The organism is Pseudomonas sp. FW305-3-2-15-C-LB1 (assembly GCF_058787615.1).
This window is the reverse complement of the sequence record NZ_JBYSZX010000008.1, coordinates 110,524-223,789: the sequence shown is the minus strand read 5'-3', so window position 1 is coordinate 223,789 and position 113,266 is coordinate 110,524. Positions and strand designations below refer to the sequence as shown.

104 protein-coding genes, 1 tRNA gene and 3 pseudogenes (2 of these 108 running past the window's edge) are annotated in these 113,266 nt (G+C 60.4%); 55 read left to right on the top strand and 53 right to left on the bottom strand.

Annotated elements, in window-relative coordinates:
• A protein-coding gene (locus tag AC3WP7_RS17880) for an MGMT family protein (protein ID WP_058423311.1) crosses the window boundary here: on the bottom strand, positions 1-146 show its 5' portion. 208 nt of this gene lie to the left of the window's left edge; the window shows 146 of its 354 coding nt (coding positions 1-146); its start codon is at positions 144-146; the stop codon falls past the left edge of the window.
• Between the two features lie 154 nt (positions 147-300).
• Between AC3WP7_RS17880 and AC3WP7_RS17875 the strand changes: the two genes are divergently transcribed.
• The 5 genes from AC3WP7_RS17875 to groL all read left to right on the top strand — a co-directional run bounded on the left by AC3WP7_RS17875 (position 301) and on the right by groL (position 4,929).
• Positions 301-1,308, top strand: a complete 1,008-nt coding sequence (locus AC3WP7_RS17875; RefSeq protein WP_071489298.1) for a DUF481 domain-containing protein — start codon at positions 301-303, stop codon at positions 1,306-1,308.
• A gap of 105 nt (positions 1,309-1,413) precedes the next feature.
• A complete protein-coding gene (locus tag AC3WP7_RS17870) occupies positions 1,414-2,145 on the top strand; it encodes a HugZ family pyridoxamine 5'-phosphate oxidase (RefSeq protein WP_102591886.1) in 732 nt (243 codons plus the stop codon).
• 66 nt (positions 2,146-2,211) lie between these two features.
• Positions 2,212-2,688 carry an FxsA family protein gene (locus tag AC3WP7_RS17865; RefSeq protein WP_016975517.1) on the top strand — a complete coding sequence of 159 codons (477 nt, stop codon included), beginning with the start codon at positions 2,212-2,214 and terminating at the stop codon, positions 2,686-2,688.
• Positions 2,689-2,935: 247 nt separating this feature from the next.
• Positions 2,936-3,229, top strand: a complete 294-nt coding sequence (locus AC3WP7_RS17860; protein WP_003193940.1) for a co-chaperone GroES — start codon at positions 2,936-2,938, stop codon at positions 3,227-3,229.
• 50 nt (positions 3,230-3,279) lie between these two features.
• Positions 3,280-4,929, top strand: coding sequence for a chaperonin GroEL (gene groL, locus AC3WP7_RS17855; protein WP_092246773.1), 1,650 nt, complete (start codon positions 3,280-3,282; stop codon positions 4,927-4,929).
• A 75-nt stretch (positions 4,930-5,004) separates the two neighbouring features.
• On the opposite strand, the gene AC3WP7_RS17850 is transcribed toward groL, so the two are convergent.
• The 4 genes from AC3WP7_RS17850 to AC3WP7_RS17835 form a co-directional block, all read right to left on the bottom strand.
• The gene (locus tag AC3WP7_RS17850; RefSeq protein WP_092246776.1) at positions 5,005-5,352 is read right to left on the bottom strand and encodes a hypothetical protein; all 348 of its coding nucleotides are present in this window, start codon (positions 5,350-5,352) and stop codon (positions 5,005-5,007) included.
• Positions 5,353-5,472: 120 nt separating this feature from the next.
• Complete coding sequence (locus AC3WP7_RS17845) at positions 5,473-6,771, bottom strand: ATP-binding protein (RefSeq protein WP_102591885.1); 1,299 nt, start codon at positions 6,769-6,771, stop codon at positions 5,473-5,475.
• Positions 6,761-7,459: a response regulator gene (locus AC3WP7_RS17840; RefSeq protein WP_092246783.1), complete on the bottom strand. Its 699-nt coding sequence runs from the start codon at positions 7,457-7,459 to the stop codon at positions 6,761-6,763. Before AC3WP7_RS17840 ends, AC3WP7_RS17845 begins: the two co-directional genes overlap by 11 nt.
• A 77-nt stretch (positions 7,460-7,536) precedes the next feature.
• Positions 7,537-9,486, bottom strand: coding sequence for an LTA synthase family protein (locus tag AC3WP7_RS17835; protein ID WP_102591884.1), 1,950 nt, complete (start codon positions 9,484-9,486; stop codon positions 7,537-7,539).
• Positions 9,487-9,686: 200 nt separating this feature from the next.
• On the opposite strand from AC3WP7_RS17835, the gene colR reads away from it, so the two are divergent.
• The 5 genes from colR (at position 9,687) to AC3WP7_RS17810 (ending at position 13,457) form a co-directional block, all read left to right on the top strand.
• Positions 9,687-10,370, top strand: coding sequence for a two-component system response regulator ColR (colR, locus tag AC3WP7_RS17830; RefSeq protein WP_003175870.1), 684 nt, complete (start codon positions 9,687-9,689; stop codon positions 10,368-10,370).
• A complete protein-coding gene (locus AC3WP7_RS17825; protein ID WP_092246789.1) occupies positions 10,360-11,640 on the top strand; it encodes a sensor histidine kinase in 1,281 nt (426 codons plus the stop codon). The genes colR and AC3WP7_RS17825 overlap by 11 nt, the downstream gene beginning before the upstream one ends.
• 188 nt (positions 11,641-11,828) lie before the next feature.
• Complete coding sequence (locus tag AC3WP7_RS17820; RefSeq protein ID WP_092246792.1) at positions 11,829-12,509, top strand: class I SAM-dependent methyltransferase; 681 nt, start codon at positions 11,829-11,831, stop codon at positions 12,507-12,509.
• A 4-nt stretch (positions 12,510-12,513) separates the two neighbouring features.
• Positions 12,514-13,233, top strand: coding sequence for a lipopolysaccharide kinase InaA family protein (locus AC3WP7_RS17815; protein ID WP_092246795.1), 720 nt, complete (start codon positions 12,514-12,516; stop codon positions 13,231-13,233).
• Positions 13,230-13,457 carry a hypothetical protein gene (locus AC3WP7_RS17810; protein ID WP_028617789.1) on the top strand — a complete coding sequence of 76 codons (228 nt, stop codon included), beginning with the start codon at positions 13,230-13,232 and terminating at the stop codon, positions 13,455-13,457. Before AC3WP7_RS17815 ends, AC3WP7_RS17810 begins: the two co-directional genes overlap by 4 nt.
• A 250-nt stretch (positions 13,458-13,707) precedes the next feature.
• Here the strand turns inward: AC3WP7_RS17810 and AC3WP7_RS17805 are convergent, their stop codons facing one another.
• The 4 genes from AC3WP7_RS17805 to AC3WP7_RS17790 all read right to left on the bottom strand — a co-directional run bounded on the left by AC3WP7_RS17805 (position 13,708) and on the right by AC3WP7_RS17790 (position 18,793).
• Positions 13,708-14,715, bottom strand: coding sequence for a hypothetical protein (locus AC3WP7_RS17805; RefSeq protein ID WP_146012685.1), 1,008 nt, complete (start codon positions 14,713-14,715; stop codon positions 13,708-13,710).
• A gap of 454 nt (positions 14,716-15,169) precedes the next feature.
• The gene (locus AC3WP7_RS17800) at positions 15,170-16,267 is read right to left on the bottom strand and encodes a DUF1513 domain-containing protein (protein WP_093125485.1); all 1,098 of its coding nucleotides are present in this window, start codon (positions 16,265-16,267) and stop codon (positions 15,170-15,172) included.
• A gap of 2 nt (positions 16,268-16,269) precedes the next feature.
• Positions 16,270-17,334 (bottom strand): imelysin family protein, encoded by a 1,065-nt coding sequence (locus tag AC3WP7_RS17795; protein WP_071489310.1) that lies wholly within the window; start codon positions 17,332-17,334, stop codon positions 16,270-16,272.
• A 31-nt stretch (positions 17,335-17,365) separates the two neighbouring features.
• A complete protein-coding gene (locus AC3WP7_RS17790; RefSeq protein ID WP_092246798.1) occupies positions 17,366-18,793 on the bottom strand; it encodes a di-heme oxidoreductase family protein in 1,428 nt (475 codons plus the stop codon).
• A gap of 140 nt (positions 18,794-18,933) precedes the next feature.
• On the opposite strand from AC3WP7_RS17790, the gene AC3WP7_RS17785 reads away from it, so the two are divergent.
• The gene (locus tag AC3WP7_RS17785) at positions 18,934-19,497 is read left to right on the top strand and encodes an NAD(P)H nitroreductase (protein ID WP_071489312.1); all 564 of its coding nucleotides are present in this window, start codon (positions 18,934-18,936) and stop codon (positions 19,495-19,497) included.
• Positions 19,498-19,632: 135 nt separating this feature from the next.
• Here AC3WP7_RS17785 and AC3WP7_RS17780 read toward each other — a convergent pair whose 3' ends face one another.
• From AC3WP7_RS17780 to gap, 8 genes and pseudogenes are all read right to left on the bottom strand, one after another.
• Complete coding sequence (locus AC3WP7_RS17780) at positions 19,633-20,388, bottom strand: methyl-accepting chemotaxis protein (RefSeq protein WP_370468593.1); 756 nt, start codon at positions 20,386-20,388, stop codon at positions 19,633-19,635.
• 102 nt (positions 20,389-20,490) lie between these two features.
• Positions 20,491-21,498: pseudogene (locus AC3WP7_RS17775) on the bottom strand (methyl-accepting chemotaxis protein); the annotation flags it as partial.
• Positions 21,499-21,909: 411 nt separating this feature from the next.
• Positions 21,910-22,311: a YbaN family protein gene (locus AC3WP7_RS17770; protein ID WP_071489314.1), complete on the bottom strand. Its 402-nt coding sequence runs from the start codon at positions 22,309-22,311 to the stop codon at positions 21,910-21,912.
• Between the two features lie 146 nt (positions 22,312-22,457).
• Complete coding sequence (locus AC3WP7_RS17765) at positions 22,458-23,066, bottom strand: biliverdin-producing heme oxygenase (RefSeq protein WP_071489315.1); 609 nt, start codon at positions 23,064-23,066, stop codon at positions 22,458-22,460.
• Between the two features lie 133 nt (positions 23,067-23,199).
• A complete protein-coding gene (locus AC3WP7_RS17760; RefSeq protein ID WP_092246810.1) occupies positions 23,200-25,764 on the bottom strand; it encodes a TonB-dependent receptor in 2,565 nt (854 codons plus the stop codon).
• A gap of 115 nt (positions 25,765-25,879) precedes the next feature.
• Entirely contained in the window at positions 25,880-26,848 is a 969-nt protein-coding gene (locus tag AC3WP7_RS17755) for a FecR family protein (RefSeq protein WP_102591883.1), read from the bottom strand.
• Positions 26,849-26,922: 74 nt separating this feature from the next.
• The gene (locus AC3WP7_RS17750) at positions 26,923-27,441 is read right to left on the bottom strand and encodes an RNA polymerase sigma factor (RefSeq protein WP_102591882.1); all 519 of its coding nucleotides are present in this window, start codon (positions 27,439-27,441) and stop codon (positions 26,923-26,925) included.
• 214 nt (positions 27,442-27,655) lie between these two features.
• The gene (gap, locus tag AC3WP7_RS17745; RefSeq protein ID WP_058426789.1) at positions 27,656-28,657 is read right to left on the bottom strand and encodes a type I glyceraldehyde-3-phosphate dehydrogenase; all 1,002 of its coding nucleotides are present in this window, start codon (positions 28,655-28,657) and stop codon (positions 27,656-27,658) included.
• A 221-nt stretch (positions 28,658-28,878) separates the two neighbouring features.
• On the opposite strand from gap, the gene edd reads away from it, so the two are divergent.
• The 4 genes from edd (at position 28,879) to AC3WP7_RS17725 (ending at position 33,953) form a co-directional block, all read left to right on the top strand.
• Entirely contained in the window at positions 28,879-30,705 is a 1,827-nt protein-coding gene (edd, locus tag AC3WP7_RS17740; RefSeq protein WP_071489320.1) for a phosphogluconate dehydratase, read from the top strand.
• On the top strand, positions 30,702-31,658 hold the full coding sequence (locus AC3WP7_RS17735; protein ID WP_093513901.1) for a glucokinase: 957 nt from the start codon (positions 30,702-30,704) through the stop codon (positions 31,656-31,658). The genes edd and AC3WP7_RS17735 overlap by 4 nt, the downstream gene beginning before the upstream one ends.
• 101 nt (positions 31,659-31,759) lie before the next feature.
• Entirely contained in the window at positions 31,760-32,494 is a 735-nt protein-coding gene (locus tag AC3WP7_RS17730) for a response regulator (RefSeq protein ID WP_058423302.1), read from the top strand.
• Positions 32,484-33,953: an ATP-binding protein gene (locus AC3WP7_RS17725; protein WP_071489322.1), complete on the top strand. Its 1,470-nt coding sequence runs from the start codon at positions 32,484-32,486 to the stop codon at positions 33,951-33,953. The genes AC3WP7_RS17730 and AC3WP7_RS17725 overlap by 11 nt, the downstream gene beginning before the upstream one ends.
• Before the next feature lie 60 nt (positions 33,954-34,013).
• On the opposite strand, the gene AC3WP7_RS17720 is transcribed toward AC3WP7_RS17725, so the two are convergent.
• Positions 34,014-34,943: an AraC family transcriptional regulator gene (locus AC3WP7_RS17720; RefSeq protein WP_092246822.1), complete on the bottom strand. Its 930-nt coding sequence runs from the start codon at positions 34,941-34,943 to the stop codon at positions 34,014-34,016.
• Between the two features lie 327 nt (positions 34,944-35,270).
• On the opposite strand from AC3WP7_RS17720, the gene AC3WP7_RS17715 reads away from it, so the two are divergent.
• Together AC3WP7_RS17715 and AC3WP7_RS17710 are read left to right on the top strand one after the other, a co-directional pair.
• A complete protein-coding gene (locus AC3WP7_RS17715; RefSeq protein ID WP_010208042.1) occupies positions 35,271-35,612 on the top strand; it encodes an antibiotic biosynthesis monooxygenase family protein in 342 nt (113 codons plus the stop codon).
• Between the two features lie 9 nt (positions 35,613-35,621).
• Positions 35,622-35,900: a hypothetical protein gene (locus tag AC3WP7_RS17710; protein WP_083351504.1), complete on the top strand. Its 279-nt coding sequence runs from the start codon at positions 35,622-35,624 to the stop codon at positions 35,898-35,900.
• Positions 35,901-36,023: 123 nt separating this feature from the next.
• Here the strand turns inward: AC3WP7_RS17710 and AC3WP7_RS17705 are convergent, their stop codons facing one another.
• Positions 36,024-36,656, bottom strand: a complete 633-nt coding sequence (locus AC3WP7_RS17705) for a flavin reductase family protein (RefSeq protein WP_092246825.1) — start codon at positions 36,654-36,656, stop codon at positions 36,024-36,026.
• A gap of 160 nt (positions 36,657-36,816) precedes the next feature.
• Between AC3WP7_RS17705 and AC3WP7_RS17700 the strand changes: the two genes are divergently transcribed.
• Complete coding sequence (locus AC3WP7_RS17700) at positions 36,817-37,572, top strand: COG4705 family protein (protein ID WP_071489326.1); 756 nt, start codon at positions 36,817-36,819, stop codon at positions 37,570-37,572.
• Positions 37,573-37,625: 53 nt separating this feature from the next.
• Here AC3WP7_RS17700 and AC3WP7_RS17695 read toward each other — a convergent pair whose 3' ends face one another.
• From AC3WP7_RS17695 to AC3WP7_RS17680, 4 genes and pseudogenes are all read right to left on the bottom strand, one after another.
• Positions 37,626-38,945 carry an MFS transporter gene (locus AC3WP7_RS17695; protein WP_071489327.1) on the bottom strand — a complete coding sequence of 440 codons (1,320 nt, stop codon included), beginning with the start codon at positions 38,943-38,945 and terminating at the stop codon, positions 37,626-37,628.
• A 284-nt stretch (positions 38,946-39,229) separates the two neighbouring features.
• Positions 39,230-40,555, bottom strand: coding sequence for a sigma-54-dependent transcriptional regulator (locus AC3WP7_RS17690; protein ID WP_102591881.1), 1,326 nt, complete (start codon positions 40,553-40,555; stop codon positions 39,230-39,232).
• Positions 40,549-42,315: pseudogene (locus AC3WP7_RS17685) on the bottom strand (ATP-binding protein). The gene AC3WP7_RS17690 and the pseudogene AC3WP7_RS17685 overlap by 7 nt, the downstream one beginning before the upstream one ends.
• 195 nt (positions 42,316-42,510) lie before the next feature.
• Positions 42,511-44,034, bottom strand: coding sequence for a fumarate hydratase (locus tag AC3WP7_RS17680; protein WP_027605509.1), 1,524 nt, complete (start codon positions 44,032-44,034; stop codon positions 42,511-42,513).
• A gap of 216 nt (positions 44,035-44,250) precedes the next feature.
• Here AC3WP7_RS17680 and AC3WP7_RS17675 point away from each other — a divergent pair, with 216 nt between their 5' ends.
• A complete protein-coding gene (locus AC3WP7_RS17675; RefSeq protein ID WP_071489330.1) occupies positions 44,251-45,183 on the top strand; it encodes an iron-sulfur-binding ferredoxin reductase in 933 nt (310 codons plus the stop codon).
• 30 nt (positions 45,184-45,213) lie between these two features.
• Entirely contained in the window at positions 45,214-45,963 is a 750-nt protein-coding gene (locus tag AC3WP7_RS17670) for an enoyl-CoA hydratase (RefSeq protein WP_092246834.1), read from the top strand.
• A 161-nt stretch (positions 45,964-46,124) separates the two neighbouring features.
• On the opposite strand, the gene pyk is transcribed toward AC3WP7_RS17670, so the two are convergent.
• Positions 46,125-47,576 (bottom strand): pyruvate kinase, encoded by a 1,452-nt coding sequence (gene pyk, locus AC3WP7_RS17665; RefSeq protein ID WP_071496512.1) that lies wholly within the window; start codon positions 47,574-47,576, stop codon positions 46,125-46,127.
• A gap of 173 nt (positions 47,577-47,749) precedes the next feature.
• Between pyk and AC3WP7_RS17660 the strand changes: the two genes are divergently transcribed.
• Positions 47,750-48,124, top strand: a complete 375-nt coding sequence (locus AC3WP7_RS17660) for a tetratricopeptide repeat protein (protein WP_092246837.1) — start codon at positions 47,750-47,752, stop codon at positions 48,122-48,124.
• A 224-nt stretch (positions 48,125-48,348) separates the two neighbouring features.
• A complete protein-coding gene (locus AC3WP7_RS17655; protein WP_093125160.1) occupies positions 48,349-48,708 on the top strand; it encodes a PilZ domain-containing protein in 360 nt (119 codons plus the stop codon).
• Positions 48,709-48,784: 76 nt separating this feature from the next.
• On the opposite strand, the gene AC3WP7_RS17650 is transcribed toward AC3WP7_RS17655, so the two are convergent.
• The 6 genes from AC3WP7_RS17650 to AC3WP7_RS17625 are packed head-to-tail and all read right to left on the bottom strand — an operon-like array spanning position 48,785 to position 55,467.
• Complete coding sequence (locus tag AC3WP7_RS17650; protein WP_093125163.1) at positions 48,785-50,116, bottom strand: DUF58 domain-containing protein; 1,332 nt, start codon at positions 50,114-50,116, stop codon at positions 48,785-48,787.
• Positions 50,117-50,123: 7 nt separating this feature from the next.
• A complete protein-coding gene (locus tag AC3WP7_RS17645) occupies positions 50,124-51,119 on the bottom strand; it encodes an AAA family ATPase (protein ID WP_071489518.1) in 996 nt (331 codons plus the stop codon).
• Positions 51,116-52,285 (bottom strand): DUF4350 domain-containing protein, encoded by a 1,170-nt coding sequence (locus AC3WP7_RS17640; RefSeq protein WP_102591880.1) that lies wholly within the window; start codon positions 52,283-52,285, stop codon positions 51,116-51,118. The genes AC3WP7_RS17645 and AC3WP7_RS17640 overlap by 4 nt, the downstream gene beginning before the upstream one ends.
• Positions 52,282-53,811 (bottom strand): DUF4129 domain-containing protein, encoded by a 1,530-nt coding sequence (locus tag AC3WP7_RS17635; RefSeq protein ID WP_102591902.1) that lies wholly within the window; start codon positions 53,809-53,811, stop codon positions 52,282-52,284. Before AC3WP7_RS17635 ends, AC3WP7_RS17640 begins: the two co-directional genes overlap by 4 nt.
• Positions 53,798-54,778: a stage II sporulation protein M gene (locus tag AC3WP7_RS17630; RefSeq protein WP_102591879.1), complete on the bottom strand. Its 981-nt coding sequence runs from the start codon at positions 54,776-54,778 to the stop codon at positions 53,798-53,800. The genes AC3WP7_RS17635 and AC3WP7_RS17630 overlap by 14 nt, the downstream gene beginning before the upstream one ends.
• Complete coding sequence (locus tag AC3WP7_RS17625) at positions 54,775-55,467, bottom strand: RDD family protein (RefSeq protein WP_102591878.1); 693 nt, start codon at positions 55,465-55,467, stop codon at positions 54,775-54,777. The genes AC3WP7_RS17630 and AC3WP7_RS17625 overlap by 4 nt, the downstream gene beginning before the upstream one ends.
• 167 nt (positions 55,468-55,634) lie before the next feature.
• Here AC3WP7_RS17625 and sbcB point away from each other — a divergent pair, with 167 nt between their 5' ends.
• Positions 55,635-57,062: an exodeoxyribonuclease I gene (gene sbcB / locus AC3WP7_RS17620; RefSeq protein WP_093530445.1), complete on the top strand. Its 1,428-nt coding sequence runs from the start codon at positions 55,635-55,637 to the stop codon at positions 57,060-57,062.
• An 88-nt stretch (positions 57,063-57,150) separates the two neighbouring features.
• Here the strand turns inward: sbcB and mvaT are convergent, their stop codons facing one another.
• Positions 57,151-57,525: a histone-like nucleoid-structuring protein MvaT gene (gene mvaT / locus AC3WP7_RS17615; RefSeq protein WP_016970296.1), complete on the bottom strand. Its 375-nt coding sequence runs from the start codon at positions 57,523-57,525 to the stop codon at positions 57,151-57,153.
• Between the two features lie 351 nt (positions 57,526-57,876).
• Between mvaT and purU the strand changes: the two genes are divergently transcribed.
• Entirely contained in the window at positions 57,877-58,725 is an 849-nt protein-coding gene (purU, locus tag AC3WP7_RS17610; protein ID WP_071489376.1) for a formyltetrahydrofolate deformylase, read from the top strand.
• An 86-nt stretch (positions 58,726-58,811) separates the two neighbouring features.
• Entirely contained in the window at positions 58,812-58,982 is a 171-nt protein-coding gene (locus AC3WP7_RS17605; protein WP_172963320.1) for a hypothetical protein, read from the top strand.
• On the opposite strand, the gene AC3WP7_RS17600 is transcribed toward AC3WP7_RS17605, so the two are convergent.
• Positions 58,983-59,747, bottom strand: coding sequence for a methyl-accepting chemotaxis protein (locus AC3WP7_RS17600; protein ID WP_371914386.1), 765 nt, complete (start codon positions 59,745-59,747; stop codon positions 58,983-58,985).
• 93 nt (positions 59,748-59,840) lie between these two features.
• Positions 59,841-60,872 (bottom strand): annotated as a pseudogene (locus AC3WP7_RS17595) (HAMP domain-containing protein); the annotation flags it as partial.
• Positions 60,873-61,076: 204 nt separating this feature from the next.
• Between AC3WP7_RS17595 and AC3WP7_RS17590 the strand changes: the two are divergent.
• Positions 61,077-62,555 (top strand): helicase HerA-like domain-containing protein, encoded by a 1,479-nt coding sequence (locus tag AC3WP7_RS17590; RefSeq protein ID WP_102591901.1) that lies wholly within the window; start codon positions 61,077-61,079, stop codon positions 62,553-62,555.
• A gap of 4 nt (positions 62,556-62,559) precedes the next feature.
• On the opposite strand, the gene AC3WP7_RS17585 is transcribed toward AC3WP7_RS17590, so the two are convergent.
• Positions 62,560-63,015 carry a DUF721 domain-containing protein gene (locus AC3WP7_RS17585; protein ID WP_071489378.1) on the bottom strand — a complete coding sequence of 152 codons (456 nt, stop codon included), beginning with the start codon at positions 63,013-63,015 and terminating at the stop codon, positions 62,560-62,562.
• A gap of 303 nt (positions 63,016-63,318) precedes the next feature.
• Here AC3WP7_RS17585 and secA point away from each other — a divergent pair, with 303 nt between their 5' ends.
• The 3 genes from secA (at position 63,319) to AC3WP7_RS17570 (ending at position 68,353) form a co-directional block, all read left to right on the top strand.
• Positions 63,319-66,054, top strand: coding sequence for a preprotein translocase subunit SecA (secA, locus tag AC3WP7_RS17580; protein WP_092246861.1), 2,736 nt, complete (start codon positions 63,319-63,321; stop codon positions 66,052-66,054).
• A gap of 123 nt (positions 66,055-66,177) precedes the next feature.
• Positions 66,178-67,395, top strand: coding sequence for a bifunctional glutamate N-acetyltransferase/amino-acid acetyltransferase ArgJ (gene argJ / locus AC3WP7_RS17575; protein ID WP_071489380.1), 1,218 nt, complete (start codon positions 66,178-66,180; stop codon positions 67,393-67,395).
• 13 nt (positions 67,396-67,408) lie between these two features.
• Positions 67,409-68,353 (top strand): Nudix family hydrolase, encoded by a 945-nt coding sequence (locus AC3WP7_RS17570; RefSeq protein WP_071489381.1) that lies wholly within the window; start codon positions 67,409-67,411, stop codon positions 68,351-68,353.
• A 127-nt stretch (positions 68,354-68,480) separates the two neighbouring features.
• Here AC3WP7_RS17570 and AC3WP7_RS17565 read toward each other — a convergent pair whose 3' ends face one another.
• From AC3WP7_RS17565 to AC3WP7_RS17555, 3 genes are read right to left on the bottom strand one after another with little or no spacing between them, the layout of a single operon-like run.
• Positions 68,481-69,059, bottom strand: coding sequence for a cob(I)yrinic acid a,c-diamide adenosyltransferase (locus AC3WP7_RS17565; protein WP_071489382.1), 579 nt, complete (start codon positions 69,057-69,059; stop codon positions 68,481-68,483).
• Positions 69,060-69,061: 2 nt separating this feature from the next.
• Positions 69,062-71,098 (bottom strand): sensor histidine kinase, encoded by a 2,037-nt coding sequence (locus tag AC3WP7_RS17560; protein ID WP_071489383.1) that lies wholly within the window; start codon positions 71,096-71,098, stop codon positions 69,062-69,064.
• 46 nt (positions 71,099-71,144) lie between these two features.
• Positions 71,145-72,062, bottom strand: a complete 918-nt coding sequence (locus AC3WP7_RS17555; RefSeq protein ID WP_093513910.1) for a putative 2-dehydropantoate 2-reductase — start codon at positions 72,060-72,062, stop codon at positions 71,145-71,147.
• Between the two features lie 123 nt (positions 72,063-72,185).
• Here AC3WP7_RS17555 and AC3WP7_RS17550 point away from each other — a divergent pair, with 123 nt between their 5' ends.
• Both AC3WP7_RS17550 and AC3WP7_RS17545 read left to right on the top strand, forming a co-directional pair.
• Positions 72,186-72,671, top strand: coding sequence for a YajQ family cyclic di-GMP-binding protein (locus tag AC3WP7_RS17550; protein ID WP_071489385.1), 486 nt, complete (start codon positions 72,186-72,188; stop codon positions 72,669-72,671).
• Between the two features lie 135 nt (positions 72,672-72,806).
• Positions 72,807-73,649, top strand: coding sequence for a mechanosensitive ion channel family protein (locus AC3WP7_RS17545; protein ID WP_071489386.1), 843 nt, complete (start codon positions 72,807-72,809; stop codon positions 73,647-73,649).
• Between the two features lie 191 nt (positions 73,650-73,840).
• On the opposite strand, the gene AC3WP7_RS17540 is transcribed toward AC3WP7_RS17545, so the two are convergent.
• Positions 73,841-75,139, bottom strand: a complete 1,299-nt coding sequence (locus AC3WP7_RS17540; RefSeq protein WP_071489387.1) for an OprD family porin — start codon at positions 75,137-75,139, stop codon at positions 73,841-73,843.
• Between the two features lie 745 nt (positions 75,140-75,884).
• Between AC3WP7_RS17540 and AC3WP7_RS17535 the strand changes: the two genes are divergently transcribed.
• Positions 75,885-76,310, top strand: coding sequence for an HIT domain-containing protein (locus AC3WP7_RS17535; protein ID WP_071489388.1), 426 nt, complete (start codon positions 75,885-75,887; stop codon positions 76,308-76,310).
• Positions 76,311-76,313: 3 nt separating this feature from the next.
• On the top strand, positions 76,314-76,520 hold the full coding sequence (locus AC3WP7_RS17530) for a SlyX family protein (protein ID WP_015885618.1): 207 nt from the start codon (positions 76,314-76,316) through the stop codon (positions 76,518-76,520).
• 67 nt (positions 76,521-76,587) lie between these two features.
• Here the strand turns inward: AC3WP7_RS17530 and AC3WP7_RS17525 are convergent, their stop codons facing one another.
• Positions 76,588-77,190 carry a cold-shock protein gene (locus AC3WP7_RS17525; protein ID WP_092246878.1) on the bottom strand — a complete coding sequence of 201 codons (603 nt, stop codon included), beginning with the start codon at positions 77,188-77,190 and terminating at the stop codon, positions 76,588-76,590.
• A 414-nt stretch (positions 77,191-77,604) separates the two neighbouring features.
• Here AC3WP7_RS17525 and AC3WP7_RS17520 point away from each other — a divergent pair, with 414 nt between their 5' ends.
• The 20 genes from AC3WP7_RS17520 to nadA all read left to right on the top strand — a co-directional run bounded on the left by AC3WP7_RS17520 (position 77,605) and on the right by nadA (position 94,254).
• The gene (locus AC3WP7_RS17520; protein WP_071489389.1) at positions 77,605-78,078 is read left to right on the top strand and encodes a Dps family protein; all 474 of its coding nucleotides are present in this window, start codon (positions 77,605-77,607) and stop codon (positions 78,076-78,078) included.
• A gap of 180 nt (positions 78,079-78,258) precedes the next feature.
• Positions 78,259-78,603 carry a ribbon-helix-helix domain-containing protein gene (locus AC3WP7_RS17515; RefSeq protein ID WP_092246880.1) on the top strand — a complete coding sequence of 115 codons (345 nt, stop codon included), beginning with the start codon at positions 78,259-78,261 and terminating at the stop codon, positions 78,601-78,603.
• A gap of 165 nt (positions 78,604-78,768) precedes the next feature.
• The gene (locus tag AC3WP7_RS17510; RefSeq protein ID WP_003209804.1) at positions 78,769-78,990 is read left to right on the top strand and encodes an FmdB family zinc ribbon protein; all 222 of its coding nucleotides are present in this window, start codon (positions 78,769-78,771) and stop codon (positions 78,988-78,990) included.
• 107 nt (positions 78,991-79,097) lie between these two features.
• Positions 79,098-80,873, top strand: coding sequence for an aspartate--tRNA ligase (aspS, locus tag AC3WP7_RS17505; protein WP_071489391.1), 1,776 nt, complete (start codon positions 79,098-79,100; stop codon positions 80,871-80,873).
• A gap of 136 nt (positions 80,874-81,009) precedes the next feature.
• Positions 81,010-81,756 carry a YebC/PmpR family DNA-binding transcriptional regulator gene (locus tag AC3WP7_RS17500; RefSeq protein ID WP_102591877.1) on the top strand — a complete coding sequence of 249 codons (747 nt, stop codon included), beginning with the start codon at positions 81,010-81,012 and terminating at the stop codon, positions 81,754-81,756.
• Between the two features lie 157 nt (positions 81,757-81,913).
• Positions 81,914-82,438: a crossover junction endodeoxyribonuclease RuvC gene (gene ruvC / locus AC3WP7_RS17495; RefSeq protein ID WP_016975450.1), complete on the top strand. Its 525-nt coding sequence runs from the start codon at positions 81,914-81,916 to the stop codon at positions 82,436-82,438.
• 66 nt (positions 82,439-82,504) lie between these two features.
• On the top strand, positions 82,505-83,116 hold the full coding sequence (gene ruvA / locus AC3WP7_RS17490) for a Holliday junction branch migration protein RuvA (protein ID WP_003175802.1): 612 nt from the start codon (positions 82,505-82,507) through the stop codon (positions 83,114-83,116).
• Positions 83,117-84,175, top strand: a complete 1,059-nt coding sequence (gene ruvB / locus AC3WP7_RS17485; protein WP_003193867.1) for a Holliday junction branch migration DNA helicase RuvB — start codon at positions 83,117-83,119, stop codon at positions 84,173-84,175.
• 139 nt (positions 84,176-84,314) lie between these two features.
• A complete protein-coding gene (gene ybgC, locus AC3WP7_RS17480; protein WP_025854760.1) occupies positions 84,315-84,770 on the top strand; it encodes a tol-pal system-associated acyl-CoA thioesterase in 456 nt (151 codons plus the stop codon).
• Position 84,771: 1 nt separating this feature from the next.
• Positions 84,772-85,467, top strand: a complete 696-nt coding sequence (gene tolQ, locus AC3WP7_RS17475; RefSeq protein ID WP_015885609.1) for a protein TolQ — start codon at positions 84,772-84,774, stop codon at positions 85,465-85,467.
• A 23-nt stretch (positions 85,468-85,490) separates the two neighbouring features.
• Positions 85,491-85,943 carry a protein TolR gene (gene tolR, locus AC3WP7_RS17470; protein ID WP_161793227.1) on the top strand — a complete coding sequence of 151 codons (453 nt, stop codon included), beginning with the start codon at positions 85,491-85,493 and terminating at the stop codon, positions 85,941-85,943.
• Positions 85,943-87,016: a cell envelope integrity protein TolA gene (tolA, locus tag AC3WP7_RS17465; protein ID WP_034109149.1), complete on the top strand. Its 1,074-nt coding sequence runs from the start codon at positions 85,943-85,945 to the stop codon at positions 87,014-87,016. Before tolR ends, tolA begins: the two co-directional genes overlap by 1 nt.
• A gap of 17 nt (positions 87,017-87,033) precedes the next feature.
• Positions 87,034-88,314, top strand: a complete 1,281-nt coding sequence (gene tolB / locus AC3WP7_RS17460) for a Tol-Pal system beta propeller repeat protein TolB (RefSeq protein ID WP_071489395.1) — start codon at positions 87,034-87,036, stop codon at positions 88,312-88,314.
• Positions 88,315-88,369: 55 nt separating this feature from the next.
• Positions 88,370-88,870, top strand: coding sequence for a peptidoglycan-associated lipoprotein Pal (pal, locus tag AC3WP7_RS17455; protein WP_003209827.1), 501 nt, complete (start codon positions 88,370-88,372; stop codon positions 88,868-88,870).
• Positions 88,871-88,876: 6 nt separating this feature from the next.
• Positions 88,877-89,707 carry a tol-pal system protein YbgF gene (ybgF, locus tag AC3WP7_RS17450; protein WP_071489396.1) on the top strand — a complete coding sequence of 277 codons (831 nt, stop codon included), beginning with the start codon at positions 88,877-88,879 and terminating at the stop codon, positions 89,705-89,707.
• A gap of 165 nt (positions 89,708-89,872) precedes the next feature.
• The gene (gene queE, locus AC3WP7_RS17445) at positions 89,873-90,520 is read left to right on the top strand and encodes a 7-carboxy-7-deazaguanine synthase QueE (protein ID WP_058423265.1); all 648 of its coding nucleotides are present in this window, start codon (positions 89,873-89,875) and stop codon (positions 90,518-90,520) included.
• A 16-nt stretch (positions 90,521-90,536) separates the two neighbouring features.
• Positions 90,537-91,211, top strand: coding sequence for a 7-cyano-7-deazaguanine synthase QueC (gene queC / locus AC3WP7_RS17440; protein WP_071489524.1), 675 nt, complete (start codon positions 90,537-90,539; stop codon positions 91,209-91,211).
• Between the two features lie 63 nt (positions 91,212-91,274).
• Positions 91,275-91,350: transfer RNA gene (locus tag AC3WP7_RS17435), tRNA-Lys, on the top strand.
• A gap of 317 nt (positions 91,351-91,667) precedes the next feature.
• Entirely contained in the window at positions 91,668-92,954 is a 1,287-nt protein-coding gene (locus AC3WP7_RS17430; protein WP_092246886.1) for an OmpP1/FadL family transporter, read from the top strand.
• Between the two features lie 241 nt (positions 92,955-93,195).
• Positions 93,196-94,254 carry a quinolinate synthase NadA gene (gene nadA / locus AC3WP7_RS17425; protein ID WP_060754176.1) on the top strand — a complete coding sequence of 353 codons (1,059 nt, stop codon included), beginning with the start codon at positions 93,196-93,198 and terminating at the stop codon, positions 94,252-94,254.
• 4 nt (positions 94,255-94,258) lie between these two features.
• Here the strand turns inward: nadA and AC3WP7_RS17420 are convergent, their stop codons facing one another.
• From AC3WP7_RS17420 to arcD (AC3WP7_RS17365), 12 genes are all read right to left on the bottom strand, one after another.
• On the bottom strand, positions 94,259-94,747 hold the full coding sequence (locus AC3WP7_RS17420; protein ID WP_071489399.1) for an RDD family protein: 489 nt from the start codon (positions 94,745-94,747) through the stop codon (positions 94,259-94,261).
• Between the two features lie 96 nt (positions 94,748-94,843).
• The gene (locus AC3WP7_RS17415; protein ID WP_071496541.1) at positions 94,844-95,059 is read right to left on the bottom strand and encodes a cold-shock protein; all 216 of its coding nucleotides are present in this window, start codon (positions 95,057-95,059) and stop codon (positions 94,844-94,846) included.
• A gap of 392 nt (positions 95,060-95,451) precedes the next feature.
• On the bottom strand, positions 95,452-96,576 hold the full coding sequence (gene gcvT, locus AC3WP7_RS17410) for a glycine cleavage system aminomethyltransferase GcvT (protein ID WP_102591876.1): 1,125 nt from the start codon (positions 96,574-96,576) through the stop codon (positions 95,452-95,454).
• A 39-nt stretch (positions 96,577-96,615) separates the two neighbouring features.
• Positions 96,616-97,992, bottom strand: coding sequence for an L-serine ammonia-lyase (locus tag AC3WP7_RS17405; RefSeq protein WP_102591875.1), 1,377 nt, complete (start codon positions 97,990-97,992; stop codon positions 96,616-96,618).
• A 160-nt stretch (positions 97,993-98,152) separates the two neighbouring features.
• Positions 98,153-100,993: an aminomethyl-transferring glycine dehydrogenase gene (gene gcvP / locus AC3WP7_RS17400; protein WP_092246894.1), complete on the bottom strand. Its 2,841-nt coding sequence runs from the start codon at positions 100,991-100,993 to the stop codon at positions 98,153-98,155.
• 10 nt (positions 100,994-101,003) lie between these two features.
• Complete coding sequence (gcvH, locus tag AC3WP7_RS17395) at positions 101,004-101,387, bottom strand: glycine cleavage system protein GcvH (RefSeq protein WP_010208126.1); 384 nt, start codon at positions 101,385-101,387, stop codon at positions 101,004-101,006.
• A gap of 368 nt (positions 101,388-101,755) precedes the next feature.
• Positions 101,756-103,267 (bottom strand): transcriptional regulator GcsR, encoded by a 1,512-nt coding sequence (gene gcsR, locus AC3WP7_RS17390; RefSeq protein ID WP_071489404.1) that lies wholly within the window; start codon positions 103,265-103,267, stop codon positions 101,756-101,758.
• Between the two features lie 111 nt (positions 103,268-103,378).
• A complete protein-coding gene (locus tag AC3WP7_RS17385; RefSeq protein ID WP_058423256.1) occupies positions 103,379-103,741 on the bottom strand; it encodes a DUF5064 family protein in 363 nt (120 codons plus the stop codon).
• Positions 103,742-103,759: 18 nt separating this feature from the next.
• A complete protein-coding gene (arcC, locus tag AC3WP7_RS17380; protein ID WP_093125257.1) occupies positions 103,760-104,689 on the bottom strand; it encodes a carbamate kinase in 930 nt (309 codons plus the stop codon).
• Positions 104,690-104,845: 156 nt separating this feature from the next.
• On the bottom strand, positions 104,846-105,856 hold the full coding sequence (locus AC3WP7_RS17375) for an ornithine carbamoyltransferase (protein ID WP_058423254.1): 1,011 nt from the start codon (positions 105,854-105,856) through the stop codon (positions 104,846-104,848).
• A gap of 12 nt (positions 105,857-105,868) precedes the next feature.
• Positions 105,869-107,125, bottom strand: coding sequence for an arginine deiminase (gene arcA, locus AC3WP7_RS17370; RefSeq protein ID WP_071489406.1), 1,257 nt, complete (start codon positions 107,123-107,125; stop codon positions 105,869-105,871).
• Between the two features lie 20 nt (positions 107,126-107,145).
• Positions 107,146-108,573 carry an arginine-ornithine antiporter gene (gene arcD, locus AC3WP7_RS17365; protein ID WP_102591874.1) on the bottom strand — a complete coding sequence of 476 codons (1,428 nt, stop codon included), beginning with the start codon at positions 108,571-108,573 and terminating at the stop codon, positions 107,146-107,148.
• Between the two features lie 436 nt (positions 108,574-109,009).
• On the opposite strand from arcD (AC3WP7_RS17365), the gene arcD (AC3WP7_RS17360) reads away from it, so the two are divergent.
• Both arcD (AC3WP7_RS17360) and AC3WP7_RS17355 read left to right on the top strand, forming a co-directional pair.
• Positions 109,010-110,437: an arginine-ornithine antiporter gene (gene arcD / locus AC3WP7_RS17360; RefSeq protein WP_093125261.1), complete on the top strand. Its 1,428-nt coding sequence runs from the start codon at positions 109,010-109,012 to the stop codon at positions 110,435-110,437.
• Entirely contained in the window at positions 110,434-111,297 is an 864-nt protein-coding gene (locus tag AC3WP7_RS17355) for a DNA-3-methyladenine glycosylase family protein (protein ID WP_092246908.1), read from the top strand. Before arcD (AC3WP7_RS17360) ends, AC3WP7_RS17355 begins: the two co-directional genes overlap by 4 nt.
• Before the next feature lie 115 nt (positions 111,298-111,412).
• Here AC3WP7_RS17355 and AC3WP7_RS17350 read toward each other — a convergent pair whose 3' ends face one another.
• Both AC3WP7_RS17350 and AC3WP7_RS17345 read right to left on the bottom strand, forming a co-directional pair.
• Complete coding sequence (locus AC3WP7_RS17350; protein WP_102591873.1) at positions 111,413-112,762, bottom strand: CoA transferase; 1,350 nt, start codon at positions 112,760-112,762, stop codon at positions 111,413-111,415.
• A 40-nt stretch (positions 112,763-112,802) separates the two neighbouring features.
• Positions 112,803-113,266: the 3' portion of a sensor histidine kinase gene (locus AC3WP7_RS17345; protein ID WP_092246915.1), read on the bottom strand. The gene runs 880 nt beyond the window's last position; the window shows 464 of its 1,344 coding nt (coding positions 881-1,344); the start codon falls outside the window, past its right edge; it ends in the stop codon at positions 112,803-112,805.

Sequence of the window (113,266 nt, the reverse complement as noted above, 5' to 3'; positions counted from 1 at the left end):
CAGCGTGCGGCACGGCCAAGGCCCGCCAGGTGAGCCAGCTCGCCGTAACTCACCACGCAGCCTTCGGGCACTTGCGCCAGGGTCAGGTACAGCGCGGTACGACGCATCTCGGCGGGGCTTTGCGGCGACTCGGCAGGTTGATTCATTGAGCGGCTATCCGTTTAAATCGTCGGCATATTTGTAAGAAACGTCGGTAAACATCGCGATGAGCATTGAACTCGACCTCGATACTTGAGTCAGTCCTAGCTATCTAACACGATAATGCCTCCTTTTCGCCAACCTTGAGCCCCATACCCGCTTATGTTGTCCAGAACCCTGCTGTGCCTTGCTGTTTTCAGTGCTTCCACGCCCTTGCTGGCCGACACCGTCTGGTTGAAGAACGGTGACCGCCTGACTGGCAAGATCAAAGTCTTCGATGGTGGCAAATTGCTGATCCAGACTGACTACGCCGGTGCCATCCCCGTGGACTGGAAGCAGGTGAAAACCCTGGAGAGCGACCAGGAGTTGCTGGTCAAGCAGGACGCCTACACCGGCGAGAAGGCCAAATCCCTGAAAGCAGCGGAGGATGGCAAGGTGGTGCTGGCCAACGGTGAAGCGCCCAAGACGGTGGACTTGGCAAGCATCCAGCAGATCATCAAGCCCAAGCCTGTGATCGAAGACCTGGTGTGGAAGGGCAATGTGGACATGGCGCTGGACTATAAACGCGCCGACAAAGACACCAACGACTACGACATCGATTTCAAGACCACCGCACGCCATGGTCAATGGCGCCATACCGGACAGGGCGAGTACAACCGCGAATTCCAGGACGATGTCACCACCACCGACAACTGGGCCCTGGAATACGATCTTGACCGCTTCCTGACCGAACACTGGTTCTGGCAGGGGCGCTTGACCTACAAGCGTGACAAGGTTGAAGACCTCTCGCGCCAGCGCACCGTCGGTACCGGCCCTGGCTACCAGTTCTGGGACGATGAGCTGGGTGCGTTCTCCCTGGGTTCGCTGGTCAACCGCACCGACTATGAATACGCCGACGGCGGCAAGGACAACTTCTATTCCCTGGCCATGAAGTGGAACTACAACCGCTACCTGGTGGGCAAGACCGTTGAATTCTTTACCAATGGTGAAGTGGGCAAGCCTATCGACGGTCCTGCTGAGTACTCGCTGGATGCGGAAATGGGCCTGCGCTACAAAGTCACCGAGTGGGCCTCTCTCAACCTCAAGGCCGAGCGCGACGTGATCAGCGGCGACTCCGACAGCAGCCTGAGCAAGACCCGCTACACCGCGGGCTTCGGCGTGGCCTGGTAACACGGCCGAACAAAACCTGCTTGGCACCTTTGCCGATAATGATTACCTTGCGTTGAGATCCATTCCCATATGCCATGGGCGGTTGAATACCCGAGGAGTCATACGTTGAGCGCACAGGTTGCCAAGAACGCCCGAGAGCTGTTGCTCAAGGAATACCGTGGGGCTCTCTCCACTTTGTCCAAAACCATGCCCGGCTTCCCGTTCGGCTCGGTCGTACCGTACTGCCTCGACGAGCAGGGTCGCCCGTTGATCCTGATAAGCCGTATCGCCCAGCACACCCACAACCTGCAGAAAGACCCCAAATGCTCTTTGCTGGTGGGGGAACGCGAGGCCGATGATGTGCAGGCCGTCGGTCGCCTGACCTACCTGGCCGAAGCGGAAAAACTGGAAGAGGGCGACGCCATCGAGTCGGCTGCCGAGCGTTACTACCGTTACTTCCCGGATTCGGCCAACTACCACAAGGCCCACGACTTCGACTTCTGGGTACTCAAGCCCGTACGCCACCGGTACATCGGTGGCTTTGGCGCAATTCACTGGGTCGACCAGTTGACCCTGGCCAACCCATTCGCCGGCAAGGCCGAGCGCAGCATGATCGAGCACATGAACAGCGATCACGCCAAGGCCATTGCCCATTACGTCGATCTCAGCGGTTTGCCCACCTCCGAGCCCGCCCAATTGGCCGGCATCGACAGCGAAGGCATGCACTTGCGTATCGGCCAATCCTTATATTGGTTGCCGTTTGCGGAGCCTTGCAACACGCCGACACAAGTACGCGAAGCCCTGGTTTCATTGGCCCACGCCGAGGCCTGGCCGAAAAAAGCCAGCGCCGACGCTTGAATTCACGAAACGGCGACGTCATCTAAGGTGGACTGGCAAGGCATTCTTGCGTTGAGGAACCATTTGATGCGCCCTTTTTTATTGCTCTTTCTGCTGTTCCCGGTGTTGGAGCTGTTCGTATTCGTTCAAGTCAGCAGCGCGATCGGGTTTTTCCCGGCCCTGTTGCTGATCATTCTCGGCTCGATGCTCGGCGTCCTGGTGCTGCGCGTCGCCGGCCTGGCCACGGCGCTGCGTGCCCGTGAAAGCCTGAACCGTGGCGAGCTGCCCGCCCAGACCATGCTTGAAGGCCTGATGATGGCCCTGGCGGGTGGCCTGTTGATCCTGCCGGGCTTCATCAGCGATGTGGTCGGCCTGGTGATGCTGCTGCCGTTCACCCGCAAGCTGCTGGCCGGCAAGATGCGCCAGCGTGCCGAAGAGGCGGCGATTCGCCAGCGAGCTTTCGCCGACGACCTGCAACCCCGTGGCGGCCCCGCTCCGCGCCAGCCGCTGGGGCGTGAAGGGGATGTGATCGAAGGCGAGTTCGAACACCGCGACAGCAAATAACCGCTTCATTGGCACGGCACCTTCGGGTGCCGTGCTGCGTTTAACCGCAGGCAGACACAAAAATTTTCATCCCCGGCCCCTTGTAATAAGCATATGCGCCCTTATGTAACGGTCACCGCAAGGTTTCTGGTGGTGACACTGGACAGACTTCCGCGTTTCGCCCCGCGAACCGCGACCGGCACCGCCGGAATTTAACCCGCCGGAATTGATACCGGCCGATGAAAAACACAATTAGGAGAGATCGACAATGAAGCTTCGTCCTCTGCACGACCGCGTCGTAATCCGTCGCAGCGAAGAAGAAAAGAAAACCGCTGGCGGTATCGTTCTGCCAGGTTCGGCTGCTGAAAAAGCCAACCACGGTGTGATCGTCGCTGCGGGCCCAGGCAAGACCCTGGAGAACGGTGATGTACGCGCGCTGGCCGTGAAAGTGGGTGACAAGGTTGTTTTCGGCCCTTACTCCGGCAGCAACACAGTGAAAGTCGACGGCGAAGACCTGCTGGTTATGGCTGAGAACGAGATTCTCGCTGTTCTGGAAGACTGATTTCCCCGCTCATTTTCCCGTTACTCCAAAGTATTTAAGGAATATCGATCATGGCTGCTAAAGAAGTTAAATTCGGCGATTCCGCCCGCAAGAAAATGCTCACCGGTGTCAACGTCCTGGCTGACGCAGTAAAAGCGACCCTGGGCCCGAAAGGCCGTAACGTGATCATCGAGAAGAGCTTCGGCGCTCCGACCATCACCAAGGACGGCGTTTCCGTCGCCAAAGAAATCGAACTGGAAGACCGTTTCGAAAACATGGGCGCGCAGCTGGTCAAAGACGTTGCCTCCCGTGCCAACGATGACGCAGGCGACGGTACCACCACCGCGACCGTCCTGGCCCAGGCCATCGTCAACGAAGGCTACAAGGCCGTCGCTGCCGGCATGAACCCGATGGACCTCAAGCGCGGCATCGACAAGGCGACCATCGCCATCGTTGCCGAGCTGAAAAACCTGTCCAAGCCATGTGCCGACACCAAGGCTATCGCTCAGGTAGGCACCATCTCCGCCAACTCCGACAGCTCCATCGGTGACATCATTGCCCAAGCCATGGAAAAAGTCGGCAAGGAAGGCGTGATCACCGTGGAAGAAGGTTCGGGCCTGGAAAACGAACTGTCGGTTGTCGAAGGCATGCAGTTCGACCGTGGCTACCTGTCCCCGTACTTCGTCAACAAGCCGGAAACCATGGTTGCCGAGCTGGACAGCCCGCTGATCCTGCTGGTCGACAAGAAGATCTCCAACATCCGCGAACTGCTGCCAGTGCTGGAAGCCGTGGCCAAAGCCGGCCGCCCACTGCTGATCGTTTCCGAAGACGTTGAAGGCGAAGCCCTGGCGACGCTGGTTGTGAACAACATGCGTGGCATCGTTAAAGTCGCAGCCGTCAAGGCGCCAGGCTTTGGCGACCGTCGCAAGGCCATGCTGCAGGACATCGCCGTACTGACCGGCGCTACCGTTATCTCCGAAGAGATCGGCCTGAGCCTGGAAAGCGCCACCCTGGAAAACCTGGGTAGCGCCAAGCGCGTGACCATCTCCAAGGAAAACACCATCATCGTTGACGGTGCTGGTGTAGATCAGGACATCCAGTCGCGCATCACTCAGATCCGTGCCCAGGTTGCCGAAACTTCCTCGGACTACGACCGTGAAAAACTGCAAGAGCGTCTGGCCAAGCTGTCCGGCGGCGTTGCAGTGATCAAGGTTGGCGCCGGTTCCGAAGTTGAAATGAAAGAGAAGAAGGCCCGCGTTGAAGACGCCCTGCACGCAACCCGCGCAGCCGTTGAAGAAGGCGTGGTACCTGGCGGTGGCGTTGCGCTGATCCGTGCTCTGGAAGCCCTGACCAACCTGACCGGCGACAACGCTGACCAGAACGTGGGTATCGCTGTGCTGCGTCGCGCTGTTGAAGCGCCGCTGCGTCAGATCGCTGCCAACTCCGGCGACGAGCCAAGCGTTGTGGTCAACGAAGTCAAGAACGGCAAAGGTAACTACGGTTACAACGCTGCGACTGGCGTCTACGGCGACATGATTGAAATGGGCATCCTGGACCCTACCAAGGTGACTCGTTCCGCACTGCAAGCAGCATCCTCCATCGGCGGCCTGATTCTGACCACCGAAGCGGCTATCGCTGACGCTCCGAAGAAAGCCGAAGTAGGCGGTGGCGGCGGCATGCCAGACATGGGCGGCATGGGTGGCATGGGCGGCATGATGTAAGCCAGCCTTACCCGGCTCATAAAAAACCCCGCCTGCAGTGATGCAGGCGGGGTTTTTTTATGTCCGGTTGACCGCTCAACCCATGCCGCCGCGTCGCAACAGCTTCTTGAATGTCATCCCCCTGGCAAGCGCCGAGGGCACACGTGCAGCGGACCACGGTGCAGACGTGTGGCCGAGCGGGCCTTGGGCAGACAGAGTCGCGGCTTTAGTGCGTGGCCTGGGTATGGGCCGCCGCCAGCGGCTGGACATGGTCACCTCGCCCAGCAGTTTAAGGGTGTGGGCGTCGTAGCCGGGTGACTTGATCGAACCAGTGAAGTCAGGCGCTGCGCGGCTCACGGCAGCCGCCTGACTGGCCAGCAGCGCGCTGGCGACGATACACAGCGATAGCATCAACGTGGATAAATGCTGTTTTTGGGGACGCATGAACGGGCTCTCCAACCGGGTCCAGAGGACGGGGACCCAGGGCGCAGGGGCAACCCTGGATCAGGTGGCGAGATTACGGAGAATGCCAACGGTTCACTGTCACAGGCTGTAACACGCAGGCTATTGCGGGCGCAGCGGCAGGATCAGGGTCAGGCGTGCCCCGCCCAACGGGCTGCGCGCCACGGACAACTCACCGCGATGCCATTGGCTGGCGCGCCTGGCCAGTGCCAGCCCGAGGCCGAAGCCGCCGGGGTCATCGCCGCCCATGGCCAGTCGTACAAACGGCTCGAATATCTTTTCGCGGTTTTCGGCGAGTATGCCGGGGCCGTCGTCGTCCACATGCAGCACCAGGTGCTGGTCATCCTGGTGGGCAGCGCTGACGCTCACTTGGTCACGGGCGTAGGTGATTGCATTACTCAACAAGTTGCGCACGATCAAATGCAACAAGGCGCGGTCGCCGATCAATTGCAGGTCCGCCGGCTCGGTGTCCAGGCTCAGGCGCCGCTGGTGCCCGTCGAGCAAGGCAAACTCCTGATGCAGCCAGTCACGGATAGGGATGGGCTCATGCTGCAGGTCGGCGGGGGCGCCCGCCATCCGGGCAAAGGCCAGGCTGGCGCGCACCAGGGCTTCAAGCTCTTCCACATCGGTTTGCAGGCGTTCCTGCAAGCGTATGCGCGTGGACGGGTCGTCGCTTTTGCCCAGCAGGGTCAAGGCAAAACGCATGCGTGCCAGCGGCGTGCGCAACTCATGGGAGACGGCCTGGGAAACCTCTCGGTGACGTTCGCTCATGGCGTTGATGTCTTGGGCATGTTGCTGCAAGGTCTGCAGCACGGGCGCCCATTCCTTGCCCATGGCTGGCAGCATCGCATTGGGCGTGCGGGCCAGGGTACCCAGGCAGCTATCGAGCGCTTGCAAGTCGGCACTACGCTGGCGGCGTGCGCGCAGACCGAACCACATCCACAGCACCAGCGGCAGACCGGCCACGCACGCGGTGATCCCATACACCGGGAATTGCAGCAGGTCCTTGACCTCGGCGGTGCCCCACATCGGGCCGAATTGGATCAGCGTTTTGTCGTCGAGCGGGAAATAGGTGATGTCTTCATCGCTGCTCTGCGCCGGTTGCTGGTGCTGAAGCATGATCAGCGCTTCGGGCGGGAGTTCGACCTCATCCAGGGTGACGAGCCGGATCGGGTACTGGAAGCGCGCACGCAGTACCTCCATACGCGCTTCACGCTGGTCAGCCGGCAAGGCCTTGAGCTGCTCCGCCACCAGATAGCCCGGCCCGGCCATCAAGCGCAAAAAGCTGTATTCGCCGACAAACACCGAGGCATTGGCGCACAGCCACAGCAAATACAGGGTCAACGCGCCCCAGCCGGTGCCCGCGAGAATCGCCATCCAGGGTCGCACTCTAGAGAACATGCCGGGCCTCTTGCGGTGTCTCGACAAACAGGTAGCCCTGGGCGGTGATGGTCTGGATCGTCACCGGGCAGCCCAGGCCCATCAGCTTTTTGCGCAGGCGCGATACGCGCATATCCACCGAGCGATTGAGCCCGTCGTACTCCAGGCCGCGCAGGCTTTGCAGGAGTTTTTCCCGGGTCAGCAACACCCCGCAGTGGCGGGCGAAGATCGCAAGCAATTCGAACTCGGCCACCGAGAACTGCAAGGGCACCTCATCGAGCCAGGCGAAATGGCAGTCGAGGTCCAATCGAAACGTGCCCCATTGGTAATACGTACGGGGCGCCTGGGGATGGCGACGCAGCAGCGAGCGGATACGGGCCAGCAACAACAGCGGGTCGACCGGTTTGACCACGTAATCGTCCGCACCGACGTTGAACCCCGTCAGTTGCTCGGCGTTTTCGTCCAGCGCCGTCATCATCAGGATCAGGCCGGGGTACTGCTCGCGGATCTGTCGGCACAGGGTAAAACCGTCGATGCCGGGTAGCATCACATCCAGAATCAACAACGCCGGTTTTTCGTCGAGAATACGCTGGGCGGCACGGTCGCCACGGTGCTCCACCGCCACGCTGAAACCTTCGGCGCGCAGGAACTCCGCCGTCAGGGCGGCCAGTGGGCGGTCATCTTCGATCAGCAGCAGGGTGTCGGACATGAAAAGGCGTCGTCGCCGGAGAATGGGCGCAAGTGTTACGCCCTTGCCCCGCAGGAGGCAAGGGCCACGCGTGGCGATCAGCGGGCGCTGATGGCGGGTTCTGCGACCTTCGGCGCTTTCCAGCCCAGCAACTGTTGTTTGAAGCCATAGCTGGCGGCCTGGTAGTAGGTGATGGCGCGCAGGATCAGCGGGTCATCACTGCCCACCCGCAGCTCCTGGCTTTCACCCAGGGCCTGATCGTGGCGACGCAGGCCCTGGCGCGGGCTGAGGATCGCCAGGTCTTTACCGTCAAACAGCCCCAGGTGCTGGTAGTTGCCGACCACCACACGGGGTGGCAGTGGGTTGTCTTGCAGCAGGTTGCGACCGAAGAAGGTCGATTCGTAGCTCAGGTTGAGCAGGCCGAGCAAGGTGGGCGCCAGGTCGATCTGGCTGGCCAGTTGCGCGGTTTCCCGGGCGTCGACCAGCTTGGGGGCGTAGATGAACAGCGGTATCTGGTAGTTGCTGATGGGCAAGTCTTCCTTGCCCGCGCTGCCGGCAGTGTGGTCGGCGACAAACACGAAGATCGTGTTATCGAACCACGGCTTCTGGCGTGCCGCCTCCAGGAACTCACCGATGGCGTGGTCGGTGTACTTCACCGCACCGTCGCGGCCGTTACCGGATTTGATATCGATGCGCCCATCCGGGTACGTGTAGGGGCGATGGTTGGAGGTGGTCATCAGTTGCAGCAGGAACGGCTGCTGCTTGGCGTAGTCGGCATCGGCCAGTTTCAGGGTTTGTTTGTAGAGGTCTTCGTCGGCCATGCCCCAGGCGTTTTTAAATGAGATCTCCGATTCTGGCACGCTGCTCTGGTCGACGACCCGATAGCCGTTGCCGCTGAAGAACGCATTCATATTGTCGAAGTAGCCACGTCCGCCGTAGACGAACACGCTGTCGTAGCCGATGGCGGTGAGTTGCTGGCCCAGGCTGGCAAAGCCGCTTTCGCGGCCGATGCGCTTGACAATGGAGCGGCCCGGCGTGGGTGGGATCGCCAGGGTGATGGCCTCCAGGCCTCGGTCAGTGCGGGTGCCGGTGGCATAGAAATTATTGAAATACAGGCTTTGTTTGCGCAGCGCATCCAGGTTGGGCGTCAGGTTGCGCTCGTCGCCGTTGCTGCCCATGTATTTGGCGCTGAAGCTTTCGATGGTCACCAGCACGATATTGGGTGTGCGCAGCGTGCCGGGGTTATCGATGGCGCGGCGGATATCCAAGGGGTCCTTGTCGATGAAGCGAGCATTGGGCTCACTCAGTTCGGCGCGCAACTGTTTGGCGACAACGTCTGTGGGCAGGCTTTTATAGAACTGGGTGTAGTCCAGTTCGTTGTTACGGAACGCGGCGAAAAACTGATACGGGCCATTGCTCGCCAGTTCGTTCTTGTAGGCGTTGCCACCTTGGGCGCGTGGGCTGTCCTGGCTGATCAGTTGCAGGCTGAGGCCAGCAACCACCAACAGGCCCAGGGCATTGACCAGGCGACCCCGCATTGCCGGCAGCGGTGCATTCATCGCGGCGATGAACGGTTTGCGCAGAACCAGGCTCAACACCACGGCGAGCATCGCCAGCAGGCTGAGCAGCTTGCCGATCGGGTAGGACTCCAGCAGGTTGTTCAACACCTCATCGGAGTACACCAGGTAATCGACGGCGATAAAGTTGAAGCGCACGCCGAATTCATCCCAGAACAACCATTCGGCGACCGAGGTGAACAGCATGGCGAACAGGCTGACGGTCAGTACCGCCTGCAGGAACCAGCGGTGACCGCGACGGCGCCAGAGGGCAGGTGGGCACAGCAGCAGATACAACCCCAGTGGCAGGGCGGCATAGGCCAGAAAGCCCAGGTCGTACAGCAGGCCCACGCCAAACACCGGCAGCAGGTTGCCACCGACTTCGTCCAGGTGAGTGATGAGCAGCACGCTGCGCGTGAGCAGGAAAACCAACAGCCAGGCACCGGTGACCAGCAGCAAATAGCGCATAGGCGCTGTTTTGAGAAACCCCATGTCCAACTTCCTTATATCGATGGGCGCGATCTTCGCTCTGACACTGTAGTCAGTTTGTGAAGCTATAGTGAAAAACTCGTTCGACTAATTAATCGGTTGAAAACCTTTATCGACGGCGCTTGCGGGTCTATCCCTGAGCCACACTTGGCCTTAAGCTGCGCGAGCCAACACGGCCGTTACCGCGTACGGAGACACTGCCCATGCGAATTCTACTGGTTGAAGACAACCGCGATATTCTGGCCAACCTGGCCGACTACCTGGGGCTGAAGGGCTACACCGTGGACTGTGCGCAGGACGGTTTGTCGGGCTTGCACCTGGCCGCCACCGAGCATTACGACCTGATCGTGCTCGATATCATGCTGCCCGGCATTGATGGCTACACCCTGTGCAAACGCCTGCGTGAAGACGCTCGCCGCGATACGCCGGTGATCATGCTCACTGCCCGCGATCAGTTGGACGACCGGCTGCAGGGCTTCAAGTCCGGCGCCGACGATTACCTGCTCAAACCGTTTGCGCTATCGGAACTGGCCGCACGTATCGAAGCCGTGCTGCGCCGTGCCCAGGGCGGCGGTCGCCGCGCCCTGCAGGTCGGTGACCTGAGCTACGATCTCGATACCCTGGAAGTTACCCGCGAAGGGCGCCTTCTCAAGCTCAACCCGGTCGGCCTGAAACTGCTGGCGGTGCTGATGCAGAAGAGCCCGCACGTGCTGCGCCGCGAAATTCTCGAAGAAGCCCTGTGGGGCGATGACTGCCCGGACAGTGACAGCCTGCGCAGCCACGTTCACCAATTGCGCCAGGTGATCGATAAACCTTTTGCCAAGCCGTTGCTGCAGACGGTGCACGGTGTGGGTTATCGCCTGGCCGAGGGTCGTGATGGAGTTTAAGCAAAGCCTTGCGCAACGGATCATCATCGCCTTTGCCTTGATGAGTGCGTTGGTGGCGGGGGCCTTCGCCATGGGTATCGTGGCGACGGTGCACCTGGTGGAAGAGAAGTTGATCTCGGCGGGCCTGGGCGGCGACTTGCAACGCCTGCTGCTGATGGACACCGTCGAGGACTGGCGGCACCGGCCCGAGCCGGACCAGCTGTTTTATTTCAGTGGTGGCCCCGGCGACTTCGAGTTGCCCAAGGACCTACGCCACCTTGAGCCCGGTTTCCATGAAGTATTCCGCGAGGCGCTGTCGTACCACGCCATGGTCGAAGTGGTCGACGGGCGGCGCTACGTACTGTTGCAGGACCAAAGCGATTTCGAAGAACGCGAGCGCGTGTTGTTCGCCGTGGTGCTGGTGGGCTTTGTGCTCAGCCTGGCGCTGGCGGTGTTCCTCGGCTGGGTGCTGGCGCGCAAAGTGATGGCGCCGGTGGTGCGCCTGGCCCGCCAGGTGCGCCACCGTGACCAATTGCTCGGCCTGGCCCCGCCCTTGGCGCCGGATTACGCGGCGGATGAAGTGGGCGAACTGGCGGTGGCGTTCGACGCCACATTGGGACGGCTGCGCCAGGCCCTGTCCCGTGAACAGCTGTTTACCAGTGACGTGAGCCATGAGCTGCGCACACCCTTGATGGTGTTGGCCAGCTCCTGCGAACTGCTGCTGGAAAACCCCGCCATCGATCAGCGCGGGCGCAACCAGGTGCTGCGCATTGCCCGGGCCTGCGAAGAAATGCGCGAACTGGTGCAGACTTTCCTGATGCTGGCCCGTGCCCAGCATGACGAAGCGGCAATGTCGCCCCAGGTCAGCCTGACGCAGGTGGCCGAAGATCTGCTCGGCATCTGGCGCGAGCCCATCGAGCACAAAGGCCTGGAACTGATCTATCAGCCCGGCACCCCCCTGGATACGCGCTATAACACCACCTTCCTGCATGCGGTGATGGGCAACCTGCTGCGCAATGCCCTGCACTACACCGAGCAGGGGTTTATCCGGCTGACCCTGGAACCGAGCGGATTTATCGTGGAGGACAGCGGTGTCGGTATCCCCGAGGACAAGCGCGAGGCGATGTTCGAGCCGTTCGTACGCGGCAGCGAGAAGCGCGGTGAGGGCCTGGGTTTGGGGTTGTCGCTGGTGCAGCGCATCTGCGAGAACCAGGGCTGGAGCGTCAGCCTCAGTACCATGGAGCCCAACGGCTGCCGCTTTCATGTGCAATTGAGTCAGGTCAACGCCTGACGCCATCCCCTGCCGCTATCCTGCCAGAGATCCCGGTAATTCGGCGAAGATGGCCCCATGCTATTGCGTGAGTCTGTAAAGTCTTGAAATGTATGGGGCTGGACAGGACAAGTTTTTCACAACGGGTTGACCTGTTAATCACAGTGCGCTGCTTAACGTTGTAGGCATCAGCTACTGGAGACCCGTTGATGCCTACCCCGATCAAGCTCGAATTTTCCGAAAAGTACGACGACGAACACGCTCAAGAATATTTGCTCAAGCATCAGGACAATCTGGCGCGCCGGTTGTCCCACAAACGCGACGAGCAATTGGCCCGTGGCGCGCTGGCGATGGCGGGTGAGCCTGGCCTGGTGCTGGACTTGCCCTGCGGCGCCGGGCGTTTCTGGCCCTTGCTGGCGGAAAAGCCCAACCGCGTGATCATTGGCGCCGACAACTCGGCGTCGATGTTGAAGGTGGCAATGGCAGCCCAGCCCGCCGATGTGGTGAAACGGGTACGACCCTTGCAGACATCGGCCTTTGATATTGCTTTGCCAGATAACGCGGTCGACAGCATTTTCTGTATGCGCCTGTTGCACCACATTGGTGATCCGGCGCATCGCGTGGCGATATTGCGCGAGTTTCAACGCGTTACCCGTGACAGCGTGATTGTTTCGTTGTGGGTCGATGGCAATTTCAAGGCCTGGAAACGCAAGCGGCTCGAACAGCAGCGTCGCAAGAAAGGTGAGCAGGAAGGTTACCAAAACAGATTTGTGTTACCGGCTGCTACTGTTGAAGCAGAGTTTGAGGAAGCCGGCTTCCGTGTCCAGGAGTCCCTGGACTTCATACCGCTCTACGCCATGTGGCGAGTGTACGTATTACGCAAGAGGTAACAGGATGGCAGTTGAGTGCGTAGCAGGCAGTCACGTAGCTCCCGAGGAACGATTCGATTATTTCTGGCACCAGCAAGGCGAGTGGGTCGAAGAGCCCAATCGTCGCCGTGGTGGTGAAAGCGGTGTGCAGCGTGTGATCAGCCCCAACGGACGCTTGCTCTACAGCAAGCGCCAGACCGGGCACATCTACCGCAGTTGGCTGCATCCGTTTGGCCGCCCGACGGTGCTGCGTGAGCGCGATGCCCTCAAGGGCTTGCGTTTGTTGGACGTGCGTGTGCCGGAAATGGTGTTTTGCGAAGCGCGCCGCGACCCCGAGCACCAATGGAAAGCGCTGCTGGTCACTGCCGCCCTCGACGGTTTCGACGAAATCGAGAACTGGTACGCCGCCGGTGGCCGCGAGCAATACGGCGAACTGGTGCATGAGCGTGTGCTCCAGGAACTGGCCGGCACCCTGGCGCGCATGCACAAGGGCCGATGGCAGCATGGCTGCCTCTACATCAAGCATATCTTTGTGCGGGTGACGGGCGAGGGTGACTCGGCCAACGTCGAAGTGGCGCTGCTGGACTTCGAGAAATGCCGCCAGCGCCTGACCGCTTATCGGGCCGCCTCCCATGACATGCTGCAATTGCGCCGCCATTCGTCGTGGAACGATACCGACTGGAAGAAACTCAGCTACTTTTACGAGACGGCGTTTGGCAGCGCTATCAAGGGTTTAACCAGATGAAGCTAGAAATAGCACGAGGTCTGTTCCTGGTCGGGGCGCTGGGCGTTGCAGCCCTGGCGCTGGCGGCGTGGGAACAGCCTCGCACCCAGGTGCTCAGTGCAACGCAGGGTGGCGCGCAATGCCTGTTGCCGCGCGTTGCCAAGGCGAGCACGGCGGCCAAGCCCGATCATGAGTTGTTGCTGTTCATGTTTGGCATGTCTCAAGGGATGAGGCCACAGAGTTGATGAGTTTAAAGGCAAAATGAAAAGGCCTCGCGTTACGAGGCCTTTTTTGGGCTTGTTAAAGTAGAAGGGCGTAACTTTCTTTAGTTTTTTTAATGTTCGGCCTCAGTGCGTGTATAACTTATTGAGCCGTTTTGTAGGTCAGGTACTCTGGTTGTAAAGTCGTAAAGAATGCTGTGGGGGCATTGCTTTATTTGCCGTGTTGCCTCGTTGAAGGTGCTGTCGGTTTATGAGTGTCAACGTTAACTTGGCATTATGTGGGAACTTCGTAGTTATGTTTTTTGGGCGGCAAAGCTCCAACTTCAGGGTACGCTATTTTTGTCTGCTTGGAGTACTCGGTTTTATCAGTTGGCAGGGCTGAGTAGGACCTTTCGTGGGCGACCCTATACAAGATGGCAGCCTCACTGCCTGCGTCGATTGTTGCGTAATTAAATGGAGGAGGAAGGGGTGAGTAGCGTTCACCGTCAATTTTTCCGTTGTTTTTGTATTGGTAGGGGGAAAAGTTTTTTTCTGGGTCGGCAGGGTCCGTGGGCATATGGTTACGATGGCTAAGTTCGGTTGTTAAAGAGTCAATGTAGTGGAGTAGACGTACCAAGTAGTAAGCAGCATTAGCTTGGCTTACTGGGTCCGGATTACTAGGAGTATAGTTACCGACAACCTCTATTAACCATTCATCGGGAATGATTTTAGGTCGGCTATTTACAATCTCACGATTCTCTTTGAGAATCTGACCTGCTAACCGCTTATCCCACTCTGGCCTTCCCGTAGGGCCAGTGGGTGCGACGTCGGTGTTTAATTCTGGGCGTTTGGCCTCAGTGCCACTGATGGGGGGCGTTGTTGTTTTAGGTGTTACAGTTTTCTCTGTGTCTGGAGGTGTGTCGGAAGTTTTAGCTTCTCTATTATGTTCGGTTATATCGGTTTTTTTGTTTTTCTCTGTATCTTTGGCTGGGTCTTTCAGGGCCGAATAACCGTTCTCGAGGAAGTTCATGAACAGTTCATAATTTGAGTTTTTTGTGGGAGGCTTTCCGGGGCCATTATAGCCATCATATATCGGTCGCCCAGGTGTAGGTGATGCTCTGCTGTCCGTGCCTGATGTGATGTACCCGACCACTTGCGAGAAATCGTACATCCTGTCTGCCCGATCATTGGGGTCGGGGTTATCAATCGAAAAGTTACCAACCTTTTTATAAGCCCGGTCGAAGTCACTTTCTGGGTGCGGTCCGAAATAATACTCTTTAAGTCTGGGATTGCTGTCGACCATTTCACGTGCGCCGCGGTTATCGCCCCATGGGCGTCCAGTGGGATGGGATGGAGGGTTGGCGCGTATAACCTGAGTCTTTTGGTCTGTATTGGAGTTGCGGGTATCCGGTCCACAGGGATAGTTAGTGGCTGGCGATTCAGATGGGCACGGCGATCGATTGGCGGGCGGTGTGTGCGCTGACTGCATACCGTTGAGCGTTATAAGGTTGAACATTTATTCTCCTGGCTTGTGTAGTGATTAAAGTCACGTAGCTAAGTGGTAAATGTTCCGAATTCGTTCCATAGAGTGCGAAAGTGCCTACGGCGAGTATCTTCTACTTCTTAAGGTATTGCCGAACTCAACTTACTCTCAGAGATTTCTGAGTTACTTCCCCCTTCTGATATCAAGCAGGCGTAACAGCGAGCCGTTGCTTAACGTGGCATTCGGCTCGTGTCGGGTGAGAAGCGACCTGCACTCAGATCAGATGCAGATGGTTATCCCAAAGCCCTGCCGGCAACTCCAGCGGCGTTGCCACCAACTGTTTCTGGCGACAATCGTAGAACCGGCAACGGCCCTGGCCCGAGGTCACGACAAACCCATCCTCGACCGCGCCCACGCCGGCGCAGTCGGGCAGCGGTCCGTCCAGGCGCAGCTCGCCGCTGTCCATGTTCCAGATAAAGAAGCGGTTGCCCCGTGGGGCAGTCAACGCCACCAGGCGCAATTCGCTGTGCACTGCGACGCTGGCTGTGTAGTGCCCCATCGCCTGCAACTGCTCGTCCGCCACCGGAAACGCCACGAATGGCTGCCCCGGACGCTTGATCGCCAGCAACTCGGAACGCTCCTGTGATGCCCCCATGAACTGCTGCCCGGTGAGGATGGTGCCATCGCTGGCGATCCCCATGTGCCGCACGCTGTTCATCTGCTGGCCGAGGGTTTCCTTGCTGATCAAGGTACCGTCGCGCTGCATCAGCACCAGGCTCGGTTCCATGGCGTCGAGGTTCATCTCCACGCGGCTTTCGGCTTCGGTACGAATGCCGCCGTTGGCCACCACCAGGGTCTCGCCGTCGGGCATCCACGACACCTGGTGCGGGCCGATGCCGTGGGTGGAGATCTCGCCGGTATGCACCAGCCGCTCGCCTTCGAACCGGTACACACCGAGCAGGCCACGGCCGGGGTCGGTTGTGTCGTTCTCGGTGGCGTACAGCCAGTCGCCGCTCTTGTGAATGACCGCGTGGCCATAGAAGTGGCGGTTGACCTGGGAGGTGATGGTTTGCAGCAGCGCGCCATCGCGCAGGTCGATCAGGTAACTCTCGGTGCCCGGGCGACGGGCGACAAACAGCGCAATCGGCAGCGTCGGGTGGTTGATGATGTCGTGGCAGCGCTGGCCGACCTGGGTGGCAAATACCTGCCTGCCGTCCAGGCGGTAACCCACGGCGTAGTGCTTGCCGTCCGCATCATCCCGCGCCGAGAGCAGCAGCGGGCCCTTGTCTTTGCTTTTGAACAGCGTCCAGCCACCCAGTGTGAGAGCACTGAGCAGCACGCTGCCGATGGCCAAAGCCTGTCGCCTGAGCATCATCAGTCACCGTCGTTGGCGTTAAAGCCCAGTTGGATGCCCAGCGCCTTGGCCAGCTCGCCCTCGTGCAGGCGGTGGACGACGTTGAGGCTGTCATAGATATCGTTGAGCTGCTGGCGCCCAGCGTCATCGTTCAACAGTTCGTTGAGGGTGCGCTGGTTGCTGGCGAACAGTTTCAGCGACGCGGCATAGGCGGCGTCGATCTTGTCGGCCAACGGCTTCTGCTCGGACGGCAGCAGGCCACGCAGGCCTTTGTTGTCGACGCCGACCCATACGGTCTGGGCTGCCGCGAGGCTGGCTTCGAGGCTTTGCAGGGACGACTGGCTGCGCCATGCATCGGCCTGGAACGGCTGCGGGATACCCTTGGTCTGGCGGCCCATCGGCGTGCCGAGTTTTTTCTTCAGGGTGTCCAGTGCGGTGACCTGCACGCGCAGCAGATCGGCAATGGCTTCGTGGGAATCGGCGTAGCGCTGGTTCGGAAACTTGGTCATCTGCGCCAGCATGCCGTCGGTGCTGTTCCAGCTGGCCAGGATCTCTTCGGCCAGGGCCTTCTGACGGTCACCGATGGCGACCAGCAGCGGGCAGTAACGGGCCTTTTGTGCGTCGTCGGCGATGTCGGTCTTGGCGTCGTAGAGGATGTATTCGTAGGCGGACAGGCCTTGCACCACCACGCTGGACTTGGCCAGGGCGGCGCCGTCGATCTGCGGCTGGCTGGCAACCAGTTGCTCGACCTGGCGGCCGACCAGGTTCTTCTTGTCCGGCCAGAACTGCACCTGCCACGAACGGTTGCCCTCGGCCAGCGGCCCGATCAGCAGCGGTTGCAGCTCGGCCCAAGCCTTTTGTGCATGCAGGAAATCGGCACGCGCGGTGTCCAGGCTCTCCTTGCCTTGGCAGTAGGCCAGCGCGCTGACGGCCAGTTGGCGGTCGGCTTCGACCCAGCGGCTGTAGGTCGGCAGGATCACTTGCTTGGCGATGGCCGCAGAGGTCACTGCTTGCGGGTCTTGCGGCGAGCAGGCGCCTAGGGCGAGGGCGGCCAGGCTGGTGAACAACAACTTGGGACGGAACATGTCGAGCTCCCTTCTATAAGTGGGGCGAAGCTTATAAAGAATTCAGGAACGCCAGCAACGCTGCGCGCTGCTCGGCATTGAAGGACAACACATGCTGCTGCGCCGCTTGGGCTTCACCGCCATGCCACAGCACGGCTTCGAGCAGGCTGCGGGCGCGGCCGTCATGCAAGAACTGGGTATGTCCACTCACGGTTTGCGTCAGGCCAATGCCCCACAACGGCGGCGTGCGCCAGTCGCGGCCACCGGCCTTGAATTCTGTGCGGTTGTCGGCGAGGCCCGGTCCCATGTCGTGCAACAGCAGGTCGCTGTAGGGGCGGATCACCTGGTTGGCCAGTTCAGGTTCGGCGGCATTGGCGGCCGTGGTGAATGCAGGCGTGTGGCAACCCTGGCAGCCGGCTTGATAGAACAGGTTTTTACCGGCCAGCACCTGCGGCGTGTTGACGCCACGGCGCGCCGGCACCGCCAGGTTGCGCGTGTAGAACAGCACCAGGCGCAGGATGTTGTCGCTGACTTCCGGCTCGCCATCGGGGCCATTGCCGTTGGGGGCCTGTTTGCAGGCGACTTGGGCATCGGTGCAGTCATCAAAGGGTCTCAGGGATGTGGTGAGGCCCATATCACCAGAGAACGCGTGAACATTTTGTTGATTGAGGTTGGGTTGCCCGGCTTTCCAGCCAAAACGCCCGAGCACGGTTTTTTGCTGGGCGTCGTCCCAGACCCAGTTGGCGCGGCCGACAATGGCTTGCTTGTCGGCGGTCTTCGGGTCGGTGTTGCGTAGGATGTCGGCGTCGCTGATGGCTTCGAGCAAGCCCAGGCCGATCATCGGCGGCGCGATGCGTGCGGAAAAGCGCGTGTCGGGGTGCATCGGGCCGTAGCCAAGCTGAGTGATCTGCAGGTCGGGTTTACGCAACTCGACCACCGTGCCGTCCTTGAACGTCACGTTGACCGGCGTGTAATCGACCCGCACCTTGCCTTCCGGCGGCACGCCCGGCACGGCCATGTCCTGCAATTGCCCACCGTAGACCGGCTCGGGCACCACGCCAATGTGCTCGATGGCCTTGGCATAGGCGGGCGCATCCGGAATCGACAGGCGTACCAGCATCGACACCGCGTTGGGTGCATCGGGCAGCGGTGGGTGACCACGACCGTCTTTTATATGGCAGTTCTGGCAGGCGTTGGTGTTGAACAGCGGGCCGAGGCCATCACGCGCCGTGGTGGTGGACGGTGCGATCACCCAGGGGCTGCGAAAGAAGCTGTTGCCGACGCTGAAATCCAGGCGGCGGGTGGGCGACAGGTTGGCCGAGGGCAGGGAAAACGCGTTCTGGTCGCGCTTGTTCACCGTCGCAGCACCGCCCGCCCGTGATTCACCCGGCTCGGCCTTGGTAAATCTGGGCGCGTCATCGCAGCCAGCCAGGCTCAAGGCCAGCAAGGCTGCGGACAGGCGAAAAAGCGAAGGGGACATCGAATTTCCTGAACCACGGCGGAAAATAAGGTCGCAAAGTCTAACAGGGCAGGGCGCAATGAATAAGAGCAATTATCGTTTGGTGGCATCCCGATTCATTCCCGCTAGAATGACCGCACATTTTTTTCTGGAGGTGGCCCATGCAGGCTCTCGACGCTTTGCTCAACCGTGTTTCCGTGCCGCGCCTGCTGGAACCGGCGCCGACCCAGGAGCAGCGCGATGTGCTGTTTGCCGCCGCCATGCGTGCGCCCGACCACGGCCAACTGCGCCCTTGGCGCTTCCTCACGGTTGAAGGCGCTGCTCGCGAACAGATGGGCACCTTGTTGGCCGAAGCGGCCCGGCTGCAAGACGCCGATGCGCCACAGGCGGTGATCGACAAGGCCCAGAACGGCCCGTTGCGCGCGCCGTTGGTGGTGGTGGTGATTGCCCGTTTGCAGGAGCACTTCAAGGTGCCCAAGTCCGAGCAACTGCTGGCTGCTGCCTGTGCGGCTCATGGCATCCTGTTGGCGGCGTATGCCCAGGGGATTGGTGCGGTATGGCGCACCGGGGAATTGTCCTACTCGGCCCACGTGGCCAAAGGCCTGGGGCTGACGGCGGATGAGGAGGTGATTGGCTTCCTGTACCTGGGCACACCGCAGAACCCGCCGCGTACCGCGGCTAAAGAAGACCTGACGCAGTTTGTCAGTGCCTGGACCGGTCTCTAAATCCAAAGTGATCAAACTGTGGGAGGGGGCAAGCCCCCGATGTGGAGGGGGCAGCTACAGAAGCGTTGACTGGCACTCTGCTATCGGGGGCAAGCCCCCTCCCACATTGGAACTGTGTTGTTTTTGAGATTGGGTTTACACCCTGAACTGATCCATCAACTTCATCTGCTGGCTGGCCAGTGCATTGAGTTGGCTGCTGATGGCCGCCGACTCGGTGGCCTGGCCGGTGAGGGTTTCGGTCACGGTACGGATCGCCGAGACGTTGCGGTTGACCTCTTCGGCCACGGCGCTCTGTTGTTCGGCGGCGCTGGCGATCTGCAGGTTCATGTCGCTGATCACGGTGACCGCATCGCTGATCTTGCCCAAAGCCTGCACCGCCTGATGGATCTGCCCGGCATTGCTCTGGGCCTGGCTCTGGCTGGAATGCATGGTCGCCACCACGCCACGGGTGCCGCTCTGGATGCGCTCGATCACCAGGCGGATTTCCTCCACCGAATCCTGGGTACGCTTGGCCAGGTTACGCACTTCGTCGGCTACCACCGCAAACCCTCGACCGCTTTCCCCGGCGCGTGCCGCTTCGATGGCGGCATTGAGGGCCAGCAGGTTGGTCTGCTCGGCAATGCTGCGGATCACTTCCAGCACTGAACCAATCTGTTCGCTGTTGACCGCCAGGGCTTCGACTTCGCCCACGGCCTTGCTGACTTCTTCGGCCAGGGTGGTGATGTCGCGGGTGCTCTGCTCGATGATCGACATGCCTTCACGCGCCGACTGGTCGGCACCGCGTGCCGCGCTGGCGGCATTGGACGCGCTGTTGGCGACGTCGTGGGCGGTGGCGCTCATTTCGTTGGACGCGGTGGCCACCTGGTCGATTTCGCGGAACTGCACCTGCATGCCTTCGCTGGTCTGGCGTGCGATGGCCGAAGACTGGTCTGCGGTGCCGCGTGCTTCGGTGATGCTTTGCTTGATCTGGGCGATGGTCGGTTGCAGCTTGTCGAGGAAACGGTTGAACCAGTTCACCAGTTCGCCCAGTTCATCCTTCTTGGCGTAGGCCAGGCGTTGGGTAAGGTCGCCGTCGCCGCTGGCGATGTCCTTGAGCATGGCGGCCACGCTGTTGATCGGCCGGGTCACGCCGGTAGCGGTCAGCCAGATCAATAGCAAACCGAGCAGGCCGGCGGCGGCGGCCACCAGCAGTGCCTTCAGGGTGCCGGCGGATTGGGCGTCGTCAAGCACCCGCTGCAACTTGACGTTGTCGGCGAGCATCACGGCTTTTGGCAGCTTGATCACCACTCCCCAGGATTTGGCGTCGGCAATCGGCTTGACCGGGTACACGGCGCGGATGGTGTCGTCCTGTTCGCGGATCATGCGGTTGTCACTGGCCAGCAACTGTACGATTTCCTTGCCCTCGGCGCCGAGGGTGTCGATCAGGTTCTTGCCGACCTTGGCCGGCTCGCCGCTGTAGGCGGCAATCAGGCCGGTACTGGAGAGAATCTCCAGGTGCGCTGCGCCGTTGAACAGGTCCTTCTGTGCAGCGTCGGCGGTTGCTTGCAGGGCGGTGAGGGCGATGTCGACACCGACGACGCCGATGAGTTTACCCCCCACGATCAGTGGCGAGGCGATGGTGGTCATCAGTACCTTTTTGCCGGCCACCGTATCTTCATAGGGTTCCAGCAGGCAGGTATTGCGGGTGTCCCGTGGGCAGGTGTACCAGATGTTGTAGGGCGTACCATTGAGGGTGAGGGTGGTCTTGTTCAGGTCTTCTTCGACCATGATGGTGTTCAAGCCTTCACCGCCGGCACGGCTCCAATAGCTGGAGAAGCGCCCTGTTTCGTTGGAGACGCGTGCCTTGTCATCGACGAACTCGCTGTCCTTGCCGTCGAGGCCGTTGGGTTCGAATGACAGCCAGAACCCCAGCACTTTGCTGTTGCGATCGAAGGTGGTTTTCAGGCTCTGGTTGATTTCTTCGCGCAGCGCGCCGGCTTCCAGGCCACGCTTGCTGGCCATGGTGCGCAAATCCTTGATCTGGTCGGCCAGCGCGGTCAGCGCCATCAGGCTGTCGCCAAAGGTTTTCTGCAACTGCACCGCTTGCTCGGCGGCCCTGGCTTGCAGCAGTTGTTCCACGCTGGCGGTGAGCATGCGCGAGCTGGAATCGCTGACCAACAGATCATTCTGGTTGGTGTTGTAGATATTGATGCCGACGACCAGCGCTATCACCCCCAACAGGCAAAGGCCGGACAGCAGCACGATTTTCAGGCGGATGGAGAGGGTGTTGAACATAGGCTCACTCGCGAATGGACTGGTGGGGATGCATGCAGCAGAGCCAAGTCCATTCAGCGCTATGTCTGAAACATCGGCGTCACAAATCAATTCATGAGAAAGAGGCGATGAGCGGTAGGAAAACACCTACATGCGGCGTCAGACAGGCGCTGCAAGCCTTTCCGGGCGTGACCAGATCCACAGGTTGCCCAGGCTCATTCCGGCAATGGCCAGGTAGATCGGCCAGCCGTGGTCGAGCATCACCAGCATCAGCATGGCGCACAGCAGCATGCTTACAGTGGCGCTGACTTTGGCTCGGCGAGCGATGATCTTGCCGTTGCGCCAGTTGAACAGGATCGGCCCGAACAGCCGGTGGTTCTCCAGCCAGGCGCTGAGGCGTGGCGAACTTTTAGTGGCGGCCCAGGCGGCCAGCAGGATGAATTCGGTGGTGGGCAAACCCGGCACGACAATCGCGATCAACCCGATGCCCAGGCTGACATAGGCCAGCAGGCCGAAGAGGATCCGGGCGATTTTCGAGGTGGATTGGGTTTTGCGGGTCATGGTTTATTTGTAACGTCGCGAAGTGAGCGCCAACTGTTGGAGGGGCTTGCCCCCGAAGGGGATGTGTCAGCTAGAGAAGCGTTGACTGGCACTCTGCTATTGGGGGCAAGCCCCCTCCCACAGTTGATGGCATTTCAATCTGGATGTCAGGCCAATTCAGGGGCGCTAGCGTACGCCTGTTCGAGCAAGACGGTGAAGCGTACAAACGCGTCGATCGCACCTTTTTCCACTGCGGCTTCCTCTTCGGCACTGAACTCCAGGGCGTCGAGGGTACGGGTGAAGCTTTTCCAGCCTTCGGCGCGACCACCGGCCGGCTCACCCAGGTGACGGGCACCGAAGGTTTCGCTCAGGCCCAGGCCCACGGCACGCTTGATCAGGAACGCAGCGCCCAGTTTGGAGCCTTCGGACACAAACAGCCAGCCCAGGGCTTCGGCCTTGCTCGGGTTTTTCACGGCGCCGGCGACCGGTGCAGGCACCTCGGTGTCCAGGTCGCCCAGGTCCAGTTTGGCGGCTTCGGCACGGCAACGTTCGGCCAGGTCCGGCACGATCTTGATCAGTTCGGCATCGTTGTACAGGGCCACCAGTTCCGATTGGAACAGGTACTGCGCCACCACGAAACGGGCGAAGTTGGCCCGGGTTTCAAACGGGGCGTGGGCCTTGACCAGTGCGTCGAGCTTGGTGTGCGGCTCGTTGGTGATCTGGTTCAGGCGTTGGGAGCGCAGGCTTGCGCGTTCTGCGGTAGGGGAAGCGGTCATGAAAAGTCCTTGAGAAGGGATGCGCCTGGGTGCCCGAAAGAGAGCTGTTATCAACTAGACGAACAAGAAGACGCGGCACAGTAAAAAATCCTCACCCCGTCGAAGAAATTTCAACGGGGTGAGTAGGGCGGTGCTAGATGTCCCAGATCACGTTGATCGCAAAGTTGCGGCCCGGCTGGGTCAGGCGGTCGAGGTTGGCTGGGCCGGTCACGGCGGCTTCGCCGACACTGTCGTAGCTGCGCACGTCATCCCAGTTCCAGTACTTCTTGTCGGTGAGGTTGTAGAGGCCGCCGTTGATGGTCACGTCGTGGGTGACTTTGTAGAAGGCGGTCAGGTCGACCACACCGAAGCCAGGGGTCTTGAAGGGGCCGCTGGTGTCGCCGTCCGGCGCGTGGAAGGTGGTGCTGTCGACGCGATCCTGCTTTTTCACCAGGGTCCAGCTCAACAGGCCACCGTAGTTGTCCTGGTCGTAGCCCAGGCCGAAGACCCCCTTGAGCGGGTTGACGCTGTTCAGCGGCTCGCCATTATCGTCGTTGCGGCCATAGGCATAGGACACCGAGCCCTGGGTGTAGAGACCTTGCGGCGCACCGAAGGCATCCAGGTTCAGGCGGCCCTTGGCTTCGGCGCCCTTGATGGTGGCGCGCTTGATGTTGATGGCCTGGAACTGTTCAAGACTGCCCCCGGCAACGGCGTTGTCTTCGTCGATAAAGTCGCGGTATTTGTTGTAAAAAACGGCGATCTCGAAGGAGCCTTTGTCGAACTTGCCGCGAATCCCGGTTTCGACGCCTTTGCTGGTTTCTGGCTTGAGGTCGGGGTTCGGCTCGACGGTGTAGCCCAGGTTCAGGTTTTCAAAGCGGCCGTACAAGGCTTTGGCGGACGGCGTACGGAAACCTTCGGCGTACTGGCCGAACCAGGTGTATTGATCCGTCAGGGCGTACGTCAGGCCAAACTTGGGCGTCACACGGTGCCAGGTTTTTTCCTTGTCGCTCACCGGGTCCGCCCCTGTCGGGTTGACGGTGTTGAGAAATTCCTGGGTCAGCTTGGGTTTGAGCTGGGTGTAGTCGTAGCGCACGGCGGGCAGGAAGGTCCACTTGTCCCAGGTGATCTGGTCCTGTGCGAACAGCGAATACGTGTTGATGGTCGGGTCGGGGAAGTCGCTGGACTTCTTCACACTGTCGCTGGCAATCGGGCTGGGTGCACCGATGGCGGTGCACCCACTGCCGACGGCCACGCAGGTCGCGTTGCCCTCGCGCGAACCGGTGACTTTCTGCTGCTTGAGGGTGGTGCCGTAGGTCACCTGGTGGTCGGTTTCACCGAGGCTGAACGCCTTGTCGAGCTGGGCGTCGAAAATCCACTGTTTTTCCTGGTAGAGCGTGTCGCGGGTGCGCAGGACACGACGGCCTGACTGATAGATCTCGGCGGTGGTCTGGTCGGTCTTGGCGATCTGGTAATTGAGGCTGGTCTTGATGCGGTCGGCAATCGGCGACTCGAGGGCGAAGCTGTTTTCCAGGCCGAAACGTTCACGGGTAATGGTGTCGTTGCCACGACGATCACGGTAGAGGTTGAAGCCTCGGCCGCCGATGAACGGGCCTCCTACCGCGTTCTTCAGGTTGACGTCGCGATCGTCTTTGTACTTCTCGTAGGTCAGGCCCAAGCGGTTGTCATCGCCATAGTTCCAGCCGAGCTTGGCCAGGATGTTGGTGGTGCGCGCGTCCTCCGGGTTGGCGCCGGTGCGGGCCAGGCCGGTGGCGTTGTTGCCGTCGTAGGATTCGGTCTCGTGGCCATTGCGCTGGCTCAGGTGCAGCAAACCATCGAAGTCCTGCACGCGGCCGGCGACGGTGCCGGAGGTCAGCCAGCTTTCGTCGGCGGAGCTGTAGCCGGTCTTGAGGCGGGCGCCGAAATCCTGGCCTGGCTTGATGATGTCGTCCGGGTCGAGGGTGAAGTAGCTCACGGCGCCACCGATGGCGCTGCTGCCGTACAGGGCGGAGGCCGGACCGCGCAGGATCTCCACACGCTTGACGATCTCCGGGTCGACGTAGTTGCGACGGGTCTTGGCGTAGGGGCCGTTGAAAAAGTTGTCCGGCACTTCCACGCCGTCCACCTGGGTGAGGATGCGGTCGCCGTCGATACCGCGGATGTTGAAGCCGGCGTTACCGGAGCGGGTGCCCGCGCCGCCGACCGAGACGCCGGGCTCGTAGCGCACCAGTTCGCGGATGTTGTTGACGTTCTGGCGGTCCAGTTCTTCGCGGTCCTGCACGCTGACGGTGCTCGGTACGCTGGTCACATCCTGCTCGTTACGGGTGGCGCTGATGGTTACCTGTTGCAGGTTTAGGGTGCCGCCCGCTGCGCGTTTTTCCAGGATGATGTTGTTGCTGCCCAGCTTGCGATAGCTCAGGTTGGTCCCCACCAACAGCCGGTCCAGGGCTTTTTCCGGCGACAACGGACCGCGTACGCCAGGGGATGACACACCCTGGGCCAGTTCCGCCGGCAGGCCGACCTGCCAGCCGGTCACGGCGGTAAATGCGTTGAGTGCAGAGACCAGCGATTGCTGCTCGATGCTGAAGTTGTAGTTGCCATGGCTGCGCGGAGCAGGCTCGGCGGCGGTGGCGGTCATCACTGGCGCACCGGCCAGCAGGATGGCCGCCGTCAGCAAGGACAGCACGGGCGAAGAGGACCGGCGGTTGAAACAAGAGGACATCGAGAGCGCTCCGGGGTACGAATCTTATAGTTGCGAACCGAACCAAATAGGAATCAGTTGCATTGGCTAAGACGAGACGTACCAGTGCCAGCTATCGAGTAAAAATAATTCTCATTTAGTTGAGGATCACCAGCGCCGGGTATTCCGACAACTTGGCCGAGGTGATGTGGGCCAGCGAGCGCACCACATCCAGGGGCTGGTCGAGGCGGTAATTGCCGGTGACGGCGACGCTGGCGAGTTGGTCGTTGGTGTTGACGATCCAGCCAGGGTAATAGCGGCGCAGCTCGGCGAGCACTTCGCTCATGGGGCAGTTTTCGAAGATCAGCCGGCCTTGCACCCACGCCAGGTCCTTGTTGGCGTCCAGTCTGGCGGGCGAGCCGAAACCCTTGGGGCCGACGCGGATGCTTTCCCCGGCGCTCAGACGCACGCGGGCATCATTGAAGGTATTGCTCAGGTCGACATCGCCACGTTGCACCTGCACCTGTGCTTCGCCATTGAGGTAGCGCACGGCGAAGGCGGTATCGCGCACGCTGGCGCGCACGGGGCCGGCGTCGATTTCCAGGGGCAGGCCATGGTTGGGTTTGATTTCGAAAAACGCCTCGCCCTGGTACAGGCGAGCGATGCGCTGATGGTCCTTGATGCTGCTGGAAAACGCCGAATTGGTGTTGAGCAGCACCTTTGAACCGTCGTCCAGTTGCAGGCGCTGGCGTTCGCCCACCACGGTGAGGTGATCGGCCTGCAGGCGCACCGGCAGGTTGCTGAAGCTGAATAGCCCGATCAGCAACACGGCGGCGGTGGCCAAAGGTTTCCAATGGGGTTTGATCCGCCGCCAGCCGCTGGGCTTGCGCGGTGCTGCCAGGGCGACGGCGGCGCTGTGCACTGGCGCGCCACCCCAGGCAGCCTGGGCCTTGGCGAAGGCGTGGACGTGGGCGGGATCGCTGGCCAGCCAGGCTTCGAATTCGGCCTGCTGCCCGGGCTGTGGGCACTGCAAGGCGATCAGCCAGTCGAGGGCTTGGTCCATGGCCGTGTCTTGCAACACCTCATGAGCCATCTCGTGGGGGTGCAGTTTGTTCGGGTCCGTCACGGTGTTCCTCGGGTCTTCGCCACGCTCTATTCAACTTTCCTACAGCTTGAGTCGACGTTTCTGTCGGGTGAAGCTTAAGGCCGATCCAGCCGTTCGGCCACACCTACACAGATGGCCATGATCAACTTCAGTTCCTTTTGTACGGTGCTCAAGGACACTTCCAACTGATCGGCGATCTCCTGGTAACTGCAACCGTGCAGGCGGCTGAGGATGAAGATCTGCTGCTGGCGGGCGCTCAACTGGCCCAGGCTGACGCTCAAGGCCTCGAGCATTTGCTCGGCCTGGGTGGCATCTTCGGGCGTGCTGATGGGGGCGGCGACGCTTTGCAGGACGTCCAGCGGGACATCTTCCTGCAGCGTGCGTGCCTGGATCCTGCGCGCGCGCAGATGATCCAGCGCCAGGTTGCGCGCGGTCTGATAGACGAAGGGTTCAAGGTGATCGATCGACCGCTCGCTGAGGGCCCGGGTGACGCGCAGGTAGGTTTCCTGCAACAGGTCCTCGGCGGTGCTGTGGTTATTGACCATCCGCTGCAAGGTGCGAAGCAGAATCACCCGTTGGGCGAGAAAGACGTGGTTGAAGCGAGATTGGCTCACAGTGCTACCAGACCGATTTGCAGTTAATGATAATGCTTATCATCAACTGAAATGGCAAGTAGCTATTTTCCTTATGCGGGACACAAACCAGTGTGGGAGGGGGCTACACCCCGATGGCAGTGTGTCAGTCAACAAAGATGTTGAATGTGCCACCGCTATCGGGGGCAAGCCCCCTCCCACACAAGCCTCTTCAGAAGGTCCCGCACAGCTCACATTACTCGGCGTTGCACAGCGCCAGGCAGTTATCCAGCATGCGGTTGGAGAAGCCCCACTCGTTGTCGTACCAGGCCAGCACTTTCAGCAATTTACCGCTGACCTTGGTGTGATTGGCATCGAAGATCGACGACAGCGGGTTGTGGTTGAAGTCACTGGAAACCAGCGGCAGGGTGTTGTAGCCGAGGATCTTCGAGTGCTGGCTGGCTTCTTTGAGCAGCGCGTTGACTTCTTGCGCCGTGGCTTCTTTCTTCAGTTGTACGGTGAGGTCCACCAGCGACACGTTGATCACCGGCACCCGCACCGCCATGCCGGTCAGCTTGCCCGCCAGCTCCGGCAGCACCAGGCCTACCGCTTCGGCGGCGCCGGTCTTGCTCGGGATCATGTTCTGGGTGGCCGAACGCGCGCGGTACGGGTCGGTGTGGTAGACGTCAGTCAGGTTCTGGTCGTTGGTATAGGCATGGATGGTGGTCATCAGGCCGCTCTCGATACCCAGCTCGCGGTGCAGCACTTGAGCCACTGGCGCCAGGCAGTTGGTGGTGCACGAGGCGTTGGAGATGATCTGGTGGGATTGACGCAGAATGTCATGGTTGACGCCGTAGACCACGGTGGCGTCCGCGCCCTTGGCCGGTGCCGAGATGATCACCTTGCGTGCGCCGGCGGTAATATGGGCGGCAGCCTTGTCACGGTCGGTGAACAGGCCGGTACATTCGAACACCACGTCGATCTTGTGCGCAGCCCAGGGCAGGTCGGCCGGGTTGCGAATGGCACTGACGGCAATCCGGTCGCCATTGACGGTCAGGCTTTCCTGATCGTGGGCGACCTCTGCTTCGAAAGTGCCATGCACGGTGTCGTATTTGAGCAGGTGGGCATTGATCGAACTGTCGCCCAGATCATTGATGGCGACGATCTGCAAATCCTGGCGGTAGCCTTGGGTATACAGTGCGCGCAGGACATTACGGCCGATACGGCCAAAACCATTGATTGCGATACGAAGAGTCATTGGAAAGTGCCTGTCGTCGATTTGTTGTAAGAATTACAAGATTATTCGCATAAAAATAGAAAACAAGCCTTTTTAGTGGCAATATTTTGTTCAATCTACAACGAGTGACCTGAATCAACTGGTCCGATGATCCAAACGACTCCCTGCCATCCCATGCGCTGCGGGCGTTTGATCAGCATAGACACTCAGGTCGCCACATCCGTTAGCCTGGAGTTCTACACATGCATCCCCGCGTCCTTGAGGTCACCGAACGGCTTATCGCCCGCAGCCGCGCCACCCGCGAGGCTTACCTTGCGCTCATTCGCGGCGCAGCCAGCGACGGTCCGATGCGCGGCAAGCTGCAATGCGCCAACTTTGCCCACGGCGTGGCCGGTTGCGGCACTGAAGATAAAAATAGCCTGCGCATGATGAATGCCGCCAACGTGGCAATTGTTTCGTCATATAACGACATGCTCTCGGCGCACCAGCCGTACGAACATTTCCCTGAACAGATCAAGAAAGCCCTGCGCGAAGTCGGCTCGGTCGGCCAGTTCGCCGGCGGCACTCCCGCGATGTGCGACGGCGTGACCCAGGGCGAGCCCGGTATGGAGCTGAGCCTGCTCAGCCGTGAAGTCATCGCCATGTCCACGGCGGTAGCGCTGTCCCACAACATGTTCGACGCGGCCTTGATGCTGGGCATCTGCGACAAGATCGTCCCCGGCCTGATGATGGGCGCGCTGCGCTACGGCCACCTGCCGATGATCTTCGTACCGGGTGGGCCGATGCCGTCGGGCATTTCCAACAAGCAGAAGGCCGATGTGCGCCAGCGCTATGCCGAAGGCAAGGCCACCCGCGAAGAGCTGCTGGAATCGGAGATGAAGTCCTACCACAGCCCCGGCACCTGCACCTTCTACGGCACCGCCAACACCAATCAGTTGCTGATGGAAGTCATGGGCCTGCACCTGCCGGGCGCCTCGTTCGTCAACCCGTACACGCCGCTGCGTGATGCGCTGACCCGCGAAGCCGCGCACCAGGTCACGCGCCTCACCAAGGCCAACGGCAACTTCACGCCGATCGGCGAGATCGTCGACGAGAAATCCATCGTCAACTCCATCATCGCGCTCAACGCCACCGGCGGCTCCACCAACCACACCCTGCACATGCCGGCCATCGCCATGTCGGCAGGCATCATCCTCACCTGGGACGACATGGCCGACCTTTCCGAGGTGGTGCCGACCCTGTCCCACGTGTATCCCAACGGCAAGGCCGATATCAACCACTTCCAGGCAGCGGGCGGCATGTCGTTCCTGATCCGTGAGCTGCTCGAAGCCGGCCTGCTCCACGAAGACGTCAACACCGTGGCCGGCAAGGGCCTGAGCCGCTACACCCAGGAGCCGTTCCTGGTGGACGGCGAGCTGATCTGGCGCGACGGTCCCATCGAGAGTCTCGACGAAAGCATCCTGCGCCCGGTGGCCCGCGCGTTCTCGCCCGAGGGCGGCTTGCGCGTGATGGAAGGCAACCTTGGGCGTGGCGTGATGAAAGTCTCGGCCGTGGCCCTCGAGCACCAGATTGTCGAAGCACCCGCCGTGGTGTTCCAGGACCAGCAGGACCTGGCCGATGCGTTCAAGGCTGGCCAGTTGGAAAAAGACTTCGTCGCCGTGATGCGCTTCCAGGGCCCGCGTTCCAATGGCATGCCGGAATTGCACAAGATGACGCCGTTCCTCGGTGTATTGCAGGACCGTGGCTTCAAGGTCGCGCTGGTAACAGACGGGCGTATGTCGGGCGCGTCGGGTAAGATCCCCGCCGCGATTCACGTCAACCCCGAAGCCCAGAGCGGCGGGCCACTGGCGCGGGTGCAGGATGGCGATATCATTCGTGTGGATGGCGTGAAGGGCACCCTGGAGCTTAAGGTGGACGCCGAAGAATTTGCAGCGCGTGCGCCTGCCACGGGCCTGTTGGGTAACAACGTGGGGGCCGGTCGCGAGCTGTTTGCATTTATGCGCTTGGCCGCAAGCTCCGCAGAGCAGGGCGCCAGCGCCTTTACCTCTGCCTTGGAGACGCTTAAGTGAAGTTAGCGCTGGTCGGTGACATCGGGGGCACCAATGCCCGTTTTGCCTTGTGGCGGGATCAGGAACTGCATTCGATCCGCGTGCATGCCACGGCGGATCATTCCAGTCCTGAGGCCGCTATCAAGGTTTACCTCAAGGAGGAAGGCCTGGAAATCGGGGACATCGGCGCGGTGTGTCTTTCCGTCGCTGGTCCGGTGAGCGGAGATGAATTTAAATTCACCAACAACCACTGGCGCCTGAGCAAGACTGCGTTTTGCAAGACATTGCAGGTGGATGATCTGCTGTTGGTCAATGATTTCTCGGCCATGGCCCTGGGCATGACCCGCCTCAAGCCCGACGAATTCCGCGTGGTCTGCGAGGGCACGCCGGAGCCGTTGCGACCTGCGGTGGTGATCGGTCCGGGCACCGGGCTGGGTGTCGGTACCTTGCTGGACCTGGGCGGTGGCCGTTTTGCGGCGCTGCCGGGGGAGGGCGGGCACGTCGACCTGCCGCTGAGCAGCCCACGGGAAACCCAGCTGTGGCAGCACATCTACACCGAGATCGGGCATGTCAGCGCTGAAACGGCTTTGAGCGGTGGCGGGCTGCCACGTCTGTACCGGGCGATCTGTGCGGTCGACGGCCATGCGCCGGTACTGGAAACCCCCGAAGCCATCACGGCCGCCGGCCTGGCCGGTGACCCGGTGGCGATGGAAGTGTTGGACCAGTTCAGCATCTGGCTGGGCCGCGTAGCCGGTAACAATGTGCTGACCACCGGCGGACGCGGTGGTGTGTACATTGTGGGCGGGGTGATACCGAGGTTTGCCGACTTCTTTATCCACAGCGGTTTTGCCAGGAGCTTTGCTGACAAAGGCTGCATGAGCGAATACTTCAAGGGTATTCCGGTGTGGTTGGTGACGGCGCCGTATTCCGGGTTGACCGGGGCTGGCGTCGCGTTGGAACAGGCTTTTGCATAGGGACTGATGGTCCTATCGGGGGCAAGCCCCCTCCCACATTTGGAACGCATTTGCCCCCGATGAGGCCATCAATAACACCCCATAACAACAAGGAGGACCCCGTGAGCGTAATCAGTAAATCGATCCTCCTGGTCGATGACGACCAGGAAATCCGCGAATTGCTGCAGACCTACCTCAGTCGCGCCGGTTTCCAGGTGCGTGGGGTGCCGGATGGCGCGGGGTTCCGCCAGGCGATGAACGAGGCACCGTGCGACCTGGTCATCCTCGATGTGATGTTGCCGGACGAAGACGGTTTCAGCCTTTGCCGCTGGATCCGCCAGCACCCGCGCCAGGCGCAGGTGCCGATCATCATGCTCACCGCCAGTTCCGACGAGGCCGACCGTGTGATCGGCCTGGAGCTGGGCGCCGACGACTACATCGGCAAACCCTTCAGCCCTCGCGAGTTGCAAGCGCGGATCAAGGCCTTGTTGCGCCGTTGCCAGTTCGGCCAGGAGCGCAGCAGCGGCGGCGATGTGCTGGTGTTCGATGAGTGGCGGCTGGACATGATCAGCCACCGTCTGTTCCATGTGGACGGCGAAGAAGTGATCCTCTCCGGCGCCGATTTTGCCCTGCTCAAATTGTTTCTCGACCACCCGCAGCAGATCCTCGACCGCGACACCATCGGCAACGCCACCCGGGGTCGTGACCTGATGCCGCTGGATCGCATCGTCGACATGGCTGTCAGCCGCCTGCGCCAACGCCTGCGCGACACCGAAAAGCCCCCTCGTCTGATCCGCACCGTGCGGGGCAGTGGTTATCAACTGGCAGCCAGCGTGGTTGCCGGCAATGTCCACTGAGCCGTTGACCGAACGCCGCCGACGCTTCCCGGTACCGCGTTCGCTGCTGGGGCGCATGCTGCTGCTGACGCTGCTGGCGGTGTTGTTCGCCCAGGCGCTGTCCAGCGTGATCTGGGTCTCGCAATTGCGCGCCACCCAGCTCGAAGGCCTGGTCACCAGTGCCCGCAGCCTGGCGCATTCGATGACCGCCAGCGTGAGTTATTTTCGTTCGTTGCCGGTGGCGTATCGGCCGCTGGTGCTCGATCAACTGCGCAGCATGGGTGGCACGCGTTTTGTGGTGACGCTCAATGATCGCCCGCTGGACATGGCCATCCTGCCGCAGACCCCGCGCAAACAGGCAGTGCTTGAAGCGGTGGATGAGGTGCTCAAGCAGACCCTGGGCGCCGATGTGCATATGTCGGTGGAGTTCGTCAGCGCCGAAGACCTGCGCATCTTCAATGCCGGCCTGAAACTCGATGAGCTGCCGCGTTCCTGGGCGCACTACGCGCTGACCCTGGAACCGGTGAACCCGCCGGTACTGGTCACCCAGATCCAGTTGGCCCAGGGCGAATGGCTGTACATCGCCTCGCTGTTGCCCGAGCCCTACACCAGCCTTGAAGAGCAAGGCCTGCCGTCCCAGCAGGTGTGGTTTATCGTGTTGACCAGCGGCTTTTTACTGTTGTTCATCGGCCTGCTGGTGCACTGGCAAAGCCGGCCGCTCAAGCGCTTGGCGCGGGCGGCGCGGGACATGTCCCTGGGCGCCGACGTGGAGCCAGTGGCCGAAGGTGGCGGCAGCGAAGTGGTGGAAGTGGGCCGTGCTTTCAACGCCATGCGTGAGCGCATCAGCCGCTACCTGACCGAGCGCAGTCAATTGTTCAGTGCGATTTCCCACGACTTGCGCACACCGATCACCCGCCTGCGCCTGCGCGTGGAACTGCTGGAGGACGAGAACCTGCAAACCAAGTTCGGCCGTGACCTGGATGAACTGGAGTTGCTGGTGAAGGGCGCGCTGCAATGCGTGAAGGACACGGATATCCACGAGAACATTGAGCCGGTGGACCTCAATCATGTGCTCGAATGCCTGGTGGAGCCTTACGTGGCACCCAACGGCAACGGCCGGGTCACGCTGGACGGCGCTGCCCTGGCGGCGTATCCGGGCAAGCCGCTGGCGCTCAAGCGCTGCATCGGCAACCTGATCGACAATGCCTTGAAGTATGGGCAGAACGCCCATCTGCACATCGAGGACGATGGCGCGGAGTTCGTCCTGCATGTGGACGACGAGGGGCCCGGCGTGCCGGAGCAGCGCCTGGAGCAAGTCTTCGAGCCACACTTCCGCCTCGCCGGGCAGCAACAGGGTTATGGCTTGGGCCTGGGGATTGCGCGCAACATTGCGCACAGCCATGGCGGTGAAGTGAGTTTGCAGAATTTGCGTGAGGGTGGCTTGCGCGTGACCCTGCAGCTGCCGCGCGGATTAGACTGAACACAAGCGGTCACAGTGTGGGAGGGGGCAAGCCCCTCCCACATGTTGATCGTCATTGGCTCAGATGCTCTGGCGCAACCGGGCCAGGTCACGCAACGGCGGTGCGCCAAACAATCGGCTGTATTCCCGGCTGAATTGCGATGGGCTTTCATACCCCACCCGATACCCCGCCGCCGACGCTTCCAACCCTTCGGCAATCATCAAGCGCCGTGCCTCCTGCAAGCGCAACTGCTTCTGGTATTGCAACGGGCTCATGGCGGTGATCGCCTTGAAACGGTGGTGCAAGGTCGAAACGCTCAGGTTCACTTCCTTGGCCAGGTCATCGATGCGCAGCGGTTGTTCGTAGTTGCCGTTCAACCACTTGATCGCCTGGCTGACCCGATGGCTCTGACTGTTGGCCACGGCGATTTCATACAGCCGATAGCCCTGCGGCCCACGCAATAACCGGTAAAGAATTTCGCGGTTGATCAACGGCGCGAGCATGGCGATGTCTTTCGGCGTATCCAACAGGCGGGCCAGTCGCAGTACGGCGTCCAACAGTTGGCCATCGATGCGGTCGACGTACATGCCGCGAGAAGTCGGGCGCGATGGCACGCCCATCGGGCCAGCCTCGGCAATCAGCGCGGTGAGCTGCGCCGGATCGATATTGATGCGCACCGACAGGTTCGGGTCCTCCGGTGTTGCATCGATGATCCGCCCGGCCACCGGCATCGCTACCGAGAACACCAGGTAGTTGAGCGGGTCGTAGGCAAAGATTTCGTCGGCCAGGCGTACTTCCTTGCTGCCACTGGCGAGGATGCACAGGGCCGGTTCCACCAGCACCGGCATGAAGTCGCGCGGGGTGTTGTGGCGGTTCAGAAACAGGGTGGTGATGGCCGTACCGTAGGAGCCGTCCTCCCAGGTATGCCGGTGCACGATGCTGGCCAGTTCGGCGCGCTGTTTTTCCATCTCGGCGTCGAGGGGAATGGCTGTATGTTCGGGCGACGACATGGAACGTCCTCTACTGGCTACTTCGATGGGGTCAGCTTAGCGGCGGCTTTTCAAACAGTGTTACGTCGATTCTGCACAATCCTTGCCTGATCCTGCGATACATCGTGAATCAGGCAATCGCGGCACCTGTCATCTCCCTGAAACAAGGCGTCGGGCCATCGAATAAACCTCTGTGCCAGACGTCCCTCCTACGCTTCTCGCAGGATTGTGCAATAAGCCGACAGGAATTGACTAACCGCGCGCCGACTCGCGCCGTTATCTTTGATCCTGTGGCAACACGCCCTCACAGTGCTTGCCGAGCATCACTTCTCAACGGGAGAGTCGAACATGTCCACCCCCATTCCCGCGAGCCATATGGCCTTTATCCGCGCCCGCACCGGGTGCAGCACCGAACTCGGTGCACGCTTGAGCAGTTTGATCGAACCGGGCCGCCAGGCTCAGGGTTGCCTGCAGTTCTCGTTGCAGCATTCCCAGGTTGATCCTGATGTGTGGTTGATCTCCGGTTTCTGGAGCAGCGAGCAGGCGATGAGCGCCTACTTCAACTCCCCGGCGCTGATGATCTTCACCGAGCTGTTGAACGACATGGTCGTGCGCAGCATGGACTTCCAGACCTTCACCGATGCATCCGCCGCACACGCCTACGGCGAGTACCTGCAACTCGCCGGCTGAAGGTCTAGAATGGCCGACTTTCCATTGGCCAGGACCTGCAACATGGCACGTAAACAATTTGCCCACCACGAAGCCGTATCCGCCGTAGTACCGGGTGAAGGGGGCTACAGCGCCGCCGTTGCCGTCAAGGCACTGGATGGCATGGGCGCCCCGCAGTTTCACAAGATCCTTGACGGACAGACGTTCAAGACAGCCTCCGATGCTGACGATGCAGCCACTGTGCAGCTTGAACGGCTGACGGGTGTGGACGAAGAGGGTCAACTGACCTGGGCGAGCGCCGCCAACTGAGCAACACCGACAGTCCAATGTGGGAGGGGCTTGCCCCCTATAGCGGCGTGTCAGTCAACAACGATGTTGAATGTGCCATTGCCATCGGGGGCAAGCCCCCTCCCACGTTTTATTGTCTTTCAGTCAGGGTTTGCTGGCGCCTGGGCGATACATCCTGAACAGGGCTTCTGGCCCCAACTGAAAGTAATCCGCCGGTCCGCCACCGCGCAGGATCGGCTCGGCGGCGGCGGTATCGTAGATGCCATCCTTGAGCAGCCACTTGGCAATGTGCACCGCGACCACCTCGCCGAGCACCAGCCAGCTCGGCACCAATGCCTTGTCGGCACGTTGCAGCTGAATGATCTGCGTCACCTTGCATTCGAACGAGACCGGGCTTTCGCCCACCCGCGGCACACCAACGATCTTCGAGGCCACCGGCGTCAGGCCGGCCAATTCAAACTCGTTCACCTCAGGTGAGACGGCAGCACAGCTCTGGTTCATCTGCTCGGCCAACGGGCGGGTGGCCAGATTCCACACAAACTCGCCGGTCTGTTCGATGTTGTTCAGGCTGTCTTTGCGCCCGACGCTGGAAAATCCAATGATCGGCGGAATGTAGTTGAACGCATTGAAAAAACTGTAGGGCGCCAGGTTCAGGTGACCTTCGTTGTCATGGGACGAGATCCAGCCGATCGGCCGTGGACCGACGATGGCATTGAACGGGTCATGGGGCAGGCCGTGGCCGTTGGCGGGTTCGTAGAAGTGGATATCGTCAGGCATGGCCGGGGTTCCTGCAGTGGTCGTCGATGAAGTGGCCATACTATGGAATTTTCATTCATCGCCCACCTATTTTTCACAGCTCCACCGTCAGTCTGCGCCCACTGTCGACAACCCAATAAGTCGGCCTATTGAGAGACTGAGCTTTGGAGCCTTCCCCCTTATGAATAAACTTCCTCAGATCACCCTGGCGTTCTGGGTCATGAAAATCTGCGCGACCACCTTGGGCGAAACCGCCGGGGATTTGCTGTCGATGACCCTGGATGTCGGTTATGCCATCAGTTCGATGATGCTGATCAGCGTGTTCCTGATCACCTTGGTGACGCAACTGCGCTCGAAAACCTATAACCCGGTGCTGTACTGGATCGTGATTCTGTCCACTAGCACCGCAGGCACCACGATGTCGGATTTCATGGACCGCACCTTGGGGCTGGGTTATGCCACGGGCTCCATGATCCTGATCGCGATCCTGATGATCATCTTCGCGTTGTGGCACCTCAGCGGCGATTCGCTGAACGTGAACAAGGTGCAGACCTTCCGGGGTGAGTTGTTCTACTGGATGGCCATCCTGTTCTCCAACACCTTGGGCACCGCGTTGGGCGATTTCCTGGCAGATGACTCCGGGCTGGGCTTTGCTGGCGGCGCCTTGTTGATCGGGTCGGCGATTGCGGCGGTGGTGGCACTCAAATACTTCACCAGGATTTCTTCGGTGCTGTTGTTCTGGGTGGCGTTTGTACTGACCCGGCCGTTCGGCGCGACCTTGGGTGACTTCCTTACCAAGCCCCATGAAAAGGGCGGGTTGGACTTCGGCACCATCGGTTCGTCGGCAGTGTTGGCGGCGGTGTTGGTGGTGATGATTGCGGGGGCGTCGTACGCGCAGCGGCGGTACGGACGTAAGACGATAGCTGAGTTGTCCTGATTCAACCTGTGGGAGGGTTTGCCCCCTCCCACAGGGTTGACTGCAACTGACGTTTAGTCGGTGGTAATGCGCGAGTGCTTGCGGGTGTCCTTCATGGTCACGTAGACCACCAGCGACACCGCGATGCACGCCGTCACGTACCAGTAATAACCGGTTTCCATGCCGATGCTCTTGAACCACAGCGCGATGTATTCAGCGGTGCCGCCGAAGATCGACACCGTCAGCGCATACGGCAGGCCCACGCCCAGGGCGCGGATTTCGGTGGGGAACAGTTCGGCTTTCACCACGGCGTTGATCGAGGTGTAGCCGCTGACGATGATCAGCGCCGCCATGATCAGGAAGAACGCGCCCCACCAGGTCTGGATGGTATGCAGGGTGGTGAGGATCGGCACGGTGAACAGCGTACCGAGTATGCCGAAGGCGATCAGGATCGGCCGCCGGCCGATTTTATCCGACAGCCCGCCGACGATGGGTTGCAGGCACATGAACAGGAACAGCGTCGCCGCCGAGATGGTGGTGGAGTCGGAAATGCTCATGCCGACGGTGTTCACCAGGTACTTCTGCATGTAGGTGGTGTAGGTGTAGAACGCCAGCGTACCGCCCATGGTCAGGCCGACCACGGTCAGCAGTTCCTTGGGGTGGCGCATCAAGGTGCGCATTGCGCTTTCCTTGGCCTTTTCCTTTTTGGTGAACGACTCGGTTTCTTCCATGCCGCGCCGCAGGTACAGCGCAACCACTGCGCAGAGTGCGCCGATGGCGAACGGGATACGCCAGCCCCAGGCATACAGTTGCTCGGTGGTCAGCAGTTGTTGCAGCACGATCAGCACCGCCAGGGCGATGAGCTGGCCGGAGATCAGCGTCACGTATTGGAAGCTGGAGTAGAAACCACGACGTTGCTTGGTCGCCATCTCGCTGAGGTAAGTGGCGGAGGTGCCGTATTCGCCGCCGACCGACAGTCCCTGCAGCAAGCGGGCAAATACCAGCAGGATCGGCGCGCCGATACCGATGATTTCATAGCCCGGGCTCAGGGCAATCAGCAGCGAGCCGAAGCACATCAGGTAGACCGAGGCCATCAGGGCTTTTTTACGACCGACCTTGTCGGCGTACAGGCCCATCAGCCAGCCACCGATCGGGCGCATCAGGAAGCCCACGGCGAAGATCGCGGCGGTGTTGAGCAGTTGGGCGGTGGTGTCGCCTTTGGGGAAGAAAGTCTTGGCGAAGTACAACGAGAAAGCGGCGTAGACGTACCAGTCGTACCATTCGACCATGTTGCCGACGGAACCACTGAAAATCGATTTGATGCGGCTGGAGGTAGTGCGCTCTTTTGCCGGCGCGGCCGCCGACCCCAGAGGCAGGGCGTTGGAGTTATCCATTGAAGGATCCTTCATCTAGTTGTTTTTATGGAGCGGCGCGTGCGCAGCCTGGGTCGAGCTATAGCAGGAGCTGTGCCAGGTGGATGAAGGCCCGGAACAGAGGGGTTTGAGGATTTATTTGAGCGAAAAACCGCTGATGATTTGCAGGCAGTGGGCGGAAATCCGCTTATGGCTGTTGTCCTCATTGGGGGCAAGCCCCCTCCCACACTTGAATGTGTTCACAGATCAAAATGTGGGAGGGGGCTTGCCCCCGATAAGGCCTGGCAGTCAACACAAAGGTTGGCCTAGAGAAACATCTCCCGCACCAACCCATGGCGCTGCATCTTTTCATTGAAGGTACGCCGTGGCAGTTGCAGCTCGGCCAGTACCGCCTTGATATCGCCTTTGTGTCGGGTCAGCGCGGCTTTCAGGCAGTGGGCTTCGAAGGCCTCTTGCTGCGCGGCCAGGGACTGTCCGGCCTCGATGCCTTCCGGCTCCGGGTCGCCCAGGCCCAGCACCTGGCGTTCGGCGACGTTGGCCAACTCGCGCACGTTGCCCGGCCAGTCATGGCTGAGCAAGCGCCCCAACTGCGCGCCGCTCAATGGCTCGACGCTGCGGCCCAGGCGTTCGGCAGCACTTTGTGCAAAGTGATCGAACAGCAACGGGATATCTTCGCGGCGCTCGCGCAGGGGCGGCAGGCGCAATTGCGCGACGTTCAATCGATACGCCAGGTCTTCGCGAAAGCGCCCGGCGCGGGCCTCTTCCAGCAGGTCCGGCTTGGTGGCGGCGATGATGCGCAGGTCCACGTGGATGCTCTGGTTGGAGCCCAGCCGCTCCAACTTCTGCTCCTGCAGCACACGCAGCAATTTCACCTGTTGGGCCAGCGGCATGCTTTCGATTTCATCGAGGAACAGCGTGCCGCCGTGGGCGTATTCCAGCTTGCCGATGCGCTTGCCCTGGGCGCCGGTGAACGCGCCGCTTTCGTGACCAAACAGCTCGGCCTCGAATAACTGTTCCGGGATCGCCGCGCAATTGAGCGCCACGAATGGCTTCTTCGCACGTGGACCAAAATCATGCAGGCAGCGCGCGACCATCTCCTTGCCACTGCCGGTCTCGCCACGGATCAGCACGTTGACCGGCAGGCTCGCCAGGTCCAGCACCTGGCGGCGCAAGGTCTGCAAACCCCGGGACACGCCCAGCAGCGTCGATTCCAATTGCGCCCGGTGGTCGGCCTGCTGATGCAGGCGACGGTTTTCCAGGATCAAGCCACGTTTGTCCAGGGCACGGCGCAGGCTGTTGAGCAGGGCGTCGGGGCTGAAGGGTTTTTCGAGGAAGTCATAGGCGCCGTCGCGCATGGCTTCGACCGCCATCGGTACATCGCCGTGGCCGGTGAGCAGGATCACCGGTAAATCGGCATCACGGCGCCGCACTTCAGCCAGCAGTTCCAGGCCGCTGAGACCCGGCATGCGCACGTCGCTGAGGATCACGCCGGGGAAATCCCTGGGCAGTTGCGCCAGGCATTCTTCGGCGCGGCTGAACAACTGCACTTCAAAGCTTGACAGGCTCAACCATTGCTCGACGGCCGTCCGGATGCTGGCTTCGTCATCGACCACAATCACCGCGTTCAACATAGGTCGGGCGTCTCCAGCGCGATGGGCAAGGTCAGGGTAAAGACTGCGCCGTCGCCCCGGTTACCGGCGATCAGGCGACCGCCCAATTCGTGCACGATAGCGTAGGACACCGCCAACCCCAAGCCGAGGCCGTCTCCCACCGGCTTGGTGGTGAAGAACGGGTCGAACACGCTGCTCAGGTGTTCTTCGGCAATCCCGCCGCCGCTGTCGCTGACCGTGAGTTGCCAGAGTTGCTAGTCGGCGTGCAGGCGGATTTCCAGGCGTTTGCGCGGTTTGTCGGCCATGGCGTCGAGGGCGTTGCGTAACAGATTGATCAGCACCTGTTCCAGGCGGATCGCGTCACCGCGTACCCAGGCGGGGCGGGCCAGGTCCAGCACCACGCCGATGGCCTCATCGCGCAGGCGTGCGTCGAGCAGGTGCAGGGACTGGTCGACCACCGTGGCCAAGTCCAGGCGTTCGCGCAGGCCACTCGGGCTTTTGCGCGCGAAGGTCTTGAGGTGGCCGGTGAGGGCGGCCATGCGTGTGAGCATATCGTCCAGCGGTGTCAGGGCCTGGTAAGCGTCGTCAATGCGGCCGTGATCGAGCAGCAGGCGCAAGGTGGCCAACTGCATGCGCTGGGCGGTCAGTGGCTGGTTGATTTCGTGGGCGAGGGCGGCGGACATCTGCCCCAGCGCCGCCAGTTTGGCCGATTGCACCAGGCCATCCTGGGCGGTGCGCAACGCCTGGGTGCGTTCTTCCACCAGTTGCTCAAGCTCCTCGCGGCTGCGCTGGCGCAAGCGGGCCAGGCGCCAGCGTTGGGTCAGGAACAGCACCAGGAACACCAGCGCCAGCCAGGAACCGGCGGCAGCGAGCCCGGCGTTGCGTTGGTCCTCAAAGGCGAACTGGGGCTTGCGCAGCAGGTGCAGGGTCCAGCCTTCGGCTTTCAGGGGCAGCGATTCCCAGATGTAGTTGGCATTGCCATCCGGGCCGTTGACGCGCATCAGATGGCTGTTTTCGTCAAAGCGCTGCAGGGTCTGGGTTTCCAGCGCCTGCAGTTGTTTTTTGTCGTATTGGCGGGTGGCTTTCAGCTCGGCAAGGTCGTTGGCCGATAACGGTCGCAGGTTGCGATAACGCCAGCCGGGCTGGTTGGCGATAAACACGATGCCGCGCGCATCGCTGACCAGCAGCAGGTCATTGCCCTGGGCCCATTCGCGTTCGAGCTCGGGGAACTCCAGCTTGACCACCATGGCGCCGAGGAACTGCTCGTGTTCATCCAGCACGGCGCTGGAGAGGAAATACCCTGGGATGCCGGTCGTCACCCCTACCGCATAAAAACGCCCGGTGCCCTGGCTCAGGGTCTGGCTGAAGTACGGCCGGAACGCGTAGTTATGGCCCACGTAACTGCTCGGCAGGTTCCAGTTGCTGGCGGCGACCGCCAGGCCGGTGCGATCCATCAATTCCAGGGTGGAGGACTGCGCGGCCCCATTGATGCGTTCGAGCTTGCGGTTGAGCACGTCCTGGGTGGCGGCGTCCAGCGGGCCTTTCAACGCGCTGATCATTTCCGAGTCCAGCGCCAGCACGGCGGGCAGCGCACGGTAGCGTTCGATCAGGGTGTGCAACGAGCTGGCATAGAGTGCAAGTTGCTGATTGGCACGGGCGGCATCGTCCACCAGGGCCTGGCGTTCAGCGTGGCGGGTGGCCAGGGCTGCGGCCAGCAGTGCGCCAGCTATGATCAGCAGGGAGTAGAAGGTCAGGCGCAGGGGGCGCGGGATCACGATCATACGGTGATGGGCAGGCACGGTAAGGGGAGTGCACCATAGCATGCACGACGTTTATGTTGGGGCAAGCCCGCTCGCCACAACAAGCCCAGTGGCCACAGAAAGCCCAGAGGTCACAACCGCCGCGTTTTCCACAGGCCATAAAAAAGGCGACCGGGCCATGGGCCGCAGTCGCCTTTATGTTTGGAGGGGAAGCGCTTACTGCACTTCTACCGCCAGGCTTTCACTGATCTTTTTCTGCCAGATGGCAGGACCGGTGATGTGCACGGACTCGCCCTTGCTGTCGACAGCAACGGTGACCGGCATGTCTTTCACGTCGAACTCGTAGATCGCTTCCATGCCCAGTTCGGCAAACGCGACAACACGCGACTTCTTGATGGCTTGCGCCACCAGGTAAGCAGCGCCGCCGACGGCCATCAGGTACACGGCCTTGTGGTCCTTGATCGCTTCGATCGCAGTCGGGCCGCGTTCGGATTTGCCGATCATGCCCAGCAGGCCGGTTTGTTCGAGGATCTGGCGAGTGAACTTGTCCATCCGCGTAGCGGTGGTCGGGCCTGCCGGGCCAACCACTTCTTCGCGCACCGGATCAACCGGCCCGACGTAGTAGATGAAGCGACCTTTCAGGTCCACCGGCAGGCTTTCGCCCTTGTTCAACATCTCGACCATGCGTTTGTGCGCGGCGTCGCGACCGGTGAGCATCTTGCCGTTGAGCAACACGGTTTCGCCTGGTTTCCAGCTCTGCACTTCTTCCGGGGTCAGGGTGTCGAGGTTGACGCGACGGGCCGACGGGCCGGCTTCCCAGACGATTTCCGGGTAGGCATCCAACGGTGGCGCTTCCAGCGACGCCGGGCCCGAACCGTCGAGCACGAAGTGTGCGTGGCGGGTGGCGGCGCAGTTGGGGATCATGCACACCGGCAGGGACGCGGCGTGGGTCGGGTAGTCCATGATCTTCACGTCGAGCACGGTGGTCAGGCCACCCAGGCCCTGGGCGCCGATGCCCAGTTGGTTGACCTTCTCGAACAGCTCCAGACGCATTTCTTCGATACGGTTCTGCGGGCCGCGCTTTTTCAACTCGTGGATGTCGATGGATTCCATCAACACTTCCTTGGCCATCACCGCAGCTTTCTCGGCGGTGCCGCCGATGCCGATACCCAGCATGCCCGGTGGGCACCAGCCGGCGCCCATGGTCGGAACGGTCTTGAGCACCCAGTCGACGATCGAGTCGGACGGGTTGAGCATGGCCATTTTCGACTTGTTCTCGGAGCCGCCGCCCTTGGCCGCCACGTCCACTTCCACAGTGTTACCCGGGACGATGGAGTAGTGGATGACCGCCGGGGTGTTGTCCTTGGTGTTTTTGCGCGCGCCTGCCGGGTCGGCGAGGATGGATGCACGCAGGACGTTTTCCGGCAGGTTGTAGGCGCGACGCACGCCTTCGTTGATCATGTCGTCCAGGCCCATGGTGGCGCCATCCCAACGCACGTCCATGCCCACGCGCACGAACACGGTGACGATACCGGTGTCCTGGCAGATCGGACGATGGCCGGTGGCGCACATGCGCGAATTGATCAGGATCTGGGCGATGGAATCACGGGCTGCTGGCGATTCTTCGCGCAGGTAGGCTTCGTGCATGGCCTGGATGAAATCAACGGGGTGGTAGTAGGAAATGAATTGCAGGGCGTCGGCAACGCTCTGAATCAGGTCGTCTTGCTTGATCACGGTCATGAGTCGCGCTCCTCTATAAGGGAACATTCAATAAAGGTGGGCCCAGTGTTGCATCGGTCGGCTGAGGCCACCTTTCCAAGGCACGCCAAAGTGGTGCAGGCGCGACGCTAAAAAGGCGCGGCAGTATAACCCGGCGCGGTGGCCGATACACCCGATTATGGTCAAACTGTCGCAGGCATGATTCCCTGTGCGCGCCCCTTGTGATTGAGTCCTTATATGCCTGAACTGTACGTCGGCGAACACCATTGGTCGGTAGCCCCCGGCAGCAACCTGCTGGATGCCTTGAACCTGGCAGGTGTGGCCGTGCCCTACAGTTGCCGCGCCGGCAGTTGCCATGCCTGCCTGGTGCGGTGCCAGGGCGAGGTCGAAGACAAGCAGCCCGAGGCCTTGAGCCCGGCGCAGCGCCAGGACGGCTGGCGGTTGGCCTGCCAGTGTCAGGTCAGCGGCGACCTGCGGGTCGAAACGTTTGACCCGACGCGTGACGGCTTGCCGGCCCAGGTGGTGGGTGTCGATTGGCTGAACCCGAACGTGCTGCGCCTGCGCCTGCAACCAGAGCGAGGTTTGCGTTACCGGGCTGGGCAGCACCTGGTGTTGTGGGCCGGGCAAGTGGCGCGACCTTATTCCCTGGCGAGCTTGCCCCAGGAAGATCCATTCCTGGAGTTTCATCTCGATTGTCGCCTGCCCGGCGAATTCAGCGATCTTGCCCGGCAGTTGCAGGTGGGTGATCGACTGCGCCTGGGGGATTTGCGCGGCGGTGCGCTGCAATATGATCCGGACTGGCAAACACGGCCATTGTGGCTGCTGGCATCCGGGACTGGGTTGGGGCCCCTGTGGGGTGTGTTGCGTGAGGCGCTGCGCCAGGATCACCAGGGCGCCATCCGCGTCATTCACCTGGCCCATGATGCCGAAGGCCATTATCTGGCCGAGCCCTTGGCTGCGCTGGCTGCACAGCATCCCAACCTGTCGGTGGAACTGTGGACGGCGGCGCAGGTGGCCCAGGCATTGGCGCAACTGCGGCTTGTTTCGCGGCAAACGCTGGCCTTACTCTGCGGGCACCCGGCCAGCGTCGAGGCGTTTTCCAGGCGCCTGTTCCTGGCGGGATTGCCGCGTAATCAGCTGCTGGCCGATGTGTTCTTGCCCCGCGGTTGAGCGCTGAATGTTCCAGCCGCGAGATTTGCCATGACCGATGCCATCCAACAGTTGCGCGAACGCGGGGCGTTGATCCTGCAGTTCAATCGTCCCGACAAGAAGAACGCTCTGACCCGCGCCATGTACACGCAATTGGCCAATGCACTGGAGCACGCCGACGCGGATGCCGATATCCGCTGCGTGCTGATCCAGGGCAGCAGCGAGTGCTTCACGGCCGGCAACGACATCGGTGATTTTCTCGAACAGCCGCCCAGCGACCTCGACAGCCCACCGTTTCACTTCATGAAAAGCCTGCTCAACTGTCGAAAACCCGTAATTGCTGCGGTGGCGGGGTCTGCGGTGGGTATTGGTACAACCCTGCTACTGCATTGCGACCTGGTGTACATCAGCCGCGATGCGCGTTTGCGCATGCCGTTCGTCAACCTGGGGTTGTGCCCGGAGTTTGGCTCGAGCCTGATCTTGCCAAGGTTGCTGGGGCACGCAAAGGCCGCCGAATTGTTGCTGTTGGGTGAGGGATTTACCGGCGAACAGGCAGTTGCGTGGGGGCTTGCCACTGAAGCGCTAGGCAACGGCGAGGCGGCGCTGGCCAAGGCGCGGGAAGTGGCCGAACGGTTTGAGACCCTGGCGTCGGGTGCGGTGCAGGTGACCAAGCAGCTCATGAAAAGTGTGGATCGCGAGCAGTTGCGCCAGGTGATCGAGGAGGAGGGTGCCTTGTTCACCCAGCGGTTGAAGTCGCCGGAGGCGATTGCGGCGCTGTCAGCGTTTATCACCCGGCGATGAATGTGTGGTGGTTGATCGGGCTTCATCGGGGGCAAGCCCCCTCCCACCTTTGGTCGGCGGCGCGGTCAAGATGAGGTGCTTTGGCATCAAACAACCGCTTCCCTGAAATGCAAAAAGCCCCGCCATTTTCATGGCGGGGCTTTTGTTTGTCAGCGTGTCACTCAGACCTGAGGGTCGCCCACGTGCAGGATCTTCATGCCATTGGTGCCACCGGTGGTGTGGTAGCTGTCGCCTTTGGTCAGGATGACCCAGTCGCCTTGCTCCACGACGCCGCGCTTGACCAACTCGTCGATTGCCTTCTGGCTGACTTCGTTCGGTGCCAGTGAAGCCGGATCAAACGGAACGGTGTACACGCCACGGAACAGCGCCGCGCGGGCCTGGGCTTCACGGTGCGGTGTGAACGCGTAGATCGGCACCGAGGAGCGGATGCGCGACATGATCAACGGCGTGTAGCCACTTTCGGTCAAGGCGATGATCGCTTTAACGCCCGGGAAGTGGTTGGCGGTGTACATGGCGGCCAGGGCGATGCTCTGGTCACAGCTTTCGAACTCTTTGCCAATACGGTGGCTGGAGGTCTTGCTGGTCGGGTGCTTTTCGGCGCCGAGGCAGATACGTGCCATTGCCTGAACGGCTTCCAGCGGATACGGGCCGGCGGCGCTTTCAGCCGAGAGCATCACGGCGTCGGTGTAGTCGAGCACGGCGTTGGCCACGTCGGACACTTCGGCACGGGTCGGCATCGGATTCTGGATCATCGATTCCATCATCTGGGTCGCCACGATCACCGCTTTGTTGTGGCGGCGTGCGTGCAGGATGATCTTTTTCTGGATACCGATCAGCTCGGCGTCACCGATTTCCACGCCCAGGTCGCCACGGGCAACCATCACCGCGTCGGAAGCCTTGATCAGGCCGTCGAGGGTTTCGTCGTCGGCCACGGCTTCGGCGCGTTCGATCTTCGCCACCAGCCAGGCGGTGCCGCCGGCTTCGTCGCGCAGTTTGCGAGCGTATTCCATGTCGGCGGCATCGCGCGGGAAGGACACGGCGAGGTAGTCCACTTCCATTTCGGCGGCGAGCTTGATGTCAGCCTTGTCTTTTTCAGTCAGGGCCGGTGCCGTCAAGCCACCGCCACGACGGTTGATGCCTTTGTGGTCGGACAGCGGGCCGCCGATGGTCACGGTGCAGATCAACTCGGTGCCGGTGGCGGTGTCGACGCGCATGACCACGCGGCCATCGTCCAGCAGCAGTTCGTCACCGACGCCGCAGTCCTTGACCAGGTCCGGGTAGTCAATACCCACGACTTGCTGGTTGCCTTCGGTCAGCGGGTGGCTGGTGGAGAAGGTGAAGGTGTCGCCGATTTTCAGCTCGATCCGCTTGTTGGCGAACTTGGCGATACGGATTTTCGGGCCTTGCAGGTCACCCAGCAGTGCCACGAAGCGGCCGTGCTTGGCAGCCAGGTCACGCACCAGCTTGGCGCGAGCCTTGTGCTCGTCCGGGGTGCCGTGGGAGAAGTTCAGACGGGCAACGTCCAAACCAGCCAGAATCAGCTGTTCGAGGACTTCCGGCGAGTTGCTGGCCGGGCCAAGGGTGGCGACGATTTTGGTACGACGGACGGACATGCACAGACTCCTGAGTTCAAGCGCTGAGGAAGGCTACTATGCTCTTTCGTTGTAGTCATTGTTCGTTTGCACTACTTATCGACGATTGCCTTGTTTTCGCTGCGGCTGAATACGAACATCCTTGAAGATTTTTAACGAGGGGTCGATACACTGCACAAGACAGGAGAACCCTCATGCGAATTTTGCTCATTGCTGCCCTGGCCGTCAGTGTTATCGGCTGCACCCGTTGGTCGATGGACCACCATTTGAACAATGCCTACCGCGCCTACAAGGTCGGCGATTGCGAGCGTGTCACCCTGGAGTTGTCCCAGGTCGACCGTGAAAGCCGCACGCGCCGCTATGTGCAACCGGAGGTATCGATGTTGCGCGGGCAATGCCTTGAACGGCAGAAACTGTTCGTCGATGCGGTGCAGACCTATCAATTCATCATCAATCAGTACCCGTCGAGTGAGTACGCCTATCGTGCTCGTGCGAGGCTCGATACCTTGCAGCAGTTGGGGCATTACCGCGGTGCAAGCGTCGCCCAGCCGCGTCCCGCTTCATTGTGATGATAATCGCCATTTCATAACTGGCCTGTTGCCAGTCTTAGGCTATCCTTTGAATGTTCGTTTGTACAAGTTTCTATGCAAACGAATGTGGGCCCGGACTCGGTAGCTGTTCTGGCGACGGACTATTGCCCGTTGTCTTACCGAGATCCATGGAGAGCGGGTTTTATTACTCGTTCCGAATCACTGGCACGGCCGCGTTATGGCCACTGGATGGCGATCTCACCATGTTTACCGACCGACGGATCGAGCGGCATCAGCTACCTTACTTCCTGCAAGTGTTTAACCGTCTCACCGACAAGCCCATCGGTTTTTTGGGCAATGTTTCGGAAGACGGGCTGATGTTGATCAGCCAATTGCCCATGATGGTCGACGTGGATTTCGAGCTGCGCTTGAAGATTCCGGAGGCTGACGGCACCTTTTATCCCATTGATCTCACGGCTACCTGCCTGTGGAGCCACGAAGATATCAACCCGCAGCATTACGATTCCGGGTTCACTGTGCTGCAGGCCCCGGAGGAGTATGGGCAATTGATCAACGTCTTGTTGCATTACTTCAGTTTTGACCCCTTGCAGGCTTCGGCCTAGCTACAACGCACTGTCGACCCGGTTCAGAGGGATTTACCTCTGCCGTGGTCGAGTGTTGTTTTTCAGAACGCTTTTCTCAGAAAGCGCCGGCTTTCTTCCAGCCCAGGTAGCGTGTCACCAGTGCGGGGCCCAGCTCGGATGGCAAGGTGTCCAGGACGGATAAGCCATGTGCGGTCAGGCGGTCATGCAGCTCGTCCCGTGTGTTGAGGTAGTCGATGGTGCCGCTGTAGGCCAGGGCTTCGGGCAAGGTTTGCACGGGGGCTTGACGCAGTTGGTCGAGTACCTCCTCGCGCAAGCTGGTCACCAGCACCTTATGTTGACGACTGATGCGTTTGACGGCCGTCAACAGGGCTTCATCGTCCTCGTCCCGCAGGTTGCTCACCACAATGACCAAGGCTCGACGCTTCTGCCGGGCCAGCAGTTGGCTTGCCGCCGCCTGGTAATCGGCGGTCCGTCGGGTGGTGTCCAGGTCGTACACCGCGTTGAGCAACAGGTTCAACTGGCTACTGCCCTTGACCGGCGCCAGGTAGCGCGATTGGTCACCGGCAAAGGTGCACAGCCCCACGGCATCGCCCTGGCGCAAGGCAACATAGCTGAGCAGCAGGCACGCATTGAGGGCGTGGTCAAAATGAGACAGTTCGTCATCCTGGCTTCGCATGCGCCGGCCGCAATCAAGCATGAACACGATCTGCTGGTCGCGCTCATCCTGGTATTCACGGGCGATCGGGGTGCGTTGTCGGGCGGTGGCTTTCCAGTCGATCTGTCGCAGGCTGTCGCCTTCGCGAAACTCACGTAGTTGATGAAATTCCAGCCCCAGACCGCGCCTTTGACGTTGACGAACGCCCAATTGGCTCAGCCAGTTGTCCACACCCAGCAGTTGGGCGCCGTAGAGCCGAGCGAAATCCGGGTAGACGCGGGTGGAGTCGCTCACTTCGATATGGCGTCGTGCCGCCCACAGCCCCATAGGGCTGGGCAGATGTATTTCGCAACGGCTGAAACTGAAATGCCCGCGCCGCAGGGGGCGAAGGCGGTAGCCCAGTTCGCTGCGTTCACCGGGATACAAGGTTATGGGTTGAGGCATGTTCTCCACGCTCAGTCCGTCGGGGGCATGATCGAATACCTGCACCGTCAGCGGCTGTGGGAAGTCGTGCTCCAGAGCCAGGCGGATTTCGCCCCAGCGTCCCAGCGCCAGGCTGCCGGGCATCTGCCGTTGTACATGCGGAGATGGGCGGCGATGCAATCGTACGGCGTCCAGCATGGCCAGCAGCAACAACGCCAGGAGTAACCCCCAGACGACTGAGTGCAAGGTGTCCGGTACTGTGAGCTGCAATGCTGCCGCGGTGCCCAGCAAAATGCCCAGACCCAGCAATGCGCCGAGCCAGTTCAACAGCAGACGGGTCGGCTTCATGGGCGAGTCACTGCCGGGGTGCCGGAATCTGATCCAACAACTGCCTGAGCACCTGGTCGACCTCCAGCCCATCGATATCCAGCTCTGGCGCGATACGTACGCGATGACGCAGTACTGCCAGGGCGCATCCCTTGATATCGTCCGGTGTTACAAATTCACCACCGCGCAACAAGGCGCGGGCACGGGCGCCGCGAACCAGGTCGATTGAGGCGCGCGGTCCTGCACCGATCGCCAGCCCTGGCCAGCTGCGTGTAGCGCGTGCCAGGCGCACGGCATAGTCGAGCACCTGTTCATCCAGGGCAAGGTCACTGGCAACCTGCTGCAGTTGCAGCACATCTTCGGCCTGCAATACGGTGCGCAATGGGTGTACAGCCAGCATGTCGGCCCGCGACGAGCGGGTGACTTCGCGCACCATCTCCAGTTCCTGCTGCGCGTCGGGGTAATCCATGCGCACCTTGAGCATGAATCGATCCAGTTCCGCCTCCGGCAGGGGGTATGTGCCTTCCTGTTCGATGGGATTCTGTGTCGCCAACACCATGAACGGTTGGCCGATGGGCAGCGCCTCGCCTTCGAGGGTCACCTGCCGTTCCTGCATGGCCTCGAGCAAGGCTGCCTGGGTCTTGGCTGGAGCACGGTTGATTTCATCGGCCAGCAACAAGTGGGTGAACACCGGCCCCTTGCGCAGCTTGAACTGTTCGGTATGCAGGTCATACACGGCGTGGCCTGTGACGTCGCTGGGCATCAGGTCCGGGGTGAACTGGATACGCGCGAAATCGCCCTCGAAGCAGCGTGCCAGGGCGCGCACCAGCAAGGTTTTGCCCAGCCCTGGCACGCCTTCGAGCAGCACGTGGCCACCGGCGATCAGTGCGGTCAGGACGTCTTCGATCACCGAATCCTGGCCAATCACTGCCTTGCGCAACTCAGTGCGCAGGGCTTGGGCTTGCCCACTGGCGCGTTGCAGGGCTTCACTGGTCAAGGCAGTGGTGCTTGGGAAATCACTCATAAGGCATTCCTGAGGGTTTGCAGGCACGCCACCTGTCGGCTGAAATCGGCGCTGGAAAGCCGTTTTGCCGGGAGTGGGCCAAGGGCCTGGTTGATGACGTGAGAGGGTTGGCGCGTCAGGTGTTCAAGCACGTGGCGCTGTTCTGCGTTGTCGAGGCGTTCAAAACCGGGGTGGCGGCGTCGGGCCGCACGCAAGATATCGCGTTGCAGGGCCTGCAGCAGGGTGCCCTGGCCGCTTCGCCGCAGCAGGAAATCGGCACTGGCTTTCAGGTGTTCCTGCAATTGGCGACGCGCGGGGGATGCAGGGGCCCGAATCGGGCCTTGACGCACGCCGGCCCGCCAAAGTCCCAAGGCGACGAGGGCAGTGAGTGCCACTAGGGCTTGGGGGAAATACCGCATCAGCAAGGTGAACAAGTCGTCGAAGTCGCTGGTGAACAGCAAAGTCACGGCGGTGCCCTGGTTCAGGTACCACAGCAGCCAGGCATTGTCGTGCTTGCCGATGTTCGGGGTTTTCCACAGGTCGCTGTCCGTGATCACTGTGACACTGCCTTCCCCAAGGTCGAGCTGCATCAGGTGGCTGGCCCTTGCGCTGTTGGCGGAGAATTGAGCCAGGTGCTTGGGGTCGGTCAGGTTGAAATCTGTGTCGAAACTGAAATAAGCCGGTGCGGTTTCATTGTCGACATAGAGTTTGGTCAGGTCCCGGGCTTTCTTGCTTGAGGGCTTTTTGAGGGAAGTGGCAGGTTCTTCAGGTTCGTCACTCAGTGTCTGGTGAATCTGCAGGCGATCGAGCAGCAGGTCACCGCTTTTGCCAGTCTCTTCATCCCACAGCGCCTCGGCGACCAGCAACAGATGGCCGCCTGACCTGGTCCACTCCAGCAACTGTTCTACCTGGCGTGGCGACATATTACTGCGCTCGCCGAGCAGCAGTAGGCTGTTGCCCTTGGAGGGCAAGGTATCCAGCTGTTTCAGGTTATAGGCATGCTCTACGGTCAGGCCTTGTTGGCGCAGAAAGTGTTCGGCTGCCAGGTAAGGATTGGCCAGCGCCTCTGGCGAAGGACCACGATCTACCACTTCGTCATAGGGAGTCGCCTTGCTCCATGCGTAGTAACCGCCCGCGCCAAGCAGGCACGCCAGTAATAACCCCACCCATAGTAATGGCCGATTCATGGATTGCTCCCTGGGCTGAACAGGGCGCGCCAATCACTGCATAGTTTCTGCTGGGCAGGGAGCGGAGGCAGGCGGTGACCATAAGCGAGGTTTTGCCAATGACGGGTCAGTTCATCACTGAAGGCCAGCAGCTGTGGTTGCTGCAACTGGTGTACACGTGCCAGGACCTGGCCTTCGGTATCAGCGCCTTTCAATGGCAGGTTGAAATCATGCAATAACCGGCTGAGCAGGCCTCGATACAGTAGGGCGAGGGCTACCCTGGGTTGGGTGGCCCATAGCTGTTCGGCGGCGCCGGCAACGTCGTCGGGCAAGGTTTCGGTACCCAGTTCAAGACCGAACAATTGCGTGGGCAGGGGTTTGGCAACCTGTGTCTTACGCGGCCCGCGCCGGCTGACGAAGGTGTGCAACCAGTCTCGGTAACGCCACGCGAGCATGATCAGGCTGCCGATGAAAACGCCCCACAGTAGAACTTCCAAGCCTTGGGCGATGTGCTTGAAGGTATTGCTGTTGAGGTTGTCCAGCAGCGCCTTCAGCCAATCGGGAAGTCTGCCGTCACTGTGTGTTTTGTTTTTACCGGCTGGCTTTTCTTCGCCAAACCGATAACGGGTTACGGTTTCCGGGTTCTTGAAGGGCGGTTTGTCCAGCAGCGATTTGATGGATTGGCTCGCGCTCGGGGTACTCAGCGGTTTGGAGGGACTGGAAGCTTCGGCCATGACAGGATGGCTGAGAGGCAGCAGCATCAGTCCGATCATCAATAACAACAGCGGGGCCACATTGCTCAGGCGCTGACGAAGGCGTCGGAAGACCAGCTCCAGGTCCCAGGCTTCCAATACGGTGCGACGATTAAGGTAGAGGCTGAAGCCGCAGGCGACATAGATGGGTTCCCAAAATATCAGCAGCAAGACATAGAATGCGTTGCCCAGGTGCTCCAGCCATAACCCTTCCGAACTTGTCGCCAATAACAGGCGCTGCCAGTCCCAATCCATCTCGAGGTTTTGTGGGATGAACAGATAGAACAGTGCCATGCAGCCGAACCACAGGCCTATTTCCAGGTGCATTCCGATGATGGTGAGCCAGCGCGCGGCTCCGGCATTGCGTTGCTGCAACACGCCCAGGCGTTTCTGGCGTGCCGGGCCGTCCAGGCCTTCGAGCTGGCTCACCGGCATTACAAAGCTGCGGCTCAGGCTCAGCCGTCGCCAGGTCAGGCTGGCCAGCAGTTGACCCTTGAGGAGGAGCGGCCACTGGCGCACAGCGTGCTTGATAGTGGGCGTTTCACCAAACAGGGCCTTGGACAAAATGTACAGCGGCAAGCGGTCGAAGGCCGGCTTGAGCCACCAGAACAGAAATATGGCGGTGGACGGATACTGCCACAGCAGGGCTGTAAGCAAGGCGTACACAGGTACGGTGACCAATGCCCAACTGCCCATCAATAGCACGCGATGCTCCCGTGCCATCAAGGCGCCAAGATCCATGGCTTCCCAGGCAGTACGCGGCCGGATGACCACGCTGGCATCAGTCAGGCGCATGGCGATTCCTTCCCGCAAAGCCCAGGTAAGTGCCCACCAGCAGCCACAGAACAGCGCCCACCAGGTATTTGACCCACGGGGTTATCACGGTGGTGGATGACCAATAAGCCTCGATGAACGCTGCGATCAGCAGGAAAATCATGACACCGCAGAGCATTTGCACGCTCTTGCGTGCAGCCAGCCGCAATGATTCACCACGGGTCAATTGTCCCGGAGCGACCAGTGCCCACCCCAACTGCAAGCCTGCGGCCCCGGCGAGGGCGATCGCGGTCAGTTCGAATGCGCCATGGCCGATGACGAATGACCAGAAGGTCTGGCCATAGCCGATCTCGGTCAGGTGACCGGAGACCGTACCGATGATGAGGCCGTTGAAAACCAGAAAGAACACGCTGCCCAGACCGAACACTAAACCGGCGGCAAACGTCTGGAACGCGATACCGATGTTGTGCATCACGTAGTAGCCGAACATCATCCAATCTTCGCTCGATGCACGCTCGGCGGCGCGGCCCAGGCGGCTGGCATCAGGGTCGTACATGCCCTGCATCTCGGCCACCTGTTGCGGGCTGACGATGCTGTAGATCAGGTCGGGAAACAGGTAGACCAGCAGGGCAATACCCACCAGGCTGCCAAAGAACAGCAGGCTGGCGATCAGCACAAAACGCCACTGCTCCCGTACCAGCCGAGGAAAATCGGCGAGTACAAAGCTCAGCGCATTCGCCGCCAGTTGGCTGCGATGACGGTAGAGTTGTTGGTGGCCGCGCAGGGCCAGTTGTTGCAATGGGTCTACCAGATAGCTGCTGTAGCCGCGTTCCTGGGCCAGGGCCAAATGCTGGCACAGGCGTCGATATTGATGAGGGAAATCGGCCACGTCACCGGCCTTGGCCTGGCCTTGCTCCAACTGTTTGAGCTGTTCGGCGAAGGCTTGCCATTGGCGCTGGTGACGGCTTTCGAAAAGGCTCTGTTTCATGCTGGCCCCAGCATGCCACGGGCCACGCCATTGAGTTGTTCCGCAGCGCGGGCAGGGGATACCTGCAAGGGGGCGGCAAGAATCGAGGCCAATTCGTGAACGCGCTCGGTGGACAGTTCCCCCTGGCGTTCCGCGAAACCAAGGATCGCCCGTTGTTCGCTCAAATCCAGGGCGAAGGGCAGGCGCAGGGCCGTCGCTTGAGGAATCTGGGGGCGTACCAGCGGCTGTTCACGGTAGATCACCAGAGTGCCGGCGGCCAGGTCGCCCAGGCGCTTGAAATGGGGGTGCTGCAGGCAACTGATCGCGCCGAGGCAGTAGCCGAACGGCAGCATGTCGACAAACCGCAGCAGGTTGCGGATCAGTGATGCGGACCAGCCAATCGGAGTGCCGTCATCTTGTACGACACGCAACCCCATGACCTGCTTGCCGGGTGAGCAACCCTGGTTGAGCACCTCGAACAGCACCATGTACCACCAACTGATCAGGAACAGCAGCAGCGCTCCCAGGCCGATACCGACGTTGCCAAGCAAGGCCAATGGCACCAGCAGAACGCCCATGACCACCGCGCGTACGCCCAGGTCGAAGGCAAAGGCGAGCACGCGCGGCACCAGGCCGGCCGGGCGCAGGGGCAGGTCGATGCCCTCCGGGGTCTCGATCTGGTAGCGGGTGTCCAATGGGGCTGACGGCATCGCGATCCTTGGCAGTGCAGAGTGGCTGGAAGACACGGATGCTAGCAGTGTCGGGGATGGAAGCAACCACTCAAGATTTTGCTGGATGTTTGTACAGTATATTTGGTGCTGGTCGCGGACGCCTTCCAGCGCCTAGACTTTGTCGATCTTCAGTACAGGAACAGCCCGTGACCTCCATTTTCTGGTACGACTATGAAACCACCGGCATCAACCCGCGCAGCGATCGCCCTCTTCAGGTAGCCGGAATTCGTACCGACCTTGAACTCAACGAGATCGGCGCGCCGGTCAATCTCTATTGCCAGCCCAGCGACGATATCCTGCCGCACCCCATCGCCTGTGCGATCACTGGAATCACGCCCGCAATACTCGCGGAAAAAGGCTTGGCCGAGGCCGACTTCATGACTCGGGTGCACACTGAACTGGCCGTCCCGGGTACATGCGGCGCCGGTTACAACACGCTGCGGTTTGATGACGAGATGACGCGCTACAGCCTCTATCGGAATTTTTTCGATCCCTACGCGCGCGAATGGCAGGGGGGTAACAGTCGCTGGGATTTGATCGACGTGGTTCGCACCGCCTACGCCCTGCGCCCGGAGGGCATCGAGTGGCCGCAGGAGGATGGGCGTGTCACGCTCAAGCTGGAGCGGCTGACCGAAGCCAATGGTATCGACCATGGCCAGGCACACGATGCGTTATCCGATGTGCGTGCCACGATTGCATTGGCTCGGCTGGTACGTGAGAAACAGCCCAAGTTGTATGAATGGCTGTTTCAACTGCGCAGCAAGCAACGGGTGATGGACCAGGTGCGTCTGCTGCAACCGATGGTGCATATTTCCGGGCGTTTCTCTGCCGAACGTCATTACCTGGGGGTGGTGCTGCCGCTTGCATGGCACCCGCGTAATCGCAATGCATTGATTGTCTGTGACCTCGGACTCGACCCGCAAGGGCTGCTGGACCTTGATGCCGATACCTTGCGCCAGCGTCTCTACACTCGCCGTGACGATCTGGCCGACGGTGAACTGCCGGTCCCCCTCAAATTGGTGCATATCAATCGCTGCCCCGTGGTGGCGCCCTTGAATGTGCTGCGCGCAGAAGATCGTGAGCGTCTGCACTTGGACATGAGTATTTATCAGGAGCGGGCGCTGCGGCTAACTGACGCACAGGAACTTTGGCGCGATAAGTTGGCGGCCATTTACGCGCACGAAGACTTCACGCCGAGTTCGGACCCTGAGCAACAGCTTTACGACGGTTTTATCGGAGACCGTGACCGGCGTTTATGTGAACAAGTCCGAACGGCTGAGCCTGCGCAATTAGCGCGCCAGCAGTGGCCTTTTGATGACGAGCGTTTGCCTGAATTATTGTTCCGCTACCGAGCACGCAACTTCCCCGATACGTTGAACAGCGAGGAGCAACTGCGCTGGAAACTTTTCTGTCAGCAACGTTTGTCGAGCCCGGAATGGGGCGCACCGAATACCCTTGAGGCGTTTGAGCAGGCTCGGCGTGAGTTCGCTATAAGTGCTACACCGTTGCAGTCCCAGGTGCTGGAGCAATGGCAGGAGTATGCGGACTCTCTAGCAACCAGAATGAATCTGTAGTCGGTTTTGCAGACTATGCAGACAATAAAAAACGCCAGCAAGCTGGCGTTTTTTATGTGTAACGGCTCAGGCGCAAGCCTGGTGAGGCTTAGCCCAGCAGGGTAGCCCAACCTTCAACTACGTCGCCGCCCCACTTGGCTTTCCACTCTTTCAGCGTTTTGTGGTTGCCACCTTTGGTTTCAATCACTTCGCCGTTGTGCGGGTTTTTGTACTGTTTGACTTTGCGGGCACGCTTGGTACCGGTAGTTTTTACGGCGCCGCGTGGAGCCTTAACTTTCGACTCTGGATCCAGCAGCGCAATGATGTCACGCAGGGATTTGGAGTATTCACCCATCAGGGCGCGCAATTTACCTTCGAATTCCAGCTCGGTTTGCAGTTTGTCGTCTTGGGACAGGTTCTTCAAACGGGCTTGCAGCTCTTTGATAGCTTCTTCGGTGGCACGGTATTCGTTGATCAGAGACATGTGGACTACCTTATGTAGAGCGCTGATTGACAGGGATAGTGGCCCAATAATAGTCAGGCGGTTTGCCCAAGTAAACATTTAAGGTCGCATTTATGTGAATTACTTTGAATGTTTGTAGCAATGCTATGCATTCGAGTTAATTACCAGGGCGTAGACCCTAAGATAAATCTGCTTGAAAAGCGGGAGCAGCCGTGACGTGGCGCAACAGCCTCATATATGCAGTGGTAAAACCATAGGCTATTAAGGGACAAGGCTGTGGGCGGTGATCAGAATAAACGTTAACGAGTACTGCAGTTTTCCTGCGCAATCGCTAGAATGGCGGCCTTTGCGAAGTTCTGGAGTTTCCCCCTAATGCGCACTTTTCGGCTGGTGATTGCTTGCCCGGACCGGGTCGGCATCGTTGCCAAAGTCAGTAACTTTCTGGCCTCCCACAACGGCTGGATCACCGAGGCGAGTCATCACTCGGACAATCTCAGCGGTTGGTTCTTCATGCGTCACGAGATTCGTGCCGATTCGCTGCCTTTTGGTCTTGATGCCTTCCGCGAAGCGTTTGCGCCGATCGCCGAAGAGTTTTCGATGACCTGGCACATCACCGACACCGAGCAGAAAAAACGCGTGGTGTTGATGGCCAGCCGCGAATCTCACTGCCTGGCCGATTTGCTGCATCGCTGGCACAGTGATGAACTGGACTGCGAGATCGCTTGCGTGATTTCCAACCACGACGACCTGCGCAGCATGGTCGAGTGGCATGGCATTCCGTATTACCACGTGCCGGTCAACCCGCAGGACAAGGAGCCGGCGTTCGCCGAGGTTTCTCGCCTGGTCAAGCAGCACGAGGCTGACGTTGTGGTGCTGGCGCGCTACATGCAAATCCTGCCGCCGGAACTGTGCCGCGAATACGCCGGCAAGGTGATCAACATTCACCACAGCTTCCTGCCGTCGTTCGTAGGGGCCAAGCCGTACCACCAGGCTTCCCTGCGGGGGGTGAAGTTGATCGGCGCGACTTGCCACTACGTCACCGAGGAGCTGGACGCCGGCCCGATCATCGAGCAGGACGTGGTGCGTGTCAGCCACAGCGACAGCATTGAAGACATGGTGCGTTTCGGCCGTGACGTCGAGAAGATGGTCCTGGCCCGAGGCCTGCGCTACCACCTGGAAGACCGCGTGCTGGTACACGGCAACAAGACAGTGGTGTTCTGACCGACCTGTTGTGATTGAAGAATGAAGGGCCTGGGCGTTAAATCGTTCCAGGCCCTTTTTGTTTGCGCGCCTTTGAGGATTGAGCGATGAGTGATCCGTTGGACAAAGCCACGTCAAAAGCCCCCGCTACGTTGGGGGAGGGGTGTTTGAGTCGATATGACCCGGATGACCTGGACAGCGAGGACGGCACCGAGTTTCCCGGTGCCGCCCAGTTGTGGGAGCAAGAGCAGGCCAGGTCCGAGCCTGAGGACTGCTGATCAAATCCGGAAACTACCGACCAATTGCTTCAACCGTGTCGCTTGTTGCTCAAGGTCGGCACATGCTCGCAGCGTGGATTGCAAGTTTTCCACCCCTTCCTGATTGAGGGTGTTGATCTCGGTAATGTCCATGTTGATCGATTCCACCACTGAAGTCTGTTCCTCAGTCGCGGTGGCGACCGACTGGTTCATGCCGTCGATCTCGCCGATGCGCTGGGTCACGCTGTTCAGGCGTTCGCCGGCCAGGTTGGCGATGTCCACGCTGTCGAGGCTATGGCGCTGACTATCACTCATGGTACTGACCGAATCCCGGGCGCCGACTTGCAGTTCCTCGATCATCTTCTGCACTTGCTGCGCGGATTCCTGCGTGCGATGCGCCAGGTTGCGCACTTCATCGGCAACCACCGCAAACCCACGGCCCGCTTCCCCGGCACGTGCCGCTTCAATGGCAGCGTTTAACGCCAGCAGGTTGGTTTGCTGGGAAATACTGGTAATGACTTCGAGAATCTGGCCAATATTCACCGTCTTGCTGTTAAGCGCTTCGATATTGCTGCTGGAAGCGCTGATCATCGCTGACAGCTGATTCATCGCCTTGATATTGCGCTCGACCACTTGCTGGCCGTCCTCAGCCAGATGCCGCGCATCGCTGGCCTGATGGGACGCTTGCGCGGCATTGCGCGCAATTTCCTGGGCGGCTGCGCCCAATTCATTGATGGCGGCGGCGACACTGTTGGTACGGTTGGCCTGCTCGTCGGAGTTGACCATCGACGAGTTGGACGCGCTGACCACCCGCAGTGCTACCTCATTCACCTGTTCGGTGGCTGAGGACACCTCGCGGATCGACGTATGAATACGCTCCACGAAGCGGTTGAACGCGTTACCCAGTGTGCCGAACTCATCATGATTCTGGATGGTCAGACGACGGGTCAGGTCGCCTTCGCCATCGGCAATATCCTGCATGGCGCGGGTCATCACATGCAGCGGTTGCATCAATACGCGGATAAGCATGCCGAGCAGGGCAATGATGATCACCACGGCAATAACCGTGGCTATTACCGCCGAAGTGCGGAATTCGCTGAGCATGGCGAAGGATTTGTCTTTATCTACTGAAATACCGAGGTACCAGTTCACCGAGGGCAGGCCCTTGATCGGTGTAAAGGTCACGATGTTGTCCTTGCCGTTGACCTCGACTTCGCTGAAGTCAGGGCTGATCTTCGGTGTGTTTTTTGGATAAACGTCAGCGAGGGTTTTCATCACCAGGTTTTTGTCCGGGTGCACCAGTACCTTGCCATCGGCGCTGACCAGAAACGCATAGCCCATGCCGCCGAAGTCCAGCGCGCCAATGTTATCCACCAGGGTTTGCAGGCTCAGGTCGCCACCCACTACGCCGATGCTCTGAGCGCCTCGAGTGCTGGGGGTAGCCACGGAGATGATCAATTTGCCGGTGGCCGCATCGATATAGGGTTCGGTCAGGGTTGAGCCGTTGCTGCTTTGGGCGCCCTTGTACCAGGGCCGCACACGCGGGTCGAAACCATCCGGCATCTTGGTGTCGGGGCGGATGGTAAAGGCGCCCTGACTGTCGCCGACGTAGGTCGCCATAAATGAGGACGTCAGGGTTTTCTGTTCCAACAGGCCGGCAACCGCAGACGGCTCGGGGTTGATGGCGATGTTTTGTGCGGCGTTTTCCACCAGCGCAATACGCCCGCTAAGCCAGGTTTGAATGTTGCTGGCGGTGACGTCGCCCATTTCATGCAGGTAGTTGTTGAGGTCGTCGCGAATGGCGTTGCGTTGCAGGTAGTCGTTGTAGAGGGTAAACAGCGCGAAAGCCGCGATGACGATAAGGGAGGCTGCAAGCAGGATTTTGTGGCTGAAGCGCAGATTTTTATTCATGGCTTGTAGGGTCCGCTAAGGTCTTAATATCCAAGGCGCGTCCTTGTGGGATGCGCAAAATGACAGCGTCAAAAAAGGTGTGATACTTCTTGTAGTAGCTCTGGTGGTCCATGTAGGAACTATCTGACCTATTTTTAGACTTTGTGGGTCTCACATCTGCCTGTATCGACCTGGCGACACTAAAGATTAACCATGGGTGACGAAATGCCTGACTCCTCGCAACTGCTTATCGGTGCCGATCTTTCCGGCCAGCCCATCGCCCAGGCCATGCGGTTGGCCAATCGCCACGGGTTGATCGCCGGTGCCACCGGCACGGGCAAGACCGTTACATTGCAACGCCTGGCGGAAGCCTTCAGTGACGCCGGCGTGGCGGTGTTTGCCGCGGACATCAAAGGGGACCTTTGCGGCCTGGGCGCCGCAGCGAACCCGCAAGGCAAGGTCGCCGAGCGCATCGCCGGCATGCCTTTCCTGAACTACACGGCCAAGGCTTATCCGGTCACGCTGTGGGATATCCACGGGCAGTCCGGTCATCCATTGCGCACCACCATCAGCGAGATGGGCCCGTTGTTGCTCGGTAGTCTCCTGGAGCTCACTGACAGCCAACAGTCGGCGCTTTACGCAGCGTTCAAGGTGGCGGATCGCGAAGGCTTGCTGTTGCTGGACCTCAAGGACCTCAAGGCGCTGCTTAACCACCTGCGCTATCACCCGGAATTACTGGGTGAAGACGCGGCGCTGATGACCACCGGATCCAGCCAGGCCCTCTTGCGGCGCCTGGCGGTGCTGGAGCAACAGGGCGCTGAAGCCTTGTTTGGCGAACCGGCCCTGCAGTTGGAAGACATCCTGCAACCCACCAGCGATGGGCGCGGGCGCATCCATCTGCTGGACGCCAGCCGCCTGGTGCACGAGGCGCCGAAGGTGTATGCGACGTTCCTGCTGTGGCTGTTGGCGGAGCTATTCGAGCAACTGCCCGAGCGTGGCGATGCAGACAAGCCGCTGCTTGCACTGTTTTTTGATGAAGCTCATTTGTTGTTCGCCGATACGCCCAAGGCCTTGCAGGAGCGCCTGGAACAGGTGGTGCGGCTGATTCGCTCCAAAGGCGTCGGTGTGTATTTCGTCACTCAATCGCCAGGCGACCTGCCGGACAGCGTGTTGGCCCAACTCGGCCTGCGCATCCAGCATGGCTTGCGGGCGTTCACCACCAAGGAACAGAAATCCCTGCGCGCCGTAGCGGATGGGTTTCGGCCAAACCCTGCATTTGATGCCTTGTCGGTATTGACGGAACTGGGTACAGGTGAGGCCTTGGTGGGCACCTTGCAGGAAAAAGGCACGCCGGAAGTCGTCCAGCGCGTTTTGGTGGCACCGCCGCAATCACGGATAGGGCCGCTCAGCGAAGCCGAACGCGCCGCGTTGGTAGCCAGCTCGCCGCTGCAGGGGCGTTATGACAAGCCGATCGACCGGGAGTCCGCTTACGAAGTGCTGATGTCACGCAAGGCGCTTGGCCCGACCGAAGAAACCAGGCCGACCAACGACGAGCCGAGCTTCACCGACAGGGCCGGTGCATTTCTGGGCACCACGGCAGGCAAGGCGCTGAAATCGGCGATGCAGCAGGCCGCCAATCAGATGGGACGGCAACTGGTGCGTGGTTTGTTGGGATCTTTGCTAGGCGGCAGCAAGCGCAAATAGAGACTCAGGGTTTGGGCCTGGCGTGGGCTGCCAGCCGCTCAAGTGCAGCGCGCAAGGCGGGGTTGCTGATCCCGTCGGCTGTTGCCTGAATGGTTTCGGCGGCATTCGTCGACAGGTCGTGAGTATGCTCCACCACGGCAGGCAGGGTGGTGGGCGGTTGTACCTTGAACTGGATGCGCGTCAGGCCGGCGAATTCATCAAAGGCCATCAATTGACGTTGCAGGCGTTTTTGCTGATAACGCAGACGTGTCGCCCAATGGCCATCTGTGACAATTAGCAGCAGGTTGCCTTCGCGCCAGGACGCTACGCGGCAGTGTTCGCGCGCGGCCGGTTGCAGCTGGCTTTCAAGCAGGCGTTGCAGGCGGCCCAGGCGTTGCGCATGGCCGAAGATGGCTTTCAGCGGCTTGGCATCACGAAGCAACACCGCAGGCGCGCGGGCTGGTGAGGGGCGAAATGCCATTATTGGACACCTTAAGTAACAGAGCTGCCATCGTAGCAGAAAGCCCCCGTACGCCCCAGGCGCTGCATCCATGGGTTTTGTTCGTGAAATCAATCGGTAACTTCTGCGCTCCATGGGTTGAAGTTCCGGTAAAAGCCCTTATTTTAAACAAGCCCTCTCACCGCCCCATGCCAGCATCGGGGAACAACGCCACTTTCCTCACCCACGATTCCGGGTAGAATGCGCGTTCGCATGCGGCCGTGAGGGCTGCTCGGGCCACTCACGGTGCGCCCTCCATCCCTATGTGTGGAAGAACCTGCCGATATGTTTGCGCCTTTGTTAAAGAAACTTTTTGGAAGCAAGAATGAGCGCGAAGTCAAACGCATGCTCAAGACGGTGCAGCTGGTCAATGCCTTCGAAGAGCAGATGGTTGCCCTTTCGGACGAGCAATTGCGCGCCAAGACCCAAGAGTTCAAGGCCCGCATAGCCAAAGGTGAAACCCTCGACAAGCTGCTTCCCGAAGCCTTTGCGGTCGCCCGTGAAGCCGGTAAGCGTGTCATGGGCATGCGCCACTTCGACGTCCAGTTGATCGGCGGCATGACCTTGCATGAAGGCATGATTGCCGAAATGCGCACCGGTGAAGGCAAGACCCTGGTGGCGACCCTGGGCGTTTACCTCAACGCATTGTCCGGCAAGGGCGTGCACGTGGTGACGGTGAACGACTACCTGGCTCGCCGCGATGCCAACTGGATGCGCCCGCTCTATGAATTCCTCGGCCTGACCGTCGGCGTGGTAACGCCGTTCCAGCCGCCGGAGGAGAAGCGCGCCGCCTATGCCGCCGACATCACCTACGGCACCAACAACGAATTCGGTTTCGACTACCTGCGCGACAATATGGCGTTCAGCATGGAAGAAAAATTCCAGCGCGAACTCAACTTTGCCGTGATCGACGAAGTCGACTCCATCCTCATCGACGAAGCCCGTACCCCGCTGATCATCTCCGGCCAGGCCGAAGACAGCTCGCGCCTGTACACCGAGATCAACAAGTTGATCCCGCGCCTGGAGCAGCACATCGAGGAAGTCGAAGGCGTGGTGACCAAAGAAGGCCACTTCACCATCGACGAGAAGACCCGCCAGGTCGAACTCAACGAAGCCGGTCACCAGTTCGTCGAAGAAATGCTGACCCAGATCGGCGAGCTGGCCGAGGGGGAAAGCCTGTACTCGGCGCACAACCTGGGCCTGTTGACCCACGTGTATGCCGGCCTGCGTGCCCACAAGCTGTTCCATCGCAATGTCGAGTACATCGTGCAGGACGGCCAGGTCGTGCTGGTCGACGAGCACACCGGCCGTACCATGCCGGGTCGCCGTCTGTCCGAAGGCCTGCACCAGGCCATCGAAGCGAAGGAACACCTCAACATCCAGGCTGAAAGCCAGACGTTGGCGTCCACCACCTTCCAGAACTACTTCCGTCTTTACAACAAACTGTCCGGCATGACCGGTACGGCCGACACCGAAGCGTTCGAATTCCACCAGATCTACGGTCTGTCGGTGGTGGTTATCCCGCCGAACAAGCCACTGGCGCGTAAGGACTACAACGACCTGGTGTTCCTGACCGCCGAAGAGAAGTACGCGGCGATCATCAATGACATCAAGGACGGCATGGCCAAGGGCCGTCCGATCCTGGTGGGTACCGCCACCATCGAGACTTCCGAGCATGTGTCCAACCTGCTCAACAAGGAAGGCATCGAGCACAAGGTCCTCAACGCCAAGTTCCACGAAAAAGAAGCCGAGATCATCGCCCAGGCCGGTCGTCCGGGCGCACTGACCATCGCCACCAACATGGCGGGTCGTGGTACCGACATCCTGTTGGGCGGCAACTGGGAAGTGGAAGTCGCGGCCCTGGACAACCCGAGCCCCGAGCAGATCGCCCAGATCAAGGCCGACTGGCAGAAGCGCCACCAGGCCGTGCTGGAATCCGGCGGCCTGCAGGTGATCGCTTCCGAGCGTCACGAATCGCGCCGTATCGACAACCAGCTGCGTGGCCGTGCCGGTCGCCAGGGTGACGCCGGTTCCAGCCGCTTCTACCTGTCCCTGGAAGACAGCCTGATGCGCATCTTCGCCTCGGACCGCGTGAAAAACTTCATGAAGGCCCTGGGCATGCAGTCCGGTGAAGCGATCGAGCACCGCATGGTGACCAACGCCATCGAGAAGGCGCAGCGCAAGGTTGAAGGCCGCAACTTCGATATTCGTAAGCAACTGCTCGAGTTCGATGACGTCAACAACGAACAGCGTAAAGTGATCTATCACATGCGTAACACGTTGCTGGCCGCCGACAACATTGGCGAGACTATCGCCGATTTCCGCCAGGACGTGCTCAACGCCACCGTCAGCGCGCACATCCCGCCACAATCCCTGCCTGAGCAGTGGGATGTTGCCGGCCTGGAAGCGGCGTTGAAGAGCGACTTCGGTGTCGACTTGCCGGTCCAGCAGTGGTTGGACGAAGACGACCATCTTTACGAAGAAACCCTGCGCGAAAAACTGATGGCCGAATTGCTGGCCGCGTACAACGAGAAAGAAGAGCAGGCGAGTGCCGAAGCACTGCGCACCTTCGAGAAGCAAATCGTTCTGCGCGTGCTGGACGACCTGTGGAAAGACCACCTGTCGACCATGGACCACCTGCGTCACGGCATTCACCTGCGCGGTTACGCCCAGAAGAACCCGAAGCAGGAGTACAAGCGCGAGTCGTACACGCTGTTCTCCGAACTGCTGGATTCGATCAAGCGCGATTCCATCCGTGTGCTCTCCCACGTTCAGGTGCGTCGCGAAGACCCGATCGAGGAAGAGGCCCGCCTGCGTCAGGAAGCCGAGGCACTGGCTGCGCGTATGCAGTTCCAGCACGACGAAGCACCGGGCCTGGAAGCTCCTGAGGTATTGGGCGAAGAGATCGATGTGGCCCTGGCTAAAAGCCCGGTGCGCAACGAACAGAAGCTGGGTCGCAACGAGCTGTGCTGGTGCGGCTCGGGCAAGAAGTTCAAACACTGCCACGGCCAGATCGAATAAGATTTCCGCCTGACGCTGCAACACCCTGCGCCGCGACCGGCTCCTGCCGTCGCGGCGTTTTGCCATTAATTTCACCGTCGCTCACGACGGCACAGACATCACCCATTTTTAAGGAGCGCATTCATGGCTGTTGGTCTTGGTCCTTTGCCCACGTTGCACCCGGTTGCCGGTTTTGAACTCGGTATCGCTTCGGCCGGCATCAAGCGCCCGGGGCGCAAGGATGTGGTCGTGATGCGTTGCGCCGAAGGCTCGACCGTTGCTGGTGTGTTCACCCTCAACGCGTTCTGCGCCGCGCCGGTGATCCTGGCCAAGCAACGCGTGGCCGGTACCATCCGCTACCTGCTGACCAACACCGGTAATGCCAACGCTGGCACCGGCGAGCCAGGTCTGGTAGCGGCGGCGCGTACCTGCGCCAAGCTGGCCCAACTGACCGGCGTGGACGCCAGCCAAGTGCTGCCGTATTCCACCGGCGTGATCGGTGAGCCATTGCCCGTCGAAAAAATCGAAGGTGCGCTGCAAGCCGCATTGGACGACCTTTCTGTGGATAACTGGGCGGCGGCCGCCACCGGCATCATGACCACCGACACCCTGCCAAAAGGCGCCAGCCGCCAGTTCGTGCACGACGGCGTGACCGTCACCGTGACCGGCATCAGCAAGGGCGCGGGCATGATCCGTCCAAACATGGCCACCATGCTCGGCTACATCGCCACCGACGCCAAAGTCTCCCGCGACGTGCTGCACAGCCTGATCCTGGACGGCGCCAACAAGTCATTCAACCGCATCACCATCGATGGCGACACTTCGACCAACGACTGCTGCATGCTGATCGCCACCGGCCAGGCCAACCTGCCGGAGATCACCGAGGCCAGCGGCCCGCTGTTCGCCGCGTTGAAGCAGGCGGTGTTTGAAGTGTGCATGGACGTGGCGCAGGCCATCGTGCGGGACGGCGAGGGCGCGACCAAGTTCGTGACGGTTGAAGTCAACGGCGGCGCTAACCACCAGGAATGCCTGGACGTGGGTTACACCGTGGCTCACTCGCCACTGATCAAGACCGCGCTGTTCGCCTCTGACCCGAACTGGGGCCGTATCCTGGCGGCCGTCGGCCGCGCCGGTGTGCCGGACCTGGACGTGAGCAAGATCGATGTGTTCCTGGGCGATGTGTGCATTGCCAGCCGTGGCGCCCGTGCTGAAACCTACACCGAAGCCCAGGGTTCGGCGGTCATGCAGCAGGAAGAAATCACCATCCGCATCGAGTTGGGTCGCGGCGAATGCAGCGAAACCATCTGGACCACCGACCTGTCCCACGAGTACGTGAAGATCAACGCGGAATACCGTACCTAAGAGGATAAGCGCGGTGAAACGAGTGCATGTAGCAGCAGCGGTGATCCGCGGTGTCGACGGCAAAATCCTGCTGGCGCGCCGCGCCGATACCCAGCATCAGGGCGGCCTCTGGGAGTTTCCCGGCGGCAAGGTGGAAGCCAATGAATCGGTAGCCGGCGCACTGTCCCGCGAATTGCAGGAAGAGCTGGGCATCCAGGTCACCACGGCGCGACCGCTGATCAAGGTGCAGCATGACTACCCGGACAAGCAGGTGTTACTGGATGTCTGGGAAGTCTCGGCTTTTACCGGTGAGCCCCATGGCGCCGAAGGGCAACCGCTGGAGTGGGTGGCGCCCCGGGATCTGCTCAACTACGAGTTCCCGGCGGCCAATGCACCGATCGTTGCGGCTGCGCGTTTACCTGCCGAGTACCTGATCACACCGGGCGAACTGGAAACCCCGACGTTACTGCGGGGTATTCAGAAAGCCATTGCTGGCGGCATCAAGCTGGTGCAACTGCGCGCGCCCAACGGCTACGACCCCAAATACCGCGACCTTGCGGTGGATGCGGTGGGCCTGTGTGCGGGCAAGGCCCAGTTGATGCTCAAGGGGCCGTTTGAATGGCTGGGGGATTTTCCTGCGGCCGGTTGGCACATGACCTCGGCGCAATTGCGCAAATACGCCAGCAAGGGGCGCCCGTTGCCGAAGGATCGCTGGCTGGCTGCTTCCTGCCATAACGCCGAGGAATTGGCTCTGGCAGAAATGATGGACGTGGATTTTGTCACGCTGTCGCCGGTGCAACCGACCCAGACCCATCCTGATGCGCAGCCGTTGGGTTGGGAGCAGGCCGCAGAGCTGATCCGTGGGTTCAGCAAACCGGTGTTTCTGTTGGGTGGGGTTGGACCCGCCGAGCGGGAGAAGGCTTGGGAGGCTGGGGCCCAAGGTGTCGCAGGGATTCGTGCGTTCTGGCCTGAGATTTGAGGCTGTTCTGACCGGCCTTATCGGGGAGGCAAGCCCCCTCCCACATTCGACCGAGTTCTACCGTTGGAATGCGGTCAAATGTGGGAGTGGGCTTGCTTGCGAAGGCGTCAGATCAGGCGCTGGATAATCAGTGGGGTTTAGCGGCAGCCTGCCATAAAACCTCGGCCACGCCCTGGCGCCTTGCAATCACCCGCGCCGCCACAAACAGCAAATCCGACAACCGATTGATATACGCCAACCCCACCCCTTCCAACGGCTCGATCGCATTCAACTGCTGACACCGCCGCTCCGCACTGCGCGCCAGGCTGCGGCACATATGGGCCTGGGCGATCAACGCCGAGCCTCCGGGCAGGATGAAGTTCTCCAGCGGTCCCACTTCTTCATTCCAGCGGTCAATCGCCGCTTCCAGCCGGTCCACTTCCGCCGCATTCAACGCCTTGTACACCGGCATCGCCAACTCGCCCCCCAAGTCGAACAAGCGATGCTGGCAAGGCGTAAGCACCTCGATCACATCCTTCAGTTCCGGATGTTTGCCACTCTGTTCTTCCAGGCTGGCCAGTAACAAGCCCAACTGGCTGTTCAACGTATCAACCTCGCCAATGGCCTCCACCCGTGGGTGATCCTTGGGCACGCGGCGGCCGTCGCCCAGGCCGGTTTCGCCCTTGTCGCCGGTGCGGGTGTAGATTTTCGACAGGCGAAAGCCCATGTTCATTGCTCCAGTTGGGTGAGTTCGTAAGGCGGCAGCTGGCTGCCGGCCAGGGGTAAGCGCAAGGTAAAGCAGGTGCCCTGACCGAGGGTGGAGTGCACTTCCATCTGGCCTTTGTGGTTGTTGGTGATGATGAAATACGACACCGACAGCCCAAGCCCGGTGCCCTGGCCGATTTCCTTGGTGGTGAAGAACGGCTCGAAAGTGCGTTTGCGCACGTTTTCGCTCATGCCGATGCCGTTGTCTTCCACCTGGATCTCCGCCCACGGCGGGTTGAGGCGGGTGCGCAGGATGATGCGCCCCGGTTCGCTGTCGTCTTCACGCAGGTGGATGGCCTGGGCTGCGTTTTTCAGCAGGTTGAGCAGGACCTGTTCGAGTTCGTTGGCGGTGCCGGGCACCGGACCCAATTGGGGATCGAACTGGCGGATGATCGCCTGGCCCTTGAAGTCAAAGCCGATGGCCAGGTCGAAATCGTTACCGGCGATCTCCACCGCTTGGTCGATCAATGCCGGCAAGTCGCAAGGCGCCATCTGTCGGTTGCTGCGGCGACTGAAACTGAGCATATGGGTGACGATCTTCGCCGCCCGCGCCCCGGCCTGCTGGATGCCGTCGAGCAACTGCGGCACTTCGCGGCTTTGCAGGTAGCGGTTGACGGTCTCCAACTCGATACCCACCTGTTCCGCGTGTTCCAGGTTCTTCGGCAAGTCGGGGGACAAGCGGCGGCGGATGTTCTGCACGTTATGCAGGATCGCGCCCAGCGGGTTGTTGATCTCGTGGGCCATGCCGGCGGCCAGGCCGCCGACGGAAAGCATTTTCTCCGACTGCACCATCATTTCTTCCAGGGACAGGCGCTGGGTGATGTCATCGATGCGGATCACCACGCCACGTCCGGCACCGCCCATCAGCGGGTAAAACGTGAGGGCATAGTGCTTGGCTTCGTCGTCCTTGAACCAGGTGACGCGTTCGATGCGCTCCACCGTGTGTTGCTCGACCGCCGCCCTGATCTGCGGCAAGTAAGGCTTGAGCGGCTGGAAGGCCAGGTAGATCGGCTGATTCAGGGCTTCATCCAGGCGCGTGCCGGAGAGGGCGCTGGCTTCCTGGTTCCATTGGGTAACGTAGAGCTGTTCATCCAGGGCGATCAAGGCCGAGGGCATCGAGTCGATGATGCTGTTCAGGTAATTCTGGAAACCGGTGAGCTTTTTCTCGATCTTGCTGCGGACCTGGACTTCCAGCTCCAGCTTGCGGTTGGTGTGGCGCGTCTCCTCGGCCAAGCCTTGGGCCTGGTCGTACGCCGCCTGGGAGTCGTCCCGTGCACGCTTGAGCTGCTGCTCTCGGGCTTCGATGCGCGACAGCATGGTGTTGAAGGCTTCGGCCAGGCTGCCGATTTCATCGCGGTTACCGCGACCGGCACGCAGGGCGTAGTTCTCTTCGCGGGTGACCTGGCGCGACAGTTCTTCCAGCTCGTGGATCGGCCGGGTGATCAGGCGTTTGATCTGGCGGGCGATGACCAGCCACAACAGTACGCTGAAAATCAGGATGCCCAGGCTGGCTGTCAGCGTGCCGGTGTAGAACGCCACTGGCAGCTCGCTGCTGGCCACCAGCAGCAAATGCCCGGACGGTTGGCCGGCGCGAGGCAGGGTGATGACTTGGTTGCTGCGAAACTCGGTGACACGCCAGGCCTCGATATGCCGGTAGTTATCGGGAAGGTGCAGGCGGTCACCGTGTTGCATCTGCGCTAAACGGTTGCCGTCGCCGTCATACAGGGCGGCGGCGCGCAGCGGCGAATAGCTGGTCAGTTCATTGAGCAATGCGTCGGCCTTGGCCGGCGATTCGAGGGCCTCGGCGGCGAGCGCCGGGTTGGACACCAGGCGGCCGATGGCCTGCAAGGCCTGGGGCGCCATGCTTTCCTGGGAAATCCAGTAGGCGGCGCTGATAAAGGTCAGGTTGGCCACCAGCAGTACGGTGGTCAATAGCACCAGCAGGGCGGCCAGCAGTTTCTGCCCGACCGGTAGGTTTTCAAGACGCTGGCGCAGCGGCATCAGGGTTTTCCCAGGTGATAGACAGGCGGGCAGGGTAGCGCGTGGTTCAGTCGCGGGGCAATCCGCGTGCAAGCAACTGCTCGACCAGGCGCACTTTTAGCTGTTGAAGGTGCGGCAGGTTCAGTTGGTGGCGGGCGGCCGCCTGGCAAGCATAGCCCAATAGGTAGCTGATTTCGGTGCGGCGGCCGGCGGCCACGTCCTGGTACATGGAGGAGTAGTTCGCGGCGGTGGCCTGGATCACCCGTTTCACCTCGTGTTGCAGGTCCAGCGCGGCGTCGGGCTGGCCGCAGCATTCCAGCAGTTCGCTGAGTTCGGCGCACAGGGTGGCGACTTCGCACTGGTGGGCCTGTAGCTCGCCATTGCGGCACTGATACAGCACGGTCAGCGGGTTGATGGCGCAATTGAGCGCCAGCTTGCGCCAGAGCCGCGTGAGGATGTCGGTGCTCCAATCGTGGGGGATGCCGGCGGCGTGCAAGTCGTCGAGCCACAGCGGCGGGGTAGGGTGGCCCGCATCGCCCAGCCAGGTGTAGCCATGGCCGGCGAACACCACGCGCCAGTCGCCATCGCGAAACGCGCCTTCGGTGCTGGAGGCGAAGATGCAGCGGGCCTGGGGCAGTTGCGCGGCGACGGCATCCTGGCTGCCCAGGCCGTTCTGTAACAGGATCAGTTCGGCGTCCAGTGCAAGGCGGTGTTGCAACTGTGCGACGGCGGCTTGAGCGTCGTAGGCTTTGCATGCCACCAGCAGGCGATGAATCGGCCCCGGACTGTCAGCTGTTTCGCCGATCACCGGGTAGGTGTGTTCTACACCTTGTTCCACCAGGGTCAGCCCCTTGGCTGCCTGATAACTGGCCAAGCGCGCTTCATCGCGCAGGATCAACCGTACGGGCACGCCAGCGCGCGCCAGGCGAGTGGCCCAAAGGGTGCCCAGGCTGCCGGCGCCGAGAATATGCCAGGTGGTCGACATCAGTTTTTGCTCCGTAGGGTCGCCCGCAGCGAACGGGACGAAAGAACCGCTATAATGCCCCGGCATTTTAGCTTGGGCGCGCTCCATCTCTACTGAGCCCGCCCCTTATATTGGAGATATGACATGCCTTCGTTCGACGTGGTATCCGAACTGGACAAACACGAAGTCACCAACGCCGTCGAGAACGCCGTCAAGGAGCTGGATCGCCGCTATGACTTGAAAGGCAAGGGCAGCTTCGAATTCAAGGAAAAAGAGCTGACCGTCAACCTGACCGCTGAAGCCGATTTCCAGCTGGAAGCGATGATCGAGATCCTCAAGCTGTCGCTGGTCAAGCGCAAGATCGATGTGCAGTGCCTTGAAGTAAAGGACGCCTACGCCTCCGGCAAATTGATGAAGCAGGAAGCCGTGCTCAAGGAAGGCATCGACAAGGAGCTGGCGAAGAAGATCGTCGCCCACATCAAGGACGCCAAGCTGAAAGTCCAGGCCGCGATCCAGGGTGAACAGGTACGCGTTACCGGCAAGAAGCGTGACGACCTGCAAGAAGCCATCGCGGCCCTGCGCGCCAAGACCTTCGACATGCCGCTGCAGTTCAATAACTTCCGCGACTGATGGCACATTGGGGAACCTGTGGGCGTTTTTGACGTCCCACGCCCCACAACCTGCGCCTACTATTGAGCCCTCCTGGGCTCAATTGCATTTATGGCCACTCGATACGCCGAACATCCGGTAACCAGGAGAATGTAGATGGATTTCAATGCTGAAGTGGATCACCTGATCAAGACCTCAGAGTCGTGGCTGCCGATGATCATGGAATACGGCAGCCGGTTTTTGCTGGCGGTGGTCACCCTGGCCATCGGTTGGTGGCTGATCAATGTGTTGACCCACCGCGTGGGACGTTTGCTGGCAATGCGCAATGCCGACCTGGCCCTGCAACACTTCATTACCAGCCTGGCGAACATTGCGCTCAAAGTCATGCTGGTGGTCAACGTGGCCTCGATGATCGGCGTGGCAACCACCTCGTTCGTAGCCGCGATTGGTGCCGCCACCCTGGCTATCGGCCTGGCCTTGCAAGGCAGCCTGGCGAACTTTGCCGGCGGCGTGCTGATTCTGCTGTTCCGCCCGTTCCGCATTGGTGACTGGATCGAAGCCCAGGGCACCTCGGGTACCGTCGACAGCATCCAGATCTTCCATACCGTGCTGCGCACCGGCGACAACAAGACCGTGATCATCCCTAACGGCAGCCTGTCCAACGGCCTGATCACCAACACCAACCGCCAGCCGACCCGCAAGGTGGTGTTTGATGTGGGTGTGGACTATGAAGCCGACCTGCAGAAAGCCCGTGAAGTGCTGCTGGAGCTGGCGAAGGATCCGCGCGTACTGGCCGATCCGGCCGCCGTGGCGGTGGTTTCGACTTTGGGCGACAGTTCGATCACCGTTTCCCTGCGTTGCTGGACCAAGACAGCGGATTATTGGGATGTGATGTTCATGTTGAATGAACTGGCGCGTGACCGTTTGAAAGCGGCGGGAATTGATATTCCATTTCCGCAGCGGGTTATTCGTGTGATGCAGGAAAGTGTTACGAAGTAACTAAGGACAATGGCGTTGAACTTGGCCAAAAGGTCAGGTTCAAGGTCGACGGGTTAATCTCGTTAGTTAGCTTGCTAGTTATTTTTCGATTGAAATTAAACGGCAATAAAAAAGCCGCCTCCTTGTCTGCAAGGGGGCGGCTTTTTATTTAAGGCCGAAGCCCTAAGCCATCGTTGTAATCAAACGGTCAATTACAAGATGTTCAGCGGGTAGTTCGCGATCAGACGCAGTTCGTCGATCGAAGGCGAACCGTAGTAAACGCCATCACCCGAACGATAGGTGGCTTGACGCAGACGCAGGCTCAGGTCCTTGGCGGGACCACTTTGGATCACGTACTTGGCTTCGATATCGCGTTCCCACTCTTTACCGTTGGAGGTTGTGGCGGTTTGAGCGCCGCTACCGGTTACGTAACGAGTCATGAAGCTCAGACCAGGAATGCCGAAGGTCGCCATGTTGATGTCATAACGCGCCTGATAGGACTTCTCGCCTTCGGCGTTGAAGTCGGAACGGGCAATGGAGTTGGCCAGGAATACAGAGCCGCCGCCATCTACGCCGTAGCCGTAGTCGCCATCACCGGTGACTTTCTGTGCTGCCAGGGTGAAGGTGTGAGCGCCAATGGTGTACGCACCCTGCAAGCTGAATGCACGGTTATCGAGCTTGACGGAGTTGTCGTAGTAAGCGCGTTGCTTGCCTTCGCCGTCGCTTTTGGTGTCGTAGATGTTGAAGTCCAGTGCGAAGGACTGATCGTTGCTCAGCGCGTGGGTCCAGTTAAGGTTGCTGTACCACTTGCGGAAGTAATCTTCGGTTTTTGCGTAGTACAGGCTGCCAGTGACCTCTGGGGTGAAAGAGTAGACGGCACCGGCAAAGTCGGTTTTCGTCAGGCCCAGGCTGTCACGGAAGGTCTGGTTCTGTGCGACGCTGGAGGTGAAGTGACCGCCTTCCAGTTTCAGGCCCTTGATCTCGTTGCTGGTGATCGAGATGCCCTGTGGCAGCTCAGGCAGCAAACGGCTGTCGTCGGAGGCGAATACTGGGGCTGTGGTGTACTGATCACCCACTTTCAGCACAGTATCGGAGATACGGAATTTAACCGCGCCGCCGCCTTTGGAGTAATCGTCTTGCGAGCGACCGTCTGCACCGGTGGGGAACAGACCGGTACCGGCGCGACCCTTTCCGCTGTCGAGCTTGACGCCCAGCAGGCCGATCACGTCAACACCAACACCGATGGTGCCTTGGGTGAAGCCCGATTGGTACAGGGCGTTGAAGCCCAGGCCAGTCTCTTCGGCACGACTTTTGTTCTTGCCGTTGACTTGCTCGTAGCCACGCAGTGGTTCGTTGCGGAAGTCGCGGCTGAAGTACAGAGCGCGAGTATTGATGCTGAAAGTGCTGTCTTCAACAAAGCCTTTGGAATCGTCCTGGGCGGACGCCATTGCGAACTGCGAGGTGCCTGCTGAAACAGCCAGGGCGATCATGCTCCACTTCATCACGCGCATCGTGATTTGCTCCTTTGGTTTTAGGAAGAGTACTGCCGTCCCACCTGTATTTTTATCTGGGCGGCTCTTTCTTTTATGTGTCGGCGCAAAGTTATATCACGCAGACTCTATTGACGATACTTACCCATCTATCCTTTCAGCTTCTTTACGAGGCTGTCGTAAATTGCTAGCTCCATGTCGCAAATCCACAGTCCTGTTGTAACCGGACTGACAACTTCAATACTGTTTCCAAACCCTTTTCAAAGTTTGAACGCTTCCTTGATACGCATTGAAACGCTGCTGTTCTTTATCGCGAAACACCTGCTTCCAATCGGGTGTCGTTGCCGACGATGCAGGTGTCAATGCAACAAGCGTGCACAAAGCGGTAACCGAATGTCATTTTTTCGTGAAAACCGTTCCGGCCCTGTAAAAACCGCATAAGCACGGGCTTTTTACGCCGTTTGGTTTGGGCTTGACGCGGCTGTGTTACCCCTGTTCGGTGGTACATAAAACCTGTGCGACGGAAAAACGTTACCGGTTCACCCTCATGAGTGGGTACTTGGCGGATCCCTTTGAGGCACAAGTGGGTCATTTTGGTGCGTCCCGGTGAGGCCCGGTTTAGCGTAGCTCAAATATTCGACCGCCTCGAAAGAGTGCATATTTTTTCATCACTGGCGCCGGCGCTTTCCTGCATTCGTCGTGAAGCCGTGCGCATTCGAAGGTATGCTGGGCGCCTGAACCTGACTTGCCGAACGGAGTGCCCGCGGTGTTCGCCCTAGATCAACGCCTGCAACAAGACACACTGGTCATCGGGGACTTCCCGCTGTGCCGCCTGCTGCTGTCCAATGACTCAAACTATCCGTGGTTCATCCTGGTGCCACGCATCAACGCTATCAGCGAAGTGTTTCAACTGGATGTCGCCGACCAGCAGCGTTTGTGGCAAGAGACGACTGCCCTGGCCCAGTTGTTGAATGAAGGCTTGGCCGCCGACAAGATGAACATCGGCGCCCTGGGCAATGTGGTCAGCCAATTGCACGTGCATGTGATCGTGCGCAAGCGCGACGATGCTGCCTGGCCGGCGCCGGTATGGGGCAAGCATCCGGCGCAGCCTTACACCGATGAGCAAGTCGCTGCCATCCGCGCCCGTCTGCGCGAGCTGTTGCCTGCTGACTTCATTTTCAACCAGGGCTGAATCATGGACCTGCAAGACCGCGTCACCGACCTGGAAAGCCGCCTGGCCTTTCAGGACGACACCATCGAGACCCTCAATGACATCCTCGTCACGCAGCAGCGTGCTGTAGAGCGCCTGCAATTGCAGATGACCGCGCTGCTCAAGCGCCAGGAAGAAATGGGCGGCCAGTTCGAAACCTCCGAAGAAGAAGCGCCGCCTCCTCACTATTGATAGCCACGCATAAAAAAACCGCGACCCAGCCAGGCTGGATCGCGGTTTTTTGCTGCGAACGCAGGTATCAGCGGCGCGGCAGTGCAGCGATCACGTCTTCGGCCTGCAGGCCTTTGTCGCGATTCATCACGGAGAACTCCACGCGCTGGCCTTCCACCAGGACGCGATGGCCTTCGCCGCGAATGGCCCGGAAGTGGACGAAGATATCGTCGCCCGAATCACGGGAAATAAAGCCGAAGCCTTTGGATGTGTTGAACCACTTGACGGTACCGGTATCCCGATTGGTCATGTCGTAGGTTTGCGACGAGGCCGCAGGGGACGAACGGTAGAAGCTGATGGCCAGGTGAAGAACGATGGCGACCACAGCGATCACCAGGCTGAGCAGGATGGCCGGGTGGCCGCCGACTTCAGGCATGGGTGCCAGGAGGGTGAGGGTTTGTACGACAACGGTCAGTACCAGCAGCGCGCTGACCAGGTTTTGCAGTTGATGACGCGTGCCTTTGTTCCAGTAAGGGATCACCGGTGCCAGCGTCAGGTTAAGAAGGCCGAACATGGCCAGGTACAGAGCGTCGTGTTGTTCCAGATACGGCAGGCTTTCAGGCTGCAGGCTCGGGATAAAGGACAGCAGCAAAGCTGCAACGCCCGTTAGCAGGTGGACGATTTTCAACATTTTGATTAACTCACGTTAAGACGGATCACAAGGAAGAGCTGACTGGCACGGTTCGCTTCTGAACAATGGGAGGCGTTGGGCACGTGCGCGGGGTATCAGCCTATGCCGCTGCCGCAGAAAGTAACGGCGGCGACACGCTGTCTATTTAACAGCAAAGGCTGTGCCTACTCAAATCAAGCATTTCGGGGTATTGCAAGGGCGATGGCATTTCTGCAGCAAACGCTTGTCCTAGACACGTGCAGGTTTTTCAAACGGCCAGCAGAGAAATTTCCTACTTGCCTCAAAGGCTTGGGTTGCTCCGGTCGGCAGGGCGCACCGGGGCGAATTGCCGCGCCGGGCTGCGCATCACCGGCACTCTTGCTAGAGTGGTCCTGCACCTGATCAATGAATGCTTGTCAATTGAAGGGGATAAACATGGCAATCGATATCGGTATCAGTGAAGAAGATCGTAAATCCATCGTCGACGGGCTTTCGCGACTGCTTTCCGATACCTATGTTCTGTATCTGAAAACCCACAACTTCCATTGGAACGTCACGGGCCCCATGTTCCGCACGCTGCACTTGATGTTCGAAGAGCAGTACAACGAACTGGCCCTGGCCGTGGACTCCATTGCCGAGCGTATCCGTGCCCTGGGGTTTGCTGCGCCGGGTGCCTACTCCATCTATGCCCGTCTTTCTTCCATCAAGGAAGAAGAGGGCGTGCCCAGTGCCGAAGAGATGATCAAGCAATTGGTGGCTGGCCAGGAAGCGGTCACCCGCACCGCGCGCGGTATCTTCCCGCTGCTCGACAAGGTCAGCGATGAGCCGACGGCCGACCTGCTGACCCAGCGTATGCAGGTGCATGAGAAAACCGCGTGGATGCTGCGGTCCCTGCTTGAAAATCAGTAAACGCTGACCTTGAGTGGCGCCGCCCTGGCGCCGCTCGCTTGTTTCCGCGCATTTCCTGGCGTTGTCCTACGTCGATCAACTCCGCGTCTTCTGGCTGCCTGCCGCTCCCTGCTGTTTTTATAGGGCATTGCCCAATGGGACGACCCATGGGCGGTTGTTTGGCAATGGAGTGTCAGGTGTATGTCACGCGGAGTCGGTAATGGAGTGATGGAAACCGGTGGTTTCCATAAGATAAAGATCGACCCTTTTGCAAAAGGGTTCGATATGGGGCTGGCCAAGCCGCTGTCCCGGTCGGTGAGGCTCAATGGTTTTTCCACGTGCCTGCGGCTGGAGCAGATCTATTGGAATATCCTCACGGAAATCGCCAGGATCAATGCCTGTTCAGTCAGTGCGTTGCTGTCTTATGTCGATCGGGAAGTACACTTGCGTTATGGCGGTGTGAAGAACTTCAGTGGGTTGGTCAGGGTGGTGTGCGTGGTTCATGTCCTCAAAGGGCGTTTTGACCCTGCGTGCTCACCGGGATAGCCACCGGGCTTCGGGGCCGGCCCTCCATCATGGCGGGCAGGGCCCTGGGCAGAAGCCGGCTGCGCTGCCTCGATTTACCAGATATAATCCCGCGCTTTGCTACGCATGCTGCGGACCCGTAGGGCAGGCGTGGCGCAGTAACGTTCTGATCGCCGAGACATCGCCATGCCCATGTACGACTACCAATGTGCTTCCTGCGGTCATCAGCTGGAAGCCATTCAGAAGATCAGCGCAGCGCCGTTGGTCGATTGCCCAGCCTGCCAGGCGCCTGAGCTCAAGAAGATGTTGTCCATGCCGGGCTTCCGCTTGAGCGGCAACGGCTGGTACGAGACCGACTTCAAGACCGGCTCGAAGAAGAACCTGGCCGGCGGCGACAAAGCAGACTGAGTTGAACTCTACGCGCAGGCTCCTGCATTATCCGTCCCCTGCTTTAATGTACGGTGACGAGGCAGGCCTCCACCGAATTTCGAATTACGAGAAGTGAAACCACTACCATGATGCGCAGCCACTATTGCGGCCAACTGAACGAGACCCTGGAAGGTCAGGAAATCACCCTTTGCGGATGGGTTCACCGTCGCCGCGACCACGGCGGGGTGATCTTCCTCGATATCCGTGATCGTGATGGTCTGGCCCAGGTGGTGTTCGACCCGGATCGCGCCGAAAGCTTCGCCGCCGCCGACCGCGTGCGCAGCGAATACGTCGTGAAGATCACCGGCAAGGTTCGCCTGCGTCCGGCGGGTGCCGTGAACAAGAACATGGCGTCCGGCGGCATCGAAGTGCTGGGCTATGAGCTGGAAGTACTGAACGAGTCGGAAACCCCGCCGTTCCCACTCAACGAATACTCTGACGTGGGCGAAGAAACCCGCCTGCGCTATCGCTTCCTGGACCTGCGTCGTCCGGAAATGGCCGAGAAGCTGCGCCTGCGTTCGCGCATGACCACCAGCATCCGTCGTTTCCTCGACGAAAACGGCTTCCTCGATGTCGAAACCCCGATCCTGACCCGGGCCACCCCGGAAGGCGCGCGCGACTACCTGGTACCTAGCCGTACCCACGCCGGTTCGTTCTTCGCCCTGCCGCAATCGCCGCAGCTGTTCAAGCAACTGCTGATGGTCGCCGGCTTCGACCGCTACTACCAGATCGCCAAGTGCTTCCGCGACGAAGACCTGCGCGCTGACCGCCAGCCTGAATTCACCCAGATCGACATCGAGACCAGCTTCCTCGATGAAAAAGAGATCATGGGCCTGACCGAACAGATGATCCGCAACCTGTTTAAGGAAGTGCTGGGCCTGGAATTCGGCGACTTCCCGCACATGACCTTCGAAGAAGCCATGCGCCGCTACGGTTCCGACAAGCCAGACCTGCGTAACCCGCTGGAACTGGTGGACGTGGCTGACCAACTCAAAGAAGTCGACTTCAAGGTGTTCAGCGGCCCGGCCAACGACCCTAAATGCCGCATCGCCGCCCTGCGCGTGCCTGGCGGCGCGAGCATGCCGCGCAAGCAGATCGACGACTACACCAAGTTCGTTGGCATCTACGGTGCCAAGGGCCTGGCGTATATCAAGGTCAACGAGCGCGCCAATGGCGTTGACGGCCTGCAATCGCCGATCGTGAAGAACATTCCGCTGGACAACCTGAACGCGATCCTCGATCGCGTCGGCGCAGTCGACGGCGATATCGTGTTCTTCGGCGCCGACAAGGCCAAGATCGTCAGCGAAGCCTTGGGCGCGCTGCGCATCAAGCTGGGTCACGACTTGAACCTGCTGACCTGCGAATGGGCCCCGATGTGGGTCGTTGACTTCCCGATGTTCGAAGAAAACGACGACGGTAGCTTCAGCGCCTTGCACCACCCGTTCACCGCGCCGAAATGCTCGCCGGCCGAACTGGAAGCCAACCCGGCTGGCGCGCTGTCCCGCGCGTATGACATGGTATTGAACGGTACCGAGCTGGGTGGCGGTTCGATCCGTATCCATCGCAAGGAAATGCAGCAAGCGGTGTTCCGCCTGTTGGGCATCAACGAAGCGGAACAGGAAGAGAAGTTCGGCTTCCTGCTCGACGCCCTGAAATACGGTGCGCCGCCCCATGGTGGCCTGGCGTTCGGCCTGGATCGCCTGGTGATGCTGATGACCGGCGCCCAGTCGATCCGTGAAGTGATCGCCTTCCCGAAAACCCAGAGCGCTGCGGACGTCATGACCCAGGCGCCAGGTGTGGTGGATGCCAAGGCATTGCGCGAGCTGCACATCCGTCTGCGCGAGACGCCGAAGGCTGAGTAAGGCTGCTGCGTGAAAGCGCACTGAGGTTTACGCAGTCAAAAAAGGCGCATCTTCGGATGCGCCTTTGCGTTACAAGGGTTGCATTCCGCCTGGGGCGGAATTGATAAGGTTTCTAGAGAATTTTTGGAGTTGTGTTATGGCTGGCCATTCCAAGTGGGCGAACATCAAGCACCGCAAAGAGCGTCAGGATGCCAAGAAAGGCAAGATTTTCACTAAATGGATCCGCGAGCTGACCGTCGCGGCCCGCCAGGGTGGGGGTGATCCAGGCTCCAACCCGCGTCTGCGCTTGGCGCTGGACAAGGCCCTTGGCGCGAACATGAGTCGCGACATCATCGACCGCGCCGTGGCCCGCGGTGCCGGCGCTGCCGGTACCGACGACATGGTCGAGCTGAGCTACGAAGGCTATGGCCCGGGTGGCGTGGCCGTGATGGTCGAGTGCATGACCGACAACCGCAACCGTACTGCCGCCGCTGTGCGTCATGCATTCAGCAAATGTGGTGGCAACCTCGGCACTGACGGTTCGGTGGCCTACCTGTTCGAGCGCAAGGGGCAGATTACCTTCGCGCCGGGCACCGATGAAGATGCGCTGATGGAAGCGGCGATGGAGGCGGATGCCGACGACGTGGTGACCAACGAAGACGGTTCCATCGACGTGTTCACTTCGTTCGCCAGCTTCTATGCGGTGCGCAATGCCCTGGAAGCGGCCGGTTTCAAAGGTACCGACGCGGAAATCGTGATGCTGCCGACCACCAGCGCCGAGCTGGACCTGGACGGTGCGCAGAAAGTGCTGAAGATGCTGGATATGCTCGAAGACCTGGATGATGTGCAGAACGTGTATTCCAACGCCGACATCCCTGAGTCTGTAGCCGAACAGCTAGGCTGAAGGACGATGTAGATCAAAAAGTGGGAGGGGGCTTGCCCCCGATGACAGTGTGTCAGTTACGTATAAATCGACTGATTCACCGCTATCGGGGGCAAGCCCCCTCCCACATAGGGTCTTCTCTGTGTCAAAAAATGTGCTTACCCAACCCGCAGGCGTTATGACTTTAATCCTAGGTATCGACCCCGGTTCGCGCATCACCGGTTTTGGCGTGGTGCAACAGACCCCGCGTGGCTGCGTGTACGTGGCTTCGGGCTGCATCCGCACCGGCGCGGGCGAGTTGGCCGAGCGCCTGCAGATCGTTTATCGCGGCGTGCGTGAGGTGATCCAGACCTACGGGCCGGTGACCATGGGTATCGAAAAGGTGTTCATGGCAAAGAATGCCGACTCCGCGTTGAAGCTTGGCCAGGCCCGTGGCGCCGCCATCGTTGCCGGCGCCGAGGAGGGCATGGAAATCGCCGAGTACACCGCCACCCAGGTCAAACAGGCCGTGGTCGGCACCGGCGCGGCGAACAAAGAGCAGGTGCAGATGATGGTCATGCATATGCTCAAGCTCACTTCAAAACCGCAGATCGACGCCTCGGACGCCCTGGCTATTGCCATTTGCCATGCGCACACTCGCTCAAGCTTACTGCCTCACGGCCTGGGCACGGCACGCAGTCGTGGCGGGCGCCTGCGTCTCTGATAGCATCAGCGCAATCGTTATTTCCGGTCGGGCCCTGCTCTGACCCTAGCTTTAAGGATCTGAACCGTGATTGGACGCTTGCGCGGCACTCTGGCTGAGAAACAGCCGCCACACCTGATTCTGGATGTAAATGGGTTGGGGTATGAGCTGGAAGTGCCCATGACCACCTTGTATCGCCTCCCGTCGGTCGGTGAGCCGATTACGCTGCATACTCACTTGGTGGTACGTGAAGATGCGCAATTGCTCTATGGTTTCATTGGCAAGCGTGACCGTGACTTCTTCCGTGAGCTCATCCGCCTGAACGGCGTAGGGCCGAAACTGGCCCTGGCGTTGATGTCGAGCTTGGAAGTGGATGAGCTGGTGCGTGCCGTTTCGGCCCAGGACACCTCGGCGCTGACCAAGGTGCCAGGCGTCGGCAAGAAGACCGCCGAGCGCCTGCTGGTGGAACTCAAGGACCGCTTCAAGGCCTGGGAGGTCGTACCGAGCATGTTCGCCCTTGTACCGAACCAGCCGGACATGCCGGCCGGCCAGGTGGCGAGCGCCGAAAGCGATGCGGTCAGCGCGCTGATTTCCCTGGGTTACAAACCCCAGGAAGCCAGCAAGGCCGTATCGGCCATCAAGGACAAGAACCTGAGCAGTGAAGACATGATCCGCCGCGCCCTGAAGGGAATGATTTAAGTGATTGAAGCTGATCGTCTGATTGCAGCCACCGGCCCGCGCGACCGTGAAGAGGTCCAGGACCGCGCCATCCGCCCCCTGAGCCTGGCCGAATACATTGGCCAGCCCACCGTGCGCGAGCAGATGGAATTGTTCATCCAGGCTGCGCGTGGGCGCAGTGAGTCCCTGGACCACACGCTGATCTTCGGCCCACCGGGCCTGGGCAAGACCACCCTGGCCAACATCATTGCCCAGGAAATGGGCGTATCGATCAAGTCCACCTCCGGCCCGGTGCTGGAACGTCCGGGTGACCTGGCGGCGTTGCTGACCAACCTTGAACCGCACGATGTGCTGTTTATCGACGAGATCCATCGGTTATCCCCGATCGTCGAAGAAGTGTTGTACCCGGCCATGGAAGACTTCCAGCTCGACATCATGATCGGCGAAGGCCCGGCTGCCCGTTCGATCAAGCTCGACCTGCCGCCGTTCACGCTGGTCGGCGCTACAACCCGCGCAGGGATGCTGACCAACCCACTGCGAGACCGTTTCGGCATTGTTCAACGTCTAGAGTTCTATAGCACGGCTGATCTGGCGACCATTGTCAGCCGTTCGGCGAGCATTCTCGGCTTGCCGCTGGACCCGGAAGGCGCGTTTGAAATCGCCCGTCGGGCCCGCGGCACGCCGCGGATCGCCAACCGCCTGCTGCGACGCGTGCGAGACTTTGCCGAGGTGCGGGCCAAGGGGCACATCACCAAGGCCGTGGCCGACCTGGCCTTGAACCTGCTGGACGTGGATGAGCACGGCTTCGATCACCAGGATCGACGTCTGCTCCTGACCATGATCGAGAAGTTCGACGGTGGCCCGGTGGGCGTCGACAGCCTGGCGGCGGCAATCAGTGAAGAGCGCCACACCATTGAGGATGTGTTGGAACCGTACCTGATCCAGCAGGGCTACATCATGCGCACGCCAAGGGGCAGGGTGGTGACGCGTCACGCCTATCTGCACTTTGGGTTAAACATTCCGTCACGATTGGGCGAGATGCCCGTAGTAGACGAATTCCTCGATGCAGTGGACGATTAAAAACCTATAGCCAGTCGATTTATCCGAGGTTTGTGCTGTCCTAGTGGCTGGTGTCGTCATTCAGTCGTTAGAAATGTTTCAGACAATGAAAAAACAGTTGCCCAGCCGGATTGGCAACCTGAGGAGTAAGCACTAGAGTATGCGCGCGCAAAACGGGGATCAGTCGTTCGCACATCGCTGTCGCGTTTATTACGAGGACACCGATGCCGGCGGCATCGTGTATTACGTCAACTACCTCAAGTTCATGGAGCGGGCTCGAACCGAGCGGCTACGGGAGCTGGGCTTTGCCCAATCCGAGCTGGCAGGGGAGGACCTGTTATTCGTCGTGCACTCCAGCGAGGCGCGGTATCACGCGCCGGCGCGGCTGGACGACGAATTGTTGGTCAGCGCTGAAGTAATCGAATTGAACCGTGTCAGCCTGCGTTTCAAGCAGCAGGTCAGGCGGGCAACGGATGCAACGCTGCTCTGTGAGGGGCAGTTCCTGGTGGCCTGTGTGCGCACCAATAGCTTGAAACCCCGGGCCATTCCCGAAGCTCTACGTGCGGCCTTTGCTGACGTAAGCGGCGCGGGTAAACAATCAAAGCAGGAGATTTAGCGTGGAACCTACCGTCGTCGACCATTCCTCCATGTGGAGCCTGGTCAGCAATGCCAGTGTTGTGGTTCAACTGGTCATGCTGACCCTGGTAGCCGCATCGGTTACCTCTTGGGTCATGATTTTTCAGCGCAGCAACCTGCTGCGTGCCGGTCGACGTGCCCTGGAGAGCTTTGAAGAGCGCTTCTGGTCGGGTATCGACCTGTCCAAGCTGTACCGCCAGGCCGGCAGCAACCCGGACCCGGACTCGGGCGTCGAGCAGATCTTCCGCGCCGGCTTCAAGGAATTCTCCCGTCTGCGCCAGCAGCCAGGCGTTGACCCGGAAGCGGTGATGGAAGGTGTGGCCCGTGCCATGCGCGTGGCCATTTCCCGCGAAGAAGAAAAGCTTGAGCAAAGCCTGCCGTTCCTCGCCACCGTCGGCTCCGTGAGCCCGTACATCGGTCTGTTCGGTACCGTGTGGGGGATCATGAACTCCTTCCGTGGCCTGGCTCAGGCCCAGCAAGCGACCCTGGCCACCGTGGCACCGGGTATCGCCGAGGCCCTGATTGCCACCGCGATCGGCCTGTTTGCCGCTATCCCCGCAGTAATCGCCTACAACCGCTTCGCTGCTACCAGCGAAACGTTGATCGGTCGTTACTACACCTTCGCCGACGAGTTCCAGGCGATCCTGCACCGTAAAGTGCACACCAGCGAAGAATAAGCAGGTAATTCCCAATGGCTTTAATCGCTCGAGCTCGCAAAAAGCGCAAGCCGGTCGCCGAGATGAACGTAGTGCCTTACATCGACGTGATGCTGGTGCTGCTGGTTATCTTCATGGTGACCGCGCCGATGCTCAACCAGGGCGTGAAGGTTGATTTGCCCAAGGTTTCCAGTGAAGCCTTGCCGCAAGACAACAACACTCAAGTCCTGACCATTTCGATCAAGGCTGACAAGACCTATTACTGGAACCTTGGCAGCGAAGTCGACACGCAGAAGCAGCAAGACAAGGCGCTCACCTTGCCTGCGATGACCGATGCAGTGACCAAGATCATTCGCTCCGGCAACGAAGGCGGCAAGCACACCCAGGTGTTCATCCGTGGCGACAAATCGGTCGACTACGGCTCCGTCATGGGCGCCATGGGCGGGCTGCAGAAGGCCGGCGTGGGTAACGTTGGCTTGATTACCGAGGCGCCCTGATGCAGCAACAGCGAGAGCCGTCCGCCTCGGAAAGCTACTTCTGGCCTAGCGTCTGGGCGATTGCGCTGCATGTCCTGGTGTTTGGCATGCTGTTCGTCAGCTTCGCCATGACCCCGGACCTGCCGCCAGCCAAGCCGATCGTGCAGGCGACCCTGTATCAGCTGAAATCGAAAAGCCAGGCCACCACCCAGACCAATCAGAAGATTGCGGGTGAGGCCCAGAAGTCGGCTGCGCGCCAGACTGAAGTCGAACAGATGGAACAGAAGAAGGTCGAGCAGGAAGCGGTGAAGGCGGCTGCGGAACAAAAGAAAGAAGAGGCGGCTCAAAAGGCCGAGGAATCGAAAAAGGCTGACGAAGCCAAGAAGGCTGACGAGGCGAAAAAGGCTGATGAAGCCAAGAAAGCCGAGAAAGCTGCCGAAGCGAAAAAGGCCGAAGAGAAACAATTGGCTGATATAGCCAAGAAGAAATCTGAAGAAGAAGCCAAGAAGGCTGCCGAAGAAGAGGCCAAGAAAAAGGCCGCTGAAGACGCCAAGAAGAAAATAGTCGAAGACGCGAAGAAAAAAGCCGCCGAAGACGCCAAGAAAAAAGCTGAAGCAGACGAGGCGAAGAAAAAAGTCGCCGACGACGCGAAGAAGAAAGCTGCCGCCGACGCCCAGAAGAAAAAGGCCCAGGAAGCAGCGCGCAAATCCGCCGAAGAGAAGAAGGCCCAGGCCTTGGCAGATTTGCTCTCCGACACGCCGCAGCGTCAGCAAGCCTTGGCCGATGAACGTGGTGATGAAGTCGCGGGCAGTTTCGACGATCTGATTCGGGCACGGGCAGCGGAAGGCTGGACACGTCCACCTTCGGCGCGCAAAGGCATGACAGTAGTGCTGCAGATCGGCATGTTGCCGGACGGTACGGTGACTTCGGTCAGCGTGGCCAAGTCCAGTGGTGACGGTTCGTTCGACAGTTCGGCGGTTGCCGCAGTCAAGAACATTGGCCGGTTGACCGAGATGCAGGGAATGAAACCAAGCGACTTCGCTCCCTATCGTTCATTCAAGATGACATTCACACCTGAGGATCTAGCCTTGTGAGAAACCTTCTTCGAGGAATGCTTGTCGTTATTTGCTGTATGGCAGGGATAGCGGCGGCGGATGAAAAGAACATCCTGGTTACCAGCGGTAGTGATCGGGCCACTCCGATCGCGGTAGTACCGTTCGGCTGGCAGGGCGGCAGCGTGCTGCCGGACGACATGGCCCAGATCGTCAGTGATGACCTGCGCAACTCCGGCTATTACGCACCGATTCCGAAAGGCAACATGATCAGCCAGCCTACCCAGGCCAGCGAAGTCATCTTCCGTGACTGGAAAGCAGTGGGCGCGCAGTACCTGATGGTCGGCAATATCACGCCGGCCGGTGGTCGTCTGCAAATCACCTACGCCTTGTTCAACGTGGCGACCGAGCAGCAGGTCTTGACCGGCAGCGTCTCGGGCACGGCCGAGCAGATCCGCGACATGGCCCACTACATCTCGGACCAGTCGTTCGAAAAACTCACCGGTATCAAGGGGGCTTTCTCGACGCGTCTTCTGTATGTAACGGCTGAGCGTTTCTCCGTAGACAACACTCGTTACACCTTGCAGCGTTCGGACTACGACGGTGCTCGCGCTGTGACCTTGCTGCAATCCCGTGAGCCAATCCTGTCGCCGCGTTTCGCGCCGGACGGCAAGCGTATTGCCTACGTGTCTTTCGAGCAGAAGCGTCCGCGTATCTTCGTCCAGCACATTGATACTGGCCGTCGTGAGCAGATCACCAACTTCGAAGGCCTCAACGGTGCGCCGGCTTGGTCACCGGATGGTTCGCGCCTGGCGTTCGTGCTGTCTAAAGACGGCAACCCGGACATCTACGTGATGAACATGGCTTCACGCCAGATCACTCGCGCAACCAGCGGCCCAGGTATCAATACCGAACCGTTCTGGGGCAAGGATGGTTCGACCATCTACTTCACCTCTGACCGTGGCGGCAAGCCACAGGTCTATAAGGCGAATGTGAATGGTGGTGGTGCAGAGCGCGTTACTTTTATCGGTAACTACAACGCCAACCCTAAGCTTTCGGCTGATGAAAAGACGTTGGTGATGATTCACCGTCAGGATGGTTTCACTAATTTCCGGGTTGCGGCCCAGGATTTGCAGCGCGGAACCGTAAAAATCCTTACAGATACCAACCTTGATGAGTCAGCCACTGTTGCGCCCAACGGCACCATGGTAATCTACGCCACCCGCCAGCAGGGCCGGGGAGTCTTGATGCTCGTGTCCATTAATGGACGCGTAAGGCTCCCGCTTCCTACCGCACAAGGCGAAGTCAGAGAACCATCCTGGTCCCCTTACCTGAACTGACGCGGCGCTACAAAAAGATTTGCTTAACACACTGGGGTTCATTAGGAGTTTCACGATGGAAATGCTGAAGTTTGGTAAGTTTGCTGCTCTGGCTCTGGCTCTGTCCGTAGCCGTTGGTTGCTCGTCTAAAGGCGGCGACAATGCCGGTGAAGGCGCAGCTGTTGATCCAAACGCTGGTTACGGCGCTAACACTGGTGCGGTTGACGGCTCCCTGAGCGAAGAAGCTGCTCTGCGCGCTATCACCACTTTCTACTTCGAATACGACAGTTCGGACCTGAAACCAGAAGCCATGCGCGCTCTGGACGTTCACGCGAAGGACCTGAAAGCTAACGGCGCTCGCGTTGTTCTGGAAGGTAACACTGACGAACGTGGTACTCGTGAGTACAACATGGCACTGGGCGAGCGTCGTGCGAAAGCCGTTCAGCGCTACCTGGTACTGCAAGGTGTTGCTCCAGGCCAACTGGAACTGGTTTCCTACGGTAAAGAGCGTCCAGTTGCTACTGGCCACGACGAGCAGTCCTGGGCTCAAAACCGTCGCGTCGAACTGCGTAAGTAATTCGTCATGCGAACGTGCCGTCGTGCTCTGACTGTATTGGCTCTCAGCCTCGCACCGCTTGCGGTGTGGGCTGCGGTTCCTGTGGAAGATAGCAACTCTGGCTATAACAATAGCGGGAGCAGTTATCCGCCAGCGGGTTATGGCACGAACGGCGCCTATGCGGGGGGAGCGGCTACGTCCGCTCCCTCGGCACAGGGCGAACTGTTCAACCAATTGCAACGCATGCAGGATCAAATCGCGCAGCAGCAAGGCGCTATTGAGGTACTGCAAAACCAGGTGAACCAGCTCAAGCAAGAAGGCCTGGAGCGTTACAAGGATCTTGATCAACGTATTGGAGCCGGCGTTCAACCTGCCGCAACTCCTGATAATTCTCCTGCCGGTGGCGCGCCTAGCGCTGCTGCCGGTGCAGCAGCAGGGGCGGCTGCCAGCCAAGCCCCTGCCGCGAGCAGCGAACCGGGTGATCCGGCGAAGGAAAAGCTGTATTACGATGCAGCCTTCGACCTGATCAAAGCCAAGGATTTCGACAAGGCCAGCCAGGCCTTTACCGCTTTCCTGCGTAAATACCCGAACAGCCAATATGCGGGCAACGCCCAATACTGGTTAGGTGAAGTCAACCTGGCAAAGGGTGACCTACAGGGCGCGGGCCAGGCATTTGCCAAGGTCAGCCAGCTGTACCCCAAGCACGCCAAGGTGCCGGACTCGCTGTACAAACTCGCTGACGTAGAACGCCGCCTGGGTCATACCGACAAGGTCAAAGGCATTCTGCAACAGGTGGTGGCCCAGTATCCGGGGACTTCCGCTGCCCAGTTGGCCCAACGGGACTTGCAGCGCTTGTAAGCGATGTTTGCCCGTTTAGAAGAAACCCGCGCCTGGCGCGGGTTTTTTCGTTAGAATCCACGCCCTTTTATGAAACACGCTTTTTGGGGTCTACGCGTTGGCGGGGTCCCTCAAAGTGCCTGACGGAGGCGGACAGCCTGTTTAGCTGTTACGCCCGTGGCGACTATGCAAGACACATTACGTATTACCGAAGTTTTTTACTCGTTGCAGGGTGAAACGCGGACGGCCGGCCTGCCCACAGTATTTGTGCGCCTGACCGGTTGCCCCTTGCGTTGCCAGTACTGCGACAGCGCCTACGCCTTCAGTGGTGGCACGGTGCGCACCCTCGATGACATCCTGGAGCAGGTTGCCGGCTACAAGCCGCGCTATGTCTGTGTGACCGGCGGTGAGCCGCTGGCCCAGCCCAATGCCATCCCATTGCTCAAGCAGCTGTGTGACGCCGGTTACGAGGTCTCCCTGGAAACCAGTGGCGCCTTGGATATCTCTGCAGTTGACCCCCGCGTAAGCCGGGTAGTCGACCTCAAGACCCCCGATTCCAAGGAATCGCATCGCAACCGCTACGAGAACATCGAGCTGTTGACGGCCAACGACCAGGTCAAGTTCGTCATCTGTTCGCGTGACGACTACGACTGGGCGAACTCCAAGCTGATTCAATACGGGCTGGACCGCCGTGCAGGCGAAGTGCTGTTCTCACCAAGCCACCATGACCTGAATGCACGTGACCTCGCCGATTGGGTGGTTGCGGACAATCTGCCGGTGCGCCTGCAATTGCAGTTGCATAAATACCTTTGGAACGACGAGCCAGGACGCTGATATGACTGAACACACCATGGATCAAAAACGCGCGGTAATCCTGCTGTCCGGCGGCCTCGACTCCGCCACGGTGGTTGCCATGGCGCAGGCGCAAGGCTACAGCTGCTACACCATGAGCTTCGACTACGGCCAGCGTCACCGTGCCGAGTTGAACGCTGCGGCCCGCGTCGCCCGCGACATGGGCGTGGTCGAACACAAGGTGATTGGCCTGAACCTCAACGGCATCGGCGGCTCAGCACTGACCGACAGCAGCATCGATGTGCCAGAAACCCCCGGTGAAGGCATCCCGGTGACCTACGTGCCAGCACGTAACACGGTGTTCCTGTCCCTGGCGCTTGGCTGGGCAGAGGTACTTCACGCTCGCGACATTTTCATCGGCGTCAACGCGGTGGATTATTCAGGTTACCCTGACTGCCGTCCGGAGTTCGTCGAGTCGTTCGAACGCATGGCCAACCTGGCGACAAAGGCCGGTGTAGAAGGGCAGGGCTTCCGTATCCTGGCGCCGCTGCAAAACCTGAGCAAGGCTGACATCGTGAAGGCAGGCGTAGGACTTGGCGTCGATTATTCGCTGACTGTTTCCTGCTACCAGGCAGACGATGACGGCCGTGCTTGTGGGAAATGCGACAGCTGCAGACTGCGTGCAGAAGGCTTCCAAGCCGCCGGAATTACTGACCCAACGCGTTATTTCTGATTTATTTCAAATAAGGTGTTGAATAATCCTTAGAAATCAGTATTATACGCGCCACCACACAGCGGGTCGTTAGCTCAGTTGGTAGAGCAGTTGGCTTTTAACCAATTGGTCGTAGGTTCGAATCCCACACGACCCACCATTTTTGGCGGTTTAGAAAATCCGGAAGGCCCACGCAAGTGAGGATTTCCGGGTTTTTTTTTGCCTGCCTGAAAACCCGACAGCCCCAGGCCAACGAAAAGCCTGGGGCTTTTTTGCGTCTGCGCGAGGCTGACGCTATCGCCGAAACCCGTAGGTCACAATCGGGTTTCAAGGTCATTACTGGAAACGAAAAAACAGGCAAAGTCTTTGAAATGCATAGAATTGTCCGACAATCCTGCGCATGAAAAACTCTTCATAAACCGGCCGCTCGAACGTTGGTAGCTTCCCCATCGCTGCCCCACAATTCGAGTCCTAATAATGAATAACAAAACTCTTAAAGGCGCCTTGGCGCTCGCCGTTTCCCTTGCCTCAACCCCGTTGTTCGCCGGTGGTTTCGCGCTCAATGAACAAAGCATCAGTTCAATGGGCACGGGCTACGCCGGTCGTTCCTCCTCCGCCGAAGACGCCAGCACGGTGTTCGGCAACCCCGCCGGCATGTCGCGTCTGAAACAGAATGAAGTCAGCCTCGGCGCGACTTACCTCGATGCCAAATCCAACATCAAGGACGCCAGTTCCTCGCAGTTCGGTGCCAACAACCCAGGCACCAATAAGGGCGACATGGTGCCCGGCATTGCCGTGCCGATGGGGTACCTGGTCACGCCCATTGATGAGCACTGGGCGTTCGGCCTGGGTATCTACGCGCCGTTCGGCCTGGTGACCGACTATGAGCACAGCTTCCAGGGCAATGGCTTTGGCAACAAGAGCAAGGTCCAGGTCATCACCGTGCAGCCGACGGTCAGCTATGCCTTCAACGACAAAGTGTCGGTGGGCTTTGGCCCGACCTTCAATCGCATCAGTGGCGAGCTGGATTCCAATGTGCCGCTGGGTGGCGGAGCCGGCGAAAGCGTGAAGGTCAAAGGCGACGACAACGCCACCGGGTTCAATGCCGGTCTCCTGGTGCAGCCCCTTGAAAGTACGCGCATCGGTGTGACCTATCACTCGCAGGTGGTCTACCACCTCAGCGGCAAGACCCACGCGTCCGGTTTGATCTCCGATGCCTTCGACGGTGGGCCACAAAAGTATGACGCCAGCCTGGATGTGACTACGCCCTCTTCGGTGGATTTCTCGGTAACCCATCAACTCAATGATGACTGGACCTTGTACCTCGGCAGCACCTACACCCGTTGGAGCCAGTTGAAGAAGATCACCATCAACAACGACGGGGTCTCCGACCTCACCGCTCAATTCGGTGGCCTGGGTTCGATCACCGAACAACAGCATTGGCATGACACCTGGTCCCATGCCATTGGCGCGGCCTATCGGGTCAACAAAGAACTCGTACTGCGGACCGGTTTCTCGGTGGACCAGACGCCTACCAACAACACCGACCGCTCCGTTCGAATTCCTACGGGGGACCGCACTGTTTTCAGCTTGGGTGCTGGCTGGACGCCCGTCGATAACCTGACCTTCGATGTGGCGTATTCCTACCTCAAGGAAGAACCGATCAAGGTGCGGCAGAACCTTTCCCAGGTTGGCCTGACTTACGATGCCAAATATGAAAACAGTGCCAACGGGTTCGGTGGCTCGGTGACTTACCGTTTTTGATAAAAAAACCGGCGGTAAATACGGGAAGCCCATGTGGGGCTTCCCGTTTTTTTTGCCCGACGCAGGCGCAGGCGAACACCAGATTAGGCTTTTGAAACCATTCGATATTCTGTAGCCTTGCCGAGCTTCACCTTAACCCGTGCTTGATGAACACAATCACTTCGTCCGGCGGCGCCCGAAGGGCTCCAGAGCCGGTGGTACACTCGACTTTCGCGCAACTGCGCCTGCAGGTCTTGCGAACATGACGCAAATTTCCGAACGCCTTCTGGTTCAAGCCCACCTCGACGCCAAGCAGCCCAAGGCCCTCAGCGCCGATGAAGAGGCGAGCCTGCGCACTGCCATCGCCGCCGAGCTCAAGGCTCAGGATGCGGTGCTGGTTGCCCACTTCTACTGTGACCCGGTGATCCAGGCCCTGGCCGAAGAAACCGGTGGCTGTGTCTCTGACTCCCTGGAAATGGCGCGCTTCGGCGCCGCTCACCCGGCCAAGACCGTGTTGGTCGCCGGTGTGCGTTTCATGGGCGAGACCGCCAAGATCCTCACCCCTGAAAAACGTATCCTCATGCCCACCCTGGAGGCCACCTGCTCCCTGGACCTGGGCTGCCCCGTCGATGAGTTCTCGGCGTTCTGCGATCAGCATCCCGAACGCACCGTGGTGGTGTATGCCAACACCTCGGCGGCGGTCAAAGCCCGGGCGGATTGGGTGGTGACGTCAAGCTGCGCGCTGGAAATCGTCGAAAGCCTGATGGACAACGGCGAGACGATCATCTGGGGGCCGGACAAACACCTGGGCACTTACATCCAGCGCCAGACCGGTGCAGATATGCTGCTATGGGACGGCGCCTGCATCGTCCACGAAGAATTCAAATCCAAGCAGTTGGAAGACATGAAAGCGCTGTACCCGGATGCGGCCATCCTGGTGCATCCGGAATCGCCGACATCGGTGATCGAACTGGCGGATGCCGTAGGCTCGACCAGCCAGCTGATTGCCGCGGCCCAACGCCTGCCGAATAAAACCTTTATCGTCGCGACCGACCGCGGCATCTTCTACAAGATGCAGCAACTGTGCCCGGACAAGGTCTTCGTCGAGGCGCCTACCGCCGGCAATGGTGCGGCGTGCCGCAGTTGCGCGCATTGTCCATGGATGGCAATGAACACGCTGGAGCGCACGTTGCAGTGCCTGCGTGAAGGCAGTAACGAGATATTCGTCGAGCCTTCGGTGATCCCGCAGGCTGTGCGTCCGCTCAAGCGCATGTTGGACTTTACCCAGGCCGCGCGCTTGAAGCTGGCGGGTAACGCCTGAGTCGCTACTTTTTCTGTTTGGGGATACGAACCAGCTGGCTGTCGGAATAGATGTCATGCCAGCTGCGTTTGCGCTTATCAAACAGCGACCAGATAAACCCCAGCCCTACGCACAACCACGACGCAATCGACACCACGAAGCGCAGCAACGCCTGCCACAGGCTGATCCGCGAGCCGTCAGCGTTCTGCACGCGTACGCCCCACACCTGCATGCCCAGGGTCTGGCCGGAATGAGTCCAGAACTTGGCGAAGAAGCCGAACAGCACAAACAACAGGATCGTCGACAGCAACGGGTCGCCGTCCAGCGCGCCGGATTCGGTGAGGGTGCGCATCCTGGCTTCACCGACAAACGCGATCCAGATCAGCTTGTAGATAAACGCGGTGACGATCAGCAGTGCGGTGCATAGCAGGAAATCATAGAACATCGCTGCCAGGCGACGGCCCAGGCCAACGGCGGGGAATTCGCCTTGCGGGCTCAGCAGGGGTTTCGACATGGCAGGGCTCTCTTATGAAAAAAAGCCATTTTACGAGCAAATGCACATAAAAAAGCCCCTGATGTCACCATCAGGGGCTTTTTGTCGCAGAAGAACTCAGTGGTTTTCTGCTTGTACTTCGTCAGCCTGCATGCCCTTCTGGCCTTGCACAGCAACGAATGTCACTTTCTGGCCTTCTTTCAGGCTCTTGAAGCCGTTGCCCTGAATAGCGCGGAAATGCACGAACAGATCCGGACCGCTTTCTGGAGTGATAAAACCAAACCCTTTCTCGTCGTTAAACCACTTGACGGTACCGCTCTGACGTTCAGCCATTTTCTTATTTCCTTGACGCTAAAAATTAATGACAGCCCCTTTCGCATGAAAGAGTACTGGGCTGGGTTGCAGGAAAGTAAGAGACGTCGAACGGGTTGTAGCGGACTTCTTCAGCTACTGCCCAGGTCCAGGTTCCAAGCGACCCATGCAAACACAGTGGGCAAACTCTACGCCAACTAATAGAGAAAAAACAAGCCCTGCCAAAAGCCCAGGTTTTGCTGGGGCTCATGACACTTGGTTGAACAGTGTGGAACTGACTTATTCGATAGAGTTGGTCACTTGTTATAGGTTGAACCCTCTATAAAAGACTATCGGAAGTGCACTGTTTTATGGCGGTTGCGTTACAGATTAGTGCACGTTAACGCAACCTCGTTACTTATAGAAACAGTCAATCAGCCACGATAGTAACGTTGTGGCACAAATGGCATTTTACTTACACGAAGTGGCACCTTTTTCCCACGCACCAGCGCAGAGACTTCGGTATCCAGTGCAATAAAAGCGCTGTCCAGGTAACCCATGGCGAGCGGGCCGCCGAGGGTCGGGCCGAAACCACCGCTGCACACACTGCCGATCACGGTGCCGTCTGCGTCGACAATTTCCGCGCCTTCACGCACGGGTGTGCGCTCCTGTGGCAGCAGGCCTACACGTTTGCGGCTCACGCCGGTTTGCTGCTGGGTGAAGATCTGGTCGGCGCCAGGGAAGCCACCGGCACGTGCACCGTCGGCACGGCGGGCCTTCGAGATAGCCCACAACAGGCTGGCCTCGATGGGGGTGGTGTCGGTGTTCATGTCGTGGCCGTAGAGGCACAAGCCGGCTTCCAGGCGCAACGAATCGCGGGCACCCAGGCCGATGGCCTGTACTTCGGTCTCGGCCAGCAGGCTGCGCGCCAGGCTTTCGGCATTGGCCGCAGGTACGGAGATTTCGAAGCCGTCTTCACCGGTATAGCCCGAACGGCTGACATAGCAGTCCACGCCCAGCAGGCGCAGGTCGGCGAATTGCATGAAGGTCATCTTGGTGACTTCCGGTGCCAGGCGCGCCAGCACCTTGACCGCGGCCGGGCCCTGCAGCGCCAGCAACGCACGCTCTTCGAAGAGCGGCTCGATGGTGCACTGGTCGCCGATGTGTTGGCGCAGGTGCGCGAGGTCCTGATCCTTGCAGGCGGCATTGACCACCAGGAACAGTTCGTCGTTACCCAGGTTCGCCACCATCAGGTCATCGAGAATGCCGCCCTGCTCATTAGTGAACATCGCGTAGCGCTGCATGCCCACCGGCAGGTCGATGATGTCGACCGGCACCAGGGTTTCCAGGGCCTTGGCAGCGTTGGCGCCGGTAAGGCGGATCTGGCCCATGTGGGACACGTCGAACAAACCGGCTTGATCACGGGTGTGCAGGTGTTCCTTCATCACGCCCAGTGGGTATTGCACCGGCATGTCGTAGCCGGCGAAGGGCACCATGCGTGCGCCCAGTTCGAGGTGCAGGGCGTGCAGAGGGGTTTTCAACAGGGTTTCGGTGGACATATTCAGCTCCTGAAAAACGTGCTGGCGCGCTGTTAGGCGTCAGCACTCGATAATGTTGACCGCCAAACCGCCGCGGGCGGTTTCCTTGTATTTGCTTTTCATGTCGGCGCCGGTCTGGCGCATGGTGCGGATCACTTTATCGAGGGACACAAAGTGCTGCCCATCGCCGCGCAAGGCCATGCGCACTGCGTTGATCGCCTTGACCGAGCCCATGGCGTTACGCTCGATGCAGGGCACCTGCACCAGTCCGCCAATCGGGTCGCAGGTCAGGCCGAGGTTGTGTTCCATGCCGATTTCGGCGGCGTTTTCCACCTGGGACACGCTGCCGCCCAACACTTCGCACAACGCACCGGCGGCCATGGAACAGGCCACGCCGACCTCGCCCTGGCAGCCGACTTCGGCGCCGGAGATCGAGGCGTTTTCCTTGTACAGAATGCCGATGGCGGCCGCCGTGAGCAGGAAGCGCACTACGCCATCCTCATTCGCGCCGGGAATGAAGCGCATGTAGTAATGCAGCACCGCCGGCACAATCCCGGCCGCACCATTGGTGGGCGCCGTGACCACGCGCCCGCCGTTGGCGTTTTCTTCATTGACCGCCAGGGCGTAGAGGTTGACCCAATCGAGCACCGACAACGGATCGCGCAACGCCGACTCCGGGTTCTTGCACAACTGGCGATGCAGGGCCGCCGCGCGACGCTTGACCTTCAATCCACCGGGCAGAATCCCTTCGTTGCGGCAACCGGCGTCCACGCATTCCTGCATCACCTGCCAGATCTTCAGCAGGCCGGCGCGGGTTTCCGCTTCCGGGCGCCAGGCGCTTTCATTGGTCAGCATCACCTGGCTGATGGACAGCCCATAGGTGGTGCAATGGCTCAGCAAGTCCTTGGCGTGCTTGAACGGGAAGGTCAGGGGTGTGGCGTCTTCGACAATCCGGTCGGCACCGGCGGCGTCCTCATCCACCACAAAACCGCCGCCCACCGAGTAGTACTCGCGGCTGCGAATCTGGATGTTGGCGGCGTCGAAGGCACGGAAAATCATGCCGTTGGGATGGTAGGCGAGGGGTTTGCGAATCATCGCCAGGTGTTCTTTCTCGTTGAACGCAATGCGGTGTTCACCGAGCAGATTCAGGTGGCCGTCCTTGCGCATCTGCGCCAGGCGTGTTGCCACGGTTTCGGTATTCACGGTGTCCGGGTGTTCGCCTTCCAGGCCCAGCAACACGGCTTTGTCGCTGCCGTGGCCTTTGCCGGTGGCGCCCAGCGACCCATAGAGTTCCACCTTGACGCAGGCGGTGGCGCCCAGCAGGTGGTCACGCTTGAGACCCTCGACGAATCGAGCGGCCGCACGCATCGGGCCGACGGTGTGGGAGCTGGAGGGGCCAATGCCAATCTTGAACAGGTCGAACACGCTAAGGGACATGGTTGTTCTCCGGTTTCTTATTATTTTCTGAAAGTTGACTCGATCTAGTGTGGGAGGGGGCTTGCCCCCGATGACAGTGTGTCAGTCAGCTTATCTGTGGCTGATGCACCGCAATCGGGGGCAAGCCCCCTCCCACATTTGTACCCAATGCATCCTTTGGTTATGCGTAACTCTCGATCGACGGGCACGCACACACCAGATTACGGTCACCAAACACGTTGTCGACACGCCCCACCGGCGGCCAGTACTTGCCTTCGATCAACGATGGCACTGGATACACCGCCTGTTCGCGGGTGTAGGGGTGGGTCCACTCACTTACCAGTTCAGCTGCGGTGTGGGGTGCGTTTTTCAGCGGGTTGTCGTCCTTGTCCAGCGTGCCGTTCTCCACTGCGCGGATTTCTTCGCGGATGGCGATCATGGCGTTGCAGAAACGGTCCAGTTCCTCCTTGGATTCGCTTTCGGTCGGCTCGATCATCAAGGTGCCGGCCACTGGGAACGACATGGTCGGCGCATGGAAGCCGAAGTCGATCAGGCGCTTGGCCACGTCATCCACACTGATGCCGCTGCTGTCCTTCAGCGGGCGCAGATCCAGGATGCATTCGTGGGCCACCAGGCCGTTGCTGCCGGTGTACAGCACCGGGTAGTGCTCTTCCAGGCGACGGGAAATGTAGTTGGCATTCAGGATCGCCAACTGCGAAGCGCGCTTGAGGCCTGCGCCGCCCATCATGCTGATGTACATCCAGGTGATCGGCAGGATGCTCGCGCTGCCGAACGGCGCGGCGCACACCGCGCCTTCCTTGCGTTCCATGGCCGCGTGGCCGGGCAGGAACGGCGTGAGGTGCGACTTGACGCCAATCGGGCCGACGCCCGGGCCGCCACCGCCGTGGGGGATGCAGAAGGTCTTGTGCAGGTTCAGGTGGGACACGTCGCCGCCGAACTTGCCCGGGGCGCACAGGCCGACCATGGCGTTCATGTTGGCACCGTCGATGTACACCTGGCCGCCGTTGTCGTGAATGATGCCGCAGATTTCGCGGATGCCTTCTTCGAACACGCCGTGGGTGGACGGGTAGGTGATCATCAAGGCCGCAAGGTGCTCGCGGTGCTCGATGGCCTTGGCGCGCAGGTCTTCGATGTCGACGTTGCCACGTGCGTCGCACGCGGTGACGACCACGCGCATGCCGGCCATGTTGGCGGTCGCCGGGTTGGTGCCGTGGGCCGATGACGGGATCAGGCAGATGTCGCGACGTTCCTCGCCACGGCTCTGGTGGTAGGCGCGAATGGCCAGGAGGCCGGCGTACTCACCCTGGGAGCCGGCGTTCGGTTGCAGCGAGATCGCGTCGTAGCCGGTGGCCGCGCACAGCATGGCTTCCAGCTCGGACGTCAATTGCAGGTAGCCGGCGCTTTGTTCGGCCGGGGCGAATGGGTGCAGGGCACCGAATTCGGCCCAGGTCACCGGGATCATTTCGCTGGCGGCGTTGAGTTTCATGGTGCACGAGCCCAGCGGGATCATGGTGCGGTCCAGCGCCAGGTCCTTGTCGGCCAGTTTGCGCAGGTAGCGCATCAGCTCGGTTTCCGAGTGATAGCGGTTGAACACCGGGTGGCTGAGCACAGGCGACTGGCGCAGCAGGGCGGCAGGCAGGGTGCTGTCTACGCTGGCGTTGAAGGCCGGCAGTGACTTGCCGTCGGCGAAGATCGACCACAGGGCTTCGATATCGGCCTGGGTGGTGGTTTCGTCAACCGAAATACCCAGGCGCTCGGCGTCCACCACGCGCAGGTTGATGCTTTGTGCGCGGGCCGTGTCGTGCAGGGCGGCGGTCTTGGCGCCAGTGTTCAGGGTAATGGTATCGAAGAAGTTGGCTTGTTCGACGGTCAGGCCCAGGGCGGTCAAGCCCTTGGCCAGGATCGCCGTCAGCTGGTGCACGCGCCGGGCAATCTGGGTCAGGCCCTTGGGGCCGTGGTACACGGCGTACATGCTGGCGATGTTGGCCAGCAGCACCTGGGCGGTGCAGATGTTCGACGTGGCTTTCTCGCGACGGATATGTTGCTCACGGGTCTGCATGGCCAAGCGCAGGGCCGGCTTGCCGAAACGGTCGACGGACACGCCGACCAGACGGCCCGGCATGTCGCGCTTGAACGCATCCTTGGTGGAGAAGTACGCCGCGTGCGGGCCACCAAAGCCCAGCGGCACGCCGAAGCGTTGCGCGCTGCCGATGGCCACGTCGGCGCCGAACTCACCCGGTGGGGTCAGCAGGGTCAGGGCCAGCAGGTCGGCGGCCACGGCCACCAGGGCATTGGCGGCGTGGAAGCGCTCGGTCAGTTCGCGGTAGTCGAACACGTCGCCGTTGCTGGCCGGGTATTGCAGCAGGGCGCCGAAGAATGGGCTGACGTCGGTCAGTTCACGCTCATCGCCGACGACCACGTCGATGCCCAGCGGTTCGGCACGGGTGCGCAGCACGTCGAGGGTCTGCGGGTGGCTGTGGATCGAGGCGAAGAAGGCGTTGCTGCTCTTGTTCTTGCTCAGGCGCTTGCAGAAGGTCATGGCTTCGGCGGCGGCGGTGGCTTCGTCGAGCAGGGAGGCATTGGCGATCGGCAGGCCGGTGAGGTCGCTGATCAGGGTCTGGAAGTTCAGCAGCGCTTCCAGGCGGCCTTGGGAGATTTCGGGCTGGTACGGGGTGTAGGCGGTGTACCAGGCCGGGTTTTCCAGGAGGTTGCGCAGGATCGGCGACGGCGTGTGGCAGTTGTAGTAGCCCTGGCCGATGTAGGTCTTGAACAGTTGGTTCTTGCCGGCGATGGCCTTGATCTTGGCCAGGGCCTCGGCTTCGCTGAGGCCGTCTTCCAGGCCGAGCACGCTGGTGCCCTTGATGCTTTCCGGGATCACGCTGGCGCTCAGGGCTTCCAGGGAGTCAAAGCCCAGGCTGGCGAGCATCTGTTGCTCGTCTTCGTGGCGCGGGCCGATATGGCGGGCGATGAATTCGTTGGCGGTGGTGAGATTAACGGTCATGGCGCGCTCCTCAAGCTTCAGCGTTGGCTTTGATCAGGCGATCGTACGCGTCCTGATCCAACAGTTTAGCGACTGCCCCGGCATCGGCCGGTTTAAAGCGGAAGAACCAACCTTCGCCCATCGGGTCTTCGTTGACCAGTTCCGGGCTGCCGTCAAGCTTGTCGTTCACTTCGAGGACTTCCCCGTCCAGCGGCATGTACACGCCGCTGGCGGCCTTGACCGATTCCACGGTGGACGCTTCGGCGCCCTTGTCGTAGGCCTGCAACTCCGGCAGTTGCACGAAAACCACATCACCCAGCGCGTTCTGCGCAAAAGCGGTGATACCCACGGTGACACTGCCGTCGGCTTCGGCGCGCAGCCATTCGTGATCTTCAGTGAAACGCAACTCGCTCATGGAAACTCCTCAGGGCCAGATTCGTCTGGTGGACGGGATTGGAATAATGAGGAGTTGCTTAGCAATATCGCGGCCAACGTGATTAAACCGTTGTAAATCAATAGCTTGATAAAATCGGTTATGAGGATATGCATGTTGGCTGTATCGATTTCGCTACAGTTGGGCCTGTGAAAAAAAGCCTATGTGGATCAAAGCCTTGCATGGCGCGTAAAAAACAGGGTTGTAGCGATATCGTTACGCTGTAGCGCTTTCAGTACAGCGGATGTCGTTCTCAGACCAAAATCTGTAATGCGGTCAACGTTTGGAATGGTGCCAATGTGGGAGGGGGCAGGCCTCCTCCCACATTTGACCTCTATCGACCCAGCCAGTCAGGGCTTGCCGGTGGGAATGCCGTACTTGCGCAGACGATGGGCAATCGCCGTATGGGAAGTCTGCAAGCGGCTGGCCAGTTGGCGAGTCGAGGGGTAGCTGGTGTAGAGGGTTTCCAGCAGGTTGCGCTCGAAGTCTTCCACCGCCTGTTCCAGGCTGTCGATTTCGCCGTCGCTCTGGCGCGCCACCGAGGTGCCAGCGATGTCGAGGTCGCCGATGTCCACCAGGCTACTTTCGCAGATCGCTGCGGCGCGGAAGATCACGTTCTGCAACTGGCGTACGTTGCCCGGCCAGCGGTTGCCCAGCAGCGCCGGGTAAGTGCCGGGCGCCAGGCGGCAGACCGGGCGCTGGATCTGCGCACAGGCCTGCTGCATGAAATAGCGGGCCAGCAACAGGATGTCCTGGCCGCGTGCGCGCAGGGGCGGTACTTCGACGTTGAGCACGTTGAGGCGGTAGAACAGGTCTTCGCGGAAGGTGCCTTCGCTGACCATCTTCTCCAGGTCGCGGTGGGTGGCGCTGAGGATGCGCACATTGACCTTCACTTCACGGTCGCCACCGACACGCCGGAAGCTGCCGTCATTGAGAAAACGCAGCAGCTTGGCCTGCAAGTACGGCGACATCTCGCCGATCTCATCGAGGAACACCGTGCCCTGGTTGGCCAGTTCCATCAGCCCCGGCTTGCCACCGCGCTGCGCGCCGGTAAAGGCGCCGGGCGCATAGCCGAACAGTTCACTCTCGGCGAGGTTTTCCGGCAGCGCCGCGCAGTTCAAGGCCAGGAACGGCGCACTGTGACGTGCACTGATGGCGTGACAGGCACGCGCCACCAATTCCTTGCCGGTGCCGGTCTCACCCTGGATCAACAGCGGCGCATCCAACGCCGCTACGCGCTGCGCGCGCGCCTTTAGGGTGCGGATCACCGGCGACTCGCCAAGCAGCGCGTCAAAGCCCTCCGCATGATCATGGTGCAGCGCCGACAGTTGTTCACCGATGCGGTTGGGTTGGTAGAGGGTGAGCAGGGCGCCCGCGTCAGTGATCGGCGTGGCGTCCAGCAACAGGGTCTGACCGTTGACGCTGATCTCGCGCAGCGGCAAGCGAAAGCCCTGTTCCAGCAAGGTGTCCAGCAGCGTAGGGTCGTTGAACAGTTCGCTGATGCTTTCGCCGGCCGGTTCGCGGCCATATAGGGCGATCAGCGCCGGGTTCGCGAGCAGGATCTTGCCCGCGCTGTCCAGCGCCAGCACCGGGTCGGTCATGGCGGCCAGCAGGGCGTCGAGTTGCAGGTGACGGCGTTGGCCGGGGAGGATGTCCACCACGGTCACCGCCTGCACGCCGTGCACGCTGAACAGCGCGTCGCGCAGTTCTTCGAGCACATCGGCGCTGAGGGTCGGCGCGTCGATGTAGACGTTGGGCGGCACCATCTCCACCGCATCCAGGTTGAGATTGCGCCCACCGAGCAGGGCCAGGACTTCCTGGGTAATGCCGACGCGGTCGATGAAGCTGACGTGGATACGCATGGGGCGCTAACGATTCTGGGGAGCTGGAGGCGGCAAGTATGCCTTGCAGATGTTGGAGATCAAAATGTGGGAGGGGGCAAGCCGCCTCCCACCGTTGAAGCTGAGTGTCCTTTATTCCAGGTGTTCGGGTTTGATCGGGTCCCCGGCCTTCACATCCAATTGATGCCGCACATCCTCGAACATCAGGTCGTACTGCTTGTGCATCGAGCCGTTCAATACCGCGACCTTCGGCATCCCATACTTCTGCGCGATGTTCATCGCATGCCGCGCAAAGTCGAACGCCTGGTCCTTGGGCAGGAAGAACTCTTCCTTGAGGTCCTTGCCCTGCACCGAGCCATGCAGCTTGAACAGCATGCCCTTGCCCTCCTTTGGGTCCTGGCTGACTTCGTAGTCGATGCACAGGTTGTAGCTGTAGTCCTGGGCATTCAGTGCGTGACGTTCAACATGCAAGTGACCGGGTTCAAAGGTGGCCATAGGCGTCTCTCCTCTACTTCACAGATAGGTGATGCCAGGTGTTGCCGTGCTGATGCGGGTGCCGGCGCTGCCCTGGACGATGGCTTCGATGTCCGAGAGTGAACCGATGACGGCGGTTTTGCCAGTCTTGCGGGCGAACTCGCAGGCCGCTTGCACCTTGGGGCCCATGGAACCGGCGGCGAAGCCGAGCTTTTCCATTTCGTCGGGATGGGCCTGGCCGATGGCTTTCTGGGTCGGCTTGCCGTAGTCGATGAAGGCCGCGTTGACGTCGGTGGCGATCACCAGCAAATCGGCGTCCAGTTGCGAGGCCAGCAGCGAGGAACACAGGTCCTTGTCGATCACGGCCTCAATCCCGCGCAGCTTGCCGTCTTCGCCATACATCGTCGGGATGCCGCCGCCGCCGGCGCAGATCACGATAGCGCTTTTTTCCAGCAGCCACTTGATCGGGCGGATTTCAAAAATGTGTTTGGGCCGTGGGCTGGCAACAACGCGACGGTACTTGTCACCATCCGGCGCAATGGCCCAGCCTTTTTCGGCGGCGAGTTTCTCCGCTTCGGCCTTGGAGTACACCGGGCCGATGGGCTTGGTCGGGTTCTTGAAGGCAGGGTCCTTGGCGTCTACTTCCACTTGGGTGAGCAGGGTGGCGAAGGGCACCTCGAAGTCCAGCAGGTTGCCCAGTTCCTGTTCGATGATGTAGCCGATCATGCCTTCGGTCTCGGCGCCGAGCACGTCCAGCGGGTACGGTGACACCTGGGTGTAGGCCGCCGCCTGCAACGACAGCAGGCCGACCTGCGGGCCATTGCCGTGGGCGATCACCAGCTCGTTGCCGGCATGGATCTTGGCGATCTGTTCGGTGGCGATGCGGATATTGGAGCGCTGGTTGTCCGCGGTCATGGGTTCACCACGGCGCAGGAGGGCGTTGCCGCCCAGGGCTACGACGATGCGCATACAAAATGTCCTTCTGAAAGTTCTGATGAAGGAACGCGGTCAATGTGGAAGCTGGCTTGCCTGCGATAGCATCACTGCAGCCTTCTTGAAAGACTGAGGTGCCTGCATCGCGGGCAAGCCCGGCTCCCACACTTGTCCTCATTGCCAACTAGAGGTTTAGATATCTGCGAGAGCCGACACCAGAATCGCCTTGATGGTATGCATGCGGTTTTCCGCCTGCTCGAACGCGATGTTGGCCGGCGACTCGAACACCTCTTCAGTCACCTCCACGCCATTGGCCAGGTTCGGGTACCGCGCGGCGATGTCCTTGCCCACCTTGGTTTCGCTGTTGTGAAACGCAGGCAGGCAGTGCATGAATTTCACCCGTGGGTTGCCCGAGGCTTTCATCATCTTGGCGTTGACCTGGTACGGCAGCAGTTGCTCGATGCGCTCGTCCCACGCTTCCACCGGCTCGCCCATGGAGACCCAGATATCGGTGTGGATGAAGTCCACGCCTTTCACTGCTTCCTTCGGGTCTTCGGTGATGGTGATGCGTGCGCCGCTTTCTTCGGCAAACGCCTGGCATTGCTTGATGAAGTCCGCGTGCGGCCACAGCGCTTTCGGTGCGCCGATGCGCACGTCCATGCCCAGCTTGGCGCCGATCATCAACAGCGAATTGCCCATGTTGTAGCGCGCGTCACCGAGGTAGGCGTAGCTGATGTCATGCAGCGGCTTGTCGCTGTGTTCGCGCATGGTCAGGGTGTCGGCGATCATTTGGGTCGGGTGGAATTCGGCAGTGAGGCCGTTGAACACCGGCACGCCGGCGAACTTGGCCAGCTCTTCGACGATTTCCTGCTCGAAGCCACGGTACTCGATCGCATCAAACATGCGGCCGAGTACGCGGGCGGTGTCTTTCATGCTTTCCTTGTGGCCGATCTGCGACGACACTGGGTCGATGTAGGTGACGTGGGCGCCCTGGTCATGGGCCGCGACTTCGAACGCGCAGCGGGTGCGGGTCGAGGTTTTTTCGAAGATCAGCGCGATGTTCTTGCCCTGCAGGTGCGGACGCTCGGTGCCGGTGTATTTGGCGCGCTTGAGGTCGCGTGAAAGGTCCAGCAGGTAGTGCAGTTCGCGGGTGGTGTGGTGCATCAGCGACAGCAGGCTGCGGTTGCGCATATTGAAAGCCATGATGGAATCTCCTTAATAGTCGATAGGGTCGCGGATGATCGGGCAGGTCATGCAGTGGCCGCCGCCACGCCCGCGGCCGAGTTCACCGGCGCTGATGGTGATGACTTCCACGCCGGCCTTGCGCAGCAGGGTGTTGGTGTAGGTATTGCGGTCGTAACCGATCACCACGCCAGGCTCCACGGCCACCACGTTGTTACCGTCATCCCACTGTTCGCGCTCGGCGGCGAAGCTGTTGCCGCCGGTCTCGACCACGCGCAGTGCCTTGAGGTTGAGGGCTGCGGCCACGGTTTCGAGGAAGTTGGTTTTCTCGCGTTGGATGTCGATGCCGTGCGGCTTGCTCTCATCCGGGCGCAGGGTGAACGGCACGATCTGGTTGACCACTTCGGGGAAGACGGTCACCAGGTCGCGGTCGCAGAAGCTGAACACGGTGTCCAGGTGCATCGCCGCGCGGGATTTCGGCAGGCCGGCGACGATCACGCGCTCCACGGCCTTGTTCTTGAACAGGTTGCGCGCCAGTTGGCCGATGGCCTGGTGGGATGAGCGCTCGCCCATGCCGATCAGTACCACGCCGTTGCCGATCGGCATCACGTCGCCGCCTTCCAGGGTGGAGGCGCCGTGCTCCTGGTCGGGGTCGCCGTACCAGATCTGGAAGTCCGCGTTGGTGAACTCGGGGTGGAATTTATAGATGGCCGAGGCCAGCAGGGTTTCCTGGCGTCGCGCCGGCCAGTACATCGGGTTCAGCGTCACGCCGCCGTAGATCCAGCAGGTGGTGTCGCGGGTGAACTGGGTGTTGGGCAGCGGCGGCAGGATGAAGCTCGAATGCCCGAGGAAGTCGCGGAACATCTCGATGGTCTTGCCGCCGAAGCTGCTCGGCAGGTCGTCGGCCGACACGCCGCCAATCAGGTACTCACTGATTTTGCGCGGCTCCAGGCTGCGCAGCCAGGAGCCGACTTCATCGACCAGGCCGAGGCCAACCGTGTTGGCGGTGATCTTGCGCTCCAGGATCCAGTCCAATGCTTCGGGGATGGCGACGATGTCGGTGAGCAGGTTGTGCATTTCCAGCACATCAATATCCCGCTCGCGCATCTTGGTGACGAAGTCGAAGTGGTCGCGCTTGGCCTGGGCCACCCACAGCACGTCATCGAACAGCAGTTCATCGCAGTTGTTGGGGGTCAGCCGCTGGTGGGCCAAACCTGGGGAGCACACCATGACTTTGCGCAGTTTGCCGGCTTCGGAATGTACGCCGTACTTCACTTTTTCCGTGGTCATTACAGATCCTCCAGTCAGAATTACAGAGTCAGGAAGCCGTCGTAGAGGCCATAGGCAGCCACCAGGGCGCCAATGACTACCGCGGCGAAAATCAGCTTCTCGACGTTGGTGAAAATCGGTTTGCCCAGTTCATGCTTGGCCTTGGCGAACAGGATCACGCCGGGGGCATACAGCAGGGCGGAAAGCAGCAGGTATTTGACGCCGCCGGCGTAAAGCAGCCAGACCGCATAGACCAGCGCGATAGCGCCGATGAACAGGTCTTTCTTGCGCTCGACAATGGCGTTTTCGTAAGTCTCGCCGCGTACCGCCAGCAGCAACGCGTAGGCCGCCGACCACAGGTAGGGCACCAGGATCATCGAGGTGGCGAGGTAGATCAGCGACAGGTAGGTGCTGGCGGAAAACAGCGTGATCACCAGGAATATCTGCACCATGGCGTTGGTCAGCCACAGGGCGTTGGCCGGTACGTGATTGGCGTTCTCCTTGCGCAGGAACTCCGGCATGGTGTGGTCCTTGGCGGCGGCGAACATGATCTCCGCACACAGCAGCACCCACGACAGCAGTGCCCCCAGCAGCGAGATGATCAAACCGACGCTGATCAGCACCGCGCCCCAGTGGCCTACCACATGCTCCAGCACGGCGGCCATCGACGGGTTCTGCAGCTTGGCCAGTTCCGGCTGGGTCATGATCCCCAGGGACAGCACGTTCACCAGCATCAGGAACAGCAGCACGGTGATAAAGCCGATCACGGTGGCCTTGCCCACGTCGGAGCGTTTTTCCGCACGGGACGAGAAGATGCTCGCGCCTTCGATGCCGATGAACACCCACACGGTGACCAGCATCATGTTGCGCACCTGGTTCATCACACTGCCCAGGTCGGGGTTTTTCACGCCCCAGATGTCGGCGGTGAAGATGTCCAGCTTGAATGCGAACAGCGCGATCAGCACGAACAGCACCAGCGGCACGACCTTGGCGACGGTGGTCACCAGGTTGATGAACGCCGCTTCCTTGATCCCGCGCAGCACCAGGAAATGCACGGCCCACAGCAGCACCGAGGCACCGATCACCGCAGCCGGCGTGTTGCCTTCGCCGAAAATGGGGAAGAAGTAACCCAGGGTGCTGAACAGCAACACGAAGTAACCCACGTTGCCCAGCCACGCACTGATCCAGTAACCCCAGGCGGACGAGAAACCCATGTAATCGCCGAAACCCGCCTTGGCGTAGGCGTACACGCCACCGTCGAGGTCGGGCTTGCGGTTGGCGAGGGTCTGGAACACAAAAGCGAGGGTCAACATGCCGATGGCGGTAATTACCCAACCAATCAATACCGCGCCGACATCGGCACTGGCGGCCATGTTTTGCGGCAGTGAAAAGATCCCGCCGCCAATCATCGAGCCCACGACAAGTGCAACCAGTGCGCCGAGTCGTAGTTTTCCGGGAGATTCAGACATCGCATAACTCCAATGCAGGAGAAGAGAGACCACAGAATAAATCCGTGCGCTAATCAAACAGCTGACTCAGATCACTTCATTGGCACATTCCATTGTGAATTAATGACTTAGGGTAGAAGTTCGTGGGCGATGCAAATCCTCGGGAAAGCTTGGCGCAGAGCCATCTATCCCTTTTTGATTAATCATTTGGCCAAGTCTATGGACGTTTGAAGCTAGTCCGTATTCCTGAATGTGCAAACTTTTTGAACGATGTTTTACGAAGTCTCAGACCCAGGCGTATTTAAATTCTAAATACGCCTGAACGGGACGACCTGACATGCCATTGTGTTATGAGCTCGTCTGTTTTATCGCCTTCACTAATAACCGCTACACTCGCTGAGTTAATTAGCCGAGTGCACGGTTGTCAGCTCAAGTTGCAGTTCATTCAGGAGTGTTCATGTCTCAACCGGCCCAGAAACTGCGTCTTGGTGCCCTGATTGCCTTGGTGGTGGGGTCGATGATCGGCGGCGGGATTTTTTCCTTGCCGCAAAACATGGCCGCACGCGCCGAGGTGGGGGCCGTGTTGATCGGCTGGGCGATCACCGCGGTCGGCATGCTGACCCTTGCCTTCGTGTTCCAGACCCTGGCCAATCGCAAGCCCGAACTGGATTCGGGCGTGTATGCCTACGCCAAGGCCGGGTTCGGTGACTACATGGGGTTCTCGTCGGCCTGGGGCTACTGGATCAGCGCGTGGATGGGCAACGTCGGTTACTTCGTGTTGCTATTCAGTACCCTCGGCTACTTTTTCCCGGTGTTCGGCCAGGGCAACACGCCGGTGGCCATCGGCTGCGCATCATTGTTGCTGTGGGCCGTGCATTTTCTGGTGCTGCGCGGGATCAAGGAGGCAGCGTTCATCAACCAGATCACCACGGTGGCGAAGATCGTGCCGTTGCTGATGTTTATCGTGATCGCCGCCGTAGCGTTCAAGGCGGATATCTTCACTCGCGATATCTGGGGCCTGGGCAACCCGAATATGGGCAACGTGGTGGACCAGGTGCGCAACATGATGCTGGTCACCGTGTTTGTGTTTATCGGCATCGAGGGCGCCAGTGTGTACTCGGCGCGGGCCGAGAAACGCTCGGACGTGGGCCGCGCCACGGTGATCGGTTTTCTGGGCGTGCTGGCCCTGCTGGTGCTGGTGAATGTGTTGTCCCTGGGCATCATGAGCCAGCCGGAACTCGCGCAATTGCAAAACCCGTCCCTGGCCGGTGTGCTGGAGCATATCGTCGGCCCCTGGGGGGCGATGGCGATCAGCATCGGCCTGGCGGTGTCACTGCTCGGCGCCTTGTTGTCCTGGGCGCTGCTCTGTGCGGAAATCCTCTACGCCACGGCCCATGACAAGACCATGCCGGCGTTCCTGAAAAAGGAAAACGCCAACCAGGTGCCGGTCAACGCGCTGTGGCTGACCAATGTGATGATCCAGGTGTTCCTGGTGATCACGCTGTTTTCCCACAGCACCTACACCACCCTGATTTACCTGGCCTCGTCGATGATCCTGGTGCCCTACCTGTGGTCGGCGGCGTATGCCGTGTTATTGAGCGGGCGCGGCGAAACCTACGAAGATGCCCACGGCCAGCGCATGAAGGACTTGCTGGTGGGCCTGATTGCACTCGGCTACGCCGTGTGGCTGCTCTACGCCGGGGGCTTGAAGTACCTGCTGCTGTCGGCGCTGTTGTATGCGCCGGGGGTGATCCTGTTTGCCCTCGCCAAGCGTGAGCAGCGCCAGCCCTTGTTTACCCACATGGAAAAAGGCATTTTCAGCTGTGTGATCACCGGCGCAGGGCTGGCGGCGTATGGGCTGTACAGTGGGGTATTGTCGTTGTGAGGCTGACGTATCAGCCGCCTTATGATTGGGCGGCGATGGTAGGTTTTCTGGCGGCGCGGGCGATTACGGGTATGGAGACCGTCGAGGCCGGCGTTTACCGGCGCAGCATCAGCGTGGGTGGCCGGCATGGCTGGCTCAGCGTCGCGCCGGGCGCGGGTGACTGGCTGGACGTCGCGGTGGATTTTCCGGAGGCGGCGGCGCTGCCCGAGATCGATCGGCGCTTGCGCAACATGTTTGATCTGGACGCCCAACCTCAACGGATCAGCGCTCAACTGGCGACTGATCCCTTGATGGCTCAGCTGGTTGCGGCCCGTCCCGGCCTGCGTGTGCCGGGCACCTGGGACGGCCTGGAGTTGGCGATTCGTGCAGTGCTGGGCCAGCAGATTACGGTGGTGGCGGCGATTCGCCTGGCGGGCAAGTTGGTGGCGCAGTATGGCCAACTGCTTGAGACGCCGTACGCCGGTATCACCCATGTGTTCCCCGCGCCCGAGGTGCTGGCGGCGGCGGACCTGGCCACCTTGGGCATGCCGAAGGCGCGTGGGCGGACCTTGTCCGGTGTCGCGCAGGCGCTCCTGGATGACCCTGAGGTGTTCCAACCCAAGGCCAGCCTCAAGGAAGGTGTGGCGCGCTTGGTGGCGTTGCCGGGGATTGGCGACTGGACCGCGCAGTACATCGCCATGCGCCAGATGCGTGAGGCGGATGCATTTGCGTCGGGGGATATCGGATTGATCAATGCGCTGGCGGCGCTGGAAGGTGGGCCGGTGTCGGCGCGGCAGCTGCTGGCGCGGGCCGAGGCGTGGCGGCCGTTGCGGGCGTATGCAGCGCAGCATCTCTGGACGTCGTTGCAGCGCTCAGATTGATGGTGCCTGTACTGGCCTCATCGCAGGCAAGCCAGCTCCCACACTTGACCGAGTACATCCTTTGGAATGTGGTCAAAATGTGGGAGGGGGCTTGCCCCCGATGGCGATAGTCGAGTCACCACTGCGCTTGGTGTGAACCCAGTTCCCCAGCCGGCAGATCCCATTGCAACGGCGTGCCGCTGATAGTCACCGGCGGCAACAATCGATGCGCCTGGCCCCAGGCCGTCTGTTCCACTACCAGGCCTTGATCGCTCGGTTGCTCGGCCCGCAACGCCGGCTGCTCCGGCACTTGTCCGGCGTCCACCAGCAACTTCGCCGTACGCGCCAGCGACAACAGCGCCGCCCCACCACGGCCGGATTTCAATCGCTCACTGAGTGCCTGAATCGCACTGGCCGCCATCAAATACCCGGTGGCGTGATCCAGCGCCTGCAATGGCAGCGGCACCGGTTTGTCCGCTTGTTTCCAGGCCATGCCCGCGGCGGCAATCCCGCTGCTCATCTGCACCAGGCTGTCGAAACCCCGGCGATTGCGCCACGGGCCGCTCCAGCCGTAGGCGTTGAGGCTCACGTCGATCAGGCCGGGGGCGAGGGTTTGCAGCTCACTGGCGCTGTAGCCCAGTTGTTCCAGGGCGTCGGCACGGTAACCGTGGAACACAATGTCGGCGTCCTTGAGCAGGCGCTCGAAAACCTCGCGGTCTTGGGCGCTTTTCAAGTCCAGGCGGGCGCAGCGTTTGCCCAGGGTCATTTCCGGCACCACGCCGGGTTCGTTCCAGGTCGGCGAGTCGATACGCAATACATCCGCACCCAACCCTGCGAGGAAGCGGCTGGCCACCGGGCCGGCCAGCACGCGGGTCAGGTCCAGCACCTTGAGGCCCGCCAGCGGCCGCGCCACCGAGCCGAGCCAGGGCTTTTTGACGGAGGTTGCAAAGGTCTGGCGCTGCACCAGGGCCTCGGCATTGACGGCCAGGCCCTGAGGGTGGGTTTGCCAGGCTTGCCAGGTACGCATCTGCGCGGCACAACCGCCTTCATCGACAATCGCCTGTTCCAGTTCGGCGGTATTCCAAGTGGCAACTTTGTTGGCCATCGCGATGCGATCAGCCACCTTGCCCAGTACCCGTTCGGCGGCGGCGCGGTGGTGGGGTGCGTTGGTGTGCAGGCGAATCCAGCCATCGGCGCTGGCGTAGTCACCGGCCACCGGGTCCCACAGCGGCGGCGTCTCCCAGCCTACCGGACGAATCGAAGACGAGAACCAGAAGGACGCGAGTCGCCGGTCTACGCTGACGCCGGGAAGGCGTCCGGTCTGTTGCTGGATCAGCTGGGCCACGGCCTGGCCGGCCGCACCGATACTGGCAACGGCCAGGTCGGTGACGGCAAAGGCCGAGGGCAGGGCGCCGGCTTCGGTGCTGGTCAGCGGCGCGCGCGGTAGATCGAGTGCGGCTTGGATGGGAGTCAGCAGGTTTGTCATCAAAGGCCCTCCTTGAGAGAAGGGCCACTATAGAAGATCATCAGGCCGGTGTGACAATCCCAGGTTCCAGCGGCAGGTCGATACTGGCGATAAAACCGCCTTGGGCGTGATTGGCCAGGAACAGGCTGCCACCATGGCGCTCGGCGGCGCGACGGGCAATCGCCAGGCCCAGGCCGTGACCTTGTGCGGTCTGGCCGGGGGCGCGGTAGAACGGTTCGCCCAATTGGCTCAGGTGTTCGGCGTCAACGCCGGGGCCGTGGTCGCGCACGCTGATCACAATATGCTCGCCGTGAAGGTGGGCGTGCAGCTCGATCGGCTGACCCGGCGGGTTGAAGCGCTGGGCGTTGCGCAGCAGGTTGTCCACTGCCCGTTCGATCATGGTCGGCCACCCCTTGAGGTGCAGTTCGGGATCGGTGGTGAGCTGCACCACCTGGTCGGGCGCGCTGAGTTGAGCGTCCTTTTGCAGGGTCTTGAGCAACGGGTTGAGGTCGATCTCTTCGGCGC

Coding starts and splice junctions, on each gene's coding strand:
- AC3WP7_RS17875 (WP_071489298.1), top strand. CDS start 301: ATGTTGTCCAGAACCCTGCTGTGCCTTGCTGTTTTCAGTGCTTCCACG.
- AC3WP7_RS17865 (WP_016975517.1), top strand. CDS start 2,212: ATGCGCCCTTTTTTATTGCTCTTTCTGCTGTTCCCGGTGTTGGAGCTG.
- AC3WP7_RS17860 (WP_003193940.1), top strand. CDS start 2,936: ATGAAGCTTCGTCCTCTGCACGACCGCGTCGTAATCCGTCGCAGCGAA.
- groL (WP_092246773.1), top strand. CDS start 3,280: ATGGCTGCTAAAGAAGTTAAATTCGGCGATTCCGCCCGCAAGAAAATG.
- AC3WP7_RS17850 (WP_092246776.1), bottom strand. CDS start 5,352: ATGCGTCCCCAAAAACAGCATTTATCCACGTTGATGCTATCGCTGTGT.
- AC3WP7_RS17845 (WP_102591885.1), bottom strand. CDS start 6,771: ATGTTCTCTAGAGTGCGACCCTGGATGGCGATTCTCGCGGGCACCGGC.
- AC3WP7_RS17840 (WP_092246783.1), bottom strand. CDS start 7,459: ATGTCCGACACCCTGCTGCTGATCGAAGATGACCGCCCACTGGCCGCC.
- AC3WP7_RS17835 (WP_102591884.1), bottom strand. CDS start 9,486: ATGGGGTTTCTCAAAACAGCGCCTATGCGCTATTTGCTGCTGGTCACC.
- colR (WP_003175870.1), top strand. CDS start 9,687: ATGCGAATTCTACTGGTTGAAGACAACCGCGATATTCTGGCCAACCTG.
- AC3WP7_RS17825 (WP_092246789.1), top strand. CDS start 10,360: ATGGAGTTTAAGCAAAGCCTTGCGCAACGGATCATCATCGCCTTTGCC.
- AC3WP7_RS17820 (WP_092246792.1), top strand. CDS start 11,829: ATGCCTACCCCGATCAAGCTCGAATTTTCCGAAAAGTACGACGACGAA.
- AC3WP7_RS17815 (WP_092246795.1), top strand. CDS start 12,514: ATGGCAGTTGAGTGCGTAGCAGGCAGTCACGTAGCTCCCGAGGAACGA.
- AC3WP7_RS17810 (WP_028617789.1), top strand. CDS start 13,230: ATGAAGCTAGAAATAGCACGAGGTCTGTTCCTGGTCGGGGCGCTGGGC.
- AC3WP7_RS17805 (WP_146012685.1), bottom strand. CDS start 14,715: ATGGTCGACAGCAATCCCAGACTTAAAGAGTATTATTTCGGACCGCAC.
- AC3WP7_RS17800 (WP_093125485.1), bottom strand. CDS start 16,267: ATGCTCAGGCGACAGGCTTTGGCCATCGGCAGCGTGCTGCTCAGTGCT.
- AC3WP7_RS17795 (WP_071489310.1), bottom strand. CDS start 17,334: ATGTTCCGTCCCAAGTTGTTGTTCACCAGCCTGGCCGCCCTCGCCCTA.
- AC3WP7_RS17790 (WP_092246798.1), bottom strand. CDS start 18,793: ATGTCCCCTTCGCTTTTTCGCCTGTCCGCAGCCTTGCTGGCCTTGAGC.
- AC3WP7_RS17785 (WP_071489312.1), top strand. CDS start 18,934: ATGCAGGCTCTCGACGCTTTGCTCAACCGTGTTTCCGTGCCGCGCCTG.
- AC3WP7_RS17780 (WP_370468593.1), bottom strand. CDS start 20,388: ATGCAGGTGCAGTTCCGCGAAATCGACCAGGTGGCCACCGCGTCCAAC.
- AC3WP7_RS17770 (WP_071489314.1), bottom strand. CDS start 22,311: ATGACCCGCAAAACCCAATCCACCTCGAAAATCGCCCGGATCCTCTTC.
- AC3WP7_RS17765 (WP_071489315.1), bottom strand. CDS start 23,066: ATGACCGCTTCCCCTACCGCAGAACGCGCAAGCCTGCGCTCCCAACGC.
- AC3WP7_RS17760 (WP_092246810.1), bottom strand. CDS start 25,764: ATGTCCTCTTGTTTCAACCGCCGGTCCTCTTCGCCCGTGCTGTCCTTG.
- gap (WP_058426789.1), bottom strand. CDS start 28,657: ATGACTCTTCGTATCGCAATCAATGGTTTTGGCCGTATCGGCCGTAAT.
- edd (WP_071489320.1), top strand. CDS start 28,879: ATGCATCCCCGCGTCCTTGAGGTCACCGAACGGCTTATCGCCCGCAGC.
- AC3WP7_RS17725 (WP_071489322.1), top strand. CDS start 32,484: ATGTCCACTGAGCCGTTGACCGAACGCCGCCGACGCTTCCCGGTACCG.
- AC3WP7_RS17720 (WP_092246822.1), bottom strand. CDS start 34,943: ATGTCGTCGCCCGAACATACAGCCATTCCCCTCGACGCCGAGATGGAA.
- AC3WP7_RS17715 (WP_010208042.1), top strand. CDS start 35,271: ATGTCCACCCCCATTCCCGCGAGCCATATGGCCTTTATCCGCGCCCGC.
- AC3WP7_RS17710 (WP_083351504.1), top strand. CDS start 35,622: ATGGCCGACTTTCCATTGGCCAGGACCTGCAACATGGCACGTAAACAA.
- AC3WP7_RS17705 (WP_092246825.1), bottom strand. CDS start 36,656: ATGCCTGACGATATCCACTTCTACGAACCCGCCAACGGCCACGGCCTG.
- AC3WP7_RS17700 (WP_071489326.1), top strand. CDS start 36,817: ATGAATAAACTTCCTCAGATCACCCTGGCGTTCTGGGTCATGAAAATC.
- AC3WP7_RS17695 (WP_071489327.1), bottom strand. CDS start 38,945: ATGGATAACTCCAACGCCCTGCCTCTGGGGTCGGCGGCCGCGCCGGCA.
- AC3WP7_RS17690 (WP_102591881.1), bottom strand. CDS start 40,555: ATGTTGAACGCGGTGATTGTGGTCGATGACGAAGCCAGCATCCGGACG.
- AC3WP7_RS17680 (WP_027605509.1), bottom strand. CDS start 44,034: ATGACCGTGATCAAGCAAGACGACCTGATTCAGAGCGTTGCCGACGCC.
- AC3WP7_RS17675 (WP_071489330.1), top strand. CDS start 44,251: ATGCCTGAACTGTACGTCGGCGAACACCATTGGTCGGTAGCCCCCGGC.
- AC3WP7_RS17670 (WP_092246834.1), top strand. CDS start 45,214: ATGACCGATGCCATCCAACAGTTGCGCGAACGCGGGGCGTTGATCCTG.
- pyk (WP_071496512.1), bottom strand. CDS start 47,576: ATGTCCGTCCGTCGTACCAAAATCGTCGCCACCCTTGGCCCGGCCAGC.
- AC3WP7_RS17660 (WP_092246837.1), top strand. CDS start 47,750: ATGCGAATTTTGCTCATTGCTGCCCTGGCCGTCAGTGTTATCGGCTGC.
- AC3WP7_RS17655 (WP_093125160.1), top strand. CDS start 48,349: ATGTTTACCGACCGACGGATCGAGCGGCATCAGCTACCTTACTTCCTG.
- AC3WP7_RS17650 (WP_093125163.1), bottom strand. CDS start 50,116: ATGAAGCCGACCCGTCTGCTGTTGAACTGGCTCGGCGCATTGCTGGGT.
- AC3WP7_RS17645 (WP_071489518.1), bottom strand. CDS start 51,119: ATGAGTGATTTCCCAAGCACCACTGCCTTGACCAGTGAAGCCCTGCAA.
- AC3WP7_RS17640 (WP_102591880.1), bottom strand. CDS start 52,285: ATGAATCGGCCATTACTATGGGTGGGGTTATTACTGGCGTGCCTGCTT.
- AC3WP7_RS17635 (WP_102591902.1), bottom strand. CDS start 53,811: ATGCGCCTGACTGATGCCAGCGTGGTCATCCGGCCGCGTACTGCCTGG.
- AC3WP7_RS17630 (WP_102591879.1), bottom strand. CDS start 54,778: ATGAAACAGAGCCTTTTCGAAAGCCGTCACCAGCGCCAATGGCAAGCC.
- AC3WP7_RS17625 (WP_102591878.1), bottom strand. CDS start 55,467: ATGCCGTCAGCCCCATTGGACACCCGCTACCAGATCGAGACCCCGGAG.
- mvaT (WP_016970296.1), bottom strand. CDS start 57,525: ATGTCTCTGATCAACGAATACCGTGCCACCGAAGAAGCTATCAAAGAG.
- purU (WP_071489376.1), top strand. CDS start 57,877: ATGCGCACTTTTCGGCTGGTGATTGCTTGCCCGGACCGGGTCGGCATC.
- AC3WP7_RS17605 (WP_172963320.1), top strand. CDS start 58,812: ATGAGTGATCCGTTGGACAAAGCCACGTCAAAAGCCCCCGCTACGTTG.
- AC3WP7_RS17600 (WP_371914386.1), bottom strand. CDS start 59,747: ATGGTCAACTCCGACGAGCAGGCCAACCGTACCAACAGTGTCGCCGCC.
- AC3WP7_RS17590 (WP_102591901.1), top strand. CDS start 61,077: ATGCCTGACTCCTCGCAACTGCTTATCGGTGCCGATCTTTCCGGCCAG.
- AC3WP7_RS17585 (WP_071489378.1), bottom strand. CDS start 63,015: ATGGCATTTCGCCCCTCACCAGCCCGCGCGCCTGCGGTGTTGCTTCGT.
- secA (WP_092246861.1), top strand. CDS start 63,319: ATGTTTGCGCCTTTGTTAAAGAAACTTTTTGGAAGCAAGAATGAGCGC.
- argJ (WP_071489380.1), top strand. CDS start 66,178: ATGGCTGTTGGTCTTGGTCCTTTGCCCACGTTGCACCCGGTTGCCGGT.
- AC3WP7_RS17565 (WP_071489382.1), bottom strand. CDS start 69,059: ATGGGCTTTCGCCTGTCGAAAATCTACACCCGCACCGGCGACAAGGGC.
- AC3WP7_RS17560 (WP_071489383.1), bottom strand. CDS start 71,098: ATGCCGCTGCGCCAGCGTCTTGAAAACCTACCGGTCGGGCAGAAACTG.
- AC3WP7_RS17555 (WP_093513910.1), bottom strand. CDS start 72,062: ATGTCGACCACCTGGCATATTCTCGGCGCCGGCAGCCTGGGCACCCTT.
- AC3WP7_RS17550 (WP_071489385.1), top strand. CDS start 72,186: ATGCCTTCGTTCGACGTGGTATCCGAACTGGACAAACACGAAGTCACC.
- AC3WP7_RS17545 (WP_071489386.1), top strand. CDS start 72,807: ATGGATTTCAATGCTGAAGTGGATCACCTGATCAAGACCTCAGAGTCG.
- AC3WP7_RS17540 (WP_071489387.1), bottom strand. CDS start 75,139: ATGCGCGTGATGAAGTGGAGCATGATCGCCCTGGCTGTTTCAGCAGGC.
- AC3WP7_RS17530 (WP_015885618.1), top strand. CDS start 76,314: ATGGACCTGCAAGACCGCGTCACCGACCTGGAAAGCCGCCTGGCCTTT.
- AC3WP7_RS17525 (WP_092246878.1), bottom strand. CDS start 77,190: ATGTTGAAAATCGTCCACCTGCTAACGGGCGTTGCAGCTTTGCTGCTG.
- AC3WP7_RS17520 (WP_071489389.1), top strand. CDS start 77,605: ATGGCAATCGATATCGGTATCAGTGAAGAAGATCGTAAATCCATCGTC.
- AC3WP7_RS17515 (WP_092246880.1), top strand. CDS start 78,259: ATGTCACGCGGAGTCGGTAATGGAGTGATGGAAACCGGTGGTTTCCAT.
- AC3WP7_RS17510 (WP_003209804.1), top strand. CDS start 78,769: ATGCCCATGTACGACTACCAATGTGCTTCCTGCGGTCATCAGCTGGAA.
- aspS (WP_071489391.1), top strand. CDS start 79,098: ATGATGCGCAGCCACTATTGCGGCCAACTGAACGAGACCCTGGAAGGT.
- AC3WP7_RS17500 (WP_102591877.1), top strand. CDS start 81,010: ATGGCTGGCCATTCCAAGTGGGCGAACATCAAGCACCGCAAAGAGCGT.
- ruvC (WP_016975450.1), top strand. CDS start 81,914: ATGACTTTAATCCTAGGTATCGACCCCGGTTCGCGCATCACCGGTTTT.
- ybgC (WP_025854760.1), top strand. CDS start 84,315: ATGCGCGCGCAAAACGGGGATCAGTCGTTCGCACATCGCTGTCGCGTT.
- tolA (WP_034109149.1), top strand. CDS start 85,943: ATGCAGCAACAGCGAGAGCCGTCCGCCTCGGAAAGCTACTTCTGGCCT.
- tolB (WP_071489395.1), top strand. CDS start 87,034: ATGCTTGTCGTTATTTGCTGTATGGCAGGGATAGCGGCGGCGGATGAA.
- pal (WP_003209827.1), top strand. CDS start 88,370: ATGGAAATGCTGAAGTTTGGTAAGTTTGCTGCTCTGGCTCTGGCTCTG.
- ybgF (WP_071489396.1), top strand. CDS start 88,877: ATGCGAACGTGCCGTCGTGCTCTGACTGTATTGGCTCTCAGCCTCGCA.
- queE (WP_058423265.1), top strand. CDS start 89,873: ATGCAAGACACATTACGTATTACCGAAGTTTTTTACTCGTTGCAGGGT.
- queC (WP_071489524.1), top strand. CDS start 90,537: ATGGATCAAAAACGCGCGGTAATCCTGCTGTCCGGCGGCCTCGACTCC.
- AC3WP7_RS17430 (WP_092246886.1), top strand. CDS start 91,668: ATGAATAACAAAACTCTTAAAGGCGCCTTGGCGCTCGCCGTTTCCCTT.
- nadA (WP_060754176.1), top strand. CDS start 93,196: ATGACGCAAATTTCCGAACGCCTTCTGGTTCAAGCCCACCTCGACGCC.
- AC3WP7_RS17420 (WP_071489399.1), bottom strand. CDS start 94,747: ATGTCGAAACCCCTGCTGAGCCCGCAAGGCGAATTCCCCGCCGTTGGC.
- AC3WP7_RS17415 (WP_071496541.1), bottom strand. CDS start 95,059: ATGGCTGAACGTCAGAGCGGTACCGTCAAGTGGTTTAACGACGAGAAA.
- gcvT (WP_102591876.1), bottom strand. CDS start 96,576: ATGTCCACCGAAACCCTGTTGAAAACCCCTCTGCACGCCCTGCACCTC.
- AC3WP7_RS17405 (WP_102591875.1), bottom strand. CDS start 97,992: ATGTCCCTTAGCGTGTTCGACCTGTTCAAGATTGGCATTGGCCCCTCC.
- gcvP (WP_092246894.1), bottom strand. CDS start 100,993: ATGACCGTTAATCTCACCACCGCCAACGAATTCATCGCCCGCCATATC.
- gcvH (WP_010208126.1), bottom strand. CDS start 101,387: ATGAGCGAGTTGCGTTTCACTGAAGATCACGAATGGCTGCGCGCCGAA.
- gcsR (WP_071489404.1), bottom strand. CDS start 103,267: ATGCGTATCCACGTCAGCTTCATCGACCGCGTCGGCATTACCCAGGAA.
- AC3WP7_RS17385 (WP_058423256.1), bottom strand. CDS start 103,741: ATGGCCACCTTTGAACCCGGTCACTTGCATGTTGAACGTCACGCACTG.
- arcC (WP_093125257.1), bottom strand. CDS start 104,689: ATGCGCATCGTCGTAGCCCTGGGCGGCAACGCCCTCCTGCGCCGTGGT.
- AC3WP7_RS17375 (WP_058423254.1), bottom strand. CDS start 105,856: ATGGCTTTCAATATGCGCAACCGCAGCCTGCTGTCGCTGATGCACCAC.
- arcA (WP_071489406.1), bottom strand. CDS start 107,125: ATGACCACGGAAAAAGTGAAGTACGGCGTACATTCCGAAGCCGGCAAA.
- arcD (WP_102591874.1), bottom strand. CDS start 108,573: ATGTCTGAATCTCCCGGAAAACTACGACTCGGCGCACTGGTTGCACTT.
- arcD (WP_093125261.1), top strand. CDS start 109,010: ATGTCTCAACCGGCCCAGAAACTGCGTCTTGGTGCCCTGATTGCCTTG.
- AC3WP7_RS17350 (WP_102591873.1), bottom strand. CDS start 112,762: ATGACAAACCTGCTGACTCCCATCCAAGCCGCACTCGATCTACCGCGC.